At 67.5% G+C, this 115343-nt stretch carries 94 protein-coding genes (2 of these 94 only partly in view); 45 read left to right on the top strand and 49 right to left on the bottom strand.

Annotated elements, in window-relative coordinates:
• Window positions 1-228, bottom strand: the beginning of a protein-coding gene (locus FHT19_RS11865) for a TonB-dependent receptor (protein WP_248290425.1). It extends 2079 nt beyond the left edge of the window; the window shows 228 of its 2307 coding nt (coding positions 1-228); it begins with the start codon at window positions 226-228; its stop codon lies beyond the left edge, outside the window.
• 198 nt (window positions 229-426) lie between these two features.
• On the opposite strand from FHT19_RS11865, the gene FHT19_RS11860 reads away from it, so the two are divergent.
• Window positions 427-1458, top strand: a complete 1032-nt coding sequence (locus FHT19_RS11860) for an NADP-dependent oxidoreductase (RefSeq protein WP_169475278.1) — start codon at window positions 427-429, stop codon at window positions 1456-1458.
• Window positions 1459-1513: 55 nt separating this feature from the next.
• Here the strand turns inward: FHT19_RS11860 and FHT19_RS11855 are convergent, their stop codons facing one another.
• On the bottom strand, window positions 1514-2275 hold the full coding sequence (locus FHT19_RS11855; protein WP_169475277.1) for an SDR family oxidoreductase: 762 nt from the start codon (window positions 2273-2275) through the stop codon (window positions 1514-1516).
• A 151-nt stretch (window positions 2276-2426) separates the two neighbouring features.
• Between FHT19_RS11855 and FHT19_RS11850 the strand changes: the two genes are divergently transcribed.
• Complete coding sequence (locus FHT19_RS11850; protein ID WP_168557401.1) at window positions 2427-3224, top strand: SDR family oxidoreductase; 798 nt, start codon at window positions 2427-2429, stop codon at window positions 3222-3224.
• 155 nt (window positions 3225-3379) lie between these two features.
• Window positions 3380-4510 (top strand): AI-2E family transporter, encoded by a 1131-nt coding sequence (locus tag FHT19_RS11845; protein WP_248290424.1) that lies wholly within the window; start codon window positions 3380-3382, stop codon window positions 4508-4510.
• On the opposite strand, the gene FHT19_RS11840 is transcribed toward FHT19_RS11845, so the two are convergent.
• The gene (locus FHT19_RS11840) at window positions 4476-6062 is read right to left on the bottom strand and encodes an AMP-binding protein (RefSeq protein WP_169475276.1); all 1587 of its coding nucleotides are present in this window, start codon (window positions 6060-6062) and stop codon (window positions 4476-4478) included. The two genes, FHT19_RS11845 and FHT19_RS11840, sit on opposite strands and share 35 nt — an antisense overlap.
• 257 nt (window positions 6063-6319) lie before the next feature.
• Between FHT19_RS11840 and FHT19_RS11835 the strand changes: the two genes are divergently transcribed.
• The 4 genes from FHT19_RS11835 (at window position 6320) to FHT19_RS24275 (ending at window position 10424) form a co-directional block, all read left to right on the top strand.
• Entirely contained in the window at window positions 6320-7513 is a 1194-nt protein-coding gene (locus tag FHT19_RS11835) for an SRPBCC family protein (RefSeq protein WP_169475275.1), read from the top strand.
• 14 nt (window positions 7514-7527) lie between these two features.
• Window positions 7528-8865 carry an aromatic ring-hydroxylating dioxygenase subunit alpha gene (locus FHT19_RS11830; RefSeq protein WP_168557404.1) on the top strand — a complete coding sequence of 446 codons (1338 nt, stop codon included), beginning with the start codon at window positions 7528-7530 and terminating at the stop codon, window positions 8863-8865.
• Window positions 8862-9302, top strand: coding sequence for a nuclear transport factor 2 family protein (locus FHT19_RS11825; protein ID WP_169475274.1), 441 nt, complete (start codon window positions 8862-8864; stop codon window positions 9300-9302). Before FHT19_RS11830 ends, FHT19_RS11825 begins: the two co-directional genes overlap by 4 nt.
• Before the next feature lie 207 nt (window positions 9303-9509).
• Window positions 9510-10424 carry a hypothetical protein gene (locus tag FHT19_RS24275; RefSeq protein WP_211184889.1) on the top strand — a complete coding sequence of 305 codons (915 nt, stop codon included), beginning with the start codon at window positions 9510-9512 and terminating at the stop codon, window positions 10422-10424.
• A 42-nt stretch (window positions 10425-10466) separates the two neighbouring features.
• On the opposite strand, the gene FHT19_RS11815 is transcribed toward FHT19_RS24275, so the two are convergent.
• Genes FHT19_RS11815 through FHT19_RS11805 form a run of 3 tightly spaced genes read right to left on the bottom strand, consistent with a single transcriptional unit; the run spans window position 10467 to window position 12838 of the window.
• Complete coding sequence (locus FHT19_RS11815; protein ID WP_168557406.1) at window positions 10467-11243, bottom strand: SDR family oxidoreductase; 777 nt, start codon at window positions 11241-11243, stop codon at window positions 10467-10469.
• 11 nt (window positions 11244-11254) lie between these two features.
• Window positions 11255-12055: an SDR family oxidoreductase gene (locus FHT19_RS11810; RefSeq protein ID WP_168557407.1), complete on the bottom strand. Its 801-nt coding sequence runs from the start codon at window positions 12053-12055 to the stop codon at window positions 11255-11257.
• 3 nt (window positions 12056-12058) lie between these two features.
• Entirely contained in the window at window positions 12059-12838 is a 780-nt protein-coding gene (locus tag FHT19_RS11805; RefSeq protein ID WP_248290423.1) for an SDR family NAD(P)-dependent oxidoreductase, read from the bottom strand.
• A gap of 184 nt (window positions 12839-13022) precedes the next feature.
• On the opposite strand from FHT19_RS11805, the gene FHT19_RS11800 reads away from it, so the two are divergent.
• Complete coding sequence (locus FHT19_RS11800; RefSeq protein ID WP_169475272.1) at window positions 13023-14489, top strand: aromatic ring-hydroxylating dioxygenase subunit alpha; 1467 nt, start codon at window positions 13023-13025, stop codon at window positions 14487-14489.
• On the top strand, window positions 14486-15259 hold the full coding sequence (locus tag FHT19_RS11795; RefSeq protein WP_169475271.1) for a ThuA domain-containing protein: 774 nt from the start codon (window positions 14486-14488) through the stop codon (window positions 15257-15259). Before FHT19_RS11800 ends, FHT19_RS11795 begins: the two co-directional genes overlap by 4 nt.
• A gap of 71 nt (window positions 15260-15330) precedes the next feature.
• On the opposite strand, the gene FHT19_RS11790 is transcribed toward FHT19_RS11795, so the two are convergent.
• From FHT19_RS11790 to FHT19_RS11775, 4 genes are all read right to left on the bottom strand, one after another.
• Window positions 15331-17403, bottom strand: coding sequence for a phospholipase C, phosphocholine-specific (locus tag FHT19_RS11790; protein WP_169475270.1), 2073 nt, complete (start codon window positions 17401-17403; stop codon window positions 15331-15333).
• A gap of 59 nt (window positions 17404-17462) precedes the next feature.
• Complete coding sequence (locus tag FHT19_RS11785; RefSeq protein WP_168557412.1) at window positions 17463-19694, bottom strand: TonB-dependent receptor; 2232 nt, start codon at window positions 19692-19694, stop codon at window positions 17463-17465.
• A 191-nt stretch (window positions 19695-19885) separates the two neighbouring features.
• Window positions 19886-21298, bottom strand: a complete 1413-nt coding sequence (locus FHT19_RS11780) for a cytosine permease (RefSeq protein ID WP_169475269.1) — start codon at window positions 21296-21298, stop codon at window positions 19886-19888.
• A 115-nt stretch (window positions 21299-21413) separates the two neighbouring features.
• Complete coding sequence (locus FHT19_RS11775) at window positions 21414-22385, bottom strand: GlxA family transcriptional regulator (RefSeq protein WP_169475268.1); 972 nt, start codon at window positions 22383-22385, stop codon at window positions 21414-21416.
• A gap of 62 nt (window positions 22386-22447) precedes the next feature.
• Between FHT19_RS11775 and FHT19_RS11770 the strand changes: the two genes are divergently transcribed.
• The 4 genes from FHT19_RS11770 to FHT19_RS11755 all read left to right on the top strand — a co-directional run bounded on the left by FHT19_RS11770 (window position 22448) and on the right by FHT19_RS11755 (window position 26323).
• Entirely contained in the window at window positions 22448-23410 is a 963-nt protein-coding gene (locus FHT19_RS11770) for a 3-keto-5-aminohexanoate cleavage protein (RefSeq protein ID WP_248290422.1), read from the top strand.
• Window positions 23410-24891 (top strand): carnitine 3-dehydrogenase, encoded by a 1482-nt coding sequence (locus FHT19_RS11765; RefSeq protein WP_211184890.1) that lies wholly within the window; start codon window positions 23410-23412, stop codon window positions 24889-24891. Before FHT19_RS11770 ends, FHT19_RS11765 begins: the two co-directional genes overlap by 1 nt.
• Before the next feature lie 26 nt (window positions 24892-24917).
• On the top strand, window positions 24918-25946 hold the full coding sequence (locus FHT19_RS11760) for an alpha/beta hydrolase (protein WP_169475267.1): 1029 nt from the start codon (window positions 24918-24920) through the stop codon (window positions 25944-25946).
• 98 nt (window positions 25947-26044) lie between these two features.
• Window positions 26045-26323 (top strand): hypothetical protein, encoded by a 279-nt coding sequence (locus FHT19_RS11755; protein WP_169475266.1) that lies wholly within the window; start codon window positions 26045-26047, stop codon window positions 26321-26323.
• Between the two features lie 536 nt (window positions 26324-26859).
• On the opposite strand, the gene FHT19_RS11750 is transcribed toward FHT19_RS11755, so the two are convergent.
• The 6 genes from FHT19_RS11750 to FHT19_RS11725 all read right to left on the bottom strand — a co-directional run bounded on the left by FHT19_RS11750 (window position 26860) and on the right by FHT19_RS11725 (window position 36012).
• Window positions 26860-27393 (bottom strand): RES domain-containing protein, encoded by a 534-nt coding sequence (locus tag FHT19_RS11750; protein ID WP_169475265.1) that lies wholly within the window; start codon window positions 27391-27393, stop codon window positions 26860-26862.
• Window positions 27390-27752, bottom strand: a complete 363-nt coding sequence (locus FHT19_RS11745) for an antitoxin Xre/MbcA/ParS toxin-binding domain-containing protein (RefSeq protein ID WP_168557419.1) — start codon at window positions 27750-27752, stop codon at window positions 27390-27392. Before FHT19_RS11745 ends, FHT19_RS11750 begins: the two co-directional genes overlap by 4 nt.
• 181 nt (window positions 27753-27933) lie before the next feature.
• Window positions 27934-29484, bottom strand: a complete 1551-nt coding sequence (gene treF, locus FHT19_RS11740; RefSeq protein ID WP_169475264.1) for an alpha,alpha-trehalase TreF — start codon at window positions 29482-29484, stop codon at window positions 27934-27936.
• Window positions 29481-30953 (bottom strand): tryptophan halogenase family protein, encoded by a 1473-nt coding sequence (locus FHT19_RS11735; protein ID WP_169475263.1) that lies wholly within the window; start codon window positions 30951-30953, stop codon window positions 29481-29483. Before FHT19_RS11735 ends, treF begins: the two co-directional genes overlap by 4 nt.
• Window positions 30950-32968: a hypothetical protein gene (locus FHT19_RS11730; protein WP_169475262.1), complete on the bottom strand. Its 2019-nt coding sequence runs from the start codon at window positions 32966-32968 to the stop codon at window positions 30950-30952. The genes FHT19_RS11735 and FHT19_RS11730 overlap by 4 nt, the downstream gene beginning before the upstream one ends.
• 215 nt (window positions 32969-33183) lie before the next feature.
• The gene (locus FHT19_RS11725; protein ID WP_248290421.1) at window positions 33184-36012 is read right to left on the bottom strand and encodes a TonB-dependent receptor; all 2829 of its coding nucleotides are present in this window, start codon (window positions 36010-36012) and stop codon (window positions 33184-33186) included.
• Here FHT19_RS11725 and FHT19_RS11720 point away from each other — a divergent pair.
• Window positions 36011-36229, top strand: a complete 219-nt coding sequence (locus tag FHT19_RS11720) for a hypothetical protein (protein ID WP_169475053.1) — start codon at window positions 36011-36013, stop codon at window positions 36227-36229. The genes FHT19_RS11725 and FHT19_RS11720 overlap by 2 nt on opposite strands.
• A gap of 41 nt (window positions 36230-36270) precedes the next feature.
• Here FHT19_RS11720 and FHT19_RS11715 read toward each other — a convergent pair whose 3' ends face one another.
• From FHT19_RS11715 to FHT19_RS11700, 4 genes are all read right to left on the bottom strand, one after another.
• A complete protein-coding gene (locus FHT19_RS11715) occupies window positions 36271-37302 on the bottom strand; it encodes a FecR domain-containing protein (protein WP_169475260.1) in 1032 nt (343 codons plus the stop codon).
• Window positions 37299-37898 (bottom strand): sigma-70 family RNA polymerase sigma factor, encoded by a 600-nt coding sequence (locus FHT19_RS11710; RefSeq protein ID WP_246866270.1) that lies wholly within the window; start codon window positions 37896-37898, stop codon window positions 37299-37301. Before FHT19_RS11710 ends, FHT19_RS11715 begins: the two co-directional genes overlap by 4 nt.
• A 74-nt stretch (window positions 37899-37972) precedes the next feature.
• The gene (locus FHT19_RS11705; RefSeq protein WP_169475259.1) at window positions 37973-39694 is read right to left on the bottom strand and encodes an FAD/NAD(P)-binding protein; all 1722 of its coding nucleotides are present in this window, start codon (window positions 39692-39694) and stop codon (window positions 37973-37975) included.
• Between the two features lie 259 nt (window positions 39695-39953).
• The gene (locus FHT19_RS11700) at window positions 39954-42311 is read right to left on the bottom strand and encodes a TonB-dependent receptor (RefSeq protein ID WP_248290420.1); all 2358 of its coding nucleotides are present in this window, start codon (window positions 42309-42311) and stop codon (window positions 39954-39956) included.
• Between the two features lie 193 nt (window positions 42312-42504).
• Here FHT19_RS11700 and FHT19_RS11695 point away from each other — a divergent pair, with 193 nt between their 5' ends.
• Genes FHT19_RS11695 through FHT19_RS11670 form a run of 6 tightly spaced genes read left to right on the top strand, consistent with a single transcriptional unit; the run spans window position 42505 to window position 51899 of the window.
• On the top strand, window positions 42505-43701 hold the full coding sequence (locus FHT19_RS11695; protein WP_248290419.1) for a pyridoxal phosphate-dependent aminotransferase: 1197 nt from the start codon (window positions 42505-42507) through the stop codon (window positions 43699-43701).
• A gap of 25 nt (window positions 43702-43726) precedes the next feature.
• Window positions 43727-45484: a peptidase M61 gene (locus tag FHT19_RS11690; protein ID WP_169475258.1), complete on the top strand. Its 1758-nt coding sequence runs from the start codon at window positions 43727-43729 to the stop codon at window positions 45482-45484.
• Between the two features lie 14 nt (window positions 45485-45498).
• Window positions 45499-47007, top strand: coding sequence for a peptidase S10 (locus FHT19_RS11685; protein WP_169475257.1), 1509 nt, complete (start codon window positions 45499-45501; stop codon window positions 47005-47007).
• Window positions 47004-49112: an amidohydrolase family protein gene (locus FHT19_RS11680; RefSeq protein WP_169475256.1), complete on the top strand. Its 2109-nt coding sequence runs from the start codon at window positions 47004-47006 to the stop codon at window positions 49110-49112. Before FHT19_RS11685 ends, FHT19_RS11680 begins: the two co-directional genes overlap by 4 nt.
• Window positions 49102-50598, top strand: coding sequence for a peptidase S10 (locus tag FHT19_RS11675; RefSeq protein ID WP_169475255.1), 1497 nt, complete (start codon window positions 49102-49104; stop codon window positions 50596-50598). Before FHT19_RS11680 ends, FHT19_RS11675 begins: the two co-directional genes overlap by 11 nt.
• A complete protein-coding gene (locus tag FHT19_RS11670) occupies window positions 50595-51899 on the top strand; it encodes an amino acid permease (protein WP_169475254.1) in 1305 nt (434 codons plus the stop codon). The genes FHT19_RS11675 and FHT19_RS11670 overlap by 4 nt, the downstream gene beginning before the upstream one ends.
• Here the strand turns inward: FHT19_RS11670 and FHT19_RS11665 are convergent.
• Together FHT19_RS11665 and FHT19_RS11660 are read right to left on the bottom strand one after the other, a co-directional pair.
• Window positions 51830-53362, bottom strand: coding sequence for a hypothetical protein (locus FHT19_RS11665; RefSeq protein WP_169475253.1), 1533 nt, complete (start codon window positions 53360-53362; stop codon window positions 51830-51832). The genes FHT19_RS11670 and FHT19_RS11665 overlap by 70 nt on opposite strands.
• Window positions 53323-54840 (bottom strand): hypothetical protein, encoded by a 1518-nt coding sequence (locus FHT19_RS11660; RefSeq protein WP_169475252.1) that lies wholly within the window; start codon window positions 54838-54840, stop codon window positions 53323-53325. Before FHT19_RS11660 ends, FHT19_RS11665 begins: the two co-directional genes overlap by 40 nt.
• 286 nt (window positions 54841-55126) lie before the next feature.
• On the opposite strand from FHT19_RS11660, the gene FHT19_RS11655 reads away from it, so the two are divergent.
• Entirely contained in the window at window positions 55127-57394 is a 2268-nt protein-coding gene (locus FHT19_RS11655) for a TonB-dependent receptor (protein ID WP_169475251.1), read from the top strand.
• A gap of 75 nt (window positions 57395-57469) precedes the next feature.
• Here the strand turns inward: FHT19_RS11655 and arsB are convergent, their stop codons facing one another.
• The 5 genes from arsB to FHT19_RS11630 all read right to left on the bottom strand — a co-directional run bounded on the left by arsB (window position 57470) and on the right by FHT19_RS11630 (window position 61670).
• Window positions 57470-58516 carry an ACR3 family arsenite efflux transporter gene (arsB, locus tag FHT19_RS11650; protein ID WP_169475250.1) on the bottom strand — a complete coding sequence of 349 codons (1047 nt, stop codon included), beginning with the start codon at window positions 58514-58516 and terminating at the stop codon, window positions 57470-57472.
• 3 nt (window positions 58517-58519) lie between these two features.
• Complete coding sequence (gene arsC / locus FHT19_RS11645; RefSeq protein WP_169475249.1) at window positions 58520-58960, bottom strand: arsenate reductase (glutaredoxin); 441 nt, start codon at window positions 58958-58960, stop codon at window positions 58520-58522.
• A gap of 13 nt (window positions 58961-58973) precedes the next feature.
• On the bottom strand, window positions 58974-59306 hold the full coding sequence (locus FHT19_RS11640) for a metalloregulator ArsR/SmtB family transcription factor (protein ID WP_168557436.1): 333 nt from the start codon (window positions 59304-59306) through the stop codon (window positions 58974-58976).
• Window positions 59307-59412: 106 nt separating this feature from the next.
• The gene (locus tag FHT19_RS11635) at window positions 59413-60384 is read right to left on the bottom strand and encodes an ornithine cyclodeaminase family protein (RefSeq protein WP_169475248.1); all 972 of its coding nucleotides are present in this window, start codon (window positions 60382-60384) and stop codon (window positions 59413-59415) included.
• On the bottom strand, window positions 60381-61670 hold the full coding sequence (locus FHT19_RS11630) for an aminotransferase class V-fold PLP-dependent enzyme (protein ID WP_248290418.1): 1290 nt from the start codon (window positions 61668-61670) through the stop codon (window positions 60381-60383). Before FHT19_RS11630 ends, FHT19_RS11635 begins: the two co-directional genes overlap by 4 nt.
• A gap of 181 nt (window positions 61671-61851) precedes the next feature.
• Here FHT19_RS11630 and FHT19_RS11625 point away from each other — a divergent pair, with 181 nt between their 5' ends.
• The 3 genes from FHT19_RS11625 to FHT19_RS11615 all read left to right on the top strand — a co-directional run bounded on the left by FHT19_RS11625 (window position 61852) and on the right by FHT19_RS11615 (window position 66210).
• A complete protein-coding gene (locus FHT19_RS11625; RefSeq protein WP_168557438.1) occupies window positions 61852-62334 on the top strand; it encodes an Lrp/AsnC family transcriptional regulator in 483 nt (160 codons plus the stop codon).
• 88 nt (window positions 62335-62422) lie between these two features.
• On the top strand, window positions 62423-63088 hold the full coding sequence (gene nfsB / locus FHT19_RS11620) for an oxygen-insensitive NAD(P)H nitroreductase (protein ID WP_210425759.1): 666 nt from the start codon (window positions 62423-62425) through the stop codon (window positions 63086-63088).
• 80 nt (window positions 63089-63168) lie between these two features.
• A complete protein-coding gene (locus tag FHT19_RS11615) occupies window positions 63169-66210 on the top strand; it encodes a sensor histidine kinase (protein ID WP_169475247.1) in 3042 nt (1013 codons plus the stop codon).
• Here FHT19_RS11615 and pip read toward each other — a convergent pair.
• Both pip and FHT19_RS11605 read right to left on the bottom strand, forming a co-directional pair.
• Entirely contained in the window at window positions 66198-67142 is a 945-nt protein-coding gene (pip, locus tag FHT19_RS11610) for a prolyl aminopeptidase (protein WP_169475246.1), read from the bottom strand. The two genes, FHT19_RS11615 and pip, sit on opposite strands and share 13 nt — an antisense overlap.
• A gap of 30 nt (window positions 67143-67172) precedes the next feature.
• Complete coding sequence (locus tag FHT19_RS11605; RefSeq protein ID WP_248290454.1) at window positions 67173-68369, bottom strand: MFS transporter; 1197 nt, start codon at window positions 68367-68369, stop codon at window positions 67173-67175.
• A 219-nt stretch (window positions 68370-68588) separates the two neighbouring features.
• Here FHT19_RS11605 and FHT19_RS11600 point away from each other — a divergent pair, with 219 nt between their 5' ends.
• From FHT19_RS11600 to FHT19_RS11575, 6 genes are all read left to right on the top strand, one after another.
• Window positions 68589-69305 carry a TetR/AcrR family transcriptional regulator gene (locus FHT19_RS11600; RefSeq protein WP_168557443.1) on the top strand — a complete coding sequence of 239 codons (717 nt, stop codon included), beginning with the start codon at window positions 68589-68591 and terminating at the stop codon, window positions 69303-69305.
• Window positions 69302-70159 carry an alpha/beta hydrolase gene (locus FHT19_RS11595; RefSeq protein WP_169475244.1) on the top strand — a complete coding sequence of 286 codons (858 nt, stop codon included), beginning with the start codon at window positions 69302-69304 and terminating at the stop codon, window positions 70157-70159. Before FHT19_RS11600 ends, FHT19_RS11595 begins: the two co-directional genes overlap by 4 nt.
• 66 nt (window positions 70160-70225) lie before the next feature.
• Window positions 70226-71134 carry a LysR family transcriptional regulator gene (locus FHT19_RS11590; protein ID WP_169475243.1) on the top strand — a complete coding sequence of 303 codons (909 nt, stop codon included), beginning with the start codon at window positions 70226-70228 and terminating at the stop codon, window positions 71132-71134.
• An 86-nt stretch (window positions 71135-71220) separates the two neighbouring features.
• Window positions 71221-72408: an MFS transporter gene (locus FHT19_RS11585; RefSeq protein WP_169475242.1), complete on the top strand. Its 1188-nt coding sequence runs from the start codon at window positions 71221-71223 to the stop codon at window positions 72406-72408.
• Window positions 72405-72821, top strand: a complete 417-nt coding sequence (locus FHT19_RS11580) for a cupin domain-containing protein (RefSeq protein WP_169475241.1) — start codon at window positions 72405-72407, stop codon at window positions 72819-72821. The genes FHT19_RS11585 and FHT19_RS11580 overlap by 4 nt, the downstream gene beginning before the upstream one ends.
• Window positions 72822-72942: 121 nt before the next feature.
• Window positions 72943-73587 carry an XRE family transcriptional regulator gene (locus FHT19_RS11575; protein ID WP_168557448.1) on the top strand — a complete coding sequence of 215 codons (645 nt, stop codon included), beginning with the start codon at window positions 72943-72945 and terminating at the stop codon, window positions 73585-73587.
• A 1-nt stretch (window position 73588) separates the two neighbouring features.
• Here the strand turns inward: FHT19_RS11575 and FHT19_RS11570 are convergent, their stop codons facing one another.
• Window positions 73589-74374 (bottom strand): N-acyl homoserine lactonase family protein, encoded by a 786-nt coding sequence (locus FHT19_RS11570; protein ID WP_169475486.1) that lies wholly within the window; start codon window positions 74372-74374, stop codon window positions 73589-73591.
• On the bottom strand, window positions 74374-75618 hold the full coding sequence (locus tag FHT19_RS11565; RefSeq protein ID WP_169475240.1) for an MFS transporter: 1245 nt from the start codon (window positions 75616-75618) through the stop codon (window positions 74374-74376). Before FHT19_RS11565 ends, FHT19_RS11570 begins: the two co-directional genes overlap by 1 nt.
• 112 nt (window positions 75619-75730) lie before the next feature.
• Here FHT19_RS11565 and FHT19_RS11560 point away from each other — a divergent pair, with 112 nt between their 5' ends.
• From FHT19_RS11560 to FHT19_RS11535, 6 genes are read left to right on the top strand one after another with little or no spacing between them, the layout of a single operon-like run.
• Window positions 75731-76885 carry an enolase C-terminal domain-like protein gene (locus tag FHT19_RS11560; protein ID WP_169475239.1) on the top strand — a complete coding sequence of 385 codons (1155 nt, stop codon included), beginning with the start codon at window positions 75731-75733 and terminating at the stop codon, window positions 76883-76885.
• 2 nt (window positions 76886-76887) lie between these two features.
• Window positions 76888-78993 carry a hydantoinase/oxoprolinase family protein gene (locus tag FHT19_RS11555; RefSeq protein ID WP_169475238.1) on the top strand — a complete coding sequence of 702 codons (2106 nt, stop codon included), beginning with the start codon at window positions 76888-76890 and terminating at the stop codon, window positions 78991-78993.
• On the top strand, window positions 78983-80752 hold the full coding sequence (locus FHT19_RS11550; protein ID WP_169475237.1) for a hydantoinase B/oxoprolinase family protein: 1770 nt from the start codon (window positions 78983-78985) through the stop codon (window positions 80750-80752). Before FHT19_RS11555 ends, FHT19_RS11550 begins: the two co-directional genes overlap by 11 nt.
• Window positions 80749-81948, top strand: coding sequence for a cytochrome P450 (locus tag FHT19_RS11545; protein WP_169475236.1), 1200 nt, complete (start codon window positions 80749-80751; stop codon window positions 81946-81948). Before FHT19_RS11550 ends, FHT19_RS11545 begins: the two co-directional genes overlap by 4 nt.
• Before the next feature lie 16 nt (window positions 81949-81964).
• Window positions 81965-82705, top strand: coding sequence for an SDR family NAD(P)-dependent oxidoreductase (locus FHT19_RS11540; protein ID WP_169475235.1), 741 nt, complete (start codon window positions 81965-81967; stop codon window positions 82703-82705).
• Window positions 82706-82709: 4 nt separating this feature from the next.
• Window positions 82710-84203, top strand: coding sequence for a gamma-glutamyltransferase (locus FHT19_RS11535; RefSeq protein ID WP_169475234.1), 1494 nt, complete (start codon window positions 82710-82712; stop codon window positions 84201-84203).
• A 20-nt stretch (window positions 84204-84223) separates the two neighbouring features.
• Here FHT19_RS11535 and FHT19_RS11530 read toward each other — a convergent pair whose 3' ends face one another.
• From FHT19_RS11530 to FHT19_RS11520, 3 genes are read right to left on the bottom strand one after another with little or no spacing between them, the layout of a single operon-like run.
• Entirely contained in the window at window positions 84224-86320 is a 2097-nt protein-coding gene (locus FHT19_RS11530) for a malate synthase G (RefSeq protein ID WP_211184891.1), read from the bottom strand.
• Window positions 86321-86350: 30 nt separating this feature from the next.
• Window positions 86351-87772, bottom strand: a complete 1422-nt coding sequence (gene allB, locus FHT19_RS11525; protein WP_169475232.1) for an allantoinase AllB — start codon at window positions 87770-87772, stop codon at window positions 86351-86353.
• A 60-nt stretch (window positions 87773-87832) separates the two neighbouring features.
• On the bottom strand, window positions 87833-88624 hold the full coding sequence (locus FHT19_RS11520) for an SDR family NAD(P)-dependent oxidoreductase (RefSeq protein WP_169475485.1): 792 nt from the start codon (window positions 88622-88624) through the stop codon (window positions 87833-87835).
• Window positions 88625-88786: 162 nt separating this feature from the next.
• On the opposite strand from FHT19_RS11520, the gene FHT19_RS11515 reads away from it, so the two are divergent.
• Window positions 88787-89782: a LysR family transcriptional regulator gene (locus tag FHT19_RS11515; RefSeq protein WP_168557458.1), complete on the top strand. Its 996-nt coding sequence runs from the start codon at window positions 88787-88789 to the stop codon at window positions 89780-89782.
• A 46-nt stretch (window positions 89783-89828) separates the two neighbouring features.
• Here the strand turns inward: FHT19_RS11515 and FHT19_RS11510 are convergent, their stop codons facing one another.
• Genes FHT19_RS11510 through FHT19_RS11500 form a run of 3 tightly spaced genes read right to left on the bottom strand, consistent with a single transcriptional unit; the run spans window position 89829 to window position 94571 of the window.
• On the bottom strand, window positions 89829-91484 hold the full coding sequence (locus tag FHT19_RS11510; protein WP_168557459.1) for a hydantoinase B/oxoprolinase family protein: 1656 nt from the start codon (window positions 91482-91484) through the stop codon (window positions 89829-89831).
• The gene (locus FHT19_RS11505; protein ID WP_169475231.1) at window positions 91481-93577 is read right to left on the bottom strand and encodes a hydantoinase/oxoprolinase family protein; all 2097 of its coding nucleotides are present in this window, start codon (window positions 93575-93577) and stop codon (window positions 91481-91483) included. Before FHT19_RS11505 ends, FHT19_RS11510 begins: the two co-directional genes overlap by 4 nt.
• Window positions 93570-94571 (bottom strand): isopenicillin N synthase family oxygenase, encoded by a 1002-nt coding sequence (locus tag FHT19_RS11500; protein ID WP_169475230.1) that lies wholly within the window; start codon window positions 94569-94571, stop codon window positions 93570-93572. The genes FHT19_RS11505 and FHT19_RS11500 overlap by 8 nt, the downstream gene beginning before the upstream one ends.
• Before the next feature lie 206 nt (window positions 94572-94777).
• On the opposite strand from FHT19_RS11500, the gene FHT19_RS11495 reads away from it, so the two are divergent.
• Genes FHT19_RS11495 through FHT19_RS11480 form a run of 4 tightly spaced genes read left to right on the top strand, consistent with a single transcriptional unit; the run spans window position 94778 to window position 98721 of the window.
• Window positions 94778-95581, top strand: coding sequence for an SDR family oxidoreductase (locus tag FHT19_RS11495; RefSeq protein WP_169475229.1), 804 nt, complete (start codon window positions 94778-94780; stop codon window positions 95579-95581).
• A 16-nt stretch (window positions 95582-95597) separates the two neighbouring features.
• Complete coding sequence (metC, locus tag FHT19_RS11490) at window positions 95598-96797, top strand: cystathionine beta-lyase (protein ID WP_169475228.1); 1200 nt, start codon at window positions 95598-95600, stop codon at window positions 96795-96797.
• Between the two features lie 27 nt (window positions 96798-96824).
• Window positions 96825-97241 (top strand): DUF3830 family protein, encoded by a 417-nt coding sequence (locus FHT19_RS11485; RefSeq protein ID WP_169475227.1) that lies wholly within the window; start codon window positions 96825-96827, stop codon window positions 97239-97241.
• Between the two features lie 7 nt (window positions 97242-97248).
• Window positions 97249-98721 (top strand): aldehyde dehydrogenase family protein, encoded by a 1473-nt coding sequence (locus tag FHT19_RS11480; RefSeq protein ID WP_169475226.1) that lies wholly within the window; start codon window positions 97249-97251, stop codon window positions 98719-98721.
• A gap of 64 nt (window positions 98722-98785) precedes the next feature.
• Here the strand turns inward: FHT19_RS11480 and FHT19_RS11475 are convergent, their stop codons facing one another.
• Window positions 98786-99364, bottom strand: a complete 579-nt coding sequence (locus tag FHT19_RS11475) for a TIGR00730 family Rossman fold protein (protein ID WP_169475225.1) — start codon at window positions 99362-99364, stop codon at window positions 98786-98788.
• A 185-nt stretch (window positions 99365-99549) separates the two neighbouring features.
• Here FHT19_RS11475 and FHT19_RS11470 point away from each other — a divergent pair, with 185 nt between their 5' ends.
• Both FHT19_RS11470 and FHT19_RS11465 read left to right on the top strand, forming a co-directional pair.
• The gene (locus tag FHT19_RS11470; protein WP_168557467.1) at window positions 99550-100884 is read left to right on the top strand and encodes an aromatic ring-hydroxylating dioxygenase subunit alpha; all 1335 of its coding nucleotides are present in this window, start codon (window positions 99550-99552) and stop codon (window positions 100882-100884) included.
• A gap of 11 nt (window positions 100885-100895) precedes the next feature.
• Window positions 100896-102335 (top strand): glutamine synthetase family protein, encoded by a 1440-nt coding sequence (locus FHT19_RS11465; protein WP_211184892.1) that lies wholly within the window; start codon window positions 100896-100898, stop codon window positions 102333-102335.
• Window positions 102336-102407: 72 nt separating this feature from the next.
• On the opposite strand, the gene FHT19_RS11460 is transcribed toward FHT19_RS11465, so the two are convergent.
• Genes FHT19_RS11460 through FHT19_RS11450 form a run of 3 tightly spaced genes read right to left on the bottom strand, consistent with a single transcriptional unit; the run spans window position 102408 to window position 104865 of the window.
• Window positions 102408-103202 (bottom strand): SDR family NAD(P)-dependent oxidoreductase, encoded by a 795-nt coding sequence (locus tag FHT19_RS11460; protein ID WP_169475223.1) that lies wholly within the window; start codon window positions 103200-103202, stop codon window positions 102408-102410.
• Window positions 103199-104056 carry a phytanoyl-CoA dioxygenase family protein gene (locus FHT19_RS11455; protein ID WP_169475222.1) on the bottom strand — a complete coding sequence of 286 codons (858 nt, stop codon included), beginning with the start codon at window positions 104054-104056 and terminating at the stop codon, window positions 103199-103201. Before FHT19_RS11455 ends, FHT19_RS11460 begins: the two co-directional genes overlap by 4 nt.
• Window positions 104053-104865, bottom strand: coding sequence for a DUF1445 domain-containing protein (locus tag FHT19_RS11450; RefSeq protein ID WP_169475221.1), 813 nt, complete (start codon window positions 104863-104865; stop codon window positions 104053-104055). Before FHT19_RS11450 ends, FHT19_RS11455 begins: the two co-directional genes overlap by 4 nt.
• Before the next feature lie 139 nt (window positions 104866-105004).
• On the opposite strand from FHT19_RS11450, the gene FHT19_RS11445 reads away from it, so the two are divergent.
• Window positions 105005-105757, top strand: a complete 753-nt coding sequence (locus FHT19_RS11445) for an SDR family oxidoreductase (RefSeq protein WP_169475220.1) — start codon at window positions 105005-105007, stop codon at window positions 105755-105757.
• A gap of 4 nt (window positions 105758-105761) precedes the next feature.
• On the opposite strand, the gene FHT19_RS11440 is transcribed toward FHT19_RS11445, so the two are convergent.
• Window positions 105762-107006: an MFS transporter gene (locus FHT19_RS11440; protein WP_169475219.1), complete on the bottom strand. Its 1245-nt coding sequence runs from the start codon at window positions 107004-107006 to the stop codon at window positions 105762-105764.
• Between the two features lie 77 nt (window positions 107007-107083).
• Window positions 107084-109435 carry a TonB-dependent receptor gene (locus FHT19_RS11435; protein ID WP_248290417.1) on the bottom strand — a complete coding sequence of 784 codons (2352 nt, stop codon included), beginning with the start codon at window positions 109433-109435 and terminating at the stop codon, window positions 107084-107086.
• Window positions 109436-109809: 374 nt separating this feature from the next.
• On the opposite strand from FHT19_RS11435, the gene FHT19_RS11430 reads away from it, so the two are divergent.
• Window positions 109810-111294 (top strand): amidohydrolase family protein, encoded by a 1485-nt coding sequence (locus FHT19_RS11430; protein ID WP_169475217.1) that lies wholly within the window; start codon window positions 109810-109812, stop codon window positions 111292-111294.
• A gap of 6 nt (window positions 111295-111300) precedes the next feature.
• Here FHT19_RS11430 and FHT19_RS11425 read toward each other — a convergent pair whose 3' ends face one another.
• The 6 genes in view from FHT19_RS11425 to ureC are tightly spaced (at most 8 nt apart) and all read right to left on the bottom strand, a layout consistent with a single transcriptional unit that may run on beyond the window.
• Window positions 111301-112644: an amidohydrolase gene (locus tag FHT19_RS11425; RefSeq protein WP_248290416.1), complete on the bottom strand. Its 1344-nt coding sequence runs from the start codon at window positions 112642-112644 to the stop codon at window positions 111301-111303.
• Entirely contained in the window at window positions 112644-113207 is a 564-nt protein-coding gene (locus tag FHT19_RS11420) for a HupE/UreJ family protein (RefSeq protein WP_169475216.1), read from the bottom strand. Before FHT19_RS11420 ends, FHT19_RS11425 begins: the two co-directional genes overlap by 1 nt.
• Complete coding sequence (gene ureG, locus FHT19_RS11415; RefSeq protein ID WP_169475215.1) at window positions 113204-113833, bottom strand: urease accessory protein UreG; 630 nt, start codon at window positions 113831-113833, stop codon at window positions 113204-113206. The genes FHT19_RS11420 and ureG overlap by 4 nt, the downstream gene beginning before the upstream one ends.
• Complete coding sequence (locus FHT19_RS11410) at window positions 113830-114615, bottom strand: urease accessory UreF family protein (protein WP_248290415.1); 786 nt, start codon at window positions 114613-114615, stop codon at window positions 113830-113832. Before FHT19_RS11410 ends, ureG begins: the two co-directional genes overlap by 4 nt.
• Window positions 114500-115072: an urease accessory protein UreE gene (locus FHT19_RS11405; protein WP_169475214.1), complete on the bottom strand. Its 573-nt coding sequence runs from the start codon at window positions 115070-115072 to the stop codon at window positions 114500-114502. Before FHT19_RS11405 ends, FHT19_RS11410 begins: the two co-directional genes overlap by 116 nt.
• A gap of 8 nt (window positions 115073-115080) precedes the next feature.
• Window positions 115081-115343, bottom strand: the 3' portion of a protein-coding gene (gene ureC / locus FHT19_RS11400) for an urease subunit alpha (protein ID WP_169475213.1). Its footprint extends 1447 nt past the window's final position; the window shows 263 of its 1710 coding nt (coding positions 1448-1710); the start codon falls outside the window, past its right edge; its stop codon occupies window positions 115081-115083.

Genomic DNA, 115343 nt, shown 5'->3' with positions numbered 1-115343 from the left:
CGCGGTGATCGCCACCGGCGTGGTCTGCAGCGATTCCGCGCGGCGGCGGGCGGTGACGATGATCGCGTTGGTATCCTGCGACACCTCCGTGCCGGCCTGCGGCGGTTCAGGCTGCGGCGCGGTCTGTGGATTTGGTGCCTCTTCGGCCAAGGCCAGCCCCGGCATCAGCGGCAAGCTGATTCCGGCCAGAAGCACGCACGCAACACGGTTGCCAAAGCAGCCTTTCATCCTCTCACTCCCCCTAGGATCTTTTTTGGCGAAGGGTTCTTGCCCTTTGATGGTGTGAACCTAGTCGGGTGTGGCCACGCCAACCTACTGCAACAAATCATAGGTGCGTGGTGGCACGATTGGGCCAAGCATTCCGGCCTGTTCGCCCGGCCGGCGCGCAATGCTGGCCAGGGCCCCGCAAGGACTTGGGAGAGACGGATGAACGCTTTGGAAAACCGCCGCTTTATCTTGGCACGCCGCCCCCATGGCACCCCCACGCGCGACGATTTCCGCCTGGAAAAAACGCCCGTCCCCAGCGCTCCGGAAGGGGGTATGGTGGTGCGCAATCGCTTCGTCTCGCTCGATCCGGCGCAGCGCGGATGGATGGACGATGCGCCCAGCTACATGCCGCCCATCCCCCTGGGCGATGCCGTGCGCGCCACGACCGTTGGCGTGGTGCACGAGTCGCGCAATCCCGATTTCGCTGCAGGCGACTGGGTTCTGGGTCTCAATGCCATCGAAGACTATTCGGTCGTCACCCCGGGCGGCTTTACCAGCAAGATCGACGTGTCGATTGTCGATAGTCCGTCGCGCTATCTTTCCGCCGTGGGTGCCGTGGGACTGACGGCCTATTTCGGCCTTACCGACGCCGCCGCGCCGCGCAGCGGAGAAACCCTGCTGGTCACCGGCGCGGCCGGTGCGGTGGGTTCGATGGTCGGGCAGATCGGCAAGATCCTGGGCCTGCGCGTGATCGGCATTGCCGGCGGCGCGGAAAAATGCCGCCGCCTGGTGGAAGACTACGGGTTCGACGTGGCGATCGACTACAAAAGCGCGTCCGGCGCCAAGAGCGTGGACGCATTGTCGGCCGAAATCGCCGCAGCGGCCCCCCAGGGCGTGGATATCCTGTTCGAGAATGTCGGCGGCGACGTCATGGACGCGGTTCTGCTGAACCTGGCGCTACACGCGCGGGTGGTGCTGTGCGGGCTGATCAGCGAATACAACGCGCCTGAAAAGATCGGCATCCGCAACTTGTGGCAGGTGATCGTCAAGCAGGCGACGATCAAGGGCTTCCTCATCGCGGGCTATGTGCCGCGCTTTGCCGAAGGTGGCGCCGTGGTGGCGCAATGGATCGGCGAAGGCCGCCTGCGCGTGGACGAGGATATCCAGCACGGCCTGGACAACGCCTATGACGCGTTCATGCGCCTGTTTTCCGGCGCCAACACCGGCAAGCTGGTGCTGGCGGTGGATTAAAGTCAGCTGCTTGGGCCCTTCGCAGGGCCCAAGCAACACCCCGCCGCCAGCGCCCTCAGAATTGCACGCGCTTGGTATATCCGCCGTCGATCACCACGTTGGTCCCGGTGGTGAACGAAGACGCCGGGCTGGCCAGGAACACCACGCTGCGCGCCACTTCCTCGGGCCCACCCCAGCGGCCCAGCGCGAACTGCGCCTGCGTGCTGGCATAAAGCTCGGGCATGAGCCCCTCGATCGCTTCCCAATTGCCGCCGGGAAAGCGGATCGGCCCGGGCGACACGCAGTTGACGCGGATGCCCTTGGGGCCCAGCGACTGGCTCAATTGCCCGGCGTGCACCAGCAGCGCGCCTTTGAGCGCATTGTATCCCTGGGGCACGATGAAGGTTTCCACGCCCGCCGTGCTGGCTGTCACGACCACGCTGCCCTCGCCCGATGCGGCCAGCGCGTCTTCCAGCACTTCCACCCCGATCACTAGGCCCATGATGTCGTAATCCAGGCTTTTCTGCCAATCGCCGGTGGCGCCGGCACCACTGGTGGAAATCATCGGCACGAAGATGTCGCAGCCCCCCAGCGCGTCGCGCGCGTCAGCCAGCCAGGCGCGATAGGCATCGTGCCCGCTTTCCATGTCGAACGGGGTGCCCACCACTTTGCCGCCATGTCGGGCAAGTGCTGCGGCGGTTTCGGCCACCTGGTCGGCATTGCGCGAGCAGAAGGCGACATCGGCGCCTTCGGCGGCGAACAGTTCCACCGTGGCGCGGCCGATCCCACGGCTGCCGCCGGTGAGGATCACCTTTTTCCCCTTGAGTCCCAGATCCATGTTCTCGTTCCTTCCACGCGCGAACCGCGCCATGATACTTGGCTGCAGACTGGCCCATCGCGCGGCGCGCGCTCCACTGCCCTTTTGGAGAGGAATGGCGCGCGACGGCCTGTGATAGCAAGCGGCAACAAACGCCAGGCGGGAGAGCACGATGGGCAGGTTGAACGGCAAGCGCGCCGTGGTTCTGGGCGCGAGCAGCGCAGGCAACATGGGCCAGCATATCGCCCGCCGGTTTCTCGACGAAGGGGCCAGCGTGCTCGTGGCCGGGCGCAAGGAAAGCGTGCTGGCGCAATTCGCCACGGACCACGCCTGCCACTGGGCCGCGTGCGACATCACCAGCGAGGAAAGCCTTGCCGCCATGGCCGACGCCGCCGTGGCCGCGATGGGCGGGATCGACATTGCCGTGAATGCCACGGGCTGGGGCCTGCTCAAGCCGTTCCTGGATACGACGCGCGCGGAATTGGACGCGATCACCGCCCTGCAATACGTGGGCCCGTTTCAGTTCTGCCAGGCGATGATCCGCAAGATGGCGCGCAGCCGCGGCGGCGCGGGCGGCAGCCTGATCCAGATCAGCAGCGCCACAGCGACGATCATGCTCAACGACCACGCCGCCTACATGGGCACCAAGGCCGGAACCGATCACGTGGTGCGCTGCGTGGCGCATGAATTCGGCGAGGAAGGCATTCGCGCCAATTCGATCTCGCCGGGCCTGACCGAAACGCCGATGACCGCTGACGCCAAGGGCGTGCCCGGCCTGTTCGACAGTTTCCTCGCCGGTTATCCCCTGGGCCGCATCGGCACCAGCGACGACATCGCCGCCGCCGCCGTGTTCCTGGCCAGCGACGAATGCTTCATGACCGGGGAAAACCTGCAGGTGAACGGCGGCCTCACGCTGCGCCGCAACCCCACGCGCGAAGAAATGGCCGCCGCGATGGCCGGGGCAGTTTAAGGTTTCGCACCACCCCCAACCCTCTCCTCTAGAGAGGCGAGGGCTTTTGCTTGATACTCCCCCTCCTCTTTAGAGGAGGGGGTCGGGGGGTGGTGGATGCCCAAACCCACCCACCCGAACTGGCGCCGCGCGTTTGGCTGCGCTAGGCATGGGGGATGCAAGCGCCCCCCCAAGACGATGCCCCCGGAACCTGGACTTCCCAAGACGGCCAGCAGGCCACCCGCGCACAGCGGCTAACCGGGCTGGTGGCCATCACGCTGCTGGCACTGGCCGGGTTGTGGACCTTGCGCGCGTTTCTGCCCGCGCTGGGCTGGGGCGTGATCCTGGCGCTCTCGCTCTGGCCGCTGCATGCGGCCGCCGCGCAGCGCTGGCCGCGCGGGCAATCGCTGGTTCTGCCGGCCATCTTCACGCTGCTCGTGCTGCTGATCTTCGTCATCCCCCTGGCCATGGTGGCCAGCGCGGTGATCCATGACAGCATGGCCGTCACCCAATGGCTGGCGCAGGCCCATGCCCAGGGCGTGCCCGTGCCCGCTTTCCTGGCGCGCCTGCCCTATGGCGATCATCTCGTCGTCTTGTGGCAACAGACCCTGGCCACGCCCGAGGCCATCGACCGCCTTTCGCACCAGGCGCGCGGCCTTCATTTCACCACCGGCGAAAAGATTCTCGGCCTGGTGGCACATCGGGTGCTGTTGATCAGCTTCATGCTGCTGACGTTGTTTTTCCTGCTGCGCGATGGTGCGCGCGTGGCGCATGGCTTGCGCATCGGCACGCGCCGGGCGTTTGGCGAGGCGGGCGTGCGCGTGGTCGATCAGGCGGCGATGGCCGTGCGCGGCACGGTCAACGGGTTGATCATCGTCGGCTTTGGCGAAGGCGTGCTGATGGGCGTGGCCTACGGCCTGGCAGGCGTGGTCCATGCCGCGCTGCTCGGTTTGCTGACCGCGCTGCTCTCGGCCATTCCCCTGGGCGCGGTGGCGGCGGTGGTGCTGGCCGCCGCGCTGCTCGGCGCGGCGGGCCAGGCGGCAGCGGCCGTCGCAGTGCTGGCGTTTGGCGGCATCGTGGTGTTCGTGGCCGACCATTTCGTGCGGCCGGTGTTCATCGGCGGCGCCACGCGGCTGCCGTTCCTGTGGGTGCTGCTCGCCATCCTGGGCGGGATCGAGACCTGGGGCCTGATCGGCCTGGTGATCGGCCCGGCGCTGATCGCCGTGCTGATGCTGTTGTGGCGCGAATGGGTCGGCGCCCACCAAGGGCCGCTCAACCCGGCGGCAGAGCAACCTCTTCCCGAATAGCCGCCGCGATCTGCGCGCGCAGCTGGTCCTTGCGGATCTTGCCCGCCGCAGTGCGCGGCAATTGCGCCACCCATTCGAAGCGCTCGGGAATCTTCTGCCGCGCCAGCCCGCTTTGCGCCACGTGCGCGGCCAGGTCTGCCGCCGTGACGTCTGCCCGCGTGACCACGAACGCGCAGACCCCTTCCCCCAGCCGGTCGTGCGGCATCGCCACCACCGCGCAGTCGGCCACGGCAGCATGGATTGCCAGCACCTGCTCGATCTCGGTGGCCGAAATGTTCTCCCCGCCGCGAATGATCAGGTCCTTCTTGCGGCCGGTCACCGTGATGGCGCCATCGGCATCGCGCACCCCCAGGTCACCGGTGCGGAAAAAACCTTGCGCATCGATGGCGGCGGCGGTTTGCGCCGGATCGGCATAGCCGATCATCATCGCCGGCCCGCGCGCCAGGATTTCCCCCTCCTGGCCATCGCCCAGATCGTTGCCGGCATCGTCCACGATGCGCACGGTGTAATCGACGATGCGTCCGTCGGTCTGGCTCGCGCGTTCGGGATTGTCCGGCCAGCCAAAGCTGACCAGCGGCACTTCAGAGCTGCCGAACACGCGGAATGGCGCGCACGCGGCAAAGGCATCGCGCGCGCGGGAAATCACGTCGGGCGCCACGGCCGCGCCGCCACAGGCAAAGAAGCGGAAGCCGGGCAGCGTCTCGCCCGCATCGCGGGCCGCCTGGGCCAGTTCCACCAGAAAGGGCGTGGCCGCCACCGTGCCCACCACGCCATGCCGCATGATCAACGCCAGCGCATCCTGCGCATGCCAGCTTTCCATCAGCACCGTGCGCGTGCCCACCACCAGCGGCATTTCCAGCCCGTTGGCATAGCCCGAAACATGCGTGACCGGCGATGGCATCAGCATGGCATCCCCGGCCTTGAGCCCCCAGAATGCCGCGCTCTGGCCGATCACCCGGCCCAGCGTGGCATGGCTGTGCAGCACGCCCTTGGGCCGTCCCGTCGTGCCCGAGGTATAGAGCACCATCTTCACGCCCTGCGGATCGACCGGCACCGTTGCGCTGGGCAACGCGCGCCCGGCCTCCACCAAGGCGGCATAGTCGTCTGGTCCCTGCCCGCGCACGGTAAACACGTGTGCCAGCGCGGGCAGGTCGGGCTTCACCCGCGCGGCCATGGCGACGTAATCCACCTTGCGGAACGTGGTGGGCACGAACAGTGCCCGCGCCACGCAATCGCCCAGCATCACGCGCAGTTCCGCGTCGCGATAGATCGGCACGATCGGGTTGATCACCAGGCCCGCCAGCGCACAGGCCAGGTTGATCACCGCCGCCTCGCGCCAATTGGGCAGCTGGAACGCCACCACGTCGCCCGGCCGCAAACCCCGCGCGCGCAGGCTCGCCGCCAGGCTTTGCCCATCGGCCCACAGCGCGGCAAACGTCAGCGCGCCGGCCTCGTCGATCATGCACGGATCATCGGGCCGCTGGGCGGCGAGGTCTGCCGCGCGATCGGCGATCGTGGTGCTGGGCCACAACCCGCCCTGGGCAAATGCCATCTGGTGCGCGGCGGGAACGGGCGGCCAGGGCAATCCCTGCACTTGGCCCTGCACTTGGCCCTGCCGTGGCGTCGATTCGCGGCTGTTACCCATGATCCTCTCTGCGTCGCCCATCCATCGCTTGTGCGCCGCTTCAAGTGCCCCTGTCCACTTGGCCAAAATAAGAGGAACCTGTCACCTGTCCCAGCTTGGCAAAGCGCTCGGCCTGCGGCAGCCTTGGGCCCGCGAAAGAACAATGCAGGCAGGAGAGGCCGCAGATGAGCAACGAACGGGCCGAGCGGCGCCAGCGGATCGGCGACATCGCCGAGATCATGCTGGATTACGTCGAGCACAACAGCACGTACCAGGCCCAGCAGGTGGCGCGCGTGCGCACGGCCAGCTACACCGATCCCGATCAGTGGAAGGCCGAGATGGAACTGGTGTTCCGCCGCCTGCCGCTGATGCTGGCCTTCACCGCCGAACTGCCCGAACCGGGCAACTACAAGGCGATGGACGCGATGGGCCTGCCGGTCCTGATCGTGCGCGACAAGAGCGGTGTTGTGCGCGCGTTCCTCAACGTCTGTTCGCATCGCGGTGCGCCGGTCGCGTCGGAAGGACATGGCAAGTGCGCCCGCTTCACCTGCAAGTATCATGGCTGGACCTATGGCCAGGACGGCAAGCTGCTGGGCATTTCCGAAAGCGCCAATTTCGGCGACGTGGACAAGGCCGGTCTCGCCCTGCGCGCCCTCCCTTGCGAAGAGCGCGCAGGAATGATCTTCGTGTCGCTCACGCCCAATGCTCCGCTCGATCTGGATGACTATTTCCAAGGCTTCCTCGACGATTTCGACAACGCAGGCTTTGCCGACTGGACCTATCTCGGCAGCCGCACGATCGAGGGCGCCAACTGGAAGATCGCGTTCGACGGCTATCTCGAAGGTTATCACTTCGCCTCGCTGCACCCCGAAACGATCGAGCCGCGCACGCCATCCAATCGCATGTTCTATGAAGGGTTCGGCCCTTCGATGCGTATCGGCTTTCCGCAACACCGCATTGCCGAAGCGCTCAAGGACGTCCCGCGCGAGGATTGGGGCGATCAGGAAAACAACGGCTTCGATTTCGTGCGCATCCTCTTTCCCAACGTCTCGGCCTTCCTCGCGCCCGAGATCACGCAAGTGGCCCAGCTGTTTCCCGGGCCGACGCCCGATCGCAACCGCACCGTGCTGCACTACTTGCGCCGCGAGCCGATCCGCGACGAGGCCGACCGCGCCGCGGTGGAGCAGATGATCAACTTCTTCCGCGATGTGACCTACCAGGAAGACTATGTCATCGGCCTGGAAATCCAGAAGGGCCTGGAAAGCGGCGCGCACGACAATCTGGTGTTCGGCCGCAACGAGCGCGGCAACCAATACTTCCACGAATGGCTCAACTGGTACCTGCAGGACGATCCCACCCTGCCCAAGCCGGTGATGTAAGGAGCGCGCCCGCGATGACGGTTCAGGAACTCAAGTCCCGCTATTCGCCCGAATTCGACATGCCCGTGCGCGGCGACACGATCACCGCCGATCGCTATATCTCGCGCGAATGGATGGACAAGGAAGCGCAGAACCTGTGGCCCAAGGTGTGGCACCTGGGCGGGATGCTGGCCGAACTGGAAGAGGAAGGCGATTTCATCCGCCACGATTTCGGCAAGGATTCGATCCTGATGATCGCCCAGGCCGATGGCGGGGTGCGCGCGTTCTACAACAGCTGCCCGCATCGCGGAAACCGCCTGGTGCTGGGCGATGCCGGCCATATGCCGCGCATCACCTGCGGCTATCACGGCTGGCAGTTCACCCCCGATGGCGTGCTGGCCAAAGTGCAGGACCCCGATGATTTTGCTGGCGGCAACCCCTGCGGCAAAGTCCACCTCTCGGAACTGCGCTGCGAAACCTGGGGCCCGTTCGTGTTCTGGTGCATGGACGATGATGTGCCGCCGCTGGCGCAATGGATGGCGCCTTTGCAGGAACGCCTGGCCAACTATGGCCTGGAAAACTGGGTGCGCGTGCTCAAGGTTTCGTGCGACGCCGATTTCAACTGGAAGATCATCCGCGACAATTTCAACGAAAGCTATCACCTCCCCACGATCCATCCCGAACTGGCGACCTTCATCAACGATGGCCTGCCCACGACTTTGTTCGAGATGTATCCCAGTGGCCACAACGCGATGTGGATGATCGGCCATCAGGCAACGACCCGCGTCGATTACCACAGCGCCGAAGTGCCTGCCCCGCTCGATGACATCGCCCGCGCCTGGGGCATCGATCCGGCCGATTACCATGGCCACACCGGCGACATTCGCGCCGCCGTGATCGCCGCCAAGCGCAAGCTGGGGCCCGAGCGCGGCTATACCATGTACGAGCACATGACCGACCAGCAGCTGGTGGACTATTTCCACTGCACGCTGTTCCCCAACCTCACGCTCACCATGTCGCCCGAACAGATGCAGGTCTTGCGCACCGAACCGCACCCGACCGATCCGGAAAAGTGCGTGTTCCAGCACTGGTGCCTCTATCCCCCGGTCAAGGGCATGAAAGAGGTGGTCACGCCGGTGGGCACCGTGCCTTTCCGCCACGATGCCGTGGCGCGGCACAGCCGCTATGGCGATGGCGTGTCGCTGGGCTTTGTGGCGGACCAGGACCTGTCGATCGGCACCACGCAGCAGCAAGGCCTCAATTCGCGCGGGTTCAAGGGCTGCATCCTGCCGGGCCAGGAAAAGCGCATCCAGCGCTTCCACGAACTGCTCAACGATTATGTGGCCGGCAAGGGACCGGTGCAGGCCGGATGACCTATCCCGCACCGCCCTGCCCGGCAGACGTGCGCCAAGCATTGGCCGATCTGGTCACCGCCTATGCCATGGCGGTGGACGATATCGGCCATGCCGCGGGCGTCGCCGCGCTGTTCACGCCCGATGGCTGCTATGACCTGACCAGCTTGGGGCTGGGCCAGATCACCGGCCGCGCCGCCATCCAGGCCTTCTTCGAGCAGGCCTTTGCCACGATGGCCAGCAACGCCCATTTCCTCGGCAATGTGGCGCTGGTGGCCTACGATGGCGCCACCGCCAGCGTCACTGCCTATGGCCACGCCTTCAGCCTGGGCACAGATGGCACGCTGCTGGAAGTCAAAGCGCGCTATGCGTTCGACGTGGTGCTGCAAGACGGCACCTGGCGTATCGCCCGCCTGGGCATGGCCATGCTGCTGCCGCCAGTTTCCACGGCAGGATAAGGCCCCTCCACCCCGCACTGCGGCAGGGAGAACCTTGGATCCTCCCCATGCAATGGGGAGGTGGCAGGCCGCAGGCCTGACGGAGGGGCCGGCGGCAAAACGCAACCTCGCCACCCCCTCAACTCGCCGCAAAGCGCCACAAACCGTCAGCATCCGTTCACGCGGACAGGCATAGCCCATGTCCATCACAGTGAGTGGATCCTTTCGATGCCCCAACCCATTTCCCGCATCGTTCTTGTTGCCAGCGCCGCTGCCGTGGCTGCGCTACCGATCATGGCCGGCAGCGCTGCTGCGCAACAGGCCTATCCGCCATCTGGCTATGACCAGAACGACGGGTATGACCAGAACCAGGGCTATGATCAGGCGCCCCCGCCCGATTACCGCGACCAACCACCGCCAGGCTATGACCAGGGCCCGCCGCCCCAGGGCTATGCCCAGCCCTATCAGCAGGGCGCGCAGACCACGACCACTACCACCACGACCCGGACGGTCGAGGTCCAGAGCTATGACCAGGGCCCGCCGCCGGGCTACGACGGCACGCGGCCTCCGCCCCCGCCGCCCGGATATCGCCCCGCCGCGATCGATCAGGCCCAGGCGGAACGCGACGCCCGCTATGCCGCCGATGCCGAAGCCTGGGCGCGCGACAACTGCGTCAAGGCGCGTAGCAATGCCACGGCTGGCGCGGTGATCGGCGGGATTTTCGGTGCGCTTGTGGGCAATGGCCTGTCGAGCCGGCATGATGGCGGCTTCGGCACCCTGGCCGGTGCGGCCGTGGGCGCCGTCGGCGGCGCCGCGATCGGCGGCAGCACGGCCAACCAGACCAGTCCGGGGTGCCCGCCGGGCTTCGTCGTACGCTCGGGCGCAGCGCCCTACAGCTATGACACGGTCTATTTTTCCAACTATTATTACGCCGCGCCGGGCTGGTATCGCCCGTGGGTCTACGTCGGCGATCGCTGGACCTATCGCCCTTATCCGTACCACGATTACTATTACCGCGCCTATCGCCCCTATCACCCCAATGGCTGGGGCGATCGCGGCTATTACGGTCGGCCGGGTTATTATGGTCGTCCCGGTCCTTATGGTCGGCCGGGCGGCTATCGCGGTCCGGGCCACCATTTCTGATGCCTATGCGTGCTGCCGGGATGCCGGCAGCACGCATCCGCTTCAGCTCATGCAATAACCACCATCCATCATGAATTCGCTGCACGTGACGAAGCTGGCCGCGTCAGAGCAGAGGTAGACCACGCCGCCGGCCATTTCCGCCGGCCGGCCCAGGCGGCCGATCGGATGCGCGGCCACTACGCCCTGCATCGATACTTCGAGCGAAGGCACCGCGCCCAGATCGACATAGCGCTGCATGATCGATTGCAGCATTGGCGTATCGATCCCACCGGGATGCACGCTGTTGGCGCGAATGTTGTAGCCCAGCGCGGCAAATTCGGCGCCCATGCATTTCGAGAGCATCTTTACGGCCGCCTTGCTGGTGCAATAGGCGCCATTGAACGGCGCGCCCTTGATCCCGCCCACGCTGGAAAAGTTGACGATCGAGGCCCCGCTCGCGCGCGCCTTGCCGCCCTCCTTCAACAACGGCAGCAGCGTCTGCACACCGATCACCACGCTTTCCACGTTCACCGCATTGATGCGGCGCCACTCGGCCAGGGGCGTTTCCTCAATGCTGGCCACCACGCTGATGCCGGCGACATTGACCAGCGCATCGAGCCGGCCATATTCGCGACCGACCAGATCGGCCACGGCTTGCCAATCGGCCTCGCTGGTCACGTCATGCGCCAGGGCATGGTCGGCCAGCCCTTCCTCGGGTGCGCCCACGTCGGTTGCCACCACCGTGGCGCCGGCCGCCTTCATCGCGCGCACCACTTCGCGGCCGATGCCGCCGCGCGCGCCGGTGACCACGGCCACCACGTTATCGAGTTCAAAAGCCATGGCGTTTTTCCCTATTGTGCGGTCCAGCCGCCATCGATCACCAGTTCGGCCCCGGTCATATAGCTGGCGTCCGCGCTCGCCAGGAACGCCGCCGGGCCGGCCAGTTCCTCGGGCTCGGCCAGGCGGCCGTTGGGCGTGGCCCCTTCCATCGCAGCGACCAGGTCTTCGGGTTTCTGCGCAAAGCCCTTGTCCACCCAGCGCTGGAACCCGGCGTTGAGCAGCGGCGTGCGCACAAAGCCGGGATGCAGCGAATTGGCGCGGATCGGCATGCGCTTGTGCGCGAATTCCACCGCGATGCCCTTGGTGAACAGCCGCACCGCGCCCTTGCTGGCGTTGTAGGCCGAAACCTCGGAATAGCCGACCAAGCCCATGATCGAGCTGACATTGATGATGCTCGCCCCGCCGGCCACGCCAGCGCCCGATTTCGCCAGCAGCGGCACGAGCGCGCGCGTACCCAGGAACACGCCGTCGACATTGACGGCCATGATCTTGCGCCAGGCCTCAAGCGTAAGGCTTTCCACCGCGCCGGTCAGATCGGTGCCGGCGTTGTTGACCAGCACATGGCAGGCGCCCTTGGCATCCATATGCGCGGCAATGGCGGCCCAGTCGTCCTCGCTCGTCACATTGGCGCGCAGATAATCCGCGCCGCCACCGATCGCGGCAAGGGCATCGGCCACGGCGGGGCTGTCGGCGGCATCGAGATCGGTCACTGTCACGCTTGCCCCTTCACGGGCAAAGCGCGTGGCGATGGCAAGGCCGATTCCGCGCAAGGCTCCCGTCACCAGGGCAATTCTTCCGGCAAGACGTTCCATGGCCTAAACTCCCATCATACCGGCGGTGGTGGCGCCGTCGATCGTGATCTCCGCGCCGGAAATGAACGCCGCCTCGTCGCTGGCAAGATAGGCCACCAGGCCGGCCACTTCCTCCACCTGGGCCATGCGATTCATCGGCGCCATGCCTTCATAGATCGCGCGCACGGCGGCCGGATCTGGCTGGCTTTCCATGATGTGGCGGATAAGGTCGGTTTCCACCACGCCGGGCAGGATCGCGTTGACGCGGATGCGATAGCGTTTCTGCCCGCAATAGACCGCCGCCGATTTGGCCAGGGCCACCACGGCGGCCTTGGTGGTGGAATAGGTCACGTAATTGCCCAAGGGGCGCGCCGCGTTCATCGAGGAATTGACGATGATCGATCCGGTCGCCCCTTCGTTGCGGGCCATGGCGCGGATGGCATGCTGCACCGTCAACATCACACCGGTCTGGTTGACCGCCACGACCTTGTGCCAGCCCTCGATGGTCACGTCCTCGATGCTGGCATCGCCCTGTTCGGTGCCGGCATTGGCAAAGGCGATGTCGAGCCGGCCGTGATCGGCCAGGATCCCCTCGATCAGCGCCGGCCAGGCCTCGGCGTCCTCCACGCGATGGATGGCAAAGCGGCCGCCCACTTCGCGCGCCAGCGCCTCGCCCAGTTCGGCGCGCGATCCGGTGAACACCACATGCGCGCCTTCCGCCGCCAGGCGTCGCACCGCGCCTGCGCCGATCCCGCTGGTGCCGCCGGTTACCAGCGCCACCTTTCCTTCCAGCCTTGTGGCCACGGCCATGCTCTCCCGCGTTTCTGCTCTGGCCTGCGATCATGCCGTGATCAGGGCCAGAGCGAAACCTATGCTTTCAGCAAGGTGACTTGCCGCCGCCCCCCGTCCTAGACCATGCTGACAAGAATGCCGGGCGGGCGCGATCCGCTAAAATGGCCCGGCGCGAGAGGACAGGACGGCACCGACCATGGCAGCATCCGATACCGCATCCCCCGAAACCATCGCCAATCCCGCGCGGCCAACGCCCGAAAGCTGCGGCTTGCCGGTGAGCGAGGGGATCAGCTGGCTCGAACTCATGGCCCGCGACTCGCGCCCGGCGCCCGATGTCCTGGTCACGCCCAGCTACCAGAACCGCGGCAGCACGCCGATTGCCGCCGCGCGCTATACGTCGGAGCATTTCGCGCAGCTGGAGCGGGAGCGGATGTGGCCACGCGTATGGCAATTCGCCGCGCGCGAGGAAGACCTGCCCGAGCCGGGCGACTATGTCGTCTATGAAAACGCCGGGCGCAGCTTCCTGATCTCGCGCCAGGACGATGGCAGCGTGCGCGCGATGCACAACGTGTGCCTGCATCGCGGGCGCAAGCTGCGCACGGAGGATGGCAGTGCCGATCGCTTCGTCTGCCCGTTCCACGGCTTTGCCTGGAACAAGGACGGCAGTTTCAACCACATGCCCTGCAAGTGGGACTTTACCCACCTGGATGAAAACAAGCTGTCGCTGCCGCCTGTCGAAGTGGGCCGGTGGGGCGGCTATATCTTCCTGCGCGAGGAGCCGGGCGGGCCAAGCCTCGAAGAATTCCTCGCCCCCCTGCCCGACCATTTCAAGCGCTGGCGGCACGAGGATTGCGTGACCGTCATGTGGGTGGGCAAGGAAGTGCCGGCCAACTGGAAAGTGACGGCCGAAGCCTTCATGGAAGCCTGGCACACCGTGGTCACCCACCCGCAATTGCTGCCCTTCACCGGCGATTGCAACAGCGCCTACTGGACCTGGGGCGATCATGTGAACGTCAACCTGGTGCCGTTCGGCACGATGTCTCCGCACCTTGATCCCAATGGCAAGAGCGAGCAGTGGATCGTCGACCAGTTCGTGAAATACAACGGCCGCAGCGGCGACAACTATGATCCCGCCGCCGATCCCTATGCGGTTTCGGTGCCCGAAGGAATGACCGCGCGCGAGGCACTGGGCGCGCGCATGCGCGCCGCCTATACCGCGCAGACCGGCTATGACCATGAAGACGCCACCGACGCCGAACTGCTCGACGCGCTGGTCTACAACGTCTTCCCCAACTTTGCGCCGTGGGGCGGATTCATGCCCAACATCGTCTATCGCTGGCGCCCCGGAAAGACGCCCGATACCTGCATCATGGAAGTGCGCATCCTGATGCGCGTGAAAAAGGGCGAAAAGCACCCGCGCGGCGTGCCGATGAAGTTCCTCACGCTCGACCAGAAATGGACCGAAGCGCCCGAACTCGGCATCCTGGGCGACGTGTTCGAACAGGACATGGACAACCTGCCCTATGTGCAGGAAGGCCTGCATGCGTCCAAGACCGGCCAGGTGCAGCTGGGCAATTACCAGGAAATCCGCATCCGCCAGTTCCAGCAGACACTCGACCGCTATCTGGGCATTGCCGATGGCAGCGATGGGGTGCAAGGATGAGCGAGAGCGGCGAAAGCCACCCGCGCCGCATCAATTGCGTGCTGGTGTGCGGCGGGGTGTGGCACGACATCGATTTTGCCCGGCTCGAACTCTTGAAGCTGCTGGCAGACGATCCCGCCGTGCGCACCCGCGTGTTCGAGGATTACGAGAACGTGGCCGCGATCGAGACGGCCGATATCCTGATCACCTACACCTGCGACATCACGCCCTCGCTCGCCGCGCAGGAAGCCCTGCGCGCCTGGCTGGCGCGCGGTGGGCGCTGGTATGCCCTGCACGGCACCAATTCGGTGCTGCGCCTGCTGGCCGATGGGCCCAATGCCGGCCTGTGGGACGCGCCGCGCTGGGCCCCGCTGTTCATGGACCTCTTGGGCAGCCAGTTCATCAGCCACCCGCCCATCGCGCCCTATCGCGTGGACGTGGCCGATCCCGATCACCCGCTGGTGGCCGGAGTGGAGCCGTTCGAAACGACGGACGAACTCTACCATCTGGAAACCCATGGAGACTTGCACGTCCTGCTCGACACCTGCTGCACCGAGCCGGGCACCGGCTTTGTCGAGGCAGACGCCGCGCCGGGCCGCCATCCGGTGTTCTATATCAAGCACCACGGCGCGGGCGCCGTGCTCTACCTCACGCTCGGCCACTGTCGCGGGCATTATGACCTGCAACCGATGCTGGACTGGTGGCCCAGCGTGGACCGCTGCGCCTGGGACTTGCCGGTGTTCAACGAGTTGCTGCGCCGGGGCGTGGCCTGGCTGAAAGAACCGCTCTAGAACGCGATGACAAACAAGTGGGACCGGTTTCTGTCAGGGAATTCGGGCGACCACAAATATCCAGGCGTTGTCTATGCCTCCACCAGCGTGCCGATCGCGGGATCCGACCAGCTCGGCTTGCCCGTCTCCACATGGCCGGCATAGCGGCGGCGAAAGCCAGCGGGGCCATCCACGACCAGGTCATACCAGTGGTGGCTGGCCGCCACGGGCACGCGCAAAGTGCGGGTCTGCCCTGCCGCCAGCGTCAGCCGCGCCAGTTCGCGCGGGCCATAGGCCAGGCGCCGCACGGTAAGCGCGAGCGGCGCCGTACCGGGGTTAGCCAGGGTGAGCACCACCTGATCGCCGGCCTCTTCCAGCCCGACCCGCGCGGGAGGTGGCAATGGCCCGGCCAGTTCGCGCACAAAGCCGTTCGGCCCGCGCACGATCAACCGGCACGGTCCCTCGCCCAGCCCAGGCGGACGGTCGCGCAGCGTGGCGCCAGCGGCCACCGTGTAAGTCCACGGGCCGGCACTGCCTGCGCGATCATAGACCTGGAACACTGCACCCTGGCGGCCGGTGTTGGCAAAGACCAGCTGCCAATCGGCCCCCTCGCCCGCTTCCCGCACGGCCAGGCGATAAGGCAGCGCGCGCGCCGGGCGTTGCCCCGGTTCCTGCTGTGGCAGGGCCTGTGCCTGGGGCGGCCGGGGCTGGGGCATGCTGGCCTGGGCCGCCACGCGGGCGCGATAATCGCCGATGGCGGGCATGGCATGCAGCGCGGCGGCATCGGGATCGGCAAAATCGAACACATCTGTCAGATCCCCGGTCACGGCGCGGCGCCAGGAGGAAATATTGGGCTCCATCACGCCAAAGCGCCGCTCCAGGAAGCGGATCACCGAAGTATGATCGGCCACGCCCGAATGCACGAACCCGCCGCGCGTCCAGGGTGACACCACCAGCAGCGGCACGCGGATCCCCAGGCCCACCGGCTCGCCCTTGTAGATTTCGCCCCGCGGCTCCACGCTGGTCAGGCCCTGCTGGCGCGATACTGCCGGCACCGGGCCGGGCACATGGTCGAAAAAGCCGTCGTTCTCGTCATAGTTGATGATCAGCGCGGTCTTTGCCCAGACCTTGGGATTGGCCACCAAGGCTTCCACCAGTCGCGCCGTCAGGCTTTCGCCATAGGCCGGGGTCGCCTCGGGATGCTCGCAATACTTGTAGGGCGCGACGATCCACGAAACCTGCGGCAGGGTATCGGCGGCCACATCCTTGGCAAAGGCGGAAACGAGGTATTGCGCCTGCGACGTGGCGGCGGTTTGCAAGCTGGTGCCCTCAATGAAGGCACGGCCGCGGCGATAGAGCGGCGAGGTGCGCTCCAGCCCTCGAAACTGCGCGAAATAGGCAAGCGAGTTGTCGCCGTAGTTCTCGTATTCCTGATAGACCTGCCAGCTGATGCCCGCCGCCTGCAGCCGTTCGGCATAAGTCGTCCAGCGCGAAACGGCGGGGAAATCGGCCTTGTCGCGCGCCATGTCGGCGGTCCAGTTGCCGTCGTCGACATTGTCCACCGCCTGCGCGCGATCATCGCCCACGCTCAGGCCACTGGTGCCGGTGAACAGGAACATGCGATTGGGATTGGTCGGCCCATGGAGAGAGCAGAAATACTGGTCGGCAATGGTGAACGCGTCGGCCAGGGCATGGTAATAGGGAATGTCGGCGCGCACGAAATGGCCCATCGCCTGGGCCGTCTTGTGCTTGATCCACACGTCGTATTCCGCCCAATCGGCAAAAGCGCCTTTCCAGCTGTGGTCCAGGCTTTTCAGCCCCTGGGCGTTGCTGATCTGTCCATCGAGATGAAATGGCAGCACCGTGCCGGTGCCATCGGGCCCATGGCCATCGGGGGCGGGCTGGTGAAACACGCTGCGCCCGTTGCGCAGCATCAGCGGGCGCGGATCGCCGAACCCGCGCACCCCGCGCAAAGTGCCATAATAGTGATCGAACGCGCGGTTTTCCTGCATCAGGATGACCACGTGTTCCACATCCGCCAGGGTGCCGGTGCGACGATTGGCCGGCAGCGCCAGCGCCGTGGCGATCGATGCCGGCAAGGCGCCCGATGCCGCAGCCGCTGCCACCGCTTTGAGGAAAGTGCGGCGCGCGGGCCGATGCGTCATTCGGTTTCCCCAGGGAAAGCATGGGTGCCGGCGCTGCGCCGGCCGGCACCCATCATGGCTTAGAACCGCTTGCGCAGCGTGATCGAGGCCTGGCGCGGCGCCCCTACCAGCATCGATTGCAGCGTGCCGGAAGGATCGGTGAACGCAAGGCCGTTCTCACCCAGCGTGGCGATATACTTCTTGTCGAACAGATTGGTGACATTGCCCTGGATTTCCAGGTTCTTGAGCGGCCCATCGGCGGCGTCGAACTTGTAACCCAGCGACAGGTCCACCAGCACGCGGCCAGCCACGCTGGCATCGTTGGTATAGGTATAATAGCGCTTGGACTGATAGTTGGCGCCCACCCGCGCACTGATCACGCCATCGTCATAAGCCACTTCGGCGTTGGCCAGATGCGCCGGAACCGTGGCGACCTGCTTGTCCTTGGTGTGATAGAGCGTGCCGCTCAACACATCGTCGTCATAGCGCGCATCGGTGTAGGAATACGAACCATAGAGCGAGAGAGCGCGGGTCAGGTGATAAGTGCCGGCCAGTTCGACACCGTTGGTGGTGACCGAACCCACGTTGGACAGGATCGTGGCGCAGCCCACGATGATCGCGCAGGGCTGGACCGAGAGCAGGCGGTTCTCGAACTTGACGTGATAGCCCGCGATCGAACCCTCGAAATGATCGAGGTGGAAGCGGAAACCGCCTTCGATGGTCTTCGACGTCTCGGGCTTGATGGTATTCTTGATCGCCTGGAAACCGGCCTGGTTGGTCATGAACGGTTCGGTGGTGAAGGCGCGCATGTTCTCGGCATAGCTGACGAACGCTTCGACCGCCGAATTGAAGGTGTAGTTCACGCCGGCCTGGGGCAGGAACAGGTCGCGCGCCTTGAGCCGGCCAGAAGTATCGCGCGCGGCAGCCGTGGACTGGCTGGCCGGATCGTACTTGTTGTCGACAATCACGCTCAGGCCCTTGAACCCGGCGTTGATCTTGAGATTGTCGGTGGCCTGGAACGTGTCCTGGATGAAGAACTGTCCCGTGGTGATCTTGAAGTTGTACTTGTATTGCAGATAGAATGACCCTTCGGGCCATTCGCGGTTATCGATGCTCGACGTGGTGCTGTCAGCCAGGCCGAAGAAATTGCGCGCCGTGGTATACTTGTTGGATTCGTACCAGCCGCCCAGTTCGATTTCGTTCTTGGCGATCTTGTAGGTCAGGGCGCCGGTCAGCCCGCCGCGCGCGATCTTGTACGAAGTGGCGCGGATCGACAGCGCCGCGCCGCCCGGCGTGGGCGTATAGGGCGTCCACCAGGTGCCGATGCCCTTGTTGTGGTGGTAATAGGGCGAAACGCGCAGCGACAGACCGGGCGCGAGGTCCGCCGTCAGGCTGGCGCCGGCCAGGAAGTCCTTACGCAGGCCATAACCGTTGTAATAGGTATCGTCCGCGCAGATCGTCTGGTCATATCCGGCATAGTTTTCACAATACTTGGAATAGTTGACCAGGTCCGATTGCAGGTTCTTGGCAATGGCCAGGGCCGTCTTGTAGTCGTTGCGAATGTAATCCCAGTTCCAGCCGTATTTCTTCACCAGGGCCGGCGACATATCCATGTAGTCGTCGTCCTTGAAATCGGAATAGTTGGCAAAGGCGGTCAGCTTGGCGCTGGTGCCCAGCGGCACCACGATCTTGCTGTTGACCGACCAGGCCTGCTGCTTGCCCTCGCCCTTCCACTTGGGCGCATCGAGCCACGATCCGCTGACATAGGCCTTCACGCCGCCGCCCAGGTCACCGGTGTTGACGCGGCCGAACAGGCGATAGGCGTTTTCGCTGCCATAGCTGGCCTGGGTATCGACGCCGAAGTCGTCAGTGGGCGTCTGGCTGAAGAACTGCACCGTGCCGCCCAGGTTGGAACTGGACGGCGTATCGAGCGCACCCGAGCCTTGCGCCAGCGTGGAGCTGCCGATGTTTTCCGAAGCGATGGCGCGGCTGATGTGCAGCCCGTTGAAATTGCCATAGCTCATGTCACCCAGCGGCACGCCATCCAGCGTGAAACCAAGCTGGTTCTGGCTGAAGCTGCGCACCGAAAAGCGCGTGGACCATTCGTTGGTGCCCAGCGCATTGGCCGACTGCACCGAAACGCTGGGCAGTTTTTCCAGAACCTTCAATGGGCTGGTACCAGGCGTCGCGGCCTTGATGTCGATCGCGGTAACGGTCTGCACCTGGCGCGTTTCGCCCCGGCCGAAAACCACAATGGGATTGTCTTCCGTCACGCCTTCGGCGGCATCGACCGCAGGCGCCGTTTGGGCCATGACCGGCGTTGCGCCGCATACCAGAGCAAGGCTGGCGACGCCGGATAAATGCTTATACCGCATATGAATTCCCCCATGTGTTATACCAAACATGATCACGGGAAACGCGGCGTTTTTCGCTTTTGCGGACTCGCCGGATCAGTTCAGCCAGGTCCTCCTGTCAAAAAAGCTAAGCAAAGCGCAACTTATGGTCAACAAACGCTTTGCTTATGGTAGGATGTTGCATCATCCTGACCCGCCGCAATGTCACGACACAGCCACAAATAGGCGATTGCCGAGACCGGCAGCCCGACCAGCATCGACACGTCTGCCCCGCCCAAAGCGCGCGCTACCGGGCCCGTGAACACGTGCGTGCTGAAAAACGGCACCATCGCCAGGAACCCGGCCAGATAGGCCAGCAAGCCCCGCGCATTCCAGCGGCCATAGATGCCATCGGGGTCGAATATCGCCGCGATCGAATAGTGCCCTTTGCGCACCACGTAGAAATCGACCAGGTTGATCGCCGTCCACGGCGTGAAGATGTAGAGCAGGACGGACAGCAACAATTCGTAATCGTGCATGAAGTCTTTCGACGCCGAAAAGGACAGCGCCGAAGCCAGTACCGTGACGATCACCAGCGACACGACGCGTTCGCGGATCGTGCTACGCAAGGTCATGAACGAATCCGCGATCGACAGCAGCGTGAGCGACGCACCGTAGAAATTGAGAGAGGTGGCGGTGATCAACCCGGCAAAGGCGACGACCAGCAGGACCATGCCGAAACCGGGCACGATCTGGTCGCCCACCAGGCGCGCGGCGGCGATCACCCCTTCCTGCGGCAGGGCGGCTGCGGCAATGGCCCCCACCGCCATCATCCACACGCCGCCCAGCATCGCCCCGCCAAACGTCCACCAGAATGCCGCGCGCACGCCCACTTCCGGGGGAAGATAGCGCGAATAATCCGATACATAGATCGACCAGCTGAGCTGATAGGCGGCCGCCGCAAAGAATTGCAGCAGGAATGGGATCATGACGAAGCGGTGCGGATCGAATTGCCCGGCGGGCAGCGGCACGAGCAGCGCGGCGCCGGCCGTGAACACCGCCAGGATGGCGATCAGGGCGAAAGCCAGCGTGCGTTGCGCGCGGTGGATCAGGTCATAGCCGATCAGCGCCACGCCCATCGCCAGGACGGTGAAAACCGCCATGGTCGGGCGCGGTGGCAAGCCGGCCAGCTCGTGCACGGTCTGTGCCGCCAGCACCTGATTGAAGGCATTGTAGCCCACGTAAGTGATCAGCGCGACGACCCACACCAGCAACGCCCCGCGATAGCCGAATTGCGGGCGCGACTGGATCATCTGCGGCAGGCCCAGTTGCGGCCCCTGCGCCGCGTGGAACGCCATGAAGAACGTGCCGAGCGCACAGCCCCCGACGATCGCGGCCAGCGACCAGAACAGGTTGAGCCCCATGGCAATCCCCAGCGCCCCGGTGGCCAGCGTGGCCAGGTGCGCGTCGCCGGCAAACCACACCGGCCACAGATGCCAGACTTTGCCGTGCCGCTCGCTCAAGGGCACGAAATCAATCGAGTGCGCTTCGATTTTGGAGCGCGAAACCGGTTGGCTGGACATGGCCCATTTCCCCCCATTTGGCGGGTCGTGCCTATGCACGCCCCCGTGTACACCCGTGTGTACACGCGATGCTGGGGGGCTGGACGGGGGCCTGCAAGGGGGAAATGTGACCCCGTCAATCGCCCGCCACAGCCGTGGCAAAGCGCGTGCCGCGCCGCGCCGCCGTGGCCGTCAGGCCGAACGCGCGGCGCAGTTCGCGCGTCAGCGCCGAAGCCGAATCGAACCCTGTGGCCAGCGCCACGTCAAGCACGCGCATGTCGGTGGTTTCCAGTAAGCCGCGCGCCCGCTCCAGCCGCAGCCGGCGGTAGTGGCGCTGCGGCGTCAGCCCCAGGTGTGCCACGAACAGCCGCTCCAACTGGCGCACCCCCACCCCGGCGCGGCGGGCGAGCTGCGCCGAAGGCAGCGGGCCGTCGAGATGGGCCTCCATCGTCGCCACGGCGCGCAGCACGTGGGGATCGCGGATGGCCAGGCGCTGGCCGGCCGCCATGCGCTGGCCCTCGCCGGCCGGGCGGATGCGCTCGTGGATGAACTGTTCGGCCACGGCATTGGCAAAGGCCACGCCGTGGGCCCGCGCGATGCGCTCGAGCATCATGTCGAGCGCGGCGGTGCCCCCGGCGCAGGTGAACAGCCGCTCGCTCAGCGTGTAGAGCGCGTCGGCCACGGCGATCTGCGGCCAGGTCTCGCGGAAATGGCTTTCCGCTTCCCAGTGGATCGCCACCGGGCCGGGCCCGGCCACGCCCGCCTGAGCCAAGAGCACGATGCCCGTGTCGATCGCGCCGAACCGACCGCTGCCCCGGCCATAGCGGCGCAGCGCCGCAAGCCCGGGCCGCCCAAGGCCGCGTTCGGGGTGGAACCCGGCGCACACGATCAGCGTGCCGGGCGGAACGAGCGCCTCAAGCGGCGCATCGACCACCACGCGCATCCCGCTCGACGCCGCCACCGGCTGCCCGTCGGCGGAATGCAAGCGCCAGGCAAACAGCGGCTGCGCGGCCAGGCGATTGGCCACGCGCAGCGGCTCCACCGTGGAAAAGAAAGCCAGCGCAGAGAAGCCCTCCACCAGCAGGAAATCGATTCGTTCAGGCGCCATGGTCATCGCCAACCAGGAAAACACGTGGCGTCGGAAATTGCACGATCAGTGTCGTTTTTCGCATGAAATATTTTGCCGGGCTGCATCACACTGCGTGCATCATCACTGCCGCATCACCATTGGGGGTTTCGATGCAAAGCGAAGTGTTCATCACCTGCGCCGTCACCGGTTCCGGCGACACCGCCAGCCGCCATCCCGGCTTGCCGATCACGCCCGAACAGATCGCCAATGCCTCGATCGAGGCGGCCCGGGCCGGCGCGGCAATCGCCCACATCCACGTGCGCGATCCGCAGACCGGCCAGGCCAGCCGCGACGTTGCGCTCTACCGCGAAGTGGTCGAACGCATTCGCGCTTCGGACACCGACGTGATCATCAACCTCACCGCCGGCATGGGCGGCGACGTGGTGTTCGGTTCGGGCGAGCATCCCCTGCCGCTCAACCCGCAAGGCACCGACATGGTCGGCCCGATGGAGCGGCTTGCCCACGTGGTCGAACTGCTGCCGGAAATCTGCACGCTCGATTGCGGGACGATGAATTTCTCGCTGGGCGACTATGTCATGACCAACACGCCCAGCCACTTGCGCGCGATGGCCGCCAAGGTCCAGGAACTGGGCGTGCGGCCCGAACTCGAAGTGTTCGATTTCGGGCACCTGGTCTTCGTGAAGGACCTGATCAAGGAAGGCCTGCTCGATGATCCGGTGATGATCCAGCTGTGCCTGGGCATTCCCTATGGCGCACCCGACGATCCGGGCACGACCATGGCCATGGTCAACCAGTTGCCTGCCGGTGCTACGTTCTCCGCCTTTTCAATCGGCGCGCGGCAATTGCCGTTCGTGGCCATGGCGGTGCTGGCCGGTGGCAACGTGCGCGTGGGCCTGGAAGACAACCTCTATCTCTCGCGCGGGGTCAAGGCATCGAACGCCGATCTCGTCACGCGCGCCCGCACCATCATCGAGGCGATGAACGTGCGGGTGATGGGTCCGGCCGAGGTGCGCGAGAAGCTCAAGCTGAAGAAGGTGCGCTAATGGCAGTGCAGGATATTGCCCGCGCCGGGCTGGTCGGCGGCGGGGTAATCGGCGCGGGCTGGGCGGCGCGCATGCTGCTCAACGGCATCGACGTGGCGATCTTCGATCCCGATCCCGAGATCGAGCGCAAGGTGACGACCGTGCTGGCTGCCGCGCGCCGCGCCTGGGACAAGCTGGTGCCCGGCGCCCTGCCGCCGCAAGGCCACCTGCGCCTGGCGGCAAGCGTGGAAGACGCGGTGGCCGATGCCGATTTCGTGCAGGAAAGCCTGCCCGAACGCGAAGACCTGAAGATCGAGATTCTGGCGCGCATCGATGCGGCCACCCGGCCCGATGTGATCATCGGTTCGTCCACCTCGGGCCTTTTGCCCACTCGCTTGCAATCGGGCATGGCCCATCCTGAACGGCTGGTCGTGGGTCATCCCTTCAACCCGGTATACCTCCTGCCGTTGGTTGAAATCTGCGGCGGCGCCCAGACCTCAGCCCAAACCCGGGAACGCGCCGCCGCCTTCTATACCGCGATCGGCATGCACCCGTTGCATGTGCGCAAGGAAATCGACGGTTTCATCGCCGACCGACTGCTGGAAGCCTTGTGGCGCGAGGCGCTGTGGCTGGTCAACGACGGCGTGGCCACGACCGAAGAGATCGACGACGCGGTGCGCTTTGGCGCGGGGCTGCGCTGGTCGTTCATGGGTACGTTCCTGATCTATCGCATGGCCGGGGGCGAAGCGGGCATGCGCCACTTCCTCGCCCAGTTCGGCCCCGCGCTGAAACTGCCGTGGACCAAGCTGGAAGCGCCCGAGCTGACGCAGGACCTGATCGACACGGTTGCTGCCCAATCCGACGACCAAGCCGCCAGCGTGTCCATCCGCGATCTGGAACGCCAGCGCGACGATTGCCTGATCGCGGTGCTTTCGGGCCTGCGCGGGCAGGATTACGGCGCCGGGCGGACGCTGGCCGCCTATGCCCGTCGCCTGATGGAACATGCGCCAGCCCCGCTGGGCAGTGCGCCGGACGAGCATCGCCCGCTGGCGCTGCACAGCACCGACGTGCCGCCCGATTGGATCGACTACAACGGCCATATGACCGAGCACCGCTATCTCCAGGTGTTCGGCGACACGACCGACGCGCTGCTTCGCCACATCGGCGTGGACGCGGCCTATCTGGCCAGCGAAGGCAGCTGGTTCACCGTGGAAACGCACATCCGCCACTTGGGCGAAACCCATGCCGGAGACCGGTTGATCGCCAGCACCCAGGTGCTCGGCGCCGATGCCAAGCGCGCGCATGTGTTCCACAGCCTGTTTCGCAGCCGGGACGGGCAACTGGTGGCCACGGCCGAACAGATGCTGCTGCATGTGGCCAAGGCAACGGGCCGCGCCGGCCCGGCCACGGGCATTCCGGCCGAGCGCATGGCTGCCCTGGCCGCCGCGCAAGCTGATCTGCCGGTGCCCGATGGCGCCGGGCGCCGTATCGCCCTGGGTTGAGAGGAGAGAACGCCATGCGCCGCCTGATGATAGCACTTCTTCTGGCGGCCACGGTCGCCCAACCTGCAACGGCAAAGCCGCCGGCGATGCCCGCCCTGCCCGATCGCTTCGACGATTTCGGGCCGGCGGTGCAGGCGCTCACCCTGCCTTCGGGCCGCGTGGTCCATTTCAGCGACACCGGCGATCTGGGCGGGCGCAGCGTGCTGTTCATCGGCGGCACCGGCACCAGCGCGCGCGCCAGCGGGATGACCGATTTCCTCAAGACCCTGCGCGTGGCGCTGAAACTGCGGTTCATCACCGTGGAGCGCAACGGCTTTGGCGACACCGCCTATCAACCGGGGTGGACTTATGCCGATTATGCCGGCGAAGTGCGCGCCGTGCTCGATCACCTGGGCGTCCGTCGCTTTGCCGGCGTCGCGATTTCGGGCGGTGGGCCCTACATGGCCGCGGTGGCCGGCGCGCTGCCCGATCGGGTGATCAGCCTGCACATGCTGGCCACGGCCGCCACCAACCCACATGGCAAGCAATGCGGCGTGCCGCTGGCCGCCCTCGCGCAATCGCTGACGAACCAGGTGCAGAACCCGCAGGCCTGGTGGGGCTTTCCCGCCACCAGTCCCACCCATCGCATCCCCGGATTTGCCGATCGCGCGTTCGAGGAAGGGGCGCGAACCTTCTTCATTCGCGGGCAGATGGGCGATCCCTTGCCCGAAGCGGCGGAAATGCAGCGCTATTGCGGGCCGGCGCCCGATGTATCGGCGGTCAAGGCGCCGGTGCACATCTTCCAGGGCGGAGCCGATCCGCTGGTCACGCTGGACCAGGCGGAATATTGGCGCAGCCATTTCCCCAACGTGGTGACCTTCCGCGTCTATCCCGGCGAAGCCCACGATGTGCAGTATCGCCACTGGGACCAGGTCCTGATCGAACTGGCGGGCATTTCCGGCAAGACCGTGGTCTGCCAGGGTGGACACAGCACGGCCCTGCCCGATGGCGCGGCCAAGGCGGCGCTGGCCAAGGGCGCAAGCCTGGGGCTGTGTGCTTGGACCGCGAAGCCCTAGGAGGCGTGGGCAAATTCTAATGCCCGGATTCGCCCCAGAAGGCGTCGCTCAAGACACGCCGACATTGCCGACCAAAAGGAACGTGTTATAGTCATGATATGAAGGTGCTCAGCTTCACACTGGGATTGATCGGGGCAACCCTGTTCTCCCTCTGTCCTTTACCGGTGCTATTCATGGCCGAGTGTCAACTCAACGAGCGACCGGACGAAGTTGCCGCGTGCTTTGCAAACGTTGAGCATATTCAGAACATTTACCTTACGGCGCTTGCAGTGCTATTTTTTACGGCGCTTGCACTTCAACTGCGCGGGAGCAGATGGACGGTGGCTGCGCTGTTCGCATTGGCTATTGCCCCCCCAGCTTCCATTTTTGTGGCGTAGTGCATCAATTCCTACGACCGCTTCCCACCAGTTGCAGTCATGTTGTGAGCGTTGTGATGGGCGGCTTCCGACACCGGCACACAAAACGTGCCGTTCCGGACACGACGCATTGCGGATATCTGCCGTTTGCATCATGATTACCCAGTGGCTGCGAAAGAACGCGCCATACAAGGTGCTTTGCTAAGATGACACATGAACGTGCCCGGTTCCTCTTAACCTTTGCAGGCGTTGTATTGCCGCTTGTTGGGTTAGGTCTAACAGGAATACTCTTAACTTTTGCAACAGCCTACGCCGTGATCGGTGCAACTCTCATCCTAACAAGCGCAATGCTGATTATGGTGGGGCAGGCAGGATTTTTGTTAGTCACCTGCTTTTGGAGTTGCAGTCAATGCAGCAGGCAGTACTTTTCGTTGTTTATGCCATTCTGGCCTTTTGATCGGAAATGCCAGAACTGCCATTTGCCTGACTAAGGCTCATTAAAGGTCAGCTTCCCACCACTTCCGGTCTTTCTCAAACCGCTGATTTGTCCACGCCGCTTAGCGCCAGGAACTGTCGTCGCGCGGCAGGCGGCCGTGGTCGTCCACCACGCGCACCTGGTGCGGCGGATCGGCGCCCCAGCGCCAGAACACCAGGTTGCGGTCCTGCGGGCCGGCGCGATGGGCAAAGCTGGGCACGATGGCCCCTGCTGCCCCTTGCGCGATGAGGCGCGTGGCCAGGTGCCAGGTTGGCGGCACTTGCCCGCGATCGGCCAGGTCTTCCCAGGCACAGGCCAGGTCCACCGGCGCCACGCCCAAGGCCTCCAGGCTGGCCGCATCGGTCAGATCGACCAGATCGGCGCAGTCCACGTCATAGGAACACAGTGTCAGCGGCTGCGCCTTGAATGCAAAGCCCTGCTGCGCTTCTGCCCAGGCCGTCTCTGGCCGCAGCGCAGTATAGAGCGCGGGCGTGCCCACGGGATTGAACCGCCCGCCATGGCGCGCCGCGCCTTCGCCCGAAACCGGATCGAACGCCCAGCGCGGATGGTGCGCGCGATAGACCGCGCCCACCAGCTTGCTCCTGGGCAGGGTCAAGCAAATCCGCCCTCGGCAATACGGCTGAGATAGCGCTTCACCGCCTCGCCCCGCCCGGCATGGACCAGGTCCTCGGCGGTCTGGTCCCCGAACGAGGGCAAAGGCTGCGAGCGATACCAGGCAAAGGCCGCCAGTTCCGATCCCGCCCACGGGATCACGCGGTTGACGATTTCCACCATGTCACGCAGCCGCTTCTGCGTAGCGGGCGAAGCCACGCGGCTGGCCTTGGACACGCTGTCGCGCGACAGGCCCAGCGCCTGGGCCAGTTCGGTCTTGGTGATGCGCAACCGGCCCGAGACGACATCGGGCGAAACCGCCCCGCCTTGCCCCACCACATCGACCAGAAACGCCGTTGCCACGATTGCCTCACCAAATGCCGCGATAATGGGGCAATATATGGGGCATTGGGCGTTTTTGCAAGGAGCGTTGTTCGAGGCTTTGCACCACCCCCAACCCCCTCCTCTGAAGAGGAGGGGGCTTTAACGTCATTCTCCCCCTCCTCTTCAGAGGAGGGGGTTGGGGGGTGGTGGAAACCTCGCACTACCCCCCATACCACTCCAGAAAAGCCCGCGTCACGCCGTTGGTCCAGCCAAAGCCATCCTGCAGCGGATATTCCCCGCCGCCGCCGGGCGCGTGGGTCTCCACGTCGTATTTTTCCAGCATCTTGCCCGTATCGTCATAGGCGGCCTGCACTGTTGCCAGCCACGAACGCGCGATCGTCGCGGCCAGATCGGTCTCGCCATAGCGGGCCAGGCCTTCGTGGGCGATCCATTGCAGCGGCGCCCAGCCGTTGGGATCGTCCCACTGCTGCCCGGTGCGCAAGGGCGTGGTGCGCAGGCCCCCCGGCGCCAGCAGCTGCGCCCGCACCAGCCTGGCCACCGCTTGCGCCTGATCGGGCCGCGCCAGCCCCACGAACAGGGGATAGAGCGTCGCCGCCGAAACGCGCGGCGTGGGCCTGGCGCTTTCACGATCCCAATCGGCAAAGCGGCCCTGGCGTTGCACCCACAACCAGCGCTGGATCGCGCGGCCGCGCGCGGCGGCCTGGGCCGCGAAATCCGTGGCACAGGCCTTGTCCCCGGCCTGCGCACAGCGCCGGGCGATGGCGGTCTCTTGCGCCCAAAGCAGGCTGTTGAGATCGACCGGCACGATCTGGGTGGTGCGGATCGTTTCCAGGCGGGCGGGATCGGCCAGCCAGCGAGAGGAATAGTCCCACCCGCTTTCCGCCCCGGCGCGCAGGTCTGTATAGACATCGGCCACCGGCCGGCCCGAGGCGCGCGCCGTGGCCACGTCCTCGCGCCAGGATTCATCGCGCGGGCCGGGCGCATCGTCCCAATAGCGGTTGAGCAGGCTGCCATCGGGCATGCGCACCACGCGCGCCGCAGCGCCGCTTTTGCGCGCGGCGGGTGCGCCCTTCATCCAGAACGCATGCTCGGCCCGCAGCGCGGCCAGATGCCGCGCCGCCGTGGCGGCATCCTGGCGCGGATCGAGATCGGCCATCAGCGCCAGGAACGGCGGCTGCGAGCGGCCGAGGTAATACGTGCGCGTGCCATTGGGCACGAAGCCATAGCGGGACACCAGGCTATCGAAATCGTCGAGCATCCCCGCAATCAGCTGGTCCTGCCCATCGGCTTTCAGGCCCAGCATGGTGAAATAGCTGTCCCAGTAATAGATTTCGCGAAAGCGGCCGCCCGGCACGACATAGGGCTGCGGCATGGCGAGCGCGGACGAACCGGGCGGCGGGGTGAATGCAGGGCGCGTCAGTTGTGGCCAGAGTGCAGCGATGTGGGCGCGCAACGACGGCTTGGCCCCCGGCTCGGCCGGCACGACGAAATGCTTGTCGACGAAGGCGCGCAGGGCATCGGCGCCCTGCGGCTGCTCCGCCCGCCAGGCGGCAAGGATCGCCTCTGGCGCCTCGCGCGGGGTGGCGTCGGCAAAGGTCTTGCTGTCGGGGAACACCTTGGCCGCCTGCACCGCTTCGAACAGCGGGCCGAACAGCACTTGCGGCGGCGCTGGCGGCGGGGCGGGCGGCGGGGCTGTCTGCGCCATGGTGGCCAGCGCCACCAGGCCGAGCAGCAGCGCGCGCGCTTTCATCGTGCGCCCTGCAATTGCGCCGCGCTCTTGGCAATCGCCGCGCGCAAGGCATCAAGGTGCCGCAGGTTGTCCGCCGCACTCATGCTGTCCAGCATCGGGTTGTGATCGTGCGCGCGCAGGCCCTGGCCGGTCATCACCGCAAACCAGCTCGCATCGCGGAACAGCTCTTCGCCGCGCAGCATAAGCCGCCCGCTGCGTTGGAACTGGTCCACCTTGTAGGCCAAAGTTTCGGGCAGCGGCGCGGCCTGGCAGGCCTGCCACATGGGCTCGCTGCGGCCCTGCGTAAAGTGATAGTGCAGAACCAGAAAATCGCGCACGTCGTCCATCTCCTGCGCGAAAACCCGGTTATATTGCTCTGCCAGCAAGCCTTCGCAGTCCTGTCTGGGAAACAGCGAAAGCAGCTTTCCGATCCCGGTCTGGATCAAATGGATGCTGGTCGATTCCAGCGGTTCGAGGAAACCGCTGGACAGGCCGATCGCCACGACATTGCCGATCCACGCCTGGCGGCGCCGGCCGGGGGTGAAGCGGATCAGGCGCGGATCGGCCGTGGGCGTGCCGATCGCCGCCAGGAGGTCGCTTCGCGCCGCCTCTGCATCCTGGAACTTGCTGGAAAAGACATAGCCATTGCCCACGCGATGCTGCAGCGGAATGCGCCAGCGCCAGCCCGCCTGCGCAGCCGTTGCCATGGTATAAAGCGGCGGCGCGGCATCGGCTGCCGTCGGCGCGGCCCAGGCGCTGTCGCAGGGCAGCCAGTGCGACCAATCCTCGAACCCGGCGTGCATCTGCCCTTCGATCAAAAGGCCGCCCAGGCCCGAGCAATCGATGAACAAGTCCGCCGCCACGCGCTCGCCCCGCTCGGTCGTCAACGCCTGGATGAAGCCGGTCTGCCCGTCCTGCTCGATCCGGGTCACCCGCCCTTCGTGGCGCCGCACCCCGCGTTCCTCGGCCATGCGGCGCAGGAACCCAGCATAGAGTCCGGCGTCGAAGTGATAGGCATGGCCCAGCGTCGAGAGCAGCGAGCGCGGATCGCCGTTACTCCGTGCAAAGACCCCGGCGCGCGCCATTTGCGTGGTAAGCGAGAACTGCTCGATATCCAGGGCATGGCCGCCGTTCCACGCGCGGATCAGCCGGTGCGGCAGCATCTGCGCATCGCCGGGCAGGCCATAGGTGCCGAACGGGTGGAAATAGGCGCTGCCCTCCCCCTGCCAGCCGCGAAATTCGATGCCCAGCTTCCAGGTCGCGCCGGTCTCGGCCATGAACGCGGCTTCGTCCAGGCCGATCAGCTGGTTGAACCAGTGGATCGTGGGGATCGTCGCCTCGCCCACGCCGATCGTGCCGATCGCATCGGATTCGATCAGCGCAATCGCCACGCCTTGTGCGGAAAGCGCCTTGGACAAGGCGGCCGCCGTCATCCATCCGGCGGTGCCTCCGCCCAGGATGGCCACGCTACGGATGGGCGCCGCGCTCATCGCTGGCCGCAGCCGTTGACGCCCGGCGCCGGACGCTTGAGCGCTAGGTAAACCGTGCTCCACAATTGCGCCGCGTTGGATTCATCGGCATCGCCGCCACGCGCGCCGAACGCTTCCACCTTGTAGCGCCCGCCGGCATAGCTCCACGACCACAGCTCGGAGCTTTGCACCGCGCGGCTGGCGTCGATCCCGCGCCACAGCGCCGCCTGCGCTGTACGCACCCGCGCACAGACCGGGGCGGGCAGATCGGCCCGCGCCGCCTGCCGCGCCAGGCCCGCCGCCGCCAGGGCCTGATGCCACGACCACACCACCGTGCCGTGATAGGCATTGCGGCCAAAGCGTGCCTGCAAGGCCGGCGGGGCCAGCGCCGGATCGGCGACCACCATGCCCGCCCCGGTCATCAACCCGGCGGGAAAGGGCCGCGCCATGGTATCGGCGGCCAGCATGACCTGATCGGCATCGGGGCTGCCCATCAGCAGGGCAAAGCCTTCGTCGGAATGGAGTATCGGCACCGGCTGCCCCGCGCCATCAAGCGCGATGGCGTGATAACGCAGCGGCTGGTTGCCCAGCGCGGCCAGCGCGGGCGTGGCCGGCACGCCTTCGGCCTTGGCATAGGCGTCCACTTGCGCCCGCGCCTTGGCCGCAGGCACGCTTTGCAGGAACAGGCGCGGCGCCGCTTCGTGCCAGACCTTGGCCATCTGCGGCAGGCGCGCGAGCATCGCCCGGTCCTGCGGCGTGGCATAGGCATCGAGCAACCCGGCCCGCGCCATCGCGGCGGTGGCATCGAGCGCGGCCGGCACCAGCACGGCGTTGACATCGTAAGGATAGCGTCCGCCGCCCAGGCCATCGTTGCTGTCGCGCCATTCGCCCGCATCCATGCCGGGCTTGAGCGCGATGAGGTTCTGCCAGCGCGGATCGCGGGCAAAGGCATCTGCCGCCTGCGCCACATGGCGCAGATTGGCCATCAGCGCGGCGCCCAGCGCCTTGTCCCCGTCGCGCTCGGCCAGGAAGGTGCCCGCGCGGGCTGCCCCACGCGGATCGTCCACCAGCCAGGCCCGCGCCACCGGGGCCAGCAAAAAGGCGCTGTCGATCATCGCATAGTTGTAGGTCGGCGCGTCGCTCGGCCCTTCGCCCGCTTTCAGATGGTCGAGCACGGCAAATTCGCCGATGTCTTCCTCGTGCGCGACATTGCCATCGGCCGACAGGCGGGTGAGCACCGAGCGCAAGCCCGTTTCCACCGCCGGCGGCGTCAACACCGGCATCAGCAGGCGCACCGACATGAGCGTGTCCCGTCCGAAATAGGTGTTGAACCGCCAGGAACCGGCAAGGAACTTCTCATGATAGCTCAGGAATTGCAACGCGCGCCGCGCCGCCGGATCGGCCGCCGCCTGGGGCGTCAGCAGGGTTTGCGAGGTGTAGGGCGTCAGCGCGGGATCGCCGCTCAAGGCGGTGATCGCCACAGCGATGCGCCCATCGGCGCCGGCCACGATCGCACCATCGACCAGGCGCCCGTGGGTGATGGTCAGGGCCAGCCGATAGCCTGCCTTGCCGTCCAGCCGGTCGCGCTGCCATACCACGCTTTGCCCGGCGATCGTCGGCGCCACCAGCACTTGCCCGGGCGCCGTGCCGAGCGCCTGGTAGTCGCGCAGCACGCGCACGCTGGACAGCACGGCCTGCTTGAGATCCAGCCGCGGCGCAGCGATCTGGGCGGCAAGGCGCACGCCGCGCAACGGGCGGCCCTGGGCATCGGCTTCATGGATCGGCACCGGCGGCGTGGTGATCGCCCATTGCGCCGGCTTGGCAATCCTGCCGAACCACAGGCCCACCCCGCTGTTGCCCGCGGGAAACGCCACGATCAGGCGCGGATCAGTCCCCGAGCGCAGCAGCACATGCGCTGCCACATCGCCCTCTTGCACGAAGGTGTTGAGATTGAGCCCCTCCTGCAACACCGGTGCCGGTGCGGCCCCGGCCAGAAACAGCAAGGCCAGCGGGGCCAGCACGCGAGAGGGGATCATGGGGACTCCTGTAAGGAAAAGACGTTGGCCTCTAAATCTCCATCCGCCGCCCCGGGCTTGACCCGGGGTCCCGCTTTTTCCTGCAGCGTTACGCCAAGCTCCAAGAAGTGGGACCCCGGATCAAGTCCGGGGTGACGAAAGGATCAACAATACGAATGAGAAGGGGGTGCGCCGGGGGCCATGGGAGGGCAGCCCCCGGCGCGGGGGGGGGGACGTCAGAACCGATAGGTGAGCGACGCCATGGCGTTGCGCCCGGCGATCGCGCGGCCATAGAAATAGCCGTTGACGATCGTCTGGGTCTGCCCCTGGCGCGGGTTGCCTTCGGTAAAGCCCTTGGCGTTGGTCAGGTTGTCCACGCTCACCGCCAGGTTCAACTGGTCGCTCAGGTTGAGATTGGTGCCGATGGTGAACACGCTATAGCTGGGCAGGGCCACGCCATTGCCTGCGTCGGCAAAGATCTTACCCACGTATTTCCACCGGCCATAAATCTCGCCAAGCCCATGGGGCAGCGTGAAGGTGGGCGTGACGGTGAGCAGCTTTTTCGGCGTGCGTTCCGGCGTATTGCCTTCGTATTGCGTCTGGGCGGCGCCATCGAAGCGAAGGTTGTTGAGGCGCGGCACCTGGTAGACGCCCGTGGCCGTGATGGTGAAGTACCGCGTCGGCCGCACTTCGGCATCGAGTTGCACCCCGTTGGTGGTGTTGTTGGCCAAAGCGTTGACGGCATTGGCTGGGTCCGACGGATTGATGAACTGGTACGACTGGTTCTTGAACAAGGTGCGGAAGCCGACGATCGAGGCCGAGAGGAACGAAGTGCGCAGCCGCACCCCGCCTTCATAGAGCGTGAGATCGGTGGGCGCGTGCGTGCCGCCGGTGTCACCGCCGTTGGTCTGGAAACCCTTGGCCCCGCGCAGATAGAGCGAGACGTTGGGCGTCAGTTCGTAGTTGATCCCGGCGGTATAGGCCCAGTCGTGATAGCTCGCGGCATAGCGGGTATAGGTGCCGTCAAACGTGCTGCCCACGTCCTGCGCCAGGCCCGGCGTGCCGGCCGGCACCGCTTCGTTCACGGTGGCGGTGTTGCCGATGTTAACCGCCACGTGCTGGTGTTCGTACCGCGCGCCAAAGTCGATGTGCAGCTTGTCATTGATGGTCAGTTCGTCGTTGAAATAGCCCGACAGGCTTTCGACGTGATCGTTGTAGATCCCCTGGCCCCAGTTGCCATAGCTGAGCATGCCGTTGTTGGTGAGCTGGCCCAGCACTTCGCCCCCCGCGCTCAGCGCCACCACGTCATAGATGTGCGAATTGTTGCGCACGTCGTTGATCAGCGTGGCCACGGCCGACTGGTCGTTGCGATGCTTCACGTCGTAATACATGCCGCCCACGGTCAGCGAGTTCTGGATCGCATCGCTGCGGGCGTCCCAGGTCACGCCAAAGTTGCTGCCAAAATCCTTGGTCGAGAGCGTCTGGTGGTTGAGCACGGTCTGCTGCAGCAGGCCATTGCCGTTGAGCGCGTTGAGCGTGGCCGTGTCCGACGCGGCGATGACCTTGCCGGTCAGCGTATCGCGAATGCCGAACTGCGCCGTGCCGGGAAAGGCCGCCGCGCCCGCCGTCAGCGTGCTGGCGATCGGCGAAGTGCCCGGCGTCAGGTAATCCACCGCCGAAGCGAGGCCCGCCGTGCCCGAGCCGCTGCCCGGGAAGATGCCGTTGAAATCATAATTGCCATCAAGATAGCGCGCACGGGCAAACAGCTTCACGCCATCGGCCAGCGGCTTTTCCATGTCGATGCGATAGGTCCACGAGGTGGTGTGGATGCCATCCTTGCCGCTGAAGGTGCGCAGGCGATTGCCCGTAGCCGAGGCATCGGGCACCGCGATCGAACGGAACGCCTCACCCAGGATGTTGTCGTATTTCAGGTCGGTGCCCGGCACGCTGCCGATCTTGCCCGACGAATCCACGGCAAAGGGCATGTCGGCATAATAGGGATCGCGCTCGTCGCGGCGCTGCAGCGTCAGGCGCACAAAGCCATCGTCGTCGAACCGCTTCTCGATCTGGCCCTTCACCTGATAGCTGTTGTAGCGGAACGACGATTTGCGCTGGCCGCGCTGGCTCCAGAAATAGCCGCTCAGGCTATAGGCCAGGCCATCGGACACCGGGCCGGAAAGATAGGCATCGGCCCGAAAATCCGAATAGGTCGTGCCACTGACGCGCACCGCGCCGCCCAGCTTGTCGAAATTGAGCTTGCGCGAGATGAAGTTGATCGTCGCGCCCGCGCCATTGGGGGCCAGCACGCCCGAGGTGCCGCCTTCCACCGCTTCCATGCGATCGACCGACAGGTCCTGCTGGAAATAGAAGTCGGCACCGCCACCGCCATAGAGGATGGGCAGGCCATCCTGCTCCAGCGTGATGAACGTCTGCCCGCCGCCGCGCAGGCCGCGCACCGAATAGTTGTTGGAAGCCGGGCCGGCGGTGGCCTCCACGAAGATGCCGGGGACGAGTTCGAGCGTTTCGGCCACCGAGCGCGGCGCCTTGCGCTGCAATTCGGCCGCGTTGGCCAGCGTCACGTTGCTGGAGGAATTGAACTGCGTGCGGCGGCCCGAAGTGCTGCCGGTCACCACGATGGCTTCGGTGCCCACGATGCCGGGGGGTGGCGCATCCTGGGCCTCGACCGGGCTGGGCGATGCGGCAGGCGCCGGGGCAACCGTTTGCGCCGCAACTGGGGTTGCCAGCGGCCGGGGCGCGGCGCGCAGGCGCGCCGGCGGCGGATCGATCGGCCGGTCGGGCGATTGCGCGTCGGCCAGAACGGCCGTGCGGCCGTCGAACGATACCAGGCGCAGATGGCCCGAAGCGGCCAGGCGGCGCAGGCCATCGCTCACCGTAAAGCGGCCCTTGAGCGGCGCGGTGCGGCGCCCTTGCGTGGCAGAGCCGGGCGCCAGGATCTGGATGCCGGCCTGGCGGGCAAAGATCACGATGCCATCCTTGGCGGCCTGGCCGGGAACGTCGAACTGGCGCACCTGTTCATCGGCCAGCGCAGGCGCACTGGCCACCATGGCCGCACCGGCCAGAATAGATGAAGAGATGCAGAAGCGATGGATCGATCGCATGGGTAATCCTCCCCTGAAGGTTGGCGCGCTTTTGCAGCGTTCGGACCCACAGATGACCGGCCAACGCTTTTCCGTCAGTCCGGTTCAAAAAATATGCGAAATCTGGAGCACAATGGCGTTTCACAAAAACAGGATTGTGCTCCAGACCTTTGTTATCGTGTGATTTAATGACAAAAACCGGTTCCCGCTTTTTGTCATCCCATGCTATCGCAAAATACGGATGACGCCGTTGCCGCGCTCAACCCGGCCGCCTACCATGGCCGCACAGGCCTGGGCAAAACCATCCATGTCGTTGGTTTGGAAAGAGCCGACCACACGCTTGTCGGCCAGCGCCGGGTCCACTTCCAGGCGGTCTTCGTGATAGGCGTTGAAGCGTTGCGCAGCCTGGGCCAGCGTCACGTCGTCCAGCACGATCTGCCCTTCGCGCCAGGCCAGTTCCTGCTGTGCCGCGTCGGGCGCGATGGCGCTGACTGCCAGGCCCACGCCATCGTCGAGCACGGCGCGCTGACCAGCCTTCACCAGGAGCGGCTCGCCCCCTTCGCTCCACACTTTCACCGTGCCTTCGGTCACCACCACGTCAACCCCGACGCCGGCACGGCGCACGTTGAATGCGGTGCCCACCGCCTGCACCCGCACGCGGCCGGCGCGCACGGTAAAGGGCCGGTCGGGCGCCTTGGCCACCTGGAACCACGCCTCGCCCTGCGCCAGGTTCACATCGCGGCGGCGCGGGGTGAACGACAGGTTCAATTCGCTGCCGCTATTGACCACCGCCATCGACCCGTCGGCCAGCGGCACGCGGCGCATCTCGCCGATGCGCGTGCGGATGCCCTGCCCTTGTGGCCACAGCGCCAGCGCGCTCGCGCCGACCAACCCGCCGGCCACGCCCACGCCCGCCAGGGCAAGCGCCTGGCGACGGGTGGTGCGCCAGCCTGCGCTCTTTGCCAGATCGTCGGCCCCATCTTCGCCCGGCCCATCTTCGCCCGACCCAGCATCGCCGGCGTCATCGGCCGCCTCGCCACCACTGCCCAGCGCGCGGCAGCGATCGAGCAGCGCCATGCCGGCCTGGGCGCGCAGCAAGGCACCGCGATGGCGCGTGTCCTCGCCAAGCCAGGCATCGAGCGCAGCTTCTTCCTGGGCATCGAGCCCGCGATCGAGCGCGGCGGCCCATTGGCAGGCCCGGACATCGACGGGATTGGCATCGGTAGGATTGCCATCGATCGGATTGCCTGGCGTCATGGCCGCTCTCCCTGCCGGGGCGCGCGCACCGGCGGCGCGCGGCGGGCACGCGTGGGCATTTCCGCGCGCTCGCCTTCCGTCAACTGGTCCAGCACGCGGCGCAGGCCCCGCGCCACTTCGTTTTCCACCACGTTCTCGCTAAGCCCAAGGCGCGCGGCGATCTCGCGCTGGGGCAGGCCGTCGATCTTGCGCATGCGCACGATCGCGCGGCTGCGCTCGGGCAGCGCGTCGATCAACGCCTCCACCCGCTCCAGCGCCATACGCCCGGCGACAATCCGTTCGGGGCTGCTTTCCTCGCCCTGGCCTTGCTGCTCAAGCGCTGCCCCTTCCAGCACGGCCAGCCCGCTGGCCGCTTCGATGCGCACCACCCGCTCACGGCGTACCTGCTCCAGCACGATATTGCGCGCAATGCGGAAAAAATAGCGGCGGGGATCGTCGATGTGCGCGACGCTGGATAGCGAAGCCAGCCGGCAATAGGATTCCTGGACCACGTCATCGACATCGCGCCCCGGAAAGGCGGTGCGCAACCAGGTGCGCAGCGCGCGCTCGTGCGGCAGCACGTGGCGGCTCACCCAGCCGATGAGAGAAGAGGACATTGCAGGCATCAGCGCATCGATGCACTGCGCGCGCGTTTCCGTCACCCCGCTTGCGAAAAAATTCCGTCCGCAGATCAGGTCGTTGGCGGCGCCTGCTCATCGCGCTCGCCGCGCGCCACCATCAGCACGTCACGGCCCAGGTAGATCGGCTCGGTGCGGTCGAGCCAATCGAGCGCGGCATGGATGTCTTCGCGCGCCGAGCCCGAGGATGGGCTGGCGGCGCGCGCGCGGCGGCCCAGCGCCGCCACACAAGCACGCGCCATGGCGGCGCTTTCGGTCAGGCCCTGGATGAACGGGTGCCGGTGCAGCAGGAACGGCAACGACAGCACGTGGATGCGCGCCAGGGCAGGATCTTCGGGATCAAGCACATGGCCTTGTGCGGGGGCCAGGCCTTCATGCCAATCGCGATCCTGCGCCAGCGCCTGCGCGCACAAGTGCAGGCGCAGCGTGGGAAAGGGAAAGTCTTCCAGGCCCAGCGGCGCCTGGCCGCGCGCGTCGATCACGTCGTCGAAGTGGCCGACCGAACCTGCGCCGGCAATCGCCCAGCAGCCGGCTTTGCCACCCGCGTCCGGGGCACGGGTCACGCTTTGACCACTGGCGATGCGCTGGACGGTCAGCACACCGGCATCGTGCAGTGCCAGCAGGCGCTCCACCGAAAGATGCGGCACCGCCGCGTAGTTGTCCACGAACACGCGCTTGAGCCCGCGCACGAAACGCGCGAGGTCCCCCGGCGCCAGTGCAGGCACGATCGTGGCGAATGCTCCGTGCATGCGCAGGATCGCATGGCGCCAGGGGCTGGGCCGGGCTTGTGCATGGCTGGCGCGCGCTTGCGCCAGGTTGGCCCGCGCATGCGCAAAGGGATCGGCCGCCATGCGGCGCGCGAAGTGACGATCGGCAAAGCTGTCGGCATCGGCGGTGTCGAGCGCCATCTCGGCGGCATAGGCCGGATCGGCCTGCGCCAGTTCGCGCGCGAACAGCGCAAAGGCGCGGTCGAGATCGCCTTCCTCGCCACGCACCGCGCTGGCCAGCGCCAGGGGCGTGCAATGGCGCAGCGGCGGGGCCTGTTCGGGCACCCAGAAATCGGCCTCGGGCAACAGGCCGTGCCGCGACAGGAACGTGACGGAAAAGGGCCGCTCCATCGCGTATTGCAGCGTACCGTCGGCCGCTTCGTGGAATTGGCCATGGCGCACCGCCAGTTCCACCGCAGCATCGATGGCGCTCAGCGAACTGCCCAGCACGGCCACCTGCCGCCCCTTGCTGTCGCGCGCGGTCGCGCCGGCCAGGCGCTCGCCCACGTCGGGCTTGCCATAGCCGCTGGCAACGATCACCGCGTCGAAATCGGCAGCATGGCGCTCGCCCCCTGGTCCATCGGATTGCGTCCACAGCACGCGCACGCCATCGGGACGTGCCACGATGTCGTGCACTTCGGCATGGCAATGCAGGGTCACGACGCAAGGCCCGGCATCGGGCGCCATCGCCTGTGCCAGCTGATCGGCATAATAGGCGCCCAGCGCCATGCGCGGAAAGAACGCGCGTTCATCATGCGCCATGCCGGCCAGGCCCAATGCGGCCTGGCGCTGCGGCGTTTGCCGCATGGCCCAGGCGTTGAGCGTTTCGCCCACCGCCGGCAATTCGAACCCGGCGATATTGGCCAGAAGGTGTGCGCCATTGTGCTGCGCATTGAACGGAATGCCTTGTCCCGGTTGTCCGCCCGCTTCAAGCAGCGTGACGCGGTAAGGCAAGCCCTGGCGCTGGAGCGCATCGAGGGCATAGACCGCCGTTGGCCCCGCGCCCACGATGGCGATCGAAAGCGCCGGCGCGAGAACGGGCGAAAGCGCAGGCGATCGGGCCGGCCGCAAAAGCCGGTCAGGCGATAGGACGGGCTCTGGCGCGGGTTCGGGGAAAGGTTCAGGGCGTGATTGGGGCGCGGGCGCCTGCAGGGGGGATGGCATGGTGCGCCGATAACGATGCGCACACCATGCCGTTCCGTGACTTATCCCATGTTGCAACGATTACCGCGCGCCGTCGCGGCGCCGTCTGCTGGGCCATCCACGCCTAGAACTGCCGCGCCAGAGTGACCATGAAAGCCCGCCCGCTGCCGATGTAATACGTCGGCGCCTGGCCAGCGATCAGCGTGCCGCCCGTCCCCACGGTATCGCGCGCGGCCGGCGTCACCGCCTGCACGCCCGAAAGCACATGGGGATCGGTGACATTGATGGCATTGAGCCGCAGATCGGTGCGCTTGCCATCCAGCCAGCCGGCCAGGTGCACGCCAACCGACAGGTCCAGCGTGGCATAGCCGGCAATGCGCTCGTCATTCATGAACGTGGCGAACTGCGGGCCCAGGTATTTGAGGGCAAAGCTGCCGAACAGGCGGGTGTCGTCATACGTGCCGCCCAGCGCGAATTGCCAGTTGGGGCTCGATACCGCCACTTTGCCCGCCGTGGGCAAGTAGTCGCCGTCGGCCGGCAGGTTGTCCTTGATCCGCGCGCGCAGCCATTCGCCCGAGGCATAGAGGCTCATCCCGGCCAGCGGGCGCCAGTCCACTTCCGCGTCCACGCCCCAGGATTCCTGCCGCCCGCCATTCAGCGTGGTGTTGACCAGCGCGCCGTTGACGTTGGCCATCGTTGCCACCAGGCGGTTGCGGAACGCATAGTGGAACCCGGTGGCCGAAGCCGAAAGATTGCGCCCCTGCCAGCGCCAGCCCAGCTCCTGCGCCAGCGAATATTCGTTCTTCAGCGCCGTGGTGCCGTAAGAGGCGATGCCGCCATAGCCATCATAGGTATCGTAGAGCGTGTATTCGTCGGGCGCGCGGAAATTGGTCGTCACGTTGGCAAAGATCTGCTGCCGATCGCTCACCTGCACATGGACCGCCGCGCGCGGCAGGGCGGCGAAGCTGTCGAAATGAATCCGCCCCTGGTTGCCGGGCAGATTGTTGCGCCCGGCGTGGAGCAGGTCCACGCCCTTGAAGCCCAGATCGAGCGTGACCTTTGGCGACAGCGCGATGCTGTCGGCCAGGAAGAATGCCTTGGCCACGGTGATCGTCTTGGTATCCGCAAGCGAATAGAGCCGCCCGTCGGCGGTGTGCACGGCGGGTTCGTCATGGCCCCAGCCATCCACCGGATCGCCATTGGCATTCAAGGGGGTGAAGCTTTCCACCACCCGGTCACTGCCATAATCGATCCACAGCCCGGCCGTCAGCGTGTGGGCGCCGCGCTTGAGCGTCAGCCTGGCAATCTGGCCGGCGCGCATCTGCTCGCCCAGCCAGTTGCCCAGCACATTGACCGTGCCGCCGTTTTCGGTGCCCGCCAGCTTGAGCGGTGCATCAAGCGCCTGCGTGCCAAGATAGGTGCCGGGGTAATAGCCATCCGGGCCGATCGAGGCGCCATAGGGCGAGTTGCCATAGCCGAACTGGAGATAGCTGGTGGTGTCGAGCGTCAACCCCGTGCCCAGCGCCAGGTGCAGCGGCGCGGCGAAATAGAGATTGCGGAACGGCTGGCGATAGAGCCGCCAATAATTGAGGTCTCCGCTACCATAGCTGGCAGACAGGTTGTAGCCGCGCCCTTGCGCCTGCCAATCGGCCAGCGTCGGGCTGAGATAGGTGGAATTGCTGGCATCGTTGTACGAGACCGAGAGGCTGGCGGTGTTGCCGTTGCCCCATTCCCCGGCGATCTTGGCATCGATGTGCTGGCGCTTGTCCACGCCCGGCCCGCGCCAGTTATCAGCCTGGTTGTTGGAATAGGACACGAACGCGCGCAGCCCGGTGTTGCCAATGGTGCCGGTGTCCACCCGCACGAAGCCGCGCCGTTCGTTGAACGATCCCACCGAGGCATCGGCCAGCACGCCGAAATCGCGGTGCGGCGCATCCAGGCTCAAGGCCAGCAGGCCGCCCACGGCGTTGACCACCGGCGCGGCAATATCGGCCGAACCCTGGCTCAATTCCACGCGCGCCACGTTTTCCGCATCGGCAAACTGCGCCGGATAGGCATAGTAATAGCCGATGTCGTTTTGCGGCGCGCCTTCCATGGTCACGCCGATGGCATCCTGGCCCAGCCCGCGCAGGCTAAGGCTGGACGAGGTGGACAGGCCGAACGGATCGGTGCCCGCCACGTTGGCGCCGGGCAGGATGTTGACCAGCTGGAACGCGTTGAACGTGGCCGCCTGCTTTTCGATGAAAGCCGCGCCGATCGTGCTGACCGCCTTGGGCACTTGTTGATCAGGCAGCAGGCCTTCGGGATCGGGATGGCCGATCACGCGGATCTGGCGCGGGCCATCCTGGCCATCGGCATCGGCGTTGGCACTATCGGCCGCGCGGGCCGTGCCCGTGGTGGCAAGGGCCAGCGCGGTGGCCGCGCCCATCCAGGCGCGCTTGCGCCCATTACCGGCAATGGGGCCGATCAGGGTGCCGATCATCGTTTGTCACTCTTTCTTTCAACTGCCAGGGGGGCGCGCCTACACGCTATTGCCGGCTTGGCAAAGCATGGCCTTTGCCCTGGGGTGCATTGACCGCCTTTGCCGCCCCGGCAACAAGGATTATGCGCTGGCGCCCGCGCGGCGGGCACAGATCGCATAACAAGCGCAACGCCTGCCCGATAGGATCGGCGCAATGACCTGCACTGTCCTGCCTGCCGCCACGCCCGATCTGGCCGCCCCGCCCATCGCCCCCGCGCCGATGGCTTATGCCCAATGGGTGGCCGCCGCGGTGGCGCTGGCACGCAAGGCGCCGCGCCCGATCGTGAGCCTGTTCGAAAGCTCGGTGCCCGAACCGCGTGCCTTGCTGCGCCAGGCCGTGCTGGCCACGGTCGAACCCGATTTTTCGCCGCGCTATGTCAGCGCCTTTGGCGATGGCAATCCATTCGTGCGCGCCATGCTGGCGCAAAGCCATGGCGTGGATGTGGACCAGGTGCTGTGCACCACCGGCGCCACGGGCGGCCTCGCGCTGCTCTATCGCGCCCTATTGCAGCCCGGTGACCGCGTGCTGGTGGAAGTGCCGGGCTTCGACCTGTTTGCCGGGGCGGCGCAGGTTCAGGGCGTGGCGGTCGATACCTTTACCCGCCCTGCCCCGCATTTCGGCATCGACGTGGCCCAGGTGGCCGCCGCGCTGCGCCCCGAGACGCGGCTGATCGTGGTGTCAGACCTGCACAACCCTTCGGGCATGGGCATCGCGCGCGAAACCCTGGCCGAGCTGGCGCAGCTTGCCCAGGCGCGCGGCGTGCTGTTGGTCGTGGACGAAGTCTATGGCGACTATGCCGACAAGACCAGCCGCCCCGGCCCGGCGTGCGCGCTCTCGCCGGCGGTGATCAGCCTGTCGAGCCTGACCAAGATTTTCGGCCTGGGTGTGTTGCGCTGTGGCTGGATCGTGGGCGCACCCGGCGTGATGGCCACCTTGCGCGACTATGCCGCACGCGCCGAATTCGGTGTTTCGACCCTGTCGCACGCCGTGGCGGCCGAAGTGATGATGCGCGCCGATGCCTTTGCCGATCATTGGCGCGGCCATGTCGCGCGCGCACGGCCCCGCTTTGCCGCGTGGTTTGCGCGCATGGTGGATGCCGGGCTGATGGCGGGCGAATTGCCCGATGCGGGCTGCATCTGCTTTCCCGCGCTGCCCGGCATTGCCGATACCCGTGCCTTTTCCGAAGCGCTGATCGCGCAAAGCGGGGTGATCGTGGCGCCGGGCGAATTCTTTGGCCAGGCCGGGCACATCCGCATCGGCTTCTGCCTGCCCGATGCCGAGCTTGACGCCGGCCTTGCCGCGCTGGAAGCGGCCCTGCGCCAGGCGGCAAGCGGCCGCACGGCAATCTGAACACGAAACGGGGGGATTTCTGCCAATGCCGCACTTGCCCCGCCTCCTGCCTGCCCTGGTGGCCGCAGCCGCGCTGCTGCCCGCACCTGCCCATGCCGCGCCACCCGCGCTCACGGTTACCTTTGCCCCGCGCGCCGATGCGGCCGACCCGGCCCGCGTGGGCACGGTGGAGGTAACGCTGCGCCTGACCGGACTGGCCGCCAAGGCCGGCACGCCGGTGCTGCAATTGCCGCTGCTGGCCAGCAATGTCGATACCATGGCCAGCCTGCTGGGCCCGCTGCACGCGCGCGATGCGGCCGGGCCGCTGCTCTTGCGCCCGCGCGATGCCGTGCTGGCCGACAGCGCCGATGGCGATAGCGTCAGCGGCGGACCGGGGCGGGAATGGCTGGCGCCGCGCGCGATCCGGGGCACGCTCGTCGTCTCCTACCGCGTGCCCGCCCAGGCCAGCCTGCCGCCGCGCGGCCCCGCCCCGCCCTTTGCCTTCAGCGCCGATGGCGGCGCGGTTTCGGCCGCCGGGCAGGTTTTCCTGCTGCTGCCCCCCGGCACCACGCACTGGCGCGCCACGTTCGGCTTTGATCTGTCGCGCGCGCCCAAGGGCAGCCGCGGCGTCAGTTCGCTGGGCGCCGGCACGGTCACGGCGGCAGAGCCGCTCGATGCCAGCGCCCTGCGGCAAAGCTTTTTCATGGCTGGCCCGATCGGCACCTGGCCCGCAAGGCCCGCACAACAAGGCTTCTTCGGCGCCTGGCAGGGCCGCCCGGCCTTCGATGCCGGCGCGCTGCTGGCGTGGACCGGCGCGCTCCATGGCCATTACCGGCAGATGTTCGGGCAGACCCGGCCCGCGCCCTATGGCGTGTTCCTGCGCTACAACCCGATCAACGCGGGCGGCGGGGTGGGCCTCCACCATGCTTTCGTCACCACGTTCGGGACGGGGCGCGGCGCGGACCTGGCCAGCATCCGCATCACGCTGGCGCACGAAATGTTCCACACGTTCCAGCCCTATATCACCCGGCCCGAGGGCCTCGAATCCTCGTGGTTCGGCGAAGGGCTGGCCACGTTCTACCAGGCGCGCCTGCCATTCCGCTTTGGCATGATCGATGCCGATGCGTTCCTGCACGATCTGAACTGGACGGCCGCGCGCTATTACACCAGCGCCATGGCCAGCGTGCCCAACGCGCAAGTGCCGGCGCGGTTCTGGGCCGACACCCGCATCCGCACCCTGCCCTATGATCGCGGCATGCTCTATTTCGCAACGGTCGACCGCGCGCTGCGCAAGAAGAGCGGCGGGCGTGAAAGCCTCGACACGCTGGTCCTGGCCCTGCTTGCGCGGCAAAAGGCCGGCGTGCAACTGACCAACGCCGATTGGGAAGATCAGCTTTCCCGCCATCTCGGCCCGCAGGCGGTGGCCGATTTCCGCGCGTTCCTGGATGGCGCGGTGCCGCTGCCGGCGTCCGACGCCTTTGGCCCGTGCTTTGCCCGCACCAGTGCCCGCCTGCGCCGCTATGACCTGGGCTTTGCCACCGATGTGCTGGCCGAGCCCAAGCGCGTCGTGCGCGGCCTGGTGCCCGGCTCTGCCGCCGCGCTGGCGGGTGTGCGCGATGGCGACGAGATCGTCGATCCCGTGCCGCAGGATGGCATCCAGGGCGAGCAGACCCAGCAACTGACGCTGCGCCTGCGCCGCGATGGCCATGTCTTTACCGTCACTTACCTGCCACGCGGCGAAACCGTCGATGCCTGGCAGTGGCAGCGCGTGCCGGTTTCACCCGGCACGGCTTGCGCTCTTTGAGAAAGGTTGTCCCGATGCGCGCCCTGCTGCTTCCGCTCCTGCTCTGCGCCGCCGCCCCGCTTCATGCCCAGACGGCAACACCCCAGCCGGCAACCGTATTGGCAACGCCGGTCATTACCCATCACAAGGGCACGTTCGGCGGGCAGGCCCTGGCCTATACCGCGCGGGTCGAGGCGACCGAGGTCAGGACCGCCGATGGCGCGGCGCGCCTCGTCAGCTTTGCCTATCTGCGTGATGACGCCAACCCCGCCACGCGGCCGGTGCTGTTCGCGTTCAACGGCGGGCCGATCGTGGCCTCGGCCTATGTCCACGTCGGCGGCCTGGGCCCGCGCCGGGCGGCATTCCCCGACGATATCGCCGCCGATCCGGCCAAAGTCACCCTGGCAGACAATCCCGCCTCGCCGCTCGATGCCGCAGACTTGGTCTTCGTCGATCCCGCTTCCACCGGGTTCAGCACCGCCGCACCGGGCACCGATCCCCACGCGTTCTGGTCGGTGCGCGCCGATGCCGCACAAGTCGCCGCGTTCATCCGCGCCTGGCTTGTCGCCCATGGGCGGACGGGGGCGCCGGTCTATGTGCTGGGCGAAAGCTATGGCACCAACCGCGCCTGCGAAATCGCGCGGCAACTGGCACAAGGCCCCGATCCGCTGCCGCTGGCCGGCGTGGTGCTCTATGGCCAGGCGGCCAATATCGTCGAATATGCCCAGCGCCCCGCCAATGTCACCAGCTATGTCGCCTCGTTGCCCACGCTGGCGGCGATCGCCTGGTATCATGGCAAGGCGGATCGGCAGGACCCGGCCTTCCAGGGCATGGACTTGCCCGCGTTCCTGGCCGCCGCGCGCGCCTTTGCCAAGGGCGATTACCTGACCGTGCTCTATCAGGGCAGCGGCGCGCCGCTCGCCGATCGCGCCCGCGTTGCCGCGCGCCTGGCGGCGTTCACCGGCATTCCGGCGGCGTGGTACCTGGCGCACGACTTGCGCATCTCCAAGGAACGCTATCGCGTCGAACTGCTCAAGGACAAGGGCCTGGTGCTGGGCCGCATGGACGCGCGCTATACCATGCCCGCGCCCACGCAGGGCGGCGCCCCCGATGCGTCCGAAGCGATCACCGATACCCTGGCCCGCCTGTTCGAGCGCTATCGCCGCGACGAACTCAAGGTGGCAGAACCGCAGCCCTATGTCCTTTCCGCACCCGTAGAAGGCTTCGACCAGTGGGGCTGGGGATCGGGCACCAGCCCCTTTGCCGATTGGCCCTATTACCAGGGGATCACCGCGATGATGGCGGCCAACCCGCGCTTTCAGGTCCTGGTCGCCAACGGCTATTACGACACGCAGACCACGATGGGCGCGGCCGAACTGCTCGCCACGCAATCGGGCTGGGACCCGCAGCGCGTGACCTTGCGCTATTACGACGGGGGCCACACCGGCTATTCGGTGGCCGCCACGGCCCAGGCCTTGGGGAACGACATTCGCATGCTGATCACCAAGACTGTTCCTGTTCAGACCGGGCAGGCGCCGCGATGACCCGCGCCCTGCTCCCGCTCGTCCTCGCTCTCGCCGGAACGCCCGCGGCGGCACAGGCGGCGGACGAAAACCTCGTCATCGTGTCCAACGGCGAAACCGTGGGATCGCTCAAGATCCACACCCAGGGCAACCGCGTGGCGGTGGATTACCGCGTGGACGAGAATGGCCGGGGCCCCAAGCATCACGAGGATCTGGTCCTCGATCCCTCGGGTGTACCGACCAGTTGGACGATCCAGGGCACCTCGCTGATGGGTGGCGCGGTGGATGAAAGCTATGCCTATGCCGGGCAAGTGGCGCGGTGGAAAAGCCAGGCTGACGCCGGCAGCCAGGCCTCTGCCCGCCCGCCGCTTTACATCGCCAACGATGACAGCCCCTATGCCCTGGCGCTCTATGCCCGCGCGGCGATGGGGCGGCCGGACCATTGCCTGGCGGTGCTGCCATCGGGCCGGGTCTGCGCGCAAGCGGTGCGCACGTTCGCGCTGGGCAGCGGCAAGTCGGCCCTGCCGGTCACCGCCTGGCGCATCACCGGGGTGCAGCTCAACCCCGGCTATGTCCTGCTCGATGGCGCGGGCCGGCTGGCGGGCGTGTTCGGCCCCGGCGCCGATGGCACCACGATCCGCGCCGGCCATGAGGCGCAAGTACCCATGCTGGGCAAGCTGGCGACCGAGCTGGAAACCGCGCGCGCGCTGGCGCTGCAACAGCAACTGGCGCACCGTTTTGCCACGCCGCTGCGCATCCGCAACGTGCACGTGTTCGATCCGGTCAGCGGCACCCGCTCCGCCCTTTCGGCCGTGGTGGTGATGCGCGACACGATCACCCAGGTCTTGGCAGAAGACCCCGCCGCGCCCGATCCGGCCGACGAGACGGTGATCGATGGCCAGGGCGGCACGGTCTATCCGGGGCTGCACGACATGCATTCGCATGCCACGCTGCCTTCGGGCCTGCTCTATCTGGCCGCCGGCGTCACCGCCACGCGCGACATGGGCAACGACAACGCGTTCCTGCAGGACCTGATCACCCGCGTCGATGCCGGGCAAGTGGCCTGGCCGCGCATCGTGCCCAATGGCTTCATCGAGGGGCGCAGCCCCTATTCGGCGCGCTTCGGCTTCATTCCCGCCAGCGTGGACGAAGCGCTCAAGGACGTGCGCTGGTACGCCACGCGCGGCTATGCCGAAATCAAGATCTACAATTCGATGAACCCCGATTGGGTGGCGCCCATCGCGGCAGAGGCGCATCGCCTCGGCCTGAAAGTGACCGGCCATGTCCCCGCCTTCGACACGCCCGACCGGGTGATTGCCGATGGCTATGATTCCATTGCCCATATCAACCAGTTGATGCTGGGCTGGATTCTCAAGCCAGGCGAAGACAGCCGCACGCCCTTGCGCCTGACGGCCATGGCACGCGCGGGCAGCCTCGATCTGTCCGCGCCCGCCGTGCAGCACACCGTGGGGCTGATGCAGCAGCATCATGTCGCGCTCGATACCACGGCCTCGATCCTCGAACAGCTGATGCTCAGCCGCGCCGGGCACGTACCGCCGGGGCAGGAGGATTTCCTCGCCAACATGCCGATCGGCTTCCAGCGCTATCGCCAGCGGTCGTTCGTCAGCCTGCCCGATGCCGCCGCCGATGCGGCCTATCACAGCGGCTTTGCCAAAGTGCTGGAAACCATCGGCATGTTGCACCGCGCGGGCATCACCCTGCTGCCCGGCACCGATGAAGCGACCGGCTTTGCCGTGCAGCGCGAGCTGGAGCTCTATGTGCAGGCCGGCCTTACCCCGGCGCAGGCGCTGCGCACGGGCACGCTGGATGCCGAGCGCTTTTTGGGGCGGGAGGGGCAACTGGGCACGATCGCGCGGGGCAAGCTCGCTGATCTGGTGCTGGTGCCGGGCAATCCGGTGGAAGACATTGCCGCCATCCGCCGCCCCCGCCTGGTGCTGCGCGGCGGGGTCGCCTATTTCCCCAGCGAGATCTACACCGCGCTGGGCATTGCCCCGTTCACCACGCCGCCGCCGCTCCATCCCGCCAAGGAAACCCTGGCCAGCCAGGATGCCGGCCTCACCGCCCGCTCCGCCTTTGGATACGAGATTGCCGACCATGCCGATTGACCGCCTGATCCTGGCCGCTGCCCTCGCGCTCGCCCCGCTCGCCGCCCCGCTGCCCGCACAGGCGCAGGACGCCGCGCCGCGCACTTTCATCACGCGAGGCTTGGGCACCTTTGGCAACAAGCGCATGCCCTATGTGGCGGTGGAAGAGGAATTCATCCTGCGCAGCCCCGATGGCAAGGCGGCCGCGAGCGTCTTTGCCACCAGCTATTTCAAAGAGCCCACGAAGACCGAAGATCGCGATCCCACCCGGCCGGTCCTGTTCGTGTTCAACGGTGGGCCAGGCTCGGCCTCGCTCTGGTTGCACATGGGCCTGCTTGGCCCGCAGCGTATCGATTTCGACGATCCCGATCATCCGCAGACCACCCCGCCGTTCCACACCGTGGCCAATGCCGACAGCCCGCTCGACGTGGCAGACCTGGTGCTGATCGATCCGCCCGGCACCGGCTACAGCCGCATCCTGGCCGATGGCACCCCGGCGATGTTCTATGGGGTGGAGCAGGACGCGGTGGCCACGGTGCAGGTGATGGAACAGTGGCTGGCCCACTACGGCCGGATGAACGCGCCCAAATACATCCTCTCGGAAAGCTATGGCACAGTGCGGGCGGCGGTGGTGGCGCGGCTGCTGGCCGGCGGCCCCACCCAGACCGGGCAGATGGACGGCATCAGCCTGAACGGCGTGATCCTGCTGGGCCAGGCGATGGACATGGCCCATGGCGAAGCGGGCGACGATCGCGCCTACCTCGGCATCCTGCCCAGCCTGGCGGCCACGGCCTGCCATTTCCACAAGGTGGCGCCAGGCTGCACGCCGCAGGGCCAGGTCGATGCCGCGCAGGCCTTTGTCGATGACACTTATCTGGGCGCGCTCCATGCCGGGTCGCGCCTCGATCCCGCGCGCCGCGCCGCCGTGGCGCAGGCCATGGCGCGCCTCATCGGCGTTCCGGCCGAAACGATCCTGGCCAATGACCTGCGCCTGTCGGGCGCGGCCTTTGCCCGCCTGCTGCTCGCTGGCGAAGGGCGGCGCACCGGGCTTTACGATGCGCGCTTCACCCTGCCGCTGGCCGCCGCCGGGCCAGACCCGGTGGCCGACGATCCGGCCATGGCGCAATATGTGCCCGGCTTCGTCGCCGCGTGGGACGCCTATGCCCGCGACACGCTCCAGATCGACCTGCCCCAGCCCTACAAGGCGATTGCCTTTCGCGATGTGAACGGGCCGTGGGACTATGGTTCGTCCCCCAGCAACTATGCCACCGATCTCGCCACGGCGATGAACCGCAACCCGGCGCTGCGCGTGCTGGTGGGCACCGGGTTCTATGACCTGGTCACGCCGCTGGGCACGGCGCACGATACCATGGCCCATTCCGGTGCGCCGGCAGATCGCGTTGCCTTCCGCACCTACCCCGCCGGGCACATGGCCTATCTGGGCCGCGATGCGCGGCAGGCGCTGGCCGCAGACTTGCGCGCCTTCATCACCGGCACTCTGCGATGAGCGCACCGGAAACGCCGGTCCAGCTCGGCAAATCGGTGGGCCTGGTCGGGGTCGTCACCTTCGGCGCGGGCACCGCGATCGGGGTTTCGATCTTCACGATCCTGGGGCCAACGGCGCAAGTTGCCGGGGCGGGCCTGTTGCCCGCGATCGGCCTTGCCGCGCTGCCGATGCTGATCTTTGCCCTGGCCTATGCCTATCTCGGTTCGGCCCTGCCGGTTTCGGGCGCATCCTACGAATGGCCGCGCCGCTTCATCCATCCGGCGGTCGGCTTTCTCATCGCCTGGATGCGCATCGTGGCCAACGTGGGCGCCATGGCGATCCTGTCCCAGGTGCTGGTCGGCTATCTCGGCATGGTCGTGCCCCTGCCGCCGCTGCCCGCCATGGCGGCGCTGATCACGCTGGTCTTTGCGCTCAACTATCGCGGCGTCGCGCTTGCGGCCAAGGCGCAGACGGCGCTCATGGCGCTGCTGCTGGTGGTGCTGGCGCTGCTGGTGGCGCTTGGCCTGCCGCACGTGCGCGTGGCCACGATGGGCGGGCCGCTCTCGGTGCCGCTGCCCCAGGTGCTCGCCGCCGTGCCGCTGATGATCAGCCTGTTCCTGGGCATCGAAAGCGCGGTGGAAATCGGCGAGGAAGTGCGCAACCCCGCGCGCACCATGCCCTTGGGCATTGCCCTGGCAATTGGGCTCACTGCCCTGGTCTATGGCGCGGTGGCGGCCACTGCGCTGGGCCTGGTCGGCCCGGCAGGGCTCGCCGCCAGCAAGGCGCCGCTGCTCGATGCCGCGCGCGTGGCCATGGGCAGCCCGGCGGCCACGGTGCTGATCGTGGGCGCGGCCACCCTCTCCATCGTCAAGTCGATGAACGCGCTGGCGCTGACTTTTTCGCGCAGCCTTTTTGCCATGGGGCGCAGCGGCGCGCTGCCAACCGCATTGGGCCGGGTGCATCCGCGCTTTGCCACGCCGCATGTGGCCGTGCTGCTGGCCTGGGCCTGCGCCATGGCCGGCATGCTCCTGCCGCGAAGCCTGGTGTTCCTGCTGCTGGCGGTCAACCTGCCGACCATGCTGAAATACGCCGCCTGTTCCTGGTCGGCCACGGTCGTTGCCCGCCACCACCCCGAAATCCACGCCCGCGCGGCACTGGGCATGGCGCCTGCCACGGTCACGCTGGTCGGCCTGGCCGGCGTGGTGGCGGCGCTGGCCATTGCCGCCTTTGGCGTGGAGGCCGATCCGCGCCCCTATCTTCTGGTGGGGGGCTGGCTGGTCCTGGGGCTGGCCTGGTGGTTCGCGTTCGCGCGCAAGAGCTGATCGATCATCGCGCGCATCGCCTGGCGGCCGGGCGCATCGGCAAAGACCGCATGCCCCGCCGGCAGCGCCACCAGCCGGGCGCGCGATTCCGGCAGCCAGGCATGGTGCAACGCATCGCGCGTGGCCATCAGCGGCACGGCCATATCGTAATAGCCGCCCACCAGCGTCACTTGCAGCGCCGGATGGTCGGCCATGGCCTGGGCCAGGTTGCCCAGCAGATCGGGCAGGCGATCGGCCTCGTCCCCACCATCGCCCGCGCCCTCCACACGCGGCCAGCGCCACTGGAAATTGACGTCCAGCGTCAGCGAAACATAATCGCGCGCGGTCTGCACGCCCAGTTCGCGGCGCAGATAATCGCCCAGCGCGGCTGAAACGATCACGTTGCTCGCGCCCAGCCCCAACGCGGGATCGCTGGCCGCCGATGGCCGCCCGGCCACCGGCGCCGGGCGCGGCGCCGCCACGCGGCTGTCGAGCCGGCCGACGACCTCGCCCTTGCCGGCCAGCAATGCCGCGCGAAACGTTTCCACGTCCACCCGCAAGCGCGCGGCGCGGATCGTGGCCGGTGGCAGGCCGATCAACCGCGCCATCTGCGCCGCCACGCGGGCCTGCTGTGCCGGGGCCAGCGCGCTGCCGGCCAGCAAGGCGCGGGCATAAGGACCGGCGGCAAAGGCGGCCGCGCGCGCTTCCACTTCCGCCGGGGGCAGGCCCGCAAGCGCGCCCTTGCCGTGGGCCGCAGCGGCCACGGCCATGGCCGGCAGTGCCTCCACCAGTTCGCTGTCTCCCTGTGGCCCGATCGCCAGGGCGGGAGAGAGCAGGACCAGGCCGGCCAGGTTCACGTCCTTGAGCAGGGGCAGCATCGCCGCCGCGCGGGTTCCGCCATAGCTTTCTCCCACCACGATCACCGGCGCATGGGCGCGGCCATGCGCGGCCAGCCAGCCGGTGATCGCCTGGGCCATGGCCCGCGCATCGCCCGCCACGCTCCAGAACGGCGCACCGCCGCCGGGTGTAAGCGGGCGGCTGAACCCCGTGCCCACCGGATCGACGAACACCAGGTCGGCGCGATCGAGCGGCGTCTCGGCATTGTCCACCAGGCCACTGCCTTCGCGCCGGCGCGGCCCCATGGCCTCGACGTGCAAGGGAGAGGACGAAGCCCCTGGCCCGCCGTTGAAGGCAAAGATCACCGGCCGCGCGGCATCGGCCGTGCCGCTGCGCAGATAGGCGATCGTGGAAATCGTCGCCGCCGGCTGCCCATCCGGGCCGCGCAGCACCTGCTGTTCGAACACCGCGTCATAGTCCAGCCGCCCAGCGGGCGTGGCCAGGGCATGGTGGCTGGTCGCCGGGGCAATCGGGCCATCTTGCGCGGGTAAAGCGGGCGGTGGCGCGGCCGCCAGCAGCAGCGGCGCCAGCGCCAGGGCCGCGCGGTTCACCGGCACGCCCCGGCAGGCGGTGCGGCCCGTTGCCACTGCCAGCCATCCACATGCCCATGGGGCGTGTCCCACTGCGCCGCCACGCGGGCAAAGCAGGGGCCAAAGGTATCGGGCAGGGGATCGAGCGTATCCGTTCCGTCCAGGATCAGGCGCTTGAACCGGTCGCGTTCCCCCGCGTCGCCCAATTCGCGCGAGACCGCCGCCAGCCAGGCTTCGGTATCAAAGCGCACGCCCTGTTCGCGCGAGAGGAACAGCGGGAACAGCACGCTTTCCAGATTGCGCTGGCCATGGCTATGGGCGCGGATACGGGCATCCAGATCGTGGAAATACATCGCCGCGCGGTAATAGACGATGTGGCGCACCTCTTCATCGCCAAAGCCGATCTTCACCACATCGGCCGCCGCCATGTTGCGCGCCTTGCTGGTGAAATAGCGGCGCGCCAGCCGGTTGACCGCGTCGAGATAGGCATCGGCACTTTCAAATCCGCCGCGCCATTGCAGATCGTCTTCGTAATACGTCGTCAGCCCTTCGGAAAACCAGCTGGAAATGCCGCTGGGCGCTTCGATCTGGCCGGTCCACTGGTGGATCATCTCGTGAAAGAACAGCGAGCTGGGCATTTCGCCCTTTTCGCCCGGCGCCAGCGGCCCGCGTGAAAGCATGAACGACTGGTCCAGCGCCGTACCGCCGCCATAGGGCGCCGCATCGCGGAACTGCACGAAGATGCGATAGGCGCGATGGGCTTTCATGTGGGGAAAATGTCCCTGCAGATAGCGGTGCGCCGCCCCGGCGCGTGCCAGCGCGGTAGGCACGTCGAACACCGGCTGGCCCAGCCAGGTCCCGGCAAAGCCGTCGCGCGTGCCGGTGGCCGGCCAATGCCCCAGCGGCCCGGCCATGAACCAGCTATCGGCCAGCGCCTGGGCGCCACCGGGCACCACCACGTCGCCCGCGCCATAAGAGATCGCCGCACTCGCGCCCTTGGCCATGGCCGAAAGATCCCAGTGCAATCGCGCGGGCAGCGCGTCGCGGTTTTCCGGCAGCAGCAGGAACCCCCCCCCCGCCGCCGCCAGCCCCCCGCCCACTGCGCGCAGGCCGAAGGCAGGCCCGCCGGGCCCACCGGCCGGCATCACCGCGGCGCGATAGCGGATCGCCACTTGCCCCTGCACCGCGCGGATGGCACGCCAGTGCCGATACCAGGGGAACCCGCCCTTGACCGGCGCATCCTCGCTCATGGCCAGCGGCACCGGCCCCTGCGCATCGCTCACGGCCAGGCCGCTGAGCCGGTCGGCCACCCCCGGCGCGCCGGGATAGACCACCGGCGCTGCCAGCAAGAGCGTGCCGTCGGCGGGCGCGGGCAGGTCCATCGCCACGGCCACCCCCGCCACCGCGCCATCGGCCATGTCGGGGCGCAACGTGACGGCAAGCTGGTCCGCCTGGCGCGGCGCAGCACCCATCGCCAGGGCGGCGGCCAAGGGCAGAAAGGCACGGAAGGAAAGCACGGATTGAAACTGGGGCATCGCGGCGCTCGCTATGGTGATGCCGCGCAGCCTAGCGCAGCCGGCCCGGGCAGTCCGTGTCTTTCGCGCGGCCGCCATGGCCGTGGCCGGCATAGATTATGCGGCAAGCGCCAGCGATACAGGCGAATCGCGCCGGGCGCCACGGCACGGCTCACACCCCGCCAGGCCGCTTTCACGCATAAAAATGACCCGTAGCGGGCAGGCCTGCGCCATATCCAAATAAAAATTCCCGCTTCGCTGTGGTGTTCTTGCCGATAACGAACCAACCAGAACAATGAGGGCATCCATGCAGACCAACACCACCGGCGCCTTCCGCCGTCGATCCGCCCTGGCCCTGGCCCTGGCGCCGATCCTTTCCAGCGGCCTGGCCCTTGGCGCCCACGCGCAAACCGCCGCGCCGGATGCGCCGCAGGCCAACGCCGATGATTCAGGCGAGACGATCATCGTCACCGCGCTCAAGACCAGCCAGCGCCTGATCGACGTGCCTGCCCCGGTCACCGCGCTGTCGGCCAGCACGCTTACCCAGCAGAACCTCACCAACATCCGCGATTACTTCAACCGCATCCCCGGCCTGCAATATTCCGGCCAGGCCGTGCACAGCCTGTCGCTGCGCGGCATTACCACCGGCGGGGCCACCAATCCCACGCTGGCCGTGCTGGTTGACGATGTGCCCTTCGGTTCGGCCACGGCCAACGGCGATACCGACATTCCCGATTTCGACCCGGCGATCCTTTCGCGCATCGAAGTGCTGCGCGGCCCGCAGGGCACGCTCTATGGCGCGGCCAGCCTGGGCGGCATCATCAAGTACGTGACGCAAGACCCCAGCACCACGCAATTCACCGGGCGGGTGGAAGCGGGCGTGTCCACCGTGGCCCACGGCGGCCAGGGCAATTCGCTGCGCGGCTCGTTCAACGTGCCGCTGATCAAGGACCGCGTTGCGCTGGCGGTTAGCGGTTTCTATCGCCGCGATCCGGCCTGGGTGGACAACACCGACAGCAACACCGGGCAATTCCTGGCCAACGCCAACCACCAGCGCCAATGGGGCGGCCGCGCCGCGCTGCTGCTGCGCCCGGTCGATAACCTGACGATCACGCTCAGCGCCATTCGCCAGCGCCTGCGCACCGAGAACAGCGGGTTGGTCGATTTCAAGTCCGACACCGATTTCAACAGCGTCAACGCCGATCCCTATTCGGTCACCCGCGTGCTGGGCCAGCCCAGCCGCAGCCAGTTCGATGTCTATTCCGCGCGCGCCGTGCTCGATCTGGGCAAAGTCCAGGTCACCTCGGTCACCGGCTGGAATGTCAACGAATCCGTGCCCTACCAGGATCTCACCAGCATCTTCGGCGGATTGCTCGGCCGCTATTACGACGGGCTGTCCTCGGTCTTCCTGACCAATTCGCATCGCGCCGCGCGCTTTTCGCAGGAACTGCGCCTCTCGGGCAGCAGCACCACGCTCGACTGGATGCTCGGCGGGTTCTATTCGGTCGAACACGCCAACATCTCGCAGACCATGCTGCTGATGAACGCCAGTGGCGGCCTGATCGACACGCCTTATGTCGGTGCCGGGCCTTCCACTTATCGCGAACTGGCCGCCTTCGGCACGGTGACCGGGCATCTGGCGCCCGGCCTCGATCTGCAAGTGGGCGGCCGCTATGCCCACAACAAGCAGGACAATCTCTCCACCGTCGTCACCACCGGCGTCGCGCAATATATCTTCGGCTTTTCCAGCAGCGAAGAACACCGCACGTCGGAAAGCCCGTTCACCTGGCTGGTTTCGCCCAGCTGGCACATCACGCCCGACGTGATGGTCTATGCGCGCGTGGCCAACGGCTATCGCCCTGGCGGCACCAACACCCTGGCCGATGGCGTGCCCGGCACCTATCGGTCTGACCGCGTGGTCAACTATGAAGCGGGCGCCAAGGGTTCGGTGCTGGAGGGCAAGCTCGATTTCGACCTCTCGGTGTTCCAGATCGACTGGACCCGCATCCAGTTGCAGAACACCTCTGCCAACGAGCTGACGTTCACCACCAACGGCGCCAAGGCGCGCAGCCGCGGCGTGGAACTGGCCGGAACGGTGCGGCCGTGGAAGGGCGGCGCCATCAGCGGCAATGCCACGTTCACCGATGCCGTGCTGACCCAGGCCCTGCCGGCGGCCACCGATGGCGGTTCCGCGCTGGTGGGTGCCAAGGGCGATCGCCTGCCCAATTCGGCGCGCTTTACCGCCAATATCGGGCTCGACCAGAAAGTGCCGCTGGGCGATGGCATCAGCGGCTCGCTGGGCGTGAACTATGCCTGGACGGGCAAGCGGCCGGGCGATTTCCTCAACAGCCTCGCTGCCGCGGGCCGCGAGCGCCAGATGCTGCCCAGCTATGGCCAGCTCGACGTGCGCGCCGGCGTGGCGCTGGATGCGGGGTGGAGCGTCAACGTGTTTGCCCGCAACCTGACCGACGAACGCGCCGTGCTCTATGCGATCAACCGCAACGGCACCACGGCGCCCTATGGTCGCTACATCCCGCCCCGCACGGTCGGCGTGCAGTTCGCCGGTTCCTTCTGACCGGCCAATCCCCCGAAACATTCGGGTCGCAACGGTCCGCTGCCTCCATTCCACGGAGGCAGCGGATTTGCCGTTTCAGGCCGCCGCCCGCGCTTCATACCAGCCACGCGTGGCTTTTACGGCGCCCACGATCGACAGCATGACCGGCACTTCCACCAGCACGCCCACGACTGTTGCCAGCGCCGCCCCCGATTTGAGGCCGAACAGGCCGATCGCCGCCGCCACGGCCAGCTCGAAGAAGTTGGATGCCCCGATCAGCGCAGCAGGCGCCGCCACGCACCAGGCCACCCCCATGCGCCGCGACAGCCAATAGGCCAGCGCGGCATTGCCATAGACCTGGATCAGGATCGGCACCGCCAGCAGCGCGATCACCAGCGGCTGCGCCAGGATGGCCTGCCCCTGGAACCCGAACAGCAAGACCAGCATGGTGAGCAGCGACACCAGCGAAACCGGGCCAAGCGCCGCCAGCAGCCGCGCCAAAGCGGCCTCTCCGCCCCCCTTGAGCCCACCACGCGCCAGCACCGCCCGGCGCAACACTTGCGCGACGATCACCGGCACCACGATATAGAGCATGACCGACAAGAGCAGCGTCGCCCACGGCACCTGCACCGCTGCCACGCCCAGCAGCAGGCCGACCAGCGGCGCGAACAGGAACATCATGATCACATCGTTGAGCGCCACCTGCGAAAGCGTGAAAGTCGGCTCGCCATCGCACAAGTTGGACCAGACGAAGACCATCGCGGTGCAGGGCGCCGCCGCCAGCAGGATCAGGCCCGCGATATAGGATGGCCCCTGCCCCGCCGGCAGCCACGGCGCGAACAGCCAGCCGATGAACAGCGTGCCCAGCGCGGCCATGGAAAACGGCTTGACCGCCCAGTTGATGAACAGGGTGACGCCCACCCCTTTCCAATGCTGCCGCACCGTACCCAATGCGGCAAAATCGATCTTGAGCAGCATCGGCACGATCATCAGCCAGATCAGGACGGCCACCACCAGGTTGACCTGTGCCAGTTGCGCGGCGGCGATGGCGGCGAACAGCCCCGGCACGATCTGCCCCAGGGCAATGCCGGCCACGATGCACAGTGCGACCCACAGCGAAAGATAGCGTTCGAACCTGCCCATGGCTCAGATCACGCGCTGGCCGGCGGCATCGACCACGGCCTGCCCGTCTTCCTTGGCAAACGCGCCTTGCTGCTCGGCAGGCAGCAGATCCAGCACCGCTTCGGACGGACGGCACAGTTTCACGCCCAGCGGGGAAACCACCAGCGGTCGGTTGATCAGGATCGGATGGGCGATCATCGCATCGATCAGCGCATGGTCCGTCAGCGCGGGATCATCCAGCCCCAGTTCGGCATAAGGCGTGCCTTTCTCGCGCAGCAACGCGCGCGGGGAAATCCCGGCGCGCACGATCAACTGCGTCAGCAGCGCGCGCGATGGCGGGGTTTTCAGATATTCGATCACGTGCGGTTCGATCCCCGCATTGCGGATCATCGCCAGCGCATTGCGCGAAGTGCCGCATTCGGGATTGTGATAGATGACGATATCCACGCTCGTGTCTGCGTGCATTGGGCGGTTCCTTTCAGCAACAGGGAGAAAGCGCCGCAATCAGCGGCGCGCAGAGCGCGGCATTGCCCGCGCAGCAATCGGTGACCAGAAACAGCGTCAGCGCGCGCAGCCCATCCAGGTCTGCCCGATAGACGATCGTGCGCCCCTGCCGATCGGCCCGCACCAGCCCGGCTCGCGCCAGAATGCCCAGGTGCGCCGACATGGTGTTCTGCGGAACATCCAGCAGCCGTGCGATCTCGCCGGCCGGCAACCCCTCGGGCTCGTGCCGCACCAGCAACCGAAACCCGTCAAGCCGCGTTCCCTGCGCCAGCGCACCCAGCGCCGCTATGGCCGAATCATTATCCATATATCCGGATTAATGGATATATCAGGGTTTGGCCAGCCAAGCCTGCACGCCCGCCCGCCTGCAGGAGGGGCGGGGGAAGAAATTTTCCCATGGAGCTGGAAAAAGCCTACCCCGCGCGCACGCGCTCCAGCAGCAACTGCGCGGCGGCCAGGTCCTGCACCGCGTGGCCGAGCGACTTGTAAAGCGTGATATCCTGCGCGTTCCGGCGGCCGGGCACGTGGCCCAGCAGCACTTCGCCGATCTCGGCCACGATATGCGCATCGTCCACCGCGCCGGCGGCGCGGGCGACCAGGAATTCGGCGGCGGCTTCGCGGGCGTTGGCCTTGCTGTCGGCGATATAGCGCGCGGCAGCGACAAGTGCGGTGTCGGCTTCCACCGGGCCCGGCGCGCTCGATCCCACCAGGTTGACGTGGGTGCCGGGCTGCACCCATTGCCCCAGCAGGATCGGCTGGGCCGCGCCGCTCACGGTGCAGATCACGTCGGCCTGCGCCACCGCATCTGGCGCGTCGGGTGCCACGGCCACGGGCAGGCGATCCTGCCATTCCTGCACCACCGCCGCCGCGCGGGCGGGATCGCGGCCCCAGATCAGGATGCGCTCGAAGTGGTGGACCAGCGGCAGCGCGGCCAGGTGGGTGTGGGCCTGCCCGCCGGTGCCCATGATCAGCAACACGCGCGCATCGGCGCGAGCCAGGGCGCGGGTGGCCACGGCCGTGGCGGCGGCAGTGCGGATATGGGTCACCGCCTCGGCATCGACCACGGCCACGGGGCGGCCTTCCGTCGGCTCGAACAGGGTGATCACCCCGCGATGGCGGCGCTGGCCCGGCCGGGCGGGATCGGCGAACACGCTGATCAGCTTGGCCCCGAACATGCCATCGTCCGCCAGGCTCGCGGTCATCTGGGCAAAGGTGCGCCCTTCGCCCATGTGGATCATGGTGCGCGGCAATTGCCGCGTGGCGCCGCCCGAAAGCGCGCGCATGGCCGCCTCCATGGCCGCGATGCAGGCAGGATAATCGAGCAGGCGATGCACGCTCTCGCCATCGATGAACACCAGGTCTTGCGCCATCTTGGCCTCTTTCATGCGCGCGGCAGCGCCGCCAGGAACCGGTCTATATCGGCATCGTCGTTCTGCACCGAAGGCGTCAGGCGAAAGCGGTTGGCCGAAAGCGTCAGCTTCACCCCCGCCGCAGCCATCGCCGGGCCGATCTTGGCGCGGGCATCGGCGCAGATCGCGGTCACGATCGGTGCCCGGCATTCGGGCGGGGTCATCACTGTATAGCCGCGCGCGGGCAGTTCGGCCTTGAGCCGGGCGACCAGCCCTTGCGCATGGGCCTGGATGCGCGCCACCCCCGTGGCCATGATCCAGTCGAGCGAATGGTGCAATTGCGCGATCACCGCATGGCTATGGGTGCCTAAGGCAAAGCGGCCGGTGGCATTGTCGGCAAAGGCATAGTCGGCCACCGCCGCCCCCGGCGGATCGAGCGGATAGATATGCGGCTGGAACGTATCGATACCGTAATAGCCATAGGCGCAACGCTTGAGCCGCGGCCACACATCGCGCCGCACATAGAGGAACCCCAGCCCGAAATCGCCCATCAGCCACTTGTACGAAGCGCAGGCGGCGAAATCGACGCCGCTGGCTTTCACGTCCACCGGCACGCAGCCGGCGGCATGGATCATGTCGGCATAGACCAGCGCGCCATGGGCATGGGCCAGGTCGCACACGGCTTTGAGGTCATGCTCGAACCCGTTGATCGTGGACACGTGCGAAAGCGCCACCAGCCGCGCCCCGGCCGCCAGAGCCTTGGCCATGTCTTCCATGCGGATACGCCCATCCACCGCCCGCACCCAGGTGACGTTCACCCCCTGCCGCGCCATTTCTTCATACAGCGGGATGGAGCCGAAGAAATGCAGCGTGTCGGTCACCACGCGGGCGCCGCCGTTGCCCGGCAGGTCCAGCGCGCGCAGCACCATCTGCTCGGCGGCCGTGGTGCTTTGCACATACGTCACTTCATCAGGATCGGCGTTGATCAGCCGGGCGAACTTGGCCAGCAGGCCTTCCTCGTCCAGGTCATAGCCTTGCGCCGCCGGGTCCAGCCGTCGCTTGGCCAGATAAGTCTCGATAGCGGCCTGGCCACCCAGGCTCAGCGGGTGCTGCGATCCATTGTCGAGGTAGGCAAGGCTGGTCGGCGCAAAGGCGGCGCGGGCCGGCAGCGCGGTCGCGGTTGGCGCGGTTGCGGCCGCGGCGCGCGCGGCCTGCGGGCCGGCTGCCATGCCGGCGGCCACGCCCGCGCCCAGCCCCTGAATCGCCTGGCGCCGCGTCAGCCCCGCGCCCGCCATCGCCTCTGTGCCCTGCTTGTATGCCATGTTGCCTTGCATAGCCGCCGACCGCTGCCAATTCATGCCGTTTCGCAGCGGGTTTGCGCATAACCATGCCGGGCAGCGACGGTCCGCGTCGTTCATGCAGGTAAACCATGCATTTCGTCGATATTATCTTGTGTTGTGCTGCAGCCCGGATAGCTGTTGCGCAAATTACAGGAATTTCCGCATGGCCGAACCGCTCAGCCCGATCGATCTCAAGATCCTGGACCAGATCCAGAAGGATGCCAGCCTTTCCACCACCGAACTGGCCGAAAAAGTGGGCCTGTCGCAATCGCCGTGCTGGCGGCGCCTGCAACGGCTGCGCGAGGAAGGCTATATCAAGGGCCAGGTCGCCCTGCTCGATCGCAAGCAGCTGGGCGATGCGATCATTGTCTTTGCCACGCTCAAGATGGCCGCGCTTTCCGACAAGCAGCGCGAGGATTTCCTGCGCAAGATCGAAATCACGCCCGAGATCCTGGAGTGCCACACCATTTTCGGCGAGCGCGACATCATGATCAAGGTGATCGCGCAATCGCTGGAATGGTATCAGAAATTCATCTTCAAGGTGGTGCTCAAGCTGCCCGGGGTGATCGATATCGTATCCACCGTCACGCTTTCGGAATTGAAGCACACCACGGCCATTCCCGTGCGCGGTTTTGCCAGCGTCTGACGATCTCGGCGATCGTGCCCCCTGGATACCGGCCGGGGCAATACCCATAGACGGGAACGTTCAACACCCGTTGCCCATGGAGTGCCGCTTGTCCGATATTCTTGCCACTGCCCGCACGCGCCACACGGCCAAGGCCTATGACCCGGCCCGCCGCATCAGCGACGCCGATATCGCCACGTTGGAAAACCTGCTGCGCTTCAGCCCGTCGAGCACCAATCTGCAACCCTGGCATTTCATCATCGCCGGAACCGCTCAAGGCAAGGAGCGCGTAGCCAAGGCGGCACAGGAACGCTTTGCCTTCAATGCCAAGGCGATCCGCGATGCCTCCCACGTCGTCGTCTTTGCCAGCCTGATCGATGCCAGCGCGCAGCACATCGCCCGCATCACTGCGCAGGAAGAAGCCGACGGCCGCTTTGCCCCCGATCCCGAAGCGATGAAGGCGCGCGTCCATGCCGGCCGCCTGACCTTTTCGGGGCTGCACAAGTATGAACTGCGCGACCAGCAGCACTGGCTGGACAAGCAGGTCTACCTCAACCTCGGGCAGTTCCTGCTCGGCGCGGCGACACTGGGCATCGATGCCACGCCGATGGAAGGGGTGGACACGCGCATCCTCGACGCGGAATTTGCCTTGCGCGAAAAAGGCTTCAACAGCCTGTTCGTGGTCGCCCTGGGCTATGCCGACAAGGACGCCGATTACAACGGGCGCCTGCCCAAGTCGCGCTTGCCGCTCGAAACCATCATCACCCACGTCTGACCGGGTCGGCCCGCGCCGGGTGACGGCCTGCGCCCGTCCCCGGCGCGAAGGGGCACTTGCACAAGCGCGCGCGATTGCCGATGGGGATTGGCGAGGGCACGGTGCAGATGCAAGGCAAACCCCCAATTCGATGGCCCGCGCGCGCCGGTGCCCTGGCGCTGGCGGCATGGTGCGGCGTGGCGGTGCCGGCCGCGCCCACGCCCGCCGGGCAGGCAGCGCCAACACCGCCGCCGGCCTGGATGCACCACGCCTGGACCGCGCGCGATCACGCCCCGCGCTTTGTCCAGTCGCTGGCACAGGACCGCGACGGTTTCCTGTGGGTCGGCAGCGTCGAGGGGCTGTTCCGGTTCGACGGCACCACGTTCGAGCCGGTCCCGCCCCCGCCGGGCCACCCGCGCGCCGCCACGGCCGTCAGCGCCCTTGCCGCCGCGCCCGATGGCACGATCTGGCTGGGCTATGCCGGGGGCGGCGGCGTTGCCGTCTATCGCCAGGGCCGGCTGCACGATGCCGGGCGGCCGGGCAACGCCGGCGAAATCACGCGGATCGTGATCGGTGCCGACGGGCAGCCCTGGATCGCGGCGGGAGACGCCGATCATGCGGTCTATCGCCACACCCCGGCCGGCTGGCAGGCGGTAGAATCCGCAAGCTTCGACCAGCACGATACCGAGCCGCAACTGCTCTCGCGCACGGGCACGCTGTGGTTCGGCACCTGGGGCGGGCCGCTGTCCTACTGGCGCGGCGGGTCAGGACCGGTGCAGCCACACGTCACGCCGTTTGCCGGGCCGGGCGGCGGGGCATTGGCGCAGACCACCGATGGCGCGCTCTACGCCATCGATAACGCCGGCCTGCATGCCCTGCCCCCCTATGACATGGGCAGCACGGCGGCGCCGCCGCGCGCGCTGTTGGCAGCGTCCGCGCTGCCTCCGGCCGATTTCTATCGTGCAGTGGCCGATCCGTTCGGCCGGATCTGGGCCACCACGTTCCTGTCAGGCGTGGTGGCGATCTGGCCGCGTACCGGCGCGCTTGAACATATCGACGAGCGCCAGGGCCTCACCTCGAACCGCGCCTCGCCCATCCTGGCCGACCGCGACGGCAATATCTGGGTCGGTACCGAACGCGGGCTCGATCGCTTTTCCCCCACCCCGCTGCGCAGCCTGGCGATGCTGGGCCCGCGCGCGGCCATGGGCATTTCCGCCGCCGCGCAGGATGGCCGGGTCTATTTCGCCAATGGGCCGGCCGTGTTCGTGGCAGACGCTGGCCAAAGCCCACGCCTGCTCACGCGCCTTGGCGATGGCGTGGCCGGCCTGTGCGCGGGAAGCGGCGGCGATGTCTGGGCGATGCTGTCGGAAAGCGCGGTGGCGATTGCCGGGCCCCATCGCGGGCAGTCCCGCCGCCTGCCCGGCCATGTGACCGAACTGTTCGATTGCGCCGTGGCCCCGGACGGCGTGCTGTGGTTCACGGCCAACGGGCTTGGCCTCTCCCGTTATGTCGGCGGCCGCTGGGAAAACGTGCCGGTCGATACCCGGCTGGGCGTGCCGCAGAACCTGGCGTTCGACCGGCAGGGCCGCCTGGTGATGATCCTGGGCCGGCGGGCCATCGCCCGGCTCGACCATGGCGCGCTGACCGTGTGGGACGGGGCGCGCATCGGCTTTGAACGGCCGACCTCGCTGGCCGTGCGCGATGACGATGTGCTGGTGGGCGGGGGCACGGGGCTGCTCCGGCTGTCGGATGGCAGCGTGCAGATCCTGGACGTGCGCGATCACCCCTGGCTGTTCGATACGCGCGGCGCGATCAGCACGCCCGCAGGCGAAACCTGGCTGCTGGGCTATCACGGGCTCGTCCGCGTTGCCACGGCCGCACTTGACCGGGCCTTTGCCGCGCCCACCCGCCCGATTGCCCACACGACGTTCGATGAAGACGATCGCCGCATCGCGCTGCCCCAGCGCAGCGCGGCGCGACAGATCGTGGGCGACGGCACCGACCGTGTCTTCGTGCTGACCCGCTCGGGCGTACTCGAAGCCCGCAGTTGGTCCAGCCCGCTGCCGGAGGCGCCGTTCCGCCTGTTCGTGCGTGCACTGGGCGCCAACGGCCGGGATTGGCCAGCCGGGCCAAACATCGCCTTGCCCCAGGGCACCAGCCAGGTCACGATCCGCTATGGCGTGCTCGATCTGGCCACGGCCAGCCAGCGGCGCTTTCGCGTGCGCCTGTCCGGACCCGCAGGACTGGACGATGCGTGGACCGCCAATGGCACGGCGCCGGAAATCTCCTATGCCAACCTGGTGCCCGGCACCTATCGGTTCGACGTGCAGACCACCGACCGGCAAGGCGAATGGCAGGCGCAAGGCGCCAGCCTGGCCTTCACCATCCGCGCCGCGTTCTGGCAGACCGTGTGGTTCCGCCTGGGGCTCGCCGCCCTGGTCCTGCTCCTGGCACGGGCGCTCTACGTTCAGCGCACCCGTGTCTTGCTGGCCCGCGCGCGTGCCAAGCGCGAAGGCCAGATGGCCGAGCGCGAGCGCATCGCGCGCGAATTGCACGACACCCTGCTGCAAGGCGTCCAGGGGTTGATGCTGCGGTTCGAAGCCGTGGCCGCACGCGGCGCACTTGATCGCGCGACGCGCGCCGAACTCGATGCCGTGCTGGAACGCGGCGACGATGTCGTTACCGCCGCGCGCGAACGGGTGATCGACTTGCGCAGCCAGACAGCCTCGGCGGTGGACCTGGCGCAGGCGATGGGGCCGATCTGCGCCGATGATGGCCTGGTTCCCGCGGCCAGCCTGCGCATCACCGGAAGGCCGCGCGTGATCGATGCGGCCGTGGCCGAGGATATCCTTGCCGTGGTGCAGGAAGCGCTGGTCAATGCCCGCCGCCATGCCCGCGCCCAAGGCATTGCCGTGCTGCTCCATTTCGGACCGCGCGCGCTGATCGTGCGCATTGCCGACGATGGCGTGGGCTTTGCCGGCGCCTTCGGGTCTGCGCCGCAGGCGGCTCCGGGGCATTTCGGGCTGGTCGGCATGCGCGAACGCGCCCATCGCCTCAAAGCGCGGATCGATATCCGCAACGGCGCAGCCGGCGGCGCGGTGGTGGAACTGCGCGTGCCGGCAGCCCTCGCCTATCGGGCGTAGCGATCGGTCGCGCGGATCAACTGGTCCAGGATTCCCGGCTCGGAAAAAGCATGGCCGGCCCCTTCGACCAGGTGAAACTCCGCCTCGGGCCAGGCCTCGTGCAGCGCCCAGGCATAATGCGCCGGACAGGGCATGTCGTATCGCCCGTGCACGATCGTGGCGGGAATGTGCCGCAACGCCTGCGCCCCGCGCAGCAGTTGCCCCGGCTCCAGCCAGCAGCCGTGGACGAAGAAATGCGTTTCGATCCGCGCAAAGGCCAGGGCGAAATGGCCGTCATCATGCTGCGCGCTGTTGCCGGCATCGGGCAGCAGGGTGATCGTCTCGCCTTCATACAGGCTCCACGCCCGCGCTGCCGCGATGCGGTCCTCCATCGGCCCGGTGGTCAACCGGCGATGATAGGCACCCAGCATGTCGCCGCGCTCCTCGGGCGGGATCGGGGCGGCAAAGCGGGCATACTTGTCGGGAAACATCTGCGACACCCCGAACTGATAGAACCAGTCCAGCTCTTCCTTGGAACACAGATAGATGCCGCGCAGCACCATGGCACTGACGCGCGCGGTGTGCGCCTGGGCATAGGCCAGCGCGAGCGTGGAACCCCACGATCCGCCGAACACCAGCCATTGCTCCGCGCCTACCAGCGCGCGCAGCCGCTCGATGTCGGCAACCAGGTGCCAGGTGGTGTTGGCCTCCAGCCCCGCATGCGGGGTCGATCGGCCGCAGCCACGCTGGTCGAACAGCAGCACGTCATAACGGGCCGGGTCGAACAGGCGGCGGTGGGTGGGCGAAATGCCGCCACCGGGCCCGCCGTGCAGGAAAACGGCGGGGGTGGCGCCGGGCGTGCCACAGCGCTCGTAATAGATGTGATGGCCCTCACCGGTATCGAGCGTGCCGGTTTCATAGGGTTCGATCGGGGGATAGAGCGTGCGCAACATGGCGCCTTGTTGCGCTGGCCGGCGCGAAAATCAATCCACCCACTCGCGCTGCAGGTGCCGCGCGCCCAGCAGCATCAGCACCGCCGCCAGCAGATAGAACCCCAACCCGATCTGGATCGCCTGGCGCAGCGCATCGTTGCCGAAATGCGGGGTGAGCAGGTCGGACAGCTTGCCGATCGTCAAGGAGCCCAGCCCCACCCCGATGAGGTTGTTGATCAGCAGGAACGCAGCCGAAGCCGTCGCCCGCATCGGCGCCGGCACCAGGTGCTGTACCGCCGTCAGGATCGGGCCGAGCCAGATATAGACCAGTGCCTGGGGCAGCAGGAACAGCCAGAACGCCAGGCCCGCCCCGCTCGCATGCAACCCGGCCACGAACAGCGGCACCCCGGCGAGGAACGCAAGGGCCGGAACGCGGGCATAGGCCGCGCGGCTGCGCGTACCCAGCCAATCGGCCAGAACGCCGCCCGCCAGCACCCCGGCCGTGCCGCCGACCAGCAGGAGCAGGCCGAAGAACTGCGAGGTTTGCACCAGATCGAGCCCGAACGAGCGGCGCATCAGCGAGGGCAGCCAGAACGCCAGGCCATAGCCCATCATCGAACACGACGCCGCGCCGAACGAGAGCAGCCAGAAACTGCGCTTGCCCGCCAGGATCGCCAGCACCGCGCGCATCGCCGGCGCCGCGCCCGGCGTGGGCCGGCGTGGGTCGCACACGCCCCAGGCGAACAGCGGCGTGAACACCAGCCCCGCCAGCCCCACCGCCAGGAACGCCGCGCGCCAGTTCACCGCTGCCGCGACATAACCACCCAGCAGGATGCCCGCGGCCGAGCCGAGCGGAATGCCCAGCGAATAGATCGCCAGCGCCCGTGCCCGGCGATGGGGCGGAAAAGTATCGGAAATCAACGCATAGGACGGTGCGACGCCGCCCGCCTCGCCCACGCCCACCCCCAGGCGGCAGGCAAACATCGCCCAAAAGCCACCCGCCAGGCCGCACAGCGCGGTAAAGGCGCTCCACACCGCGAGCGATGCGGCGATCACCCGCGTGCGGCCGCGCCGGTCGGCCAACCAGGCCAGCGGCAAGCCCATGGTGGAATAGAGCAAGGCAAAGGCAAAGCCGCCCAGCGCGCCCAGTTGCGTGTCGCTCAGCCCCAGGTCCGCCTTGATCGGCCCGGCAAGGATGCCCAGGATCTGCCGGTCGATGAAATTGAACGTATAGACCACCAGCAGCATCGCGAGCACAAAGGCAGGCGAGCGGACAAAAGCCGCGCGCCCCGCGGTGTCGTTGGCCAAGGCATCGTCCAGTCTTGGGGCAGCGGGCATCGTTCTCTCCCATTGAGCCTGGCAGGGGCTTGGCTGTAGCTTGCACTGCCGGTCGGTTCCGGCTTAATAGTGAAAAATGAATCACGCTTCAAATTAGAAAGCGCCCGCCCTTTGAGAAAGCAGCTGTCCATGGCTGAAACAACGATTTCTCCCGCGGCCTCCGCCGCCACGGCCGCCTCGTCTGCGCCGGCAGCTGCCCCGGCACGGGCCTCCAAAGTGCCCAAGACGGAGCGCGGGCGGCGCACCTTGCGCGCGCTGCTCAATGCCGCGGCCGAAGAATTCGGCGAAAAGGGCTTCCACGATGCAGCGATCAGCCAGATCACCGCGCGCGCCGGTGTCGCCACCGGCAGCTTCTACGTCTATTTCGACAGCAAGGAAGCGATCTTCCAGGCGCTGGTGCGCGATCTTTCGGGCCAGGTGAAGGACTTTGTCGGCCCCAGCATCGCCGCGGCGCCCAACCAGCTTGCCGCCGAGCAAGCCGGCCAGCTCGCCTACCTGAAATTCGTGCGCCAACACAAAGAGATCTACCGCATCATCGACGAATCCGAATTCGTCGATCCGGCCGCCTATCGCGAACACTACACCAATTCGGCCGCGCGCATCGCCGCCCGGCTCGAAGCGGCGGCGCAGCGCGGGGAAATCCGCGCGGGCGACAGCGAAGTGCGCGCCTGGGCGATCATGGGCATGAACGTGTTCCTGGGCCTGCGCTTTGGCGTGTGGGGCAACGAGACACCCGAAGCGGTGGTGCAGGAGACCGGGCGGCTGCTTGCCCATGGCCTGACGCCCGCAGCAGGCGACAATGGCGGACCTGGCGAGGGCGATATGGACCGGGACGGCGCGGCATGAGCGGCTTTGCCGCCCGCCACTGGACCACGGCCGATGGCCTTGCCCTGTTCGCGCGCGATTACCCCGCCCTGCCCGGCCCGGCGCGCCTGCCGGTGGTGTGCCTCCATGGCCTCACGCGCAATTCGCGCGATTTTGCCGCGCTCGCCCCCTGGCTTGCTGCGCGCCAGCGCCGCGTGCTCGCGCTCGACATGCGTGGGCGCGGCCAATCGGCGCGCGATCCCCAGGCGCGCTATGACCTTGGCATTTATGCCGATGACGTGGTGGCGCTGCTCGATGCACTGGGCATCGCGCGGGCGCTGTTCGTCGGCACGTCGATGGGCGGGCTGATCACGGTGGAGCTGGCCACGCGCCACCCCGCGCTGGTGGCCGGCGCGGTGATCAACGACATTGGCCCGCAACTGGCGCCCCAGGGCCTGGCGCGCATTGCCGGCTATGTCGGCAAGGGCGAGCCGCTGCCCGATTGGCAGGCCGCGGCCCAGGCCTGCGCGCGCCTCAATGCCGATGTCTTTCCCCACTATGGCCCGGCGCAATGGCTGGCCATGGCCCACCGCCTGTTCCGCGAAGAACAGGGCCGGATCGTGGCCGATTACGATCCCGCCATCGCCCAGGGCTTCACCCGGATCGTGGCAGATCCCGATCCCTGGGGCAAATGGCACGCCTTTGCCCAAGATCGCCCGGTGCTGTTGGTGCGCGGCACGGCAACCGATCTCCTCGCGCCAGAGGTGGCCGAGGCAATGGTCGCGGACAAGCCGCAGGCAACCCTGACGCTGGTCCCCGGCATCGGCCATGCCCCGATGCTGGACGAACCAGCCGCCCTGGCCGCGCTGGAAGTGTTCTTCGCCGGCACACCCTAGGCGGCGTGGGGATGTAGCCCACGGCAAGCCTTGCCAAAACCGGCAGCCCGGCGCACCCCACCGATCATGACCTTGCATCGCACCGACCTTGCCGACTTCAACACGTTCCTGGTCCTGGCGCGCCACCGCAATTTCCGGCGCGCCGGGCTCGAGATCGGGGTCAGTGCCTCGGCCATCAGCCATGCGCTCAAGGGCATGGAAGCGCGCCTTGGCGTTCGCCTGCTCAACCGCACCAGCCGCAGCGTGACGCTGACCGCGGCGGGCGAGGAACTGCAGGCGGCGTTGCAGGAACCGTTCTCGATGATCGGCGAGGCCGTCGAGCGGCTCAATCGCTTGCGCGACGAACCGACCGGCCACATCCGGCTCAACGTGCTGGAACACGCCGCCACCCTGCTGCTCGCCAAAGTGCTGCCAACCTTTACCGAGCGCTATCCCGGCGTGCGGATCGATATCGCGGTGGCCAATGCCATGCAGGACGTGGTGGGCGAAGGCTTCGACGCCGGCATCCGCTATGGCGGAACCGTGCCGGAAGACATGATCGCCCGGCGCCTTTCGGCCGATCTGCGCTGGGTGGTGGTGGGCGCGCCGGCCTATCTCGAACGGTTCGGCGTGCCGCAACATCCCCAAGACCTCGCAAACCACCGGTGCCTGCGCATCCGGCTGGGCGATGACAGCATCTATCACTGGGAATTCGAGCGCGAGGGCGCGGTGATCGCCATCGACGTGCCCGGCGCGATCACCGTGGACCAGACCGCGTTCGCGCTTGCCCTGGTGCGCGAGGGCGCGGCCCTGATGTACCTGCCCGAACCCTGCGTTGCGGCAAGCGTGGCGCGCGGCGAAATGCAGGTGGTGCTACGCGAATGGTCGTCGCATGGCGAAGGCTTCCACATCTATTATCCCAGCCGGCACCAGCTGCCCACCGGCTTGCGCCTGTTGATCGACCTGGTGCGCGAAATGCAGCCCTTGGGCCTGTAGCGCCGTGCCAGCGATGAACAGCATTCATCGCTGCATCAAGGCTGCGCCAGCTCCAACCGGATCAGCGGGGGCGCTATGTCGCGCCCATGGCAACGACCGACCAAACCACCGCGCACTGGGGCGCCGTCCTGGCATTGACGCTTTGCGTCTCCACGCTGATCGCCTCGGAATTCATGCCGGTCAGCCTGCTGACGCCGATCGCGGCCGATCTGCGCCTTAGCGAGGGCACGGCCGGGCAGGCCATCGCGGTTTCCGGATTGTTCGCGGTGCTCACCAGCCTTGGCATCGCGCGCGCCAGCGCCGGGATCGACCGTCGCCATCTGCTCCTGGGATTGACGCTCGTGATGCTCGTTTCGGGCGCCATGGTTGCCTTCGCGCCGAACTTCGGCGTGTTCATGGCCGGCCGGGCGCTGGTTGGCGTGGTCATCGGCGGCTTCTGGTCGATGTCCACGGCCACGATCATGCGCCTGGTCCCCCCGCCAGACGTGCCGCGCGCGCTGGCCCTGCTCAATGGCGGGAATGCCCTGGCCACCACGATCGCCGCCCCGCTCGGCAGTTTCCTGGGCCAATTCATCGGCTGGCGCTGGACTTTCTTCATGGTCGTGCCGCTTGCCGCGCTGACCTTTGCGTGGAAATGGCTGGCGCTACCGGCGATGCCATCGGATCGCCAGGCCAAGCCGGCCCTTACCCTGGCCCTGCTTGCCCGCGCCGAGGTGCGCCGGGGCATGGCCGCCGTCGCCTTGCTGTTCGCCGGGCAATTCGCGGTGTTCACCTATTTGCGCCCGTTCCTGGAACAGCACGTCCATGTCGGGGTCTCGCTGCTCTCGCTGATCCTGCTGGGCATGGGCATCGCCGGCGTGCTCGGCAATGGCTTGATCGGCCGGCTGGTCGCCCACAGCCTTGCCCAGGCGCTGATCCTGCCGCCGCTTGTGCTCGCGCTGATCGCCGCCCTGCTCATCGCGGTGGGCACCCATGCCCCCCTCGTCGCCGTGCTGCTGGCCCTGTGGGGCCTGACGGGCACGCCCGCGCCCGTGGCATGGTGGACGTGGATGGCGCGCACCCTGCCCGATGACGCCGAAGCCGCCGGCGGCCTCATGGTCGCAGTAATCCAGCTGGCGATCACGCTGGGCGCGGCAGGTGGCGGATTGCTGTTCGATGCCTTTGGCTTTGCCGCCGCATTCCTGGCCGGTGCCTTGCTTCTGGTCGGCTCGGCGCTGCTGGGCCTGGCCGACGCGCGCCACGCTTCCCCGCTTCCCGAAAGGAGCAACGCATGATCCTCTATCGCAATGGTACCCGCCCCTCGCAGCCCGGCCCGGCGGAATGGTTCACCGGCCGCGTGCGCATCGATCCGCTCAACACCGCGCCCGCGCCGTCCCGCCACGGCTGCGCCAGCGTGACATTCGAACCCGGCGCTCGCACCGCCTGGCACAGCCACCCGCTGGGCCAGACACTGGTGGTCACCGCCGGCACCGGCTGGACCCAGTGCGAAGGCGAACCCATTGTCGAAATCCGCGCGGGTGACGTGATCTGGTGCCCGCCCGGCCATCGCCATTGGCACGGCGCGACGGCCACCACCGCGATGACCCACATCGCCATCCAGGAAGCGCACGACGGCAGCTTCGTCACCTGGATGGAGCACGTGAGCGACGCGCAATATCTTTCGGCCGGGCAAGACCACGACAACTAATGTGCGCGGGGTCCAAGTCCCCACGCATTCTTGCCTCCTGTTGCAGAATACGGCTTCCCGCGTGCCGCGCGACGTGCCATGCGCTTTTAGGAAAGAAATTTTCCCAACTGACGGATCTGACATGGCGCGCGGCAACCAGGGCGAAGAAGCACTTGCGATCGGCAAGCGGTTGCGCGCGATCCGCCGCGCGCAAAACGCCACGCTGGCCGATGTCAGTGCCCGCGCGGGCGTTTCGATCTCGGCCCTGTCGAAGATCGAAAACGCGCAGATTTCCGCCAGTTATGATATTCTCAAGCGGGCCTGCGACGCACTGGGCGTGGGGATCGAAGATATCGTCTCGGCCACGGCCAAGAGCCAGCTTTCCGGGCGCAAGACGGTGACGCGGCGGGGCGAAGGCGAACAGTTCCGCTCCGATCAATACGACTATCGCATCCACGCCAGCGAAATTTCAAAGAAGGCGATGATCCCCTTCGAAATGGTCATCCGCGCCCGCAAGGTGGAGGATTTCGACCACTGGAGCCAGCACGAGGGCGAGGAATTCGTCTATGTGCTGGACGGCGCGATCGAGATTCACACCGAACACTATGCCCCGTTCCGCCTGGCGGCCGGGGAAAGCGCCTATTTCGACAGCAGCATGAAGCACCTCTATCTCGCGGTGGGCGACGCCGATGCACGTGTGCTGTCGATCTCGCACGATCCCGCCTCGGCCGAGAGGCGGCCGGTTTCCACTTATATGCATCCCTCCACCCGGCAAGTGCCGGCGTGATCTAGGCGTAGAATTCGGGCGCCAGGCGCATCTGCTGGATCGCCACCGGATCGTGGAACAGCAGCATCGTGGCATCGTGTTCGCGCTGCAGGGCCTTGAGCCGGCGGATCGCGGCGAGCGCGGCCATGTCGTCGCAGCATTCGCCCGGCAGCACTTCATCGACGAAATTCTCGGCCAGGTCGCCCGCGTCGAACGGCAGGATCACCACGCCGGTCTGCGGCAGGGTGATCACGGCCGATTGATGGCCCTGGGTATGGCCGCGCGTATCGATCAGCGCCAGGCCGGGCATGGCCTGCCAATCCCCGTCGCGCAGATCCCAGTCAAGGCCCGGCAGGTCATAGTCGGAACGGATATAGGCAAGGCCCGGATCGGCGGCAAAGGCCTGTTCATATTCGCGCCGCTGCACCGAAATGCGCGCATGGGTCAGTTGTCCCAGATAGCCGCAATGGTCGTAATGCAGGTGCGAGAGGATGACGTGGCCGATATCGCCCAGGCCGAGGCCGATCTGCGCCAGTTGCTGCGCCATATCGTGCATCGACCGCACCACCGGCGGGGTCATGCCATATTGGCCAAAGCACGCGTGGCGCCGCACCGGATCGGTGATGTTGTCGGGGTTCATCCCGCCATCGAGCAGGACCCAGCCGTGATCGGTATCGAGCAGATAGGCGCAGACCGGTTCGCTCAGGATGAAGCGCCCGCCCAGGTTGCGCGTCGAAATCGTCTTGGGCAGGATTTCAAAGCCGCAGAGCAGCACGAACAGCCGGCGCACGGCCGTGGTGGGCGTCATCACGATTGCTCTTGCTCCCTGGGCGCTACGTTGGGCAGCGCCAGTGCTGCCAGGGCAAGGCCGCCGCTGGCCAGCAGCACATAGCCGATCCACCCCGCCATGCCGAAATAGATCGCCGGGGCCAGAAACGAGAGCAGCGAGATTGCTTGCCCGACCACCCCCGAAACCGTGCCGCGGCGATTGGTCCCTGCAGCAGCGCCCGCTTGCGCCAGCGCGGGCAACTGCGCCATCGCCACCGCGCCCAAGCCGCTGAATGCCAGCAGCCAGGCGAACAGCGCGGCGGTGGCAAGCGCCAGGCTGCCACCCGGCCAGAACAGCAGCGCCTGCGCCAGGGCGCCGGCCACGGCCAGGCCGGCGAACAGCACGCGCCGCTGCCCGGCCCGGGCCAGCACGGCGCCTGCCGCCAGCCCGCCCAGCATCATCGCCACGCCCTTGGCCGCGGCCACCACCGTGGCCGATTCGGCCATCGACGCGCCATGCACCCGCGCCAGCCAGGCTGGCGCGACCAGGCTGGTGCCATAGGAAATCGCCGATGGCACAGCCACCGCCAGCGCCAGCCGCAGCACCCCCGGCTGGCGCAGCACCAGGCCCAGCTCGCGCCAGGCGGCCCGCCGATCAGGCAAGCCCCCCGCCTGTACTGGACGCGCCGGGACCAGATGGGGAAGCGCCAGCGCCCACAGCCCCAGGATGCCGAGCAAGGCACCATGCAGCGCCAGCGGCAGCACCCAATGCCCGGTCTGGGCAAACGGCGCGCCCAGCACCAGGCCCAGGGCAAAACCGGCGGGCGCATAGGTGGACCACAGTGCCATGGCCCGCACCTGCCGCCCGCCACGATAGGCTGCGGCGAGCAGCGCAGGCGCGGCTACGCTGATCCCGGTAAAGGCCAGGCCCGACAGCAGCAGCGCGGCATAGAGCGCGGCCGGGCTGCCGCCCGCCACGGCCAGCGCATCGGCGAGGCCCCCGGCCAGCCCGGACCAGACCAGCACACGGCGCGCACCAACGCGATCGACCAGCGCGCCGCAGGGCACCGCCAGCAGCGCCGAAGGCAGCGAAAACAGTGCCAGGCCTTGCCCGATCTGCGCCGCTGTCAGCCCCAGCGCCCCGGCCAGGTCGAGCGTCAGCGCCGCAACCACGCCCACTTGCGCCATGCTCGCCAAAGTCAGCGCATAAGCCAGGGCGAGCACGGACCAGCCACGCGATGTGGCAGGATCGGCTACAGCGGAAGAAGCGGCAAGGGAGCACATGGGAACAAGGCTGGCACGTTTTCCTGATTTTCAAAAGTTGGAAAATTAGTTTTCCTGTAGGAAAATTTCTGTTAGCACATTTGCATCCGCACCCGCCTTGGGAGGCCATGCCTTGAAGATCACTGCCGTCACCGCGTTCCCCTTTCGCCTGCCGGTTCGGCGCGATTTCAAATGGGCGGGCCTTATTGCCGATCTGGGCGGCTTCGTGGCGGTGCGGGTGGAAACCGAAGGCGGCGTGACCGGCTTTGGCGAGGCAACCCCGCTGCCCGACTGGGGCGGTGACTGGGGGCGCCGCTGTGGCGAGACGCAAGCCAGCGTGGTGCAGATGATCGAGCAGGTGCTGGCCCCCGCACTGATCGGCCTGGATGCCACGGCGGTCACTGCCGCGCGCGCCGCGATGGACCGCGTGCTGATCGGCAACAGCTATGCCAAGTGCGCGATCGACATTGCCCTGCACGATGCCTGGGGCAAGATCGTGGGCCAGCCGGTCTACAAGCTGCTGGGCGGCGCCGTGCGCGACAGCGTGCCCGTGGCGCACATGATCGGCCTGATGCACGAAGCCGAAGCGCTAGACGAAGGGCTGGGCGCGGTGGCCGATGGCGTGCACGCGTTGCAGATCAAGGGCGGGGTCGATCTGGCGCGCGACGTGCGGCTGGTGGCGGCACTGCGCCGCGAACTGGGCCACGACATCACGCTGCGGCTCGATGCCAATCAGGGTTACGGCCACGGCAAGGCCGCCACGCAAGCCGTGCTGCGCCTGGCCGAGGCGGGCGCCAGCCTGGTGGAGCAGCCCACCACCGGCCTGCCGTTCATGGCCGCCGTCACGGCGGCATCGCCGCTGCCGATCATTGCCGATGAAAGCTGCTGGGACATTCACGACGCGCTCGACGTGGCCGAACGCGGCGCGGCCGATTGCCTGTCGATCTACCTGGCCAAGGCCGGCGGTTTCGTCGGCGCGGGCGGGGTGGCGCGGGTGGCCGCCGCGCGCAAGATGGCCTGCGATGTCAACGGGTCGATCGAATCCGCCATCGGCACGGCGGCCAACGTCCATTTCGCCCTGGCCCATGGCGCCGTCACGCTGGGCGCGGTGATCGCCATCAGCGCGCCGGCAGGCACCCACCCCTGCCGCATCGCCGGCCGCTATTACGAAGACGATGTGCTGGCAGCGCCCATGGCCGTGGCCGATGGCGCGATCCTGCCGCTCGATGCGCCGGGCCTGGGCATTATCGTGGACGAGGACAAGCTCGCCCACTATCGGTGTCACTGACCATGGCCGGTTATCGCATCGCGGCCGATATCGGCGGCACCTTCACCGACATCGCCTGCCTTTCGCCCGATGGCACGCTGACCACCGCCAAAGTGCCGACCACGCCGGGCGACTATGCCCGCGCCATCCTGGCCGGCATTGCCGACGTGGCCGCGCGGCTGGGCCTGCAACCGGCCGATTTTGCCGAGATCCTCCACGCCTCCACCATCGCCACCAACGCGATCCTTGAAGGCAAGGGCGCGCGCACCGCGCTGGTAACGACCGAAGGCTTTCGCGACGTACTGGAAATGCGGCGCATCCGCGTGCCGCGTCTCTACGAGCCGCTTTATCAAAAGCCCGCCCCGCTCAGCCCGCGCCGCCTGCGGCTGGAAGTGCCCGAGCGCATGGGGCCGCGCGGCGAAGTGATCCGGCCGCTCGATACCGGCGCGCTGGTCCAGGTGGCGCAAGCCCTGGGCCAGGCCGGGGTGGACGCCGTGGCGGTGTGCTTCCTGCACAGCTACGCCAACCCGGCGCACGAGGCCAAGGCCCTGCAAATCCTCAAGGAAGTTCTGCCGCCCGAAACCTTCCTCTGCGCCAGCCACGAAGTGCTGCCCGAAATCCGCGAATACGAGCGGACCAGCACCACCGTGGTCAACGCCTATATCGGCCCGGTGGTCAGCGCCTATCTCGGCGCCTTGCAGGAACGGCTGATTGCCGCCGGGCTCGATGGCCGGCTGCTGATGATGCAATCGAGCGGTGGGCTGCTCGACGTGGCCCAAGTGATCGCGCGGCCTGCCACGGTGGTGGAAAGCGGCCCGGCCGCGGGCGTGGTCGGCGCCGCGCGCCTGGGCGGCGGGGCCGGGCACGATCATGTCATCACCTTCGACATGGGCGGCACCACGGCCAAAGCCTCGCTGATCGAGCATGGCCGCCTGGCCACCACCGACGAATACGAAGTGGGCGGCGGCATTTCGATGTCGAGCGCGCTGGCCAAGGGTGGCGGCTATGCCCTGAAACTGCCGGTGATCGACGTGTCCGAAGTGGGCGCGGGCGGGGGCAGCGTGGTGCGGGTGGATGCCGGCGGCGCGCTGAAAGTGGGGCCGGAAAGCGCGGGCGCCGTGCCTGGGCCGGCCTGCTATGCCGCCGGCGGCACCCAGGCCACCGTCACCGATGCCAACGTCGTGCTGGGCTATCTCAATCCCGTGGCGCTGGCCGGCGGCACCGTGCCGATCGACGCCAGCCTGTCGCACGCGGCGATTGATGACGCTGTGTGCCAGCACCTACGCTGCACGCTGGAAGAGGCCGCATGGGGCATCCACCGCCTGGCCAACGCCGCGATGATGCGCGCGGTCAAGGCGGTTTCCACCTATCGCGGCCGCGATCCGCGCGATTTCGCCCTGTTTGCGTTCGGCGGCAACGGCGGCATCCACGCCGCCGCGCTGGCCCGCGAACTGGGCATGGCCCAGGTGATCGTGCCGCCCGGCGCTGGCGTGTTCAGCGCGGTGGGCCTGTTGTTCACCGATCACGAAGTGAGCCGCTCGGCAGCACTCGGCCGCCCCCTGGCCGACGATGCCGAAACCCTGGCCGCGATCACCCGGGCGCTGGCCCGGCTGGACGCGGATGTGCGGGCCGAACTGGGCGCGCATCCGGCGCTGGCGCTGCGCTGCCGGGCAGACTTGCGCTATCACGGCCAAGGCTTCGAACTGGGCGTGGACGTGCCGCCCGGCGCGATCACCCCCGCCTGGATCGAGGCGCTGCGCACCGCATTCGAGGCCGAGCATCGCCGCTCCTATGGCCACGACCTTGGCCCCCACCGCATCGACCTGGTCACCCTGCGCGCGATCGGCACGATCCCGCCACAAGGCCCCACGGCCATTGCCCCGGCGGCTGTCCTAACGCCAGCCGCTGCACCGGAAACCACCCGCGCCTGCTGGTTCGGGCCAGAGCATGGACGCATCGCAACCCCGGTGATCGATCGCGCCGCGCTGCGCGATGAACCGCGCGCCGGGCCGTTGATCGTGGAGGAATACGAAGGCACCACCGTGGTGCCGCCCGATGCCACGGCGCGGCGCGACACGGCGGGCAATATCGTGATCACCCTTGGCGCAGGAGCCACCCATGTCGCGTGATGTCGATCCCATCCTGCTCGAAGTGTTCAAGAACGGGTTCGAGGCCGTGGCCGACGAGATGGCCCTGATCCTCATGCGCACGGCCCATTCCCCGATCGTGCGCGATGCGATGGATTTCTCCACCGCCTTGTGCGACGCGGCCGGGCAGAACCTGGCCCAGGGGCTGACCACGCCGATGCACCTGGGCAGTTTTCACGATGCCATGCGCCACCTGATCGGCGAATATGGCGCCGATATCGCCGATGGCGACGTGTTCATCGGCAACGATCCCTATCTCGCCTCGGGCCAGCACCTGCCCGATATCTATGTGATCCGGCCGATCTTCCACGCCGGCGCGATCCACGGCTGGGCAGCCACGATCGCCCACCATGTCGATGTGGGTGGCCTCGTGCCCGGCAGCAATTCGTTGAGCGCGGTCGAAATCCACCAGGAAGGCCTGCGCCTGCCGTTCGTGAAGCTCTATCGCGCCGGCCGGCCCGATCCGGTCGTCACCCGCCTGATCGCCGCCAACGTGCGCACGCCCGATCAGGTGCTCGGCGATATCGAGGCGCAAGTGGCCGCTGCCCATGCCGGCGCACGTGGCCTTGTCGCGATGATCGATCGCCATGGCGCGCAGACCATCGCCGCCTATGGCGCCGCGCTGCACGATTATGCCGAACGCCTGGCGCGCGCCGCCATCCGCGCCATTCCCGATGGCACCTATCGCTTCGAAGACCATATCGACGGGCTGGGCGACAATCCGCAGCCGGTGCTGTTTCGCCTGGCGCTGACCGTGGCGGGCGAAGAAGTCACCGCCGACTGGACCGGCACGGCGCCGCAAGTGCGCGGCGGCATCAACGCGCCGATCTCGTTCTGCAAGTCCAACGTCTATGCCGCGCTGCGCTCTGTCATGGGGGCCGACGTGCCCAATTGCCATGGCTATACCCGGCCGATCCACGTGGTCGCGCCCGAAGCCAGCGTGCTCAACTGCACCTATCCCGCCCCCTGCGGCGCGCGCGGCATCACCGGCTATCGCATTGTCGATTGCGTGTTCGGCGCGCTTGCCCAGGCCGTGCCCGACAAAGTCGCCGCCGATGGCGCGGGCGGCTCCACCCTGCCCAGCTTCAGCGGCCGGATCGACGGGCGCACGTTCGTGTTCTCGGAATGCGTGATGGGGGTGTGGGGCGCAACCAGCGAACATGATGGCCAGGAAGGCGTGCCGCACATGGCATCGAACCAGGCCAACGTGCCGATCGAAACGATCGAGGCCGATTACCCCATCCGCATCGAACGCTATGGCCTGGTGGCCGATAGCGGCGGGCCGGGCCGCAACCGGGGTGGCCTGGCCGTGCTGCGCGAATACCGCATGCTGGCCGACGATATCTTTTTCGGGGTGCGGTCGGACAAGGTGATCCACCCGCCCCACGGCCTCCAGGGCGGCCGCGCCGGCACACCGGCCAGCAATCTGCTGGAACGCAGCGGGGGCTTGCGCATCCTGCCCGCCATGCCGACCACGCCGTTCCTGCTCCAGACCGGCGAAGTCTATCGCCACGTCATGGCCGGCGGTGGCGGCTTCGGCTCTGCGCTGGAGCGCGCGCCCGACCGCGTGCGCGAGGACGTGCTCGATGGCCGGGTCAGCCGCAGCCACGCCCGCGATGCCTATGGCGTGGTGATCACCGCCGATGGCACGCTGGATGAAGAAGCCACCACCGCGCTGCGCAGCCGCATGGCGCCCCGTGCCGCCGCCCCGCGCCAGACCGGCCGGGAGACACGGGCATGAGCGCGGTCCACACCAACCCGCGCCCGGTTTCCGCGCTCGATCCGTTCTCGGCCGAATTCCGCGCCGATCCCTTTGCCGCCTATGCCCAGCTCCGCGCCACCGGGCCGATCGTGTGGCTGGAGCAATATGGCATCTGGGTGGTGCAGCACCACGCCCAGGTCAAGGATGTGCTCACCGACTGGCGCCGCTTCAGCAATGCCGGTGGCGGCGGGTTGACCAACTATTTCAAGGAACCCAACTGGCGCCAGCCCAGCATCATCCTGGAAGTGGACCCGCCCGAACACGAGCGCACCCGCAAGGTCATGATGCGGGTGATCAATGCCAATGCGGTCAAGTCCCTGCGCGGCGGATTCGAAACCGTGGCGCGCCGCCTGGTCGACGCGGCCCTGGCCCAGGGCGAGATCGAGGCGGTTTCGCAACTCGTCCAGCCGTTCCCCCTCACGGTCTTTCCCGATGCGGTGGGCATGCCCCCGCTCGATCGCGAAATCATGCTGGTCTATGGTGGCATGGTGTTCGGCGCGTTCGGCCCGCGCACGGCGTGGTACGACCAGTTGATGGAACGGGCCGAGGAAGTCTCGGCCTGGATCGACGCGCACTGCGCGCGCGCCGCGCTGACGGATGATGGCCTGGGCGCCGGAATCTATGCCGCCGCCGATGCGGGCGAGATCACCCACGACGAAGCGCGCCTGCTGGTGCGCTCGTTCCTGTCGGCCGGGGTCGATACCACGATCGATTCCATCGGCCTGGCTTTGCGCGCGCTGGCCGAGCATCCCGAACAATGGGCGCTGCTGCGCGCCGATCCCGCACGCGCGCGCAATGCCTTCGAAGAGGCGACGCGCTATGACAGCTCGTCGCAAAGCCTGTTTCGCACCACCACGCAATCCTTCGAATTTGCCGGGCAGACGCTGGACCGCCACGAAAAGGTGCTGGTCCTGATCGGTTCGGCCGGGCGCGATCCGGCGGTGTGGGACGAACCCGATCGTTTCGACATCCGCCGCCGCCTGACTCACCAGGTCGGCTATGGCACCGGCATCCACGGCTGCGTGGCCCAGATGATGGCCCGCCTGGAAGGCGAAGTGTTCTTTCGCGCGCTGGCCGAAAAGGTCGGCACCCTTACCTGCACCGGCCCATCGCAGTTGCGGCTGGTGCCGGGGCTGCGCGGGCTGTCCAGCCTGCCCTTGGCCCTTGCGGCCTGAAGGAGAAGACAACACCATGGCCACCGTGATCGTTGCTGGCGGCGCCACCGGAATCGGCCGCGCCAGCGCCCTGGGCTTTCGCGCGCGGGGCGATGATGTCCTGCTCATCGACCATCGCGAGGAAGCGGCGCAAGTCGCGGCCGAGGATCTGCCCGGCCGCTGCCTGTTCATGGCCGCAGACCTGGCCGATCCCGAAGTGCCGGCCCGCGCCGTGGCATTGGCGGTGGAAACCTTTGGCGGGCTCGACAGCGTGCTGGTGACAGCGGCCGTCATGCAATCGGCGGCGCTGGCGGAATGGACGCCGCAGATGTGGGCGCAATCGGTCAACCTCAACCTGGCCATGCCGTTCTTCCTGGCCCAGGCCGCCGCGCCGCACCTGCGGCGATCGGAAAATCCGTCGATCGTGCTGATTTCCTCCACCGGTGCGCTGCGCGGCCATGCCGGCATGTCGGCCTACCAGGCCACCAAGGCCGCCCTGCCTGGCCTCGCCCGCAGCCTGACTGCCGAACTAGGCCCCGATGGCATCCGCATCAACTGCATCCTGCCCGGCTGGATCGAAACGCCGTTCAACGATCCGTTCTGGCAGTACCAGCCCGATCCGGCCGAAAAACGCCGCGCGATCGAGGCGCAGATTCCCCTGCGCCGTCAGGGAGAACCACTGGACGTGGCCAGCATGGTGCTGTTCCTGTGCTCCCCGCAAGGGCGCTATATCGCCGGCACGTCGATCGTGATCGACGGCGGCTATACGGCGGTCTGAGGCCATGGCCCACTCCCATGGCTGGCGCCTGGCAGACAGCTTTTCCTCCGTCGTGCGCCCGGCGCTGCTCGGCAGCCTGGGCGCGGTTTCGGCCGCGCATCCCCTAGCCGTCGCCGCCGGGCAGGCCGCGCTGTTCGCCGGTGGTTCGGCGGCTGACGCGGCCATTGCGGCGCAGGCCGTGCTCTGCGTGCTGTGCCCCGATGCCTGCGGACTGGGCGGTGACATGTTTGCCCTGGTCGCCGATCGGGCGCAGACCCTGGCGATCAACGGCGCCGGCGCCACGCCGCAGGCCGCCACCACCTTTGCCGACGACGGGCCGCACAGCGTGACCGTGCCCGGCCTGGCCGGCGGCTGGGCCAAGCTGCATCGCCGCTGGGGCCGCCTGCCCGCCGCCACCGTGCTGGCCCCGGCCATTCGCCTGGCGCAGGATGGCCATCGCGTTTCGCCCACGCTGGCTGCGGCGGTCACGGCACAGCGCGCGCGGCTGCTCGCCCATGGCGCGGCAGCGTGGTCGCTACTCAGCCTGACCACGGGCGATCGCCTGATGCAGCCCGAACTCGCCACTTTGCTGCGTAGCCTCGCCCACGATGGCTTCGACGCGTTCTACACCGGCGCGCCTGCTGCGGCGATTGCCAACGCCTTGGCGCGGCAGGGCGGCGCGATGGACCGGCGCGACCTCGCGCGCCATGTCACCCATGTCAGCCCGGCTCTCACCGTGGCTTATGCCGGGTGCACCGTGGCGGTGCAGCCCCCGCCCACCCAGGGCGTGCTTCTGGGCATGGCGCTCAAGGGAATGGCCGCCTGCGCCCCGGCCGACGATGCCGGGTCCGATCACACCGCCGTGGAATTGACCGAGGCCGCCTTTGCCTGGCGCGACGATGCCGCGCATCTGGGCGCCGCGCTGCTCGACCAGCCGCTGCCGATCGACCCGCAGCGCGCCGCGCGGCGCGGCGGTCCGCGCGCCTATCTCCACACCGCCGGGGTGGCGACGGCCGATGCCGATGGACTGGTGGTGTCATCGCTGGTTTCGGTGTTCGACGATTTCGGCAGCTGCGTCTTCGTGCCCGAACTGGGCATCACGCTCAACAACCGCGCCGGCGGCTTCACCCGTGGCGCCAATGCCCCGGCCGCCGGCAAGCGCCCGGTGCACACCCTGGCCCCGGCGCTGGTGCGCGGCCCGCAAGGCTGCCTGGCCTTGGCCACGCCGGGCGCCGATGGCCAGGTGCAGACCCTGTTGCAGGTGATCGACCGCACCTTGCGCCGGGGGCAGGACCTGGCCGGCGCCATCGCCGCCCCGCGCTGGCGCAGCGAAGGCGCGCACCTGCTGATCGAGGAAGGCCATCCCCAGGCCGCGGCCCTGGCCCGCCGCGGCCATGCCCTGGCCCCGCTGCCACCAGGCCAGATGCGCTTTGGCGCCGTCGCCTGCGCGGGCCTGAGCGATGGCACGCCCCTGGCCGTGGCCGATTGGCGGCGCGATAGCTGGGCCGGCGTCGCCTGACGCCGGCCCACGCCGCGAAATTATGCCGCCTTGGCCCGCGCGCGAAAGGCGTGGAGCAGCGGCTCGGTATAGCCGCTGGACTGCGCTTGCCCGGCAAAGACCAACGCGCGCGCCGCCTGGAGGGCCAGGCTGCCCTGCGGATCGGCGGCCATCGGGCGATAGGCCGGATCGCCCGCGTTCTGCGCATCCACGCGCGCGGCCATTGCCAGCAGCGCCGCATCGACCTGATCCGCCGTGACCACGCCGTGGCGCAGCCAGTTGGCCAGGTGCTGGCTGGAAATGCGCAAGGTGGCGCGGTCTTCCATCAGGCCCACGTCGTCCAGGTCCGGCACCTTGGAACAGCCCACGCCTTGGTCGATCCAGCGCACGACATAGCCGAGCAGGCCTTGCGCGTTATTGTCCACCTCGGCCTGGATCTCTGCCGCGCTCCACGGCCGATCAGGTGCGATGGGCACGGTCAGCAGGTCAGCCAGCGGGGCCAGCGGCTCGGCCAGGCGCTCTGCCTGGCGGGCCGCCACGTCGATGCGGTGGTAATGCGTGGCGTGCAGCACGGCGGCGGTGGGCGAAGGCACCCAGGCGGTGTTGGCGCCGGCCTGCGGGTGCACGGTCTTTTGCGCCAGCATATCGGCCATGCGGTCGGGCATGGCCCACATGCCCTTGCCGATCTGCGCCTTGCCGGCCAGGCCACAGGCCAGCCCGATCTGCACGTTGCGGTCTTCATAGGCGGCGATCCACGGCGTGGCTTTCATCTGGGCCTTGCGCAGCATCGGCCCGGCGCGCATCGCGGTGTGGATCTCGTCACCCGTGCGATCGAGAAAGCCGGTGTTGATGAACATCACCCGGTGGCGCACCGCGTGGATGCAGGCGGCCAGGTTCACGCTGGTGCGGCGCTCTTCGTCCATCACGCCGATCTTGATGGTGTGCCGCGCCAGGCCCAGCAGGTCTTCCACCGCATCGAGCACGTCGTTGGCGAATGCGCATTCCGCCGGCCCGTGCATCTTGGGCTTGACGATATAGATCGAGCCGCTGCGGCTGTTGCGATGAAGCCCGCGCCCCTTCACATCGACCAGGCCGATCAGGCTGGTGATCACCGCATCGACCAGCCCCTCGGGCGCGTCCTGCCCATCGGCCAGGCGCACGGCGGGCGTGGTCATCAGGTGGCCGACATTGCGCACCAGCAGCACCGAGCGCCCCGGCAGGGTGAACGGCCGGCCATCGGGGGCAACATAGCTGCGATCGGGCGCCAGGCGCCGCGTCTGCGTGGCACCGCCCTTGGCAAAGCTGGCCTGGAGATCGCCGCGCAGCAGGCCCAGCCAGTTGGCATAGGCAGCCACTTTGTCTTCCGCATCGACGGCGGCGATCGAATCTTCCAGGTCGCAGATCGTGGTCAGCGCCGCTTCCACCACGATATCGGCAAGGTGCGCACGGTCGGTCGCGCCGATGGGGTGGGCCGGATCGATCACCAGCTCGATATGCAAACCCTTGTTGCGCAGCAGGATGTTGGCGCCCGCACGGCCCGCCCATTGCGCCGGGTCGGCCAGCACCGGATCGCCGCCCGCCCAATCGGCCCACGAACCCTGCGCCAGCGGCACGGCCTGGTCCAGGAACGCGCGGCCCCAGGCAATCACTTGCGCACCGCGCGCCGGGTCATAGCCCGCGCCCGCCGCCGTGCCGGGAATGGCATCGGTCCCATAGAGCGCATCGTAAAGGCTGCCCCAACGCGCGTTGGCGGCATTGAGCAGGAAGCGCGCGTTGAGGATCGGCACCACCAGCTGCGGCCCGGCCAGTTCCGCCAGTTCCGCGTCCACGCCCCATGGGTCCACCTGGAACGGCAGCACCTCGGGCACGAGATAGCCGATCTCGCGCAGGAAGGCTTCGTGCGCGGCGGCGTCGAACGGCTGGCCAACCCGCGCCTCGTGCCAGGCGTCGAGCGCCTGCTGCAAGCGCTCCCGCTCGGCCAGCAGGACGCGGTTTTGCGGCGCAAAGCGTTCCAGCAGCGCGGCAAAACCGGCCCAGAACGCCTCGGGCGCAATTCCGCTGCCGGGCAGCGCCTGGTCTTCGACGAAGGCGGCAAGCGGCGCCGCCACGGCCAGCCCGGCCCTGGTTGTCATGGTCATGGCAATGGAGTCCCGTGGCGTCCTGCCGGCTTAGCGCTGCGGCGCCTTGGCCAGGATCGCGGCCGTGGTGGTGTGGGTGTTTTGCGGCGTGGGCGCGGGCATCTGCTGCACGCGGCGGATGTTGCGCCCATGGCCCTTGGCATCGGTGCAAAGCTGCCCGTCGCGCATTACGAAACGGCCGCGCACCAGGGTGTGGATCGGCGCGCCCTGCGCCACCCAGCCCTGGAACGGGGTGGAATTGCCCTTGGACTGCAGATCGGCCGAATCCACCACGGTTTCACGGTCAAGGTCCACGATCACGATATCCGCGTCCGATCCGGGCAGCAGCGCGCCCTTGCGCGGATAGAGGCCAAAGGCCTTGGCCGGGGCAAGCGAGGTCATCTTCACATATTGCGTGATGGTCATGCGGCCCGAAACCACCTGGCTGAGCATCAGCGGCATCTGGGTCTGCACCCCGGTAAAGCCGCAGTCGGCGGTCCAAATATCGTCGCGGTGCTTTTCATCGTGGCTGTGTGGCGCATGGTCGGTCGCGATCATGTCGATCGTGCCGTCGGCCACGCCCTGCCACAACTGGTCCTGGTGCACTTTCTCGCGCACCGGCGGGTTGACGCGGATCAGCGACTTCTTGTCGGTATAGGCGTGCTCGTCGAGCAGCAGGTAATGCGGGCAGGTTTCCGCGGTGATATCCACCCCGCGCAGCTTGGCTTCGCGCAAGGGGCGCAGTTCGTCGCCCGAGGAAACGTGCAGGATGTGGATGCGCGCGCCGGTCCATTCGGCCAGGATCGCGGCGCGGGCCACCGCTTCCACCGCCACGACCGGGGGCCGCGCGTCGAGGTGGGCCAGCGGGTCGCAGCGCCCGGCGGCCATCAGCTTCTTCTGGCGGCGCGCCATGATCGAGGCGTTTTCGGCGTGCAGCGCCACGCGGTAGCCGTGCTTGGCCACGATCTCGAACCCTTCAAGGATCGCGCCCGAAGGCGGCGAGGGCAGATTGCCGAAGGTGTTGCCCATGAAGCACTTGAACGCGGCCACGCCGCCTTCGATCAGGGCTTCGAGTTCATCGATGTTGGATTCGCCGAGCAGGCCATAGATGCCGAAATCGACATAGGCGGTTTCGGCCTGCTTGAGCTTGAGATTGAGCGCCTCCACCGTGCCGGTCGGCGGGTTGGTGTTGGGCATTTCGAACACCGTGGTCACCCCGCCCATTGCCGCGCTGGCCGTGCCGGTTTCCCAGGTTTCCTTGTGGGTATAGCCCGGATCGCGGAAGTGCACGTGCGCGTCGATCGCGCCGGGCAGCAGGTACTTGCCGGCAGCGTCGAGCACGTCGGCCGCCTCGGGCATGGCATCGGCCGCGCCGATGGCCAGGATGGCACCATCCTTGATGGCCACCGATGCGGCAAAGGTGGTGCTGTCGGTCACCAGGGTGGCGCCGTGGATGACAAGATCGGCAAGCATCGGACAGTCTTTCTGTGGGGGAACGGACAGGATTACACGAAAGGGATTACACGGCCGAGATTACAGGGCCGCCCAGCCACCATCGACCGGCAGGTCGACACCGGTGATCTGGCGCGATGCGTCGGACGCCAGGAACAGGCAGGCATTGGCCACGTCCTCGGCCTGGCTGATACGGCGCAGGGCATATTCGGCGGCGTGCTCGGCAATCACTTCGTCTTCGCTCAGGCCGCGCGCAGCGGCCATGCCGGGCATCACCTTGGTGCGGAAGCGCGGGCCATCGACCATGCCGGGCGCCACGATGTTGACGTTGATGTTGTGCGGCCCGGCCTCGATCGCGGTGGACTTGGTAATCCCGCGCAGGCCCCACTTCGATGCCGAATAGGCCATGCGCCCGGCGCGGCCATGCATGCCGAACGTGCCACCGACATTGACGATCTTGCCATAGCGGCGCGCGATCATCGCCGGCAGCACCGCGCGCATCATGTGGAAGCAGCCCGCCATGTTGAGCCGCACGATCTCGTCGAACGCTTCGGGCGTGGTTTCCCATGCCGGCAGGCCAACCGGGCCGGTTCCGCCCGCCACGTTGACCAGCACATCGACCTGGCCGTGGGCGGCAACCACAGCGGCAACGGCGGCGTCGCACTGCGCCGCATCGGTAACGTCACAAGAAAAAGTTGAAATTCTTTTAGCGTATTCGGGGTTATCTTCACGAAGCTTTTCAAGAGCGGACAAGTCTCTTCCAAGAACAGCTACGAAAGAACCTTCCTTGCAAAACGCATTTGTGATCGCCGGGCCCATGCCCTTTCCGGCACCAGTGATGACCACAACTTTATCTACAAGGCCAATTTCCATACGTAACCCCATGAATTTTTCCGGCGTCTTCACATATTTGAAAAATACTTGTTGATTTTTGCTGCAGCATGTGAAGTGCCTGTCACTGCATAGGCTATCCCCTGTTGCCCTTGGTGTGCTAAAAGGATGGCATGCCGGTGCAAAAATACGAACGGAACCATCGTGGCGCTGCGTAACCAACGAATCTGGGCCTACATCGATGAAGTCGCGCGTGCCGGCTCGGTACGCCAGGCGGCAGAGCGCCTGAACATGACGCCTTCGGCCCTGCTGCGGCGCATCCAGGACGTGGAACACGATCTGGGCGCCCCACTGTTCGAACGCCATTCGCTGGGCGTGCGGCTGACTGCGGCGGGCGAACTGTTCATCCGCTGGATCCGCACGCAATCGGCCGAATTGCAACGCGTCTATTCGCAGATCGAGGAACTGGGCGGCCTGCAGCGCGGCGATATCCGCATCGCCTGCAGCCAGGCGGTGGCGCGCAGCTTCCTGCTGCAGCAAGTGGTGGATTTCCGCGCACGCCATCCCAACGTGAAGTTCCGCATCGTGGTGACCGACCATATCAGCGCGGTGCGCCAGTTGACCGAATACGAGATCGACCTGGCGCTGATCTTTCGCCCGCTGCGCCATCCCGAACTGCACCCGATCCTGTCGATCGGCCAGGGCCTGGTCGCGATCATGGCGGCGGACCATCCCTTGGCCGACAAGGCCGTGCTGCGCCTGCGCGAATGCGCGCATTACGACCTCGCCATGCCCGACACCGCGTTCGGCGGCCGCGAGATCATCGAAACGCGCCTGGCCAACAGCTCGGTCAAGCCGCGCATCGTGGTGGAATCCAACAATTTCGACATGCTCGGCGAAATCGTCGCGTCCAGCGATCTAATCACGTTCCAGATCGACATCGGCGCCGAACTGTGGCGCCGCGATCCGCGCTTTGCCGTGCGCCGCATCAACGATGTGGACCGCACTTATGGCCCGTTGGTGCTGGGCCAACTGAAAGGTCGCCCGCTGCCGCTGGCCGCCGCCAAGTTTGCCGAACAACTGGCGCGCGACATGCACGCCTGCCGCACCCTGCCCATGGCCGAAATGCCAGCGTTCGAAGACGACGAGGATGAACACCTCGCACTCGACATGCAGGAAGAAAGCCCCGACCAGCTGTGAGCCGGCCCCCTCATCCCGGAGCATATCCGGGATGAGGGTTTGCCGGTCAGGACGCCTGGTAGATCGTCCGCGCCGCCTGCGGTGAAACAAAGCCTTCGGCCAGGTCTGCCGCCAGGGCCTCGGGCCGGCGCGCATGGGGATCACCCAGGCCCGCCCCGCCCGGCACATCGAGCACCAGGCGCTGCCCGGCGGGAATTTCCTGCCGGCCCTTGCCGCGCAGCACGGTGCCGTCCGTCAGCCGCACCTGGCCCAGCGAACCGTCGGCGCCGCCCTCGCGCCCGCGTGCGGCATGGCCCACGCGCTCGAACATGGCGAGCACTTCAAAGCCGCTGCCATCGCGCATTGCCACTTCCACGCGCTGGCCCAGCCCGCCGCGCAGCGCCCCGGCGCCGCCGCTGTCGGCCAGCAATTCCTTGCGCCAGATCACGATTGGGGCGCCGTGCTCGGTCACTTCCACCGGCATGGCGCGCACGCCGCTGGGAAAGGCCGTGCCATCCAGGCCATCCTGCCCCGGCCGCGCGCCCGATCCGCCCGAATTGAAGAAGATCGTGTCGAACAGATCGCCCGGCGTGCCTTGCTCGATTTCGGGATGGCGCCCGCGCAACTGCACGCTCCACAGGCACGAAGACCCTTCCACCGGCACGCGATCGGGGATTGCCTGCGACAGGCATCCGAACACCAGATCGGGCAGCATCTGCCCCACGATGTGCCGCGCCGCCACCGGCCAGGGCCGCTGCACGTTGAGGATCGAGCCTTCCGGCGCATCCACTTCGTAAGGCAGCAGCGCGCCATGGTTGTTGGGCACTTCCGGGCTGATCACGCAGCGCAGCGCAAACACGGTATAGGCGCGGGCATAGTTGAGCACCACGTTGATCCCGCGCGGCAGGCAGGCGTCCGATCCGGCGTAGTCCACCTTCACGCGCTCCCCGTCGATGGTCAGCGTGGCGCGCAGGGTGACGGGGGCGTCATAGCCGTCTATCACCAGGCTGCTGCTCCACGAACCTTGCGGCAGGCGCGCGATTTCCGCGCGCGTGGCGTCGAGCGACTGGGTGACGATGGTATCTGCCACGTCCTGGAGATCGTCCATGCCGAATTCGCCCAGCATCGCTGCCAGGCGCCGGATCGCGGCGTTGTTGCTGGTGACATAGCTCAGGATATCGCCGCGCACCTGCAAGGGCGTGCGCACGTTCTGGCAGACGATTTCCAGCAGTTGCTCGTTCAATTCGCCCCGGCTGGCCAGCTTCATCAGCGGGATCTGGATGCCTTCTTCATAGATCGAGCGGCCATCGGGCCCCTGGCCCAGCCCGCCGATATCCACCTGGTGGCAGCACACCCCGAACAGGCCGACGATGCGCCCCTGGTGGAACGCGGGCGAAACCACGGTCACGTCGTGCAGGTGCCCGGCGGTAAGCCAGGGATCGTTGGTGATGAAGTGATCGCCCGGCTCCATCGTAGCGAGCGGGAAGCGGTCGATGAAATGGCGCACGCCCGCCGCCATCGAATTGACATGGCCGGGCGTGCCGGTCACCGCCTCGGCAATCAGGCGGCCTTCCAGGTCGAACAGCGCGGCGGACAGATCGCCCGCATCGCGCACCGTGGTGGAAAAGGCCGTGCGCATCAGGGTCTGCGCCTGTTCTTCGACAATGGCGATCAGGCGGGTCCAGATCACCTGGTGGCGCAGTTGCGACAGGGCATTGCTCATGCGCGGGGCTCCTCGGGCCGGCGGGTACAGACAAGCGTGCGGTTGGCATCCATGCGCGCGTCGAAACGCGGCGAGACGACCGTGGTGGTTTCGCGCTCGGTCACCAGGACCGGGCCACGCACGGCATCGCCCGGCGCCATGTCTTCGCGCGCCACCACGGCAAAGCGCAGGGGCGCGCCATCCTGCGGATCGATCACTTCGCGCCAGGCGGTGGGTTCGATCCAGCGATCGGCCAGAGGCGCGGCGGCGCCCTGCCCTTGCCACACTTGCGCCGCCACGGCGACGCGGAAGGTCAGCAGTTCCACCGGCAGGTCGAGCGCCTGGTTGCCATATTGCGTGCGATAGGCCGCTTCGAACAGGCCGCGCAGTTCCGCCACGCCAGGCAGCGGCCCTGCGGGCAGATCGAACGGGATTTCAAAGCCCTGCCCGGCATAACGGCCCAGCGCCACGCGGCGTTCGCTTTGCGCAGCGCCCGGCGCGCCCTTGGCCACCAGATCTTGCGCCTGTGCGGCCATGGCGCCCAGCAGCGCATCGAGCGTCGCCAGATCGGCGCCCTCGGTCAGCAGCACATGGTGGCTGCGCGCCACTTCATAGGATACCGGCGCGCGCAGAAAGCCAACGGCCGATCCCACGCCCGCGCCGGCCGGCACGATCACCCGGCCAATGCCCAGCTTTTCGGCAAAGCGCACGGCATGGAGCGGCGCCGCGCCGCCAAAGGCGATCAGGCTGCGGTCTTCCAGCGTCATGCCCTGCTCCACCGCGTGAACGCGCGCGGCGCTGGCCATGGTCTCGTCCACGATCTCGCTCACCCCCACGGCCAGCGTGGGTGCCGCGCCGTCCCAGATGCGCAAGTCCGCCAAGGCGGTCGCCGAAGCGGCGGGATCGAGCGAGACCTTGCCCGCGGCAAAGCGCGCCGGATCGATCCGGCCCAGCACGATATCGGCATCGGTCACGGTCGGGCGCGTGCCGCCCCGGCCATAGGCCGCCGGCCCCGGTTCCGATCCGGCCGAATGTGGCCCCACGGCCAGGCGCCCGGCGCGATCGACCGAGGCGATCGAACCGCCGCCCGCGCCGATTTCCACCATTTCCACCACGGGAATGCGCAAGGGCAGGCCCGATCCCTTGCGGAAACGGTGCGCGCGGCCAACCTCGAACACCTGGCTGGTCTGCGGCCGGAATTGGTTGATCAGGCAGATCTTGGCGGTGGTGCCGCCCACGTCCAGCGCCAGCACTTCGCCAGCGCCGCATTCCGCCGCCACCGAGGCCGCAAAGATCGCCCCGCCCGCTGGCCCGCTTTCCACCAGCCGCACCGGAAACCGCGCGGCGATATCCACCGTGGTCAACCCGCCCGAAGAGAGCATCAGATAGAGCGGGCAGGCAAAGCCCATGTCCGCCAGCCGCGTTTCCAGCCGGCGCAGATAGGCGTCGACGATCGGCTGGACATAGGCATTGGCCACCGTGGTGGAAAAGCGTTCGTACTCGCGCATTTCGGGCGAGACTTCGCTCGACAGCGACAGGCTCACGCCCGGCATTTCCTCGGCCAGGATGCGCGCGGCCTGCTGCTCGTGCGCCGGGTTGGCATAGGCATGGAGGAACGCCACCGCCACCGCGCGAATGCCCTCGGCGCGGAACGTGGCCGCCGCCTCGCGCACGCCCGCTTCGTCCAGCGGCAGGAGCACTTCGCCGGTCGCGGCCATGCGCTCGCCCACGCCCAGGCGCAGCTTGCGCGGCACGAGCGGCGCGGGCTTTTCCATGGCGATGTCATACTGGTCGAAGCGGCTTTCGCTGCCCAGCGCCAGCACATCGCGAAAACCTTCGGTGGTCAGCAGGGCCGTGGGCACCCCGCGCCGCTCGATCAGGGCGTTGGTCGCCAAAGTCGTGCCATGGACCACCAGGTCCACGTCGGCCGGGGTGAGCCCCGCTTCGTCGAGCAGCAGCGCCACCCCTTCGAGCAAGGCCCGCTCGGGCGCGTCATAGGTGGTGAGGATCTTGGTCGAATGGCGCGCGGTGGCGGTTTCCAGCACCACGTCGGTAAACGTGCCGCCGATATCGGCACCGATGCGCGCGCGGGGCCGCGAGAGTTGTTCAGCCATAGATGTCCTGGGGATTTTTTGCGAGAGTGGCATAGAAGCGGGCAAGGTGATCGGCCACCTTCACCGCCGGGTAGCGCGGGGTATCCGCCCCCACCAGTTCGGGCAGCGGCGCGACGACCACGGCGCGATCGGGATTGGCGAAATAGGGCACGGAAAAGCGTTCTTCCCCGGCGCGGTTGCGCACGCGGTGGAAGTTCGACAGGAAGCGGCCGTTGGACCACCACATCATCATGTCGCCCACGTTGATGGTATAGGCCCCCGCAATCGGCGGCGCCTTGATCCACACCCCGTCACGGCGCTTCACTTCCAGCCCGCCGACGTCGCCCTGGGCGAGAATGGTGAAGGGCCCTTCGTCGGTGTGCGGCACCATGTTCGACACTTTGTCATCGGCCATGGCGGGCAGGCGCGGATAGAAGTTCATCGACAGTTGCGAGGCGGGATGGCGGAACCACCCGTCAAAGCGGTGTTCGGGCAAGCCCAGGCCCAGCGCAAAGGCGCGCAGCAATTCGCGCGACAGGTTGAGCATCGCATCAAGGTACGCCTCGCTCGCAGCGCGGAACGCGGGCATGTCGGCCGGGAAGCGGTTGGGCTGGTCGAAGATCGCGGCGTGGTCCATGTCGGCCGGATCGGCCGGCCATTCATGCTGCAACCGATATTGCTCGAACAGGCGGGTGTTGCGCGAAAAGCCATCGGCCTCGGGCGCGCCGATCCAGCCGCGATACCATTCGGGCGTTGCCGCGCTCTGCGCCCGCTCGGCGCGGGGCCGGGCAAAGAACGCCGCCGCTGCGGCAAAGACATCCTCGCGTGCGGCCTGGGGCACCCCGTGCCCGGCCAGATAGAAGAAGCCGATCTCTTCGCAGGCGCGGGCGATGGCCTCGGCCACCTCCTGGCGCGCGGCGGCATCGCCGCTCAGGAACGGCGCAAAATCAATGAGAGGCACCTCGTCCAGCGTGATCGCTTGGGCGGCGGATACGTCATCGGCGGAACGGCTCATCGAACAGGCTCCATCGCGAAGGCCAAGGGCAGGGCGCGCAGGCAGCGCCACCATGCCGGCCGGGCATATGGTATGACTAAGGCAACACTTGGCCCCTGAGCGTTGTTTTTTTGGTACTCCCCCGCTGCCGAAACATCACCTTGGCGCACCACCCCCCACCGGCTAGTCCATAAACTGCACACCATCACCACAAGCACGGGCGCAGCATGACAGGCAACAACGGGCAAGCCGGGCCTTTGGCCGGAACCCTGGCAGGGCAGATCATCGCCCTCACCGGCGGCACGCGCGGGCTCGGCCTGGCGCTGGCCCATGCCCTGGTCGCCCAAGGCGCGCGCGTGGCGCTGATCGGGCGTGATGCCGCCACCGGTGCCGCCGCGCAGGCCAGCGTGGGCACCGCCGCCCGCGCCTATGCCGCAGACGTGACCGACGCCGCCGCGCTCGCCGCCACCTTTGCCGCCATCGCGCAAGACTTGGGGCCGGTCGATGCGCTGGTCTGCGCCGCGGGCGTCAGCAGCGGCAAGGCCCCGATCTGGGAAAATGGCGAGGCCGCCTATCGTCACTGCTTCGATATCAACGTGCTGGGCGTGATCAACGCACTGGGCGCGGCCATGCCGGCCATGGTGGCGCGCGCCGGCGGCCAGGTCGTGGTGATCGGCGGCACCTATGGACACAAGGGCGTGGCCGGCCAGGGCATCTATGCCGCCTCGAAATGGGCCGTGCGCGGGCTGGTGCGCTCGGCCGCGCTCGATGGCGCGCCGCACGGCGTGCGCGTCAACATGGTATCGCCGGGCGGCATCGACGGCGAACGCCTGCGCCGCCTGTTCCGCCAATCGGCGGAGCGCAATGGCGAAGCGCCCGACGCACCCTACAACCGCTTTGTCCAGTCCACCGCGCTGGGCCGCCTGGTGGGCGAGGACGATGTTGCCCGCGCCGTGCTGCACCTGCTTGGCCCCGGCGGGCGCATGATGACCGGGCAGGACATCGTCGTCGACGCCGGAACGATACTCTGAAGGAGCCTGAACCAAGATGACCATCGATCTTTCGCGCTTTGGCCGCGGCACGCAGACCCTGCACGCCGGGCGCGATCCGGCGGCCAACTTCGGCGTGGTCAATCCGCCGGTCTATCACTGCTCCACGGTGCTGTTCGACAGCGTGGAACAGTTGCTGGAAACGCGGCGCGACCGCGCCTCGGGCGCCTATGTCGGCTTTACCTATGGGCGCGAAGGCACCGCCACGACCCGCGCGTTCGAGGATGCCATCACCCTGCTCGAAGGCGGCTATCGCGCCGTCACCACCAGTTGCGGGCTGGGTGCGATCTGCGCCGCGCTCACCGCGTTCCTCTCGGCCGGCGATCACCTCCTGATCGTGGACAGCCTCTATGGCCCGGCGCGCGCGTTCTGCGAGGAATTCCTCAAGAAATTCGGCGTGGACGTGACCTATTACCGCCCCTCGATCGGCGCGGGGATAGAAGCCCTGATCAAGCCCAACACCCGCGTGATCTACATGGAAAGCCCCGGCTCGCTGACGTTCGAGATGACCGACGTTTCGGCCATCACTGCCGTGGCCCGCGCGCGCGGGATCAAGACCGTGTTCGACAACACCTGGAGCAGCCCGGTCAATTTCCGCCCGCTCGAACACGGCGTCGACGTGTCGATCAACGCCGCCACCAAATATATCTCGGGCCATTCCGACCTGATGCTGGGCGTGGCGGTCTGCACCGAGGAAGCGTTCATCCCGGTCAAGAAGACCGCCTCGGGCAGTGGCTATTGCGGCGGGCCCGACGACATCTACATGGCCCTGCGCGGCCTGCGCACCCTGCCGCTGCGGATGAAGCAGCACCATGCCTCGGCGCTGGCCGTGGCGCAGTGGCTGCAGGCCCGGCCCGAAGTGGCGCAAGTGATGTATCCCGCCCTGCCCGATGATCCCGGCCATGCGATCTGGAAGCGCGATTACGATGGCGCCTCGGGCCTGTTCGGCGTGGTGCTCAACGCCTGCACCGATAGGCAGTTTGCCGCGATGCTCGATCACATGGACCTGTTCAAGCTGGGCTACAGCTGGGGCGGCTATGAAAGCCTGGTGGTGCCCACTTATCCGTCAGACCTGCGTTCGGAAGTGACGTGGGAAGCGCCCGGCCCCAGCCTGCGCCTGCATGTCGGGCTGGAAGAGGTGGACGACCTTATCGCCGATCTTGAACGCGGCTTTGCCCGCCTCCACGCGGCTGCCTGATATTCCCCTGTTTTCGCGGAGTTTTTCATGACCTTGGTTGCCATCAAGGCTGGCCCCTATGCCTTCACCGCCCGCCTGGAAGAGGAACTGGCGCCCGTCACCTGCGCCCGCTTCAAGGCGATGATGCCCTATGATGAAAAGGTCATCCACGTGCGCTGGAGCGGCGAAGGCGTGTGGATCCCGATGGGCAACACGGTCTATGACCTGCCCTGGGAAAACCCCACGCGCTATCCCGCGCCCGGCGAATTCATCTTCTATCCCGGCGGCTACAGCGAAACCGAAATCCTGCTCGCCTATGGCGGCGTGGCCTTTGCCAGCAAGCTGGGGCCGCTCGCCGGCATCCACTTCATGACGATCATCGAAGGCAACGAAAACCTCGCCAAGCTCGGCAAGCAGACGCTGTGGGAAGGCGCCCAGTCGATCTCCTTCACCATCAAGGACTGACCAGCCCATGGCCCCGCATCCCTTCCTCACCGGCACTCCGCTGGGCCTGTTGATCGACGGGGCCTTCGTGCCCTCCGCCGATGGCCAGACCCTGCCCTCGCACAACCCGGCCACGGGCGAACACCTTGCCGATTTTGCGCGCGGCCAGGCCGCCGACGTGGATCGCGCCGTGGCGGCGGCGCGCGCGGCATTCGATTCCGGCCCCTGGCCGCGCTTCTCCCCGACCGAGCGCCAGGCGCTATTGCTGCGGCTGGCCGATCTGGTCGCCGCCCACGCGGAAGACTTCGCCCTGCTCGACACGCTCGACATGGGTTCGCCGATCCGCCACACGCGCGGCAGCGTGGCGATGCTGACTGACCTGTTGCGCTATTACGCCGGCATGGCGCGCGGGATCGAGGGCGTGACCGCAACCCCTTCCAATCCCGCTATGTTCGCCTGCACGGTGAAGGAACCGGTCGGGGTCTGCGCGGCGATCATTCCGTGGAACGGGCCGCTGTGGGCCAGCATTCTCAAGCTCGGCCCCGTGCTCGCCACCGGCTGCACCCTCGTGCTCAAGCCGGCGGAGGACGCCTCGCTCTCCCCGCTGCTGCTGGGCAAGCTGGCGCTGGAAGCGGGCGTGCCGCCGGGCGTGTTCAACGTGGTGACGGGCCTTGGCGGCGAAGCGGGCGCGGCGCTGGCCGCGCATCCCGGCGTGGACAAGATCGCCTTTACCGGATCGGACGCCACCGGCCGGGCGATCATGGCCTCGGCCGCCGGCAGCCTCAAGCGGATCAGCCTGGAACTGGGCGGCAAATCGCCCAACATCGTCTTTGCCGATGCCGATCTCGACAAGGCCGCGCGCATGGCGGTGGTCGCCGCCTTTGCCAATTCGGGCCAGGTATGCAGCGCCGGCACGCGCCTCTTCGTGGAACGCGGCGTGGCCGATGATTTCGCCGCTGCCGTGGCCCATCATGCCGGCGCCCTGCGCCTGGGCAACGGGATCGATCCGGCAACGGACCTGGGCCCACTGGTCTCCGCCCGCCAGTTGGCGCGCGTGACCGGCCATATGGACGATGCCCTGGCGGAAGGCGCAGGCGCGGTCTGCGGCGGCGTGCGGCTGAGCGAAGGGGCCTTTGCCCAAGGGTTCTTCTTCCCGCCCACGGTGCTTTCGGGCGCGACCGATACGATGCGCGCGGTGCGCGAGGAAATCTTCGGCCCGATCCTGGCGGTGCTGCCGTTCGACAGCGAAGAGGAAGTGGTGACCCGCGCCAATGCCACGCCCTTCGGCCTGGGCGCGGGCGTGTGGACCGGCAACGTGGGCCGCGCCCATCGCCTGGGCCGCCGCCTGCGCGCCGGGTCGGTCTGGGTCAACTGCTACAACGCGATCGACCCGGCGGTGCCATCGGGCGGGATGAAGGCCAGCGGCATGGGCCGCGAATATGGCAAGAACCACCTGGAGGAACACCTGGAAACCAAGTCCCTCTGGATCGCCACCGATTGACGCGTGGGAGACGAGTCTGAAGGTGCGGGGCGGACGGCTTATCAGCCATTCGCCCCGCGTTTTTTCACATCCACTTCTGCACGGTGGGCTTTTCGAACACCGCCAGCTTGTCGATCAGCGCCTCGGGCGCGGGATCGAGCGCGATGCCTTCGCGGTGCGCGGCGGGCAGGAACTTGCGCGCGATCATCGTGTCGATAAAGCCCATGAAGCTGTCGTAATAGCCATCGACATTGAGCAGGCCGACCGGCTTGTCCACGTCGCCCAACTGGTTGAGCGTCCAGGCTTCCATGAATTCCTCGGCGGTGCCGATGCCGCCGGGCAGGGCGATGCAGGCATCGGCCAGATCGAGCATCCGCTCCTTGCGCGCGCGCATGCCATTGACGATCTCGCTTTCGCTCAAGGCCGGGTGCAGGTGCCCCTTGTCGTGCAGGCGCTGGGTGATCACGCCATGCACCCGCCCGCCGCCGGCCAGCGCCGCATCGGCCAGAATGCCCATCAGGCCCTTGTGCGTGCCGCCATAGACCACGGCGATGCCCCGCCGGGCCAGCGCGCTGCCCAATGCGGCAGCGGCCTCTTTATAGGCTTCCCCCTCCCCCACGTTCGATCCGCAGAAAATGGCGATGGCAGACAGGGTGCGGGGCATGGGGCAAGGCCTTCGGGCTGGGGCTGAAATGGTGGTGCCGGTGCTAGCCGATGCGGGCGCCGCTGTGCAATCCGGCAAGCGTTGCCCAAACGTGGCACATCGCGCAACGCGGCGCTGCCAAAGGGGCAACACCCGCGCCGCGCCATCCGGGGCAAATGTGGGGCATTCCAACAAGAGGCCTCCCCATGACGCCCGAACAGAACAAGTTCATCACGCTCTCCGGCCCCGCCACGCCGCTGGGCGATCTGCTGCGCCAATACTGGCAGCCCGTGGCGATCAGCGAAGAGCTGCAAGGCGAGCGCCCGCTCAAGGCGATCAAGGTGCTGGGCCAGGACCTGGTGCTGTTTCGCGATGAAGACGGGCGCCTTGGCCTGATCGACCGCGATTGCCCGCATCGCGGCGCGGACCTGGCGTTCGGCCGGCTGGAAGACGGCGGCGTGCGCTGCCCGTTCCACGGCTGGCTGTTCGATGTGAACGGCGCGTGCCTGGAAACCCCGGCAGAGCCCAAGGGCAGCAGCTTCTGCAAGCGCATCAAGCAGCGCGCCTATCCGGTGCGCGAAGTGGGCGGCACCATCTTCGGCTGGTTCGGCCCGCTCGACGCCGATGGGCAGGCCCCGGCCCTGCCCGCGCTCGATTGCCTGGCCGCGCCCGATAGCCATGTCTTCTCGTTTAAGGGCTATCTCGACTGCAACTGGCTCCAGGCGCTGGAAGTGGGCATGGACCCGGCCCACGCCAGCTTCCTCCACCGCTATTTCGAGGATGCCGAGGCCGACGCCAACTATGGCAAGCAGTTCCGCGCCCATTCGACCGACAGCGACCTGCCGATGACCAAGGTGCTGCGCGAGTACGATTGCCCCGATATCGCCGTCACCCCCAGCGATTGCGGCCTGCGCATCACCACGCTGCGCCACCTCGATGGCGGCGACACCCACGTGCGCGTCACCAACGTGCTGTTCCCGCAGGCTTTCGTCATCCCGCTTTCGTCCACCATGACGATCACGCAGTGGCACGTGCCGATCGATGACGAGAGCTGCTATTGGTATGCCATGTTCACCAGTTTTGCCGAGCCGGTGGACAAGCCGCTGATGCGCGAACAGCGCCTGCAACTCTATACCCTGCCCGATTACATGCCGCGCGTGGGCCGCCACAACAACTGGGGCTTCGACGTGGCCGAGCAGAAGACGCGCACCTTCACCGGCATGGGCGAAGACATCAACGTGCACGATCAGTGGGCGGTGGAAAGCCAGGGCCGCATCCAGGACCGCACGCGCGAGCATCTGGGCACGTCGGACAAGGCGATCGTCGCCTATCGCGTCATGCTGATCAACCAGATCAAGAAAGTGCAGAAGGGCGAAACGCCGCTGGCCCTGCCGCCACTGGGCGAAAGCAATGCCGGCGCCGGCCCGGCCACGATCGACGGGGTGGCGCCCGGCGGCACGGCGCCCGAGGCCTATTGGCGCGACGCGGTCGAACGGCTGCGCGCCGAGGCGACCTGGACCGTGCCCGCATTGGCGCTATGAGTGGGCGCGCCATGAACGGGTTCGTCTTGGCCCACGGGCTGTGGAGCGAAGAGCAGGCGGCCGCCGCGGCCGACCTGCCGCGCCGCCTGGCCGATGCCGGGGTCCATTCGGTGCGCCTGGGCTTTCCCGATCTGCACGGGATCGTGCGCGGCAAGACGGTGATGGCCGCCGCCCTGCCCGGCGCGCTGGAACAGGGCCTGTCGATCACCTCCAGCCTGCTGCTGAAAGACACGTCGCACCGCACCGTGGTGCCGGTCTTTGCGGCGGGCGCGGGCATCGGCCGGGCCGATCTCCAGGGCGCGGGCGATCTGGTCATGGTGCCCGATCCGCTCAGTCTCAAGCTCCTGCCCTGGGCGCCGGGCACGGCCTGGATGCTGGGCGACCTGTTCTTTGCCGATGGCACGCCCTACCCCTGGTGCCCGCGCCGCATCGCCCGCGATGCGGTGGCGCGCCTTGGCCAGCGCGGCCTGGCGTTCATGAGCGGGCTGGAAGTGGAATTCCACCTCACCCGCCTGGTCGATCCGCGCCTTGCGCCCGATGACGCCGGCCAGCCCGGCACGCCGCCCGATGTCGCGCTGACGCACCAGGGCTATGCCTATCTCACCGAGCAGCGCTACGACACGATCGAGCCGATCCTCGATGTGCTGCGCGAAGCTTGCGCCGCGCTGGATCTGCCGCTCACTTCGATGGAGCTGGAATTCGGCCCGTCCCAGGTGGAATTCGTGTTCGGCGTGCAGCAAGGCATCGCCTCGGCCGATGCGATGATCCTGTTCCGCACCACGGCCAAGCAGGTGGCGCGCCGCCATGGCCATCACGCCAGCTTCATGTGCCGCCCCGCCCTGCCCCAGGCGATGTCCAGCGGGTGGCACTTGCACCAGTCGCTGGTTGATAGCGCCAGCGGGCGAAACGCCTTTGCCCAAGGCGATGGCCAGCCCGGCCTTTCGGCGCTGGGGCAGCATTACCTCGCCGGCCTGCTCGATCACGCCGCCGCCGCGATGCCGCTCACCACCCCCACGATCAACGGCTACAAGCGCTATCGCGCCAACTCGCTGGCGCCCGATCGCATCGCCTGGGGACAGGACAATCGCGGCGCCATGCTGCGCGTGCTGGCCAAAGGCAGCCCCGGCGCCACCCGCATCGAAAACCGCGTGGGGGAGCCAGCGGCCAATCCCTATCTCTACCTAGCCTCGCAGATGGTTTCGGGCCTGGCCGGCATAGAAGCCGGCGCCCTGCCGCCCCCGGCGGTGGACAGCCCCTACCAGGCGCCCGCTCCGCTGCTGCCCACCAGCCTGGAAAGCGCCCTGCCCGCGCTGGAACAGAGCGCCACGCTACGTGAAGGGCTTGGCAGCGGCTTCGTCGATCACTTTGCCCGCATCAAGCATGCCGAAGTGGCCCGCTACAACGCCACGGTCACCGATTGGGAACACCGCGAATACTTCGATCTGTTCTGAAAACCCGCGCCTGACGGGTCGCATGGAAAGCCCCCCGGATGATCGCCATCCGGGGGGCTTTTTACCTCGCACTCACAATACGGTGGCGCCGCCGTCGATCACCAGTTCCTGCCCCGTGATATTGCGCCCGCCCGGCCCGGCCAGATAGAGCACCATGGCGACAATATCCTGTGCTTCGCTGGGTTTGCCCAGCGGAATGCCCATGTTCGCCACATAGGCGCGCAGGGCTTCCTCCTCACTCACCCCGCCCGCTTCCGCCTGGGCTTTCCACGCCGCTTTCATGCGTGGAATGGCAATCGGGCCGGGCGCGATATAGTTTACCGTCACCCCGTCGGGCCCGGCTTCCAGCGCAGCGCTGCGGGCAAGGCCGCGCAGGCCCCACTTCGAGGCGCTGTAGCTCGATCGCCCGGCGCGGCCGCGCATCCCGTGGTTGCCGCCGATCATGATGATCCGGCCCTGGCCCGCCGCGCGCATCACCGGCAAGAGCCGGCTGAGCACGATGAACGGCGCACGCAGGTTTGTCGCGACGGTGCTGTCGAAGTCTTCGAGGCTATACTGCCCGATCGGTGGCGAGAGCGGTCCGGTGGTGCCGGCGGCATTGACCACCACGTCCACCCGCCCGCCGCTCCACGCCAGCAGCCCATCGAGCGCGGCCGCCAACTGGCCGGCATCGCGCACATCGGCGGTCAGCGCCAGGGCGCGGCGGCCCAGTCCCTCGATCTCGCCCACCAGGTCATCGAGCGCGGCGGTGCGCCGGCCCAGCACGGCCACGTCGTGCCCCTCGCCGGCCAGCGCCAGCGCGATTTCGCGCCCCGTGCCGGCACTGGCGCCGGTAACAAAAGCGATGCTCCCGGTTGCGATACTCATTGCGCTTCGGCGAAGTAGCGGCGGTTGGAACCGGCCTGGATCTTGTAGATCGAGCTGCCCGCGCGGCTGGGGAACGGCAGCTTCACATAGTTCTGTTCGAACCGCACGTCGCTGGTCGATGGGCCACGCACGATGCGCGAATCGTATTCGTCCCAATCCACCTTGTAGAACAGCGGAAACGCGTCGCTGGCGGCATATTCATAGAACAGGATGCGGCGCGGATCGCCCGACAGGTTCACGCTCGACCCATGCAGCGTCATGGGATGGTGAAAGCTGACCGTGCCCGGAGGGCCTTCGAGCAGCACCGCCTTGGCCGGATCGATCGCATCGGCCAGCACCGCGCCCACGAAATAGCCTTCATCGTCGTGATGGTCGATCAGCGGCCCCTTGTGGCTGCCGGGGATGACCTGCATCGCGCCATTGGCGGCGCTGGCGCCATCGATCAGGATCGAGGCGACCGTGGTGCCCATGTGGGTGTGCGGGGCAAAGGCCCAGTCCTGGTGCCATTCCAGCGCGTCGCCACCCTTGGCGGACTTCATGTTGATCTTGGTGTGGTTCAACCGGATCATCGGGCCGATCAGCCGCTCGGCCAGCGCCATGATCGCCTCGTTTCCGGCCAGCGCGGCATAGAAGGGATCGATGCGGTTGGGCTTCTTGATGCGCTGCACCGTGCGGTTGCCGTCAAGATCAGTGGAGAAATCGTACCAGGCGTTGTCGTCGGCCACCTCGGCCGCCGCCGCTTCCACCGTATCGGTCAGCGCGCGCAACTGGTCCAGCACCGGCCCTTCCAGCAGGCCCGGCAGCACGACATAGCCGTGCTCGTCATAATGCGCGACGGCTTCTTCAAGGTTCATGATGGCATGTCCTCTGGCAAAGGCAGGTCGGTGATGACCATGTGGGCCTTGTAATGGGTGATGGCGAGCGGCAGGCGCGCGGCGCGCAGCGCATTCTGGCCCGTGGCGCCGCAGGCCCAGAACACCGGCAGTTCGCCGGGCAGAACACGTTTCATGCCGTGCCCGCCATAGCTGTCTTCCAGGCTGGCAATGCCCAGGTCTTCGGGCAGGCCGAGCGATACCGGCGCCCCGTGAAAGCCGGGATGGCGCGCGGAAACCAGCGTGGCGCGGATCGCGTCGGCCGGGGTCAGCGCGCGCATCGACACGATCAGCTTGCCGCCGAACGGGCCGACCGGCACCGTCTCGCGCGTGGTTTCGTACATCGCCGAAACGTCGCCCTCGTCCAGATGGCGCAGGCGCACGCCGGCACGCTGCAACAGCGCCTCGAACGAAAACGAACAGCCGATCACGAACGGCACGAGATCGTCGCGCCAATGCGTGCTGGCATCGCGCGGCGTGTCGACCAGTTCGCCATCGCGAAACACCATGTAGCCGCCGGTATCGCGCGCGATATCCAGGTCGTCGGCAATGCCGGGCATGTCGCGGCGCCCCGGCTCGCCCCGGCCCAGCAGCGGCAGCGCCTGGGGATTGGCGCGGGCATAGGCTTCGAAATCATCGGCATAGGCGGCGGGCACGGCGATCAGGTTGCCCTGCACATGCCCCCGCGCCACCAGGTTGGTAAAGCCGGTGAACCGCCCATCGCGAATGGCCCGGCGCATGGCACGAGGGTCGCTTTGGTCCAGCGGGGCAAGAGAGGCGGCGTCGTTCATGGCGTTTCCTTACCAAGCGCAGCGCGATGCAGGGGTTGCTTTTTTCGGTCAGGGGCGTTGCCGGTCCTGCGCTGTTTTGCCGGGGCGCGATGACGGAAAAGGAAACACTTCCCCCTCTGGCGCGCGGAGCAGCGATCCCATGACGAGGCCCACGAAGACTTATGCGATCATCGGCGGTGCGGCGGGCCTGGGCGGCGCGCTGGCGCGGCTCCTGGCCGCTGGCGGCCCGGATAGCAACAGCGCCGTGTGGCTGGCTGATGAACCGGGCGCCGCTGCGGCCGCGCCAGCCTTGGCCAATGTGGCGTTCCACCCGATGGACCTGGCCGATCCGGCCGCACCGCGCGCGCTGGTCAAGACGATCACGCGGCGCCAGGGCCGGCTCGATGGCCTGGTCGTGGCCGCTTCAGCCATGGGCGGGGCGCCGCTCGCCGATTGGCAGGCAAGCGATTGGGACCGCGCCGCCGCGATCAACTTGCGCCTGCCGTTCCTGGCGGCGCAGGCGGCGCAAGGGCTGCTGACGCAAAGCCGCGGCAGCCTCATCCTGGTATCGTCCACTGCCACTTTGCGCGGGCAGGCGCAAAGCCATGCCTATCAGGCGACCAAGGCGGGCCTCGCCGGCCTGCTGCGCAGCCTGGCGGCAGAGCTGGGGCCACAGGGCGTGCGCGTCAACCTGGTGCTGCCCGGCTGGGTGGAAACCCCGCAAACCCAGGACTTCTGGCGCGCACAGCCCGATCCCCAGGGCGCGCGCGCCGCGATCGACGCGCGCATTCCGCTGCGCCGCCATGGCAGTGCCGAAGAAGTCGCCGCCGCCATGGCCTGGCTGCTGTCAGACGCCGCCAGCTATGTCACCGGCGCGACGATCCCGCTCGACGGTGGCGATACCGCCGTCTGAAAAATCAGGCGGAGAGTTCGCCTTCCGACAGGCGCCCGGCGTGGCGCAGCGCGGCCAGGCTCAGCAGCAGGGCGCCGGCAGCCACCGCGATCCACGCATGCCAGCTCCCCAGCCCGAAATAGATCGCGGGCGTGAGGAACGAGGCGAGCGAGACGAACTGGTTGACGATGCCCGCCCCCAGGCCCGCCCCGCCGGCCCGCTCCGCGACGCGCGGCAACAGCGCCATGCACACGCCCGAAAGCGCACCAAAGGCAAAGACCCAGCCCATCAGCCCGGCCACCGCCGCTGCCAGCGGGCTGGCCGGCACGAACAGCAGCGCCTGCGCCAGCACGCCCACGGCGGCCATCGCGGCAAACAGGCGCAAGGGGCGCATCGCCCGCGCCAGCAAGGCGCCGGTCACCGTGCTGCCCGCCAGCACCGCCAGGATCTTGGCCCCGGCCACGATGCCCGCCGACGCCGCCAGCGAAACGCCATGCGTCTTGGCCAGCCAGCCGGCCGCCACCAGGCTGGTGCCATAGGAAACCATGTTGGGCAGCGCGGCCGCCAGGGCCAGCAGCAACAGCACGGGATTGGTCACCCCGGCGCGCAATTGCGCCAGTGGTGAGCGGGCCAGATCTCGCGGGGCAGAGGCGACGCGCGGCAGGAGCATGGCGCCAGCCACGCAGGCCAGCATCACCGCGCCGTGGGCGGCAAAGGCCAGGCGCCAGCTCGCCCATTGCGCCACCAACGCGGCCAGCAGCAATCCGGCGGAAAAACCCGCCGGGGCATATGTCGCCCACAGCGCCATGCCGCGCGCGCGCAGGCTGCCGCCCAGCGTGGTCATCAGCATGGCTGCCCCGCCATTGAGCACGCCGACATAGGCAATGCCGGCCAGGACCATCGACAGGTCGAACAGCCACAATGCCCGCGCCTGCACCAGGCCCAGGTCCGCCACGGCCAGCAGCAGCGGTGCCAGGATCAGCACGCGGCGCGGCCCCAGCCGATCGACCAGCCCGCCCCCCAGGGTGGAGGTGATGGCGGCGGGCAGCGAAAACAGCGAAATGGTCCAGCCGATCGCGGCCGGACCACTCGAAAAATCGCGCGCGACCAGGGCGGTCAGCGGCGAAAGCATGCCGACCATCGCCATCGACCCCAGGCCGATGGCATAGACCAACACCAGGGTGAACACCTGGCGACTGGTGCCCTGCCACCCCGGCAGCAGCCCATCGATGGGATGTTCGGGCGGCTGCCGGGCGATGGTGTGCGACAAAGCGTTTCTCTTTTTTCAATGGGGGCGGAAAGAGGAGGCCGGCACGCGCCGGCCCCCATTTTCCGCAGCATTTGCGATCACTGGCGGTATTGCAAGGTCAGCCCGATCGTGCGCGGACGATAGGACTGTTCGTAGAACAGCGTGCCGGTGGAACTGTCGTGCCCGCGCGAGAGCAGGTCGCGCGAGTTGGTCAGGTTGTCGACGAACAGCGAGAGATCGACCCCGCCCTTGCGCAGGCCCATGCGCAGCTGGACATAGTCGCGGCCCGGCAGGGCATAGAGCGAGGAGTCATAGCCGAACGTGCCCACCGCCGAAGGGATCGTGTCGTCGCTGGTGAAGGTATAGTCCACCCGCGCATAGCCCGAGATTTCCCCCGTGATCGGCGCTTCATAGTTGCCATAGGCATGGCCCGACCACAGCGGCCCGCTGATCCGTTCGCCGGCAGCGCGCAGCAGCACCGTGCCGTTCTTGATCGTCACGTCATCGGCATAGTGCACGTTGGTATAGCCGGTGTTGCCGCCCAGCGAGAGCCCGGTGACCGGGCGCACGTCGAGCGAGAGTTCCAGGCCCTTGCCATTGGCATCGCCCAGGTTCGACACGTAGGAGAAGCCGCAGTTGAGGCGCACCGCCTGCTGGATGTTCTTCCAGTTGACGATATAGCCGCTGACATCGAACGCCACCTTGCCGCCAAGCAGACGCCCCTTGGTGCCCGCTTCGTAGGACCACAGCGAGTCCGATTCAAAGCTGGTCGGCACCGTGCTGGTCGTCAGGCCCAGGGCCGTCAGGTCGCCGGCGCAACGCTCGGGCAGCGTGCTGGGCTGCGCGCCGGCCGGGCGGAAGCCCTTGCTGGCCGAGGCATAGAGCATCGCATTGTCATCGACCTGGTACTTGGCAGCAAACTTGGGCGTCCAGGCGCCTTCGCTCGTCTTGGTGATCACCTGGGTGCGCGAACCGCCATTGGTCGGGCCGTCCTTGGTCTCGTCGAACGTGAAATCGACTTTGGTATAGCGCAGCGCGGCCGTCAGCGTCAGCTTGTCGGTGGGCTTCACGTCCACGCTGGCAAAGGCGGCGTACTGGTCGTCCTTGGAGGTGATGATATCCACCAGGCTATAGCGGTTGTCATACTGCTGGAAACCGCTGACTAGGACGCCGGGAATGCGGCCCGACGAGGTGAAGTTGGAAAAGTCCTGCTGGCTGTGGGTGTAGAATACCCCGGCGCTCCAGTCGATCAGCGGATTGTTGGCCGAATAGGCCCGCAGTTCCTGCGAGAAATTCCGCTGCTTGAGCGTGAGGTAATCCTCCATGTTGGTGATGTCCTTGTTCGCATATGTCCCGAAGGGCGAACCCGAACGCAGGGTGGAGAAATACGTCGAATAGTCGAGCGTCTGGTACTGCTCGCGCTTGAGGTACGAGGTGTTGGACGCGATCGTGACGGTGCCCAGCTTCAGTTCCGCCGTCAGCGAGGGCATCAGCAGGCGGTCGCGGGTCGGCTCGGTCTGGTAGACGCCGCTGTGGTAATCGCCGTCCTTGGCGTTGCCATAGCCTTCCCAGAAATCGTCGCGCGCGTTCTGGCTCAAGTATTGGTAGAACACCTTGGGCGTGATGGTCAGCGTGTCGGTGGGCTTCCACGCCAGGGCCACGCGGCCCACCATGTTGCTCTGCCAGTTGATATCCTTGGCTTTGACGTTGTCCGTGCCCTGGGTCACCTGGTCGATATAGCCGCCCTGGCGCTGGTACCAGCCGCTGGCGCGGAACGCGAGCGTATCGGTCAGCGGCGCGCCCACGGCCAGCCCGCCTTCATAGCTGGGCGATCCGTGGTCGGTGAACGAAACCTGGCTGCGGCCATAGATGCTGGTCTTGTCGAAGCTGGGCGAAGGGGTGATGAAACGCACCGCGCCGCCTTCGGAACTCGCGCCGAACAGCGTGCCCTGCGGCCCACGCAGCACTTCCACGCGCTCCAGATCGAAAATGCGCGGATAGGGGTTGCCGCCGTAATAGCCGATGTTGCGGATCTGGATCGGCGTATCGTCGATATAGATCGCGGTGGTCGAGGAACCCACGTCTGACTTAAGGCCGCGAATGGCGATGTTCGTGCCGTTGTTGCCAGCCACGCCAGACGTGGTGGAAAACTGCAGGGCCGGGGTGATGCGCGCGATGTCATCGATGCTGCGCACGCCCTGGACGTCCATTTCCTTTTGCGAATAGGCGGCGATCGACAGCGGCACCTTGCTCAGCGTTTCGTCGCGGCGCTGTGCCGAAACCACGATTTCCCCGGTCGCATCGCTGGCAGCATCTGCGGGGGCCGGCACCGCATCGGCGGCGTGGGCGATGCCTGCATCCAGCGCGAACGGCGCCACGCTCGCGATCAGGATCAGGGCGCTGCGGCGCAACCGGCCACGGCCGGCGGGCAACGAAAGACTGTGCGACATAATGCTTATCCCTCTTGTTATGCTTCTTGCCTCCCACAGCCCTCGTCCGTTCCGCGCCTTGCCTGGGCAAGGATTGCGGCCGGCCGCCATTTGGCGGCAGGGCAGCCGTGGCGCCATTGCGCCCTGCGGCTCCCCGATCGTGCCTTGGTGTTCTCCCCAAGCAGGCCTTGGCTCACCAACAAGGTGATTCACAAACCGCCCGGCCGCCATTGCAAGAATCGAACCGGAGTGTTGCTATTCTTGTGCAACAGCGTGCCATCGGCGCTGGTGTTCGCAAGCGCGAAACACCCCATGGCCCAACCAGCACTTCGCATCGCTGGCAAGTGTGGGTCGCACCGCGTAGAGCAGGCGGGCGGCAACAGGAAGGAAACGCGATGCACGGATCGACCTGGCATGTGGGCGCGGTGCTGCCCGCTGCCGATGCGCCGCCGCTGGGCGCCCATGCCATCACCATCGGCGGCGATGGCCGCATCGCCGCGCTGGCGCCGTGCGACCCGTCAGGCCTGACCACTGCCGAAGCCGCGCTGGTGGCCATGCCCGCGCTGGCCAATGCGCACGATCATGGCCGTGGCCTCGCCACGCTCGCCTGCGGGGTGGCCGATGCGCCGCTCGAACACTGGATGATCGACCTGGCGCGCCAGCCGCGCGTCGATGCCTATGACACGGCCGCCCTGGCCCTCGCGCGCCTGGCCGGATCGGGCGTTGCCGCCGTCTATCATTGCCACAACACACAAAACGGCGCCGCCCTGCTCGACGAGGCCGAGGCGGTTTCCCGCGCCGCGCGCGACACCGGCGTTCGCGTCGCATTCGGCTGGCCGTTCTTCGATGCCAATCCGCTGGTCTATGGCGATCATGCCGAACTGGCGCGGTTTTTCCCGCCCGAACGCCGCGCGGCGATTGCCACGATGGACCAGGGCTTGCGCTCCTGCGCCACCAACATGGCGCTGTTCGAGCGCGCGCAGGCACTGGAACACGATACCTTTGCCCTGCACTATCACCCCGTGGCGCCGCAATGGGCGCAGCCGGCCACGCTGGTGGCGATTGCCGCCGCATCGGCCGCCAGCGGGCGCCGCGTGCACACCCATCTGCTCGAAACGCGGCTGCAACGCGAATGGGCCGATGCCCATTTCCCGCAAGGCTTCGTGCCCTGGCTGGACGCCATCGGCCTGCTTTCCCCGCGCCTGACCGTGGCGCACGGGGTGTGGCTGCGGGCAGACGAACTGGCCCTGCTTGCTGCACGCGGGGTAACCGTTTCGGTCAACGTCTCGTCCAACTTGCGCTTGCGTTCAGGCCTGCCGCCGCTGGCCCAGATCGCCCAGGCCGGCGTGGACCTGGCCCTGGGCCTCGATGGCATGGGGCTTGACGACGATGCCGACATGCTGCGCGAAATCCGCCTCGCGCACTTGCTGCTGGGCCAGCCCGATCGGGACGCCCGCGGCCCGGTGGCCCTGCCCGGCACGCAGGCTGTGCTGCACGCGGCCTGGTCGGGCGGGCGCGCCGCGATCCTGGGGCCAGACGATGGCGGCGGGCGCCTCGCCCCCGGCGCCCCGGCCGATATGCTGCTGATCGACAGGCGGCGCGTGGCGCAAGACTGGATCGGGCACGGCTGGCCCGCCGATCCCGCCTGGCTCCTGGCGCGGGCAACGCGCGCCGATGTCGCCCACCTGCTGGTCGGCGGCCGCGCCGTGGTGCGCGATGGCCAGGTTACCGGGCTGGACGAAGCCGCATTGGCCGCCCGCCTCGTCGCCCAGGCCCGCGCCGCGCGCGCTGCCACCCCGCCCGACACGGCACGGATCGCGCAGACGCAGGCGGCCACGCATGCGTTCTACGCCGCCGGCTGCCACTGCGGGCAGCCATAACGCGCGTTATTTCCCCGCCACTATCAGCGTGGCGAGAGTCAGGGTTTCCACCCCGGTCTTGATGCTGATCGCCGGATCGGGCGCAAAGAACGGGGAATGGTTCACCGGCACCGGCTTGCCTTGCGCCTTGTATTGCGCCGCCATCGCAGCGCTGGTGCCACCGATGCTGAAATAGACCGAGCGCACCTTGCCACCTTGGGCGAATTCGGAAAAGTCCTCGCTCGCGGTCCAGCCCGGCTCGCTCGCCGGGATCAGCACCACGCGATCCTTGCCCAGCGCGGCGGTCAGCGTGGCAGCGGCCTGTGCACCCAGCGCCGGCTCGTTGATTACCGATCCGGTGCCGTGCAAGTGCATCACATCGGGCGCGGGCGCGCCCGACATCATCGCCACTGCCTCGGCCGTGGTCTTGACGCCCTTGAGCAGCCCATCGCGCACGGCCGGATCATAGGACCGCAGCGTCAGGCCAAGGTCAGCCGTATCGGGAATGATATTGGCCGCCGTGCCGGCATGGAACGATCCCACCGTCACCACGCCGAATTTCATCGGGTCTTTCTGGCGGCTGATCACGGTCTGCACGTCTTCCACGAAACGCGCGCCCATTACCACGGGATCGATGCTCTTGTCGGGCATCGAGCCATGCGCGCCCACCCCATGGAACGTGACGTGCACGGCATCGCTGGCCGAGGTGGTGAAGCCCTGCTTGATCGTCACTTCCCCCGCCGGCGACGGGCCGACATGGGCGCCGAACGCGAAATCGGGCTGGGGAAAGCGGGTATAGAGCCCATCGGCCAGCATCGCCTTGGCCCCCGAAACCACTTCCTCGGCCGGCTGCCCGACCAGGATCACGGTGCCATGCCAGCGCGCCTTCATGGCCAGGAGCGCACGCGCCGTGCCGATCCACCAGGCCATGTGGATATCGTGGCCACAGGCATGATCGACAAACGTGGTCTTGCCATCCGCATCGGTCTGCTGCGCGCGGCTGGCAAAGGGCAGGCCGGTCTTTTCCTCCATCGGCAGCGCGTCCAGCTCGGTGCGCAGCAACACCACCGGCCCCGCGCCGTTGCGGATCACGCCGACGATGCCGGTCTTGCCCACGCCCGTGGTAACATCCACGCCCATGGCCTTGAGCTGCTTGGCCAAGACATCGGCCGTCCGCGTTTCGCGAAAGGCGGTTTCGGGGTGGCTGTGCAAGTCCTGATAGAGCGCCTGGAGATCGGGCCAGTCCTTGGCGAACTGGGCATCGATCGCCGCGCGGGCAGCGGCTGGATCGGATTTCGCCATGGCGGGCGAAACAGCCGTGGCGCAAAGAGCCACGGCAAAAGCGGAAACCGGGGAAAAACGGTGCATCATCAACGCGCCTTGTGCCACACCGCGCGGCGCAGGGGCAAGGCCCGGCGCGCCAGCGCCACCACGCCCAGCCCCGCCATCTGCAACGCTGCTGCCGTGGCGAGGAAGCCAAACACGAAGCCGATCCGCGCCACGCCGCCCGGTGCTTCCAGCCCATGGGCAAAGCCATGGCCCAGCCCGGCCAGCGCCACCCCGGCCGCAGCCAGCCACAATGGCGGGCGCAGGCGCAACAGCGCGGCCAGCGCCAGCCCGACAACGCTTGACCCGATCATCACTTCGGCCAGCCCCGCCGGCACGAGCGCGGCGGTGACAAAGCCGCCCAGCATCGCGGCCAGCAGCGTAACCGGCAGCACCCGCGCCGCGCGCCCGCCGATGATCCCGGCCCAGGCCCCGGCCAGCAGCATCGCCGCCAGGTGATCGGCCCCGGTCAAAGGGTGCAGCAGCCCCGCCACCAACCCGCCGCCGGCACCATGGCCGGGATGGGCCAGCGCCGTGCCGGGCAATGCTGTCAGGGTGAGCAGCGCACCAATGGCAACAAGGGCGGCATTTGCGGGCAAGCGTTTCATGCACGGATCCTTTCGGGCAGGCCGCCGGTCTTGACGATGAACTGGATGATCTCGGGCAGGCCCACGCATTCCTTGAGATTGGTGAACAGGAACGGCCGCTCGCGGCGCATCAGCTTGGCGTCGCGGTCCATCACGCCCAGGTCAGCCCCCACCAGCGGCGCCAGGTCGATCTTGTTGATCACCAGCAGATCGGATCGCGTGATGCCGGGGCCGCCCTTGCGCGGAATCTTGTCGCCGGCCGAAACGTCGATCACGTAGATCGTGATATCGGCCAGTTCCGGGCTGAACGTGGCGGCGAGGTTGTCGCCCCCGCTTTCGATGAAGATCAGTTCCAGGCCGGGAAAGCGGCGCGCCATTTCATCGACCGCGGCCAGGTTGATGCTGGCATCCTCGCGAATGGCGGTGTGCGGGCATCCCCCGGTTTCCACCCCCATGATCCGCTCGGGCACCAGCGCGCCCGAACGGGTGAGGAATTCGGCATCCTCGCGGGTGTAGATGTCGTTGGTGATCGCCGCGATGTTCCAGTGGTCGCGCATCGCCTTGCACAGCCGATCGGTCAGCGCCGTCTTGCCCGAGCCGACCGGGCCACCAATGCCGACGCGTAAAGGTCCGTTGTGGGAAATCATGAGCGGAACAGCCTTGTGTAGAGCGTTTCGTGATGGAACGAGCAGAGTTCGAGGGCCGGGGTCGCGGTGCCGAGATCTTCGAGCGGGCAGGCGCGCGCCGCCGCCGCGATCGGGCCGATGCGGCGGGCAAGCTCGGCCATGGCCAATTGCCCGTCGGTCTGGCCCAGCGGCACCAGCCGCACCCCGGCCGAAACCAGGTTGGCGGCAGTGGCATGCAGGAAACCGTGCACCGCGGCGCCTTCGTCTACCCCGTGCGCAGCGGCGGCGAGCGCAAAGACGGTGGCGTGGGCGTGCGGCCAATCCCCCCGCCGCGCGGCATAGTCGTCCAGCGCGGGATGGGGCCAGGCCTTGCGCACCACGGCCAGGAACGCCGCGCCCTGCTGGCGGCTTTCCAGCGCGGTTTCGCTGCTGGCACGAAACGCGGCGGCCAGGTCGGCCAGGGCATCGAACGCGGCATCGTCATGCGCCACGCGCATCGCCTGGGCAAGCAGCACCGCATCCACCCAGCCGCCCCCGCGCGCGATCACCGCATCGACATAGCCGACCAGATCGCCCCAGGACCGCACCCGGCCATCGTCCACTGCCGTTTCCAGCCCGTGGCTATAGGTATAGCCGCCGATCGGCAGCGAGGGCGATGTCCACGCCAGCAGCAGGTGCAGTGCCGGTTCAGTGAGCATGATCGTGGTGGTGCCCATGGCCATGACTGTGATGATGGCCGTGATCATGGTCGTGGCCATGCCCGTGATCATGCCCGTGATCATGATCGTGGGATGCGTGGCCATGATCGTGGCCATGCTCCCCGGCATAGGCGCCCCCTTCGGGCGTGAACGGCGCCTCGATCAGGTCCACTTGCGCGCCAAGCCCACGCAGCATGTCGAGGATCACACCATCGCGGCGCAGCAGGATGCACCCGGCATGGATTTGCGCGGGCAGATGGCGGTTGCCGATGTGCCAGGCCAGCCGCAACAGCGCGATCGGGCTCGCCGCGCGCACTTCCATCAGCGCCTCGGGCACGGCTTCCACGCGCACCACGCGCCCGTCCGACAGCATGAGCCCGTCGCCATGGGCCAGCACCGTGGCCCGCGCCAGGTCGAGCACGAAATCGGTGCCCCCCGCCGCAACATAGCGGAAGCGGCGGCGATGCCGCGCGTCATAATCCAGCACGATGACATCGGCCGCGCTGGCGGCATCCCAGCTTCCGGCGGGAAGCACGTCACGGGCGATGAGGGGCTCGGTCATGGTCGCTTTCAGAACAGGAAATAGCGTTGGGCAAAGGGCAGTTCGGCGGCCGGCTCGCACGTCAGCAATTCGCCGTCGGCGCGCACTTCATAGGTTTCCGGGTCCACCTCGATATGCGGCATGGCGTTGTTGTGGATCATGCTCGCCTTGGAAATGCCGCCGCGCGTGTTGCGCACCGCTTCCAGTGGACGCTCCAGCCCCAGCCGCTGCGCCATGCCCCCGGCAATGCCGGCGGCCGAAACGAAATGCAGCGAGGATTGCACCCCCGCCC

The organism is Novosphingobium sp. SG919, assembly GCF_012932495.1.
GTDB classification, from domain to species: domain Bacteria; phylum Pseudomonadota; class Alphaproteobacteria; order Sphingomonadales; family Sphingomonadaceae; genus Novosphingobium; species Novosphingobium rhizosphaerae.
Note: the sequence above shows the minus strand (reverse complement) of the source record. Positions and strands in the feature narration are given on the sequence as shown.

Excerpts from the sequence above, each read along its gene's own strand:
- FHT19_RS11860 (WP_169475278.1), top strand. The coding sequence starts at position 427 with ATGAACGCTTTGGAAAACCGCCGCTTTATCTTGGCACGCCGCCCCCAT.
- FHT19_RS11855 (WP_169475277.1), bottom strand. The coding sequence starts at position 2,275 with ATGGATCTGGGACTCAAGGGGAAAAAGGTGATCCTCACCGGCGGCAGC.
- FHT19_RS11850 (WP_168557401.1), top strand. The coding sequence starts at position 2,427 with ATGGGCAGGTTGAACGGCAAGCGCGCCGTGGTTCTGGGCGCGAGCAGC.
- FHT19_RS11845 (WP_248290424.1), top strand. The coding sequence starts at position 3,380 with ATGCAAGCGCCCCCCCAAGACGATGCCCCCGGAACCTGGACTTCCCAA.
- FHT19_RS11840 (WP_169475276.1), bottom strand. The coding sequence starts at position 6,062 with ATGGCATTTGCCCAGGGCGGGTTGTGGCCCAGCACCACGATCGCCGAT.
- FHT19_RS11835 (WP_169475275.1), top strand. The coding sequence starts at position 6,320 with ATGAGCAACGAACGGGCCGAGCGGCGCCAGCGGATCGGCGACATCGCC.
- FHT19_RS11830 (WP_168557404.1), top strand. The coding sequence starts at position 7,528 with ATGACGGTTCAGGAACTCAAGTCCCGCTATTCGCCCGAATTCGACATG.
- FHT19_RS11825 (WP_169475274.1), top strand. The coding sequence starts at position 8,862 with ATGACCTATCCCGCACCGCCCTGCCCGGCAGACGTGCGCCAAGCATTG.
- FHT19_RS24275 (WP_211184889.1), top strand. The coding sequence starts at position 9,510 with ATGCCCCAACCCATTTCCCGCATCGTTCTTGTTGCCAGCGCCGCTGCC.
- FHT19_RS11815 (WP_168557406.1), bottom strand. The coding sequence starts at position 11,243 with ATGGCTTTTGAACTCGATAACGTGGTGGCCGTGGTCACCGGCGCGCGC.
- FHT19_RS11810 (WP_168557407.1), bottom strand. The coding sequence starts at position 12,055 with ATGGAACGTCTTGCCGGAAGAATTGCCCTGGTGACGGGAGCCTTGCGC.
- FHT19_RS11800 (WP_169475272.1), top strand. The coding sequence starts at position 13,023 with ATGGCAGCATCCGATACCGCATCCCCCGAAACCATCGCCAATCCCGCG.
- FHT19_RS11795 (WP_169475271.1), top strand. The coding sequence starts at position 14,486 with ATGAGCGAGAGCGGCGAAAGCCACCCGCGCCGCATCAATTGCGTGCTG.
- FHT19_RS11790 (WP_169475270.1), bottom strand. The coding sequence starts at position 17,403 with ATGACGCATCGGCCCGCGCGCCGCACTTTCCTCAAAGCGGTGGCAGCG.
- FHT19_RS11785 (WP_168557412.1), bottom strand. The coding sequence starts at position 19,694 with ATGGCCCAAACGGCGCCTGCGGTCGATGCCGCCGAAGGCGTGACGGAA.
- FHT19_RS11780 (WP_169475269.1), bottom strand. The coding sequence starts at position 21,298 with ATGTCCAGCCAACCGGTTTCGCGCTCCAAAATCGAAGCGCACTCGATT.
- FHT19_RS11775 (WP_169475268.1), bottom strand. The coding sequence starts at position 22,385 with ATGGCGCCTGAACGAATCGATTTCCTGCTGGTGGAGGGCTTCTCTGCG.
- FHT19_RS11770 (WP_248290422.1), top strand. The coding sequence starts at position 22,448 with ATGAAATATTTTGCCGGGCTGCATCACACTGCGTGCATCATCACTGCC.
- FHT19_RS11765 (WP_211184890.1), top strand. The coding sequence starts at position 23,410 with ATGGCAGTGCAGGATATTGCCCGCGCCGGGCTGGTCGGCGGCGGGGTA.
- FHT19_RS11760 (WP_169475267.1), top strand. The coding sequence starts at position 24,918 with ATGATAGCACTTCTTCTGGCGGCCACGGTCGCCCAACCTGCAACGGCA.
- FHT19_RS11755 (WP_169475266.1), top strand. The coding sequence starts at position 26,045 with ATGAAGGTGCTCAGCTTCACACTGGGATTGATCGGGGCAACCCTGTTC.
- treF (WP_169475264.1), bottom strand. The coding sequence starts at position 29,484 with ATGAAAGCGCGCGCGCTGCTGCTCGGCCTGGTGGCGCTGGCCACCATG.
- FHT19_RS11735 (WP_169475263.1), bottom strand. The coding sequence starts at position 30,953 with ATGAGCGCGGCGCCCATCCGTAGCGTGGCCATCCTGGGCGGAGGCACC.
- FHT19_RS11730 (WP_169475262.1), bottom strand. The coding sequence starts at position 32,968 with ATGATCCCCTCTCGCGTGCTGGCCCCGCTGGCCTTGCTGTTTCTGGCC.
- FHT19_RS11720 (WP_169475053.1), top strand. The coding sequence starts at position 36,011 with ATGGCCGCACCGGCCAGAATAGATGAAGAGATGCAGAAGCGATGGATC.
- FHT19_RS11725 (WP_248290421.1), bottom strand. The coding sequence starts at position 36,012 with ATGGTGGCCAGTGCGCCTGCGCTGGCCGATGAACAGGTGCGCCAGTTC.
- FHT19_RS11715 (WP_169475260.1), bottom strand. The coding sequence starts at position 37,302 with ATGACGCCAGGCAATCCGATCGATGGCAATCCTACCGATGCCAATCCC.
- FHT19_RS11710 (WP_246866270.1), bottom strand. The coding sequence starts at position 37,898 with ATGTCCTCTTCTCTCATCGGCTGGGTGAGCCGCCACGTGCTGCCGCAC.
- FHT19_RS11700 (WP_248290420.1), bottom strand. The coding sequence starts at position 42,311 with ATGATCGGCACCCTGATCGGCCCCATTGCCGGTAATGGGCGCAAGCGC.
- FHT19_RS11695 (WP_248290419.1), top strand. The coding sequence starts at position 42,505 with ATGACCTGCACTGTCCTGCCTGCCGCCACGCCCGATCTGGCCGCCCCG.
- FHT19_RS11690 (WP_169475258.1), top strand. The coding sequence starts at position 43,727 with ATGCCGCACTTGCCCCGCCTCCTGCCTGCCCTGGTGGCCGCAGCCGCG.
- FHT19_RS11685 (WP_169475257.1), top strand. The coding sequence starts at position 45,499 with ATGCGCGCCCTGCTGCTTCCGCTCCTGCTCTGCGCCGCCGCCCCGCTT.
- FHT19_RS11680 (WP_169475256.1), top strand. The coding sequence starts at position 47,004 with ATGACCCGCGCCCTGCTCCCGCTCGTCCTCGCTCTCGCCGGAACGCCC.
- FHT19_RS11675 (WP_169475255.1), top strand. The coding sequence starts at position 49,102 with ATGCCGATTGACCGCCTGATCCTGGCCGCTGCCCTCGCGCTCGCCCCG.
- FHT19_RS11670 (WP_169475254.1), top strand. The coding sequence starts at position 50,595 with ATGAGCGCACCGGAAACGCCGGTCCAGCTCGGCAAATCGGTGGGCCTG.
- FHT19_RS11660 (WP_169475252.1), bottom strand. The coding sequence starts at position 54,840 with ATGCCCCAGTTTCAATCCGTGCTTTCCTTCCGTGCCTTTCTGCCCTTG.
- FHT19_RS11655 (WP_169475251.1), top strand. The coding sequence starts at position 55,127 with ATGCAGACCAACACCACCGGCGCCTTCCGCCGTCGATCCGCCCTGGCC.
- arsB (WP_169475250.1), bottom strand. The coding sequence starts at position 58,516 with ATGGGCAGGTTCGAACGCTATCTTTCGCTGTGGGTCGCACTGTGCATC.
- arsC (WP_169475249.1), bottom strand. The coding sequence starts at position 58,960 with ATGCACGCAGACACGAGCGTGGATATCGTCATCTATCACAATCCCGAA.
- FHT19_RS11640 (WP_168557436.1), bottom strand. The coding sequence starts at position 59,306 with ATGGATAATGATTCGGCCATAGCGGCGCTGGGTGCGCTGGCGCAGGGA.
- FHT19_RS11635 (WP_169475248.1), bottom strand. The coding sequence starts at position 60,384 with ATGAAAGAGGCCAAGATGGCGCAAGACCTGGTGTTCATCGATGGCGAG.
- FHT19_RS11630 (WP_248290418.1), bottom strand. The coding sequence starts at position 61,670 with ATGGCATACAAGCAGGGCACAGAGGCGATGGCGGGCGCGGGGCTGACG.
- FHT19_RS11625 (WP_168557438.1), top strand. The coding sequence starts at position 61,852 with ATGGCCGAACCGCTCAGCCCGATCGATCTCAAGATCCTGGACCAGATC.
- FHT19_RS11615 (WP_169475247.1), top strand. The coding sequence starts at position 63,169 with ATGGGGATTGGCGAGGGCACGGTGCAGATGCAAGGCAAACCCCCAATT.
- pip (WP_169475246.1), bottom strand. The coding sequence starts at position 67,142 with ATGTTGCGCACGCTCTATCCCCCGATCGAACCCTATGAAACCGGCACG.
- FHT19_RS11605 (WP_248290454.1), bottom strand. The coding sequence starts at position 68,369 with ATGCTGCTGGTGGTCTATACGTTCAATTTCATCGACCGGCAGATCCTG.
- FHT19_RS11600 (WP_168557443.1), top strand. The coding sequence starts at position 68,589 with ATGGCTGAAACAACGATTTCTCCCGCGGCCTCCGCCGCCACGGCCGCC.
- FHT19_RS11595 (WP_169475244.1), top strand. The coding sequence starts at position 69,302 with ATGAGCGGCTTTGCCGCCCGCCACTGGACCACGGCCGATGGCCTTGCC.
- FHT19_RS11590 (WP_169475243.1), top strand. The coding sequence starts at position 70,226 with ATGACCTTGCATCGCACCGACCTTGCCGACTTCAACACGTTCCTGGTC.
- FHT19_RS11585 (WP_169475242.1), top strand. The coding sequence starts at position 71,221 with ATGGCAACGACCGACCAAACCACCGCGCACTGGGGCGCCGTCCTGGCA.
- FHT19_RS11580 (WP_169475241.1), top strand. The coding sequence starts at position 72,405 with ATGATCCTCTATCGCAATGGTACCCGCCCCTCGCAGCCCGGCCCGGCG.
- FHT19_RS11575 (WP_168557448.1), top strand. The coding sequence starts at position 72,943 with ATGGCGCGCGGCAACCAGGGCGAAGAAGCACTTGCGATCGGCAAGCGG.
- FHT19_RS11570 (WP_169475486.1), bottom strand. The coding sequence starts at position 74,374 with ATGACGCCCACCACGGCCGTGCGCCGGCTGTTCGTGCTGCTCTGCGGC.
- FHT19_RS11565 (WP_169475240.1), bottom strand. The coding sequence starts at position 75,618 with ATGTGCTCCCTTGCCGCTTCTTCCGCTGTAGCCGATCCTGCCACATCG.
- FHT19_RS11555 (WP_169475238.1), top strand. The coding sequence starts at position 76,888 with ATGGCCGGTTATCGCATCGCGGCCGATATCGGCGGCACCTTCACCGAC.
- FHT19_RS11550 (WP_169475237.1), top strand. The coding sequence starts at position 78,983 with ATGTCGCGTGATGTCGATCCCATCCTGCTCGAAGTGTTCAAGAACGGG.
- FHT19_RS11545 (WP_169475236.1), top strand. The coding sequence starts at position 80,749 with ATGAGCGCGGTCCACACCAACCCGCGCCCGGTTTCCGCGCTCGATCCG.
- FHT19_RS11540 (WP_169475235.1), top strand. The coding sequence starts at position 81,965 with ATGGCCACCGTGATCGTTGCTGGCGGCGCCACCGGAATCGGCCGCGCC.
- FHT19_RS11535 (WP_169475234.1), top strand. The coding sequence starts at position 82,710 with ATGGCCCACTCCCATGGCTGGCGCCTGGCAGACAGCTTTTCCTCCGTC.
- FHT19_RS11530 (WP_211184891.1), bottom strand. The coding sequence starts at position 86,320 with ATGACCATGACAACCAGGGCCGGGCTGGCCGTGGCGGCGCCGCTTGCC.
- allB (WP_169475232.1), bottom strand. The coding sequence starts at position 87,772 with ATGCTTGCCGATCTTGTCATCCACGGCGCCACCCTGGTGACCGACAGC.
- FHT19_RS11520 (WP_169475485.1), bottom strand. The coding sequence starts at position 88,624 with ATGGAAATTGGCCTTGTAGATAAAGTTGTGGTCATCACTGGTGCCGGA.
- FHT19_RS11510 (WP_168557459.1), bottom strand. The coding sequence starts at position 91,484 with ATGAGCAATGCCCTGTCGCAACTGCGCCACCAGGTGATCTGGACCCGC.
- FHT19_RS11505 (WP_169475231.1), bottom strand. The coding sequence starts at position 93,577 with ATGGCTGAACAACTCTCGCGGCCCCGCGCGCGCATCGGTGCCGATATC.
- FHT19_RS11500 (WP_169475230.1), bottom strand. The coding sequence starts at position 94,571 with ATGAGCCGTTCCGCCGATGACGTATCCGCCGCCCAAGCGATCACGCTG.
- FHT19_RS11495 (WP_169475229.1), top strand. The coding sequence starts at position 94,778 with ATGACAGGCAACAACGGGCAAGCCGGGCCTTTGGCCGGAACCCTGGCA.
- metC (WP_169475228.1), top strand. The coding sequence starts at position 95,598 with ATGACCATCGATCTTTCGCGCTTTGGCCGCGGCACGCAGACCCTGCAC.
- FHT19_RS11485 (WP_169475227.1), top strand. The coding sequence starts at position 96,825 with ATGACCTTGGTTGCCATCAAGGCTGGCCCCTATGCCTTCACCGCCCGC.
- FHT19_RS11480 (WP_169475226.1), top strand. The coding sequence starts at position 97,249 with ATGGCCCCGCATCCCTTCCTCACCGGCACTCCGCTGGGCCTGTTGATC.
- FHT19_RS11475 (WP_169475225.1), bottom strand. The coding sequence starts at position 99,364 with ATGCCCCGCACCCTGTCTGCCATCGCCATTTTCTGCGGATCGAACGTG.
- FHT19_RS11470 (WP_168557467.1), top strand. The coding sequence starts at position 99,550 with ATGACGCCCGAACAGAACAAGTTCATCACGCTCTCCGGCCCCGCCACG.
- FHT19_RS11465 (WP_211184892.1), top strand. The coding sequence starts at position 100,896 with ATGAACGGGTTCGTCTTGGCCCACGGGCTGTGGAGCGAAGAGCAGGCG.
- FHT19_RS11460 (WP_169475223.1), bottom strand. The coding sequence starts at position 103,202 with ATGAGTATCGCAACCGGGAGCATCGCTTTTGTTACCGGCGCCAGTGCC.
- FHT19_RS11455 (WP_169475222.1), bottom strand. The coding sequence starts at position 104,056 with ATGAACCTTGAAGAAGCCGTCGCGCATTATGACGAGCACGGCTATGTC.
- FHT19_RS11450 (WP_169475221.1), bottom strand. The coding sequence starts at position 104,865 with ATGAACGACGCCGCCTCTCTTGCCCCGCTGGACCAAAGCGACCCTCGT.
- FHT19_RS11445 (WP_169475220.1), top strand. The coding sequence starts at position 105,005 with ATGACGAGGCCCACGAAGACTTATGCGATCATCGGCGGTGCGGCGGGC.
- FHT19_RS11435 (WP_248290417.1), bottom strand. The coding sequence starts at position 109,435 with ATGTCGCACAGTCTTTCGTTGCCCGCCGGCCGTGGCCGGTTGCGCCGC.
- FHT19_RS11430 (WP_169475217.1), top strand. The coding sequence starts at position 109,810 with ATGCACGGATCGACCTGGCATGTGGGCGCGGTGCTGCCCGCTGCCGAT.
- FHT19_RS11425 (WP_248290416.1), bottom strand. The coding sequence starts at position 112,644 with ATGATGCACCGTTTTTCCCCGGTTTCCGCTTTTGCCGTGGCTCTTTGC.
- FHT19_RS11420 (WP_169475216.1), bottom strand. The coding sequence starts at position 113,207 with ATGAAACGCTTGCCCGCAAATGCCGCCCTTGTTGCCATTGGTGCGCTG.
- ureG (WP_169475215.1), bottom strand. The coding sequence starts at position 113,833 with ATGATTTCCCACAACGGACCTTTACGCGTCGGCATTGGTGGCCCGGTC.
- FHT19_RS11410 (WP_248290415.1), bottom strand. The coding sequence starts at position 114,615 with ATGGCCACGCATCCCACGATCATGATCACGGGCATGATCACGGGCATG.
- FHT19_RS11405 (WP_169475214.1), bottom strand. The coding sequence starts at position 115,072 with ATGACCGAGCCCCTCATCGCCCGTGACGTGCTTCCCGCCGGAAGCTGG.